Raw genomic sequence first — 114277 nt, forward strand, 5'->3', positions numbered from 1 at the left:
CCACGGCCCATGGAAGCGATCCGCACGGCGGCACCGCCATGATCTTCCGGATCGATGGCGAGGACCTCTTCATAGGCCTTCACGGCGGCGTCAACGTCGCCCGCCTTCTCGAGTGCAAGTGCCCGGTCATAGGCTTCCGCGAGTGCGTCTTCGTCGATCTTCTTGGCCATAGCAATTCACCATCATTTTATTCCAAAGCTGCGTCTACGGCGACTGAATGTCTTTTGCAATGGCGACGTTCGAGGAGCAAAGTAAGTGTCCTCTAATGAACAAGAACAAAATGGAGGAAATGCCATGGTCGCCGAAGTCAGCAAGGCAAATTTCGAGAAGGAGTTGGATAGTCTGCGCCCGGCGCTCCCGGCAACTCCAGGCGAGATCACGAATACGCTCAGCCACTATTACCGCGGTGAGCTCGGCCGGATGATCAGCTGGCGGGATCGCATCGACCGCACATCGAATTGGGCGATCACCGTGGCGGCGGCGCTGCTTTCGGTTTCACTTTCGACACCGAGTTCGCATCACGGCGTGCTGCTTTTCGGGATGATGCTGATTACGTTGCTGCTGCTCATCGAGGCCCGTCGCTATCGTTTCTTCGACATTTATCGTGCCCGCGTACGGAAGCTTGAGCGAGGCTATTTCGCACAGATCCTGGCGCCGAATGGTGATTTCAAAGCCGATTGGGCCGGCGCGATTGCCAAGAGCTTGCGCAATCCGCAATTTCTGCTGAGCTACCACGGGGCGGTAAAGCGTCGACTGCGGCGAAACTATTGCTGGATGTACCTGATCCTGCTGCTCGCATGGTGCTTGAAAATCACGACACCCAAGCTCCAGACCGAAGGCAATCCGCTGACGCAGACACATTCCTGGACCTATGTGGTCGAGAACGCGGCACTTGGGCCAATTCCCGGCTGGGCAGTGCTCTGCGTCGTTGTATTGGCCTATGCCGGCATCCTCTATGGCACACTGCACCGAGAGATGGACGAAGACGAGTTCGTCAAAGGGGAGGCTCATGTCTGACCGGCCGTGCGGCCCGATCAGTTGATTATGAATTCACCTCTCAGCGCGCGCCATTCGGTGGCCGAGATCAGTTTGCGGTGAATGTAGCGCACCGAATGCAACGGCCCGTCGAGCTTCTCCTGCCAGAACTTCAGGAAACTGCGCATTTCTGGAAAGTCCGGAGCAAGGTCGTAGTCCTGCCAGATATAGGTCTGGAGGATCGTTCGGTGATCCGGCATCCGGTAGATAATTTGGGCCGTCGTCAGGCCGTAGCCTTGCAGCTGCCTTTCCATGTCCTTGTGCATCGTCGTCTCGCTTCTGGTTCCAATGATCGCGTATTAGCGATCCATAAAATGGAACCACGATAAGCTTAACCCAAGCTTGACGAATTGCTAGTGTCTCATGGATTTATCTTTTAATTTCAAGTCGTTGGCAGCTGTCGGCAGTGAGTGCTGCCAACCTCTTCAGCGCTTCAGGTGGCGGGTGAGGCGGCGCTCGATCCAAGCCCAGAGATGGCGCAGCGCCTCGACCATGCTGAGGTAGAAGATCGCCGCCCAAAGGTATGTCTGGTAATCGAAGGTGCGCGAGAAGGCGTAGCGCGTTTCACCCATCAGGTCGAGAACGGTGATGATCGCGACGACCGCTGAGCCCTTGATCAACAAGATGATCTCGTTGCCGTAGGGGCGCAGGGCGACAATCAGCGCCTGCGGCAGGATGATCTTGCGGAAGGCGATGACCTTGTGGATTCCGAGCGAAGCCGCGGCCTCGTGCTGGCCGCGCGGAACACTCTGGATGGCGCCGCGCAGAATTTCCGCCTGATAGGCGGCCGTGTTGATGGTCATTGAAAACAGGCCGCAAAACCATGCGTCGCGGAAGAACCACCAAAGTCCGACGGCTTCCAACTGCGGCCGGAAGCCGCCGAGGCCGTAATAAATGAGGAAGAGCTGGGCGAGCAGCGGGGTGCCGCGGAACACGTAGACGTAGCAATAGGCGATGCCGTTGATGACCTTGTTCTTCGACATGCGGGCAAAGGCCAGCGGCAAGGAGAGGATGGCGCCAAAGAAAACCGAGATCACCACGAGCATGATCGTCGTGTACAGGCCATGCAGATAGCGGGGACCGTAGCGGGTAAATTTTTCCGAATCCCAACCGCTGACCACCATTGCAATCAGCGCGGCGGCAAGAAGAATCCAGAGAGCGACGACCACGTAACCGGTGATGCGTGCAACGGTGATCGGCTTGTGCGCTTGCTTCGGCGCCGGCTGCGCCGGAATGAGGGTCTGGGCGTGGCTCATCGGCTGATCTCCGATCGCTTGGCCCACCGCTCGATGTAGCTGAGCCCGAAGGAGGAAATAACGGCGAGACCGAGATAGAGAGCGCAGGCAACGGTATAGAAGAGGAACGCCTGCTTGGTGACCTTAACGGCGACGCCTGTTTGGCGCAGGATATCCGCAAGGCCGATGATCGAGACGTAGGACGTGTCCTTGAGCAGGATCATCCAGAGGTTCACCAGGCCGGGCAGGGCGATCCGCACCAGCTGTGGCAGCACGATCAGGAACAGGGTGCGGCCGCGATGGAAGCCCAAGGCGTCGCCGGCCTCGTATTGGCCCTTGGGAATGGCGCGGAAAGCCGAGAGCAGCACTTCGGAGCAATAGGCGGAGAATACGACCGAAAGGGCAATCATGCCCGCGAAGAAGGCATTGATCTCGATGCGGCCTTCGTATCCGAAGGAGGCGAGGACCGACTGGATCAGGATCTGCATCCCGTAATAGATGATGAACAGCGTCAGCAGTTCCGGCAGGCCGCGGAAGATCGTGGTGTAGATGCCGGCGGCCAGGCGGACCGATTTCTCTTCCGACTGCTGGCCGAGTGCCACGAGAAAGCCGATGATCAATCCGATCGGCAGCGTTACCAGAGCGACTGCAACGGTGACCTTCAGGCCGGCGGCGATCTCATCGCCCCAACCAGTGTCGCCGCAGGCCAGGATCGTCGAAGAGCCGAACCAGGTGAAGAGTCCTGCAGGTCCGCAAAGCGGATCGAAGATATGCCCAATCCAGGCCCACAATGAGCCCAGCGCGGAAAATAATCCGCCCATGCCAGTTTTCCCCTCGCGGTTTGTACCGCTTTGATCTTTCCATCCTTGTCAAACAAAAATGGCGGAAGAGCAAGCCTTCCGCCATCAGCTTTATGAGCGACCTACAGCTTTTCTTATTCGCCGTAAACGTTGAAGTCGAAGTACTTGTCCTGGATCTTCTTGTACTCACCGCTGGTGCGGATCGCAGCGATCGCGGTGTTCAGCTTTTCGCGCAGCGCGTCGTCGCCCTTACGGACGGCAATGCCTGCACCAACGCCGTTGATTTCCTTGTCGACCGGGAGCGGCGTCAGGATCTTGCAGCATGCGCCGGCATCCGACTTGACCCACTGCGACAGCACGACGATGTCGTCGATGACGGCGTCAACACGGCCGTTCGCGATGTCGAGCTTGTATTCGTCTGCCGTCGGGTAGAGCTTCAGCTCGGTGTCGGGCAGGTGCTTTTCAGCGTAGTTCGAGTGGGTGGTCGAGGTCTGCGCGCCGATCGTCTTGCCCTTCAGGCCGGCAACGTCGGTGATGGTCGAATCCTTCGGCACGGCGATTGCCGGCGGGGTGTTGTAGTACTTGTTGGTGAAGTCGACGAGCTTCGAGCGCTCAGGCGTGATCGACATGGACGAGATGATCATGTCGAACTTCTTGGCCTGGAGTGCTGGAATGATGCCGTCCCAGTCGCTGCTGACGATGGTGCAGTCGGCCTTCATCTCGGCGCAGAGTGCGCGGGCGATGTCCATGTCGAAGCCCAGGAACTGCCCACTGGCGTCAACATATTCGAAGGGCGGATAGGTCGAGTCCGTGCCGATGACATACTTCTCACCATCAGCCATGGCGGCGCCTGCGAAAAGAGACATCGCGGCGACAGAAGCGGCGGCGAGAATACGGGTGGAGATACGCATGTTAGTCCTCTCTGTTGGTGCTGCCGCTCGTGTTCTTCTTTTGGACGGCGGCTGAGCAGGGCGGCGCTGGGCGCTGCCTTGGCGCGATACTCAAACCTTTTTTTGAGGAATTGCAACTGGAATCGCAGGGGCGCGGCGAACGGTCAACTATGGCGAAGATGAACAATGCCGCACTGCCACATTCATACCGGGTTAATAGTCCAGTTCCTAAGACTCGTGGAACAAATGCAGTCCCCGCGCGGTTTTCGCCGTGGGTGAACGCCCCAAAATCGGACGCGGCCACGACTGCGTCTCAAGAACATAAAGTACAACGAGGAGCCCCTATGGGAATGAAATCCAGATTGTTTGCCAGTGCCGCCTTTCCGCTGTTGTCGCTGTCGCTCGTAATCCCTCCAGTACATTCCTTCGCAGCAGCTGCCAGCGTTGAACAGGTTCGCACATTGCCGCAAGCAGTCGCGGGCAGCTTCGAAGTTGCACAGGATGCGCCATCCGACGAAGAGCTTCTGAAGAAGCACCACAAGCAGCACGGCGGCGGCGGTGAAGAACAGGCGCCGGCCGCCCAGCAGGAGCAGCCACAGCAATCGCAGGAAGCGCCTGCCGAAAAGCCACGCAAGCAGCGTGAGCCGGCAGCAGAGGCACAGCCCGCGCCACAGCAAGAGCCTGTCGTGGAACAGCAATTGCAGGAGGCAGCCCCCGTCGAAAAACCGCGCAAGAAGCGGCAGCCGGCCGCCGAGCAGGCAGAGCCCGCGGCTCCGCAGGAGCAGATAGCCCCGGCCCAGGAACAGCAGTTGCAGGAAGCAGCCCCTGTCGAAAAGCCGCGCAAGAAGCGGCAGTCGGCCTCCGAGCCGGCTGAGGCCGCGGCTCCGCAGGAGCGGATAGCGCCGGCGGCCCAGGAACAGCAGCCTGTGGAAAGCCAGGAAAAGCCACGTCGTAAGCGTGACAAGCAGCCATCGCAGGAAGAGGCCGCGCCGCAACCGCAGCCCGAACAGGGCGCCCCGCAGCAGGAGCAGGCTCAACCGCAGACCGAAGAGCCACAGCAAAAGGGCAAGGGAAGCAAGCAGGCCACGGATGGCTCGGAACAGCCGGTAAAGCCGCGCAAGAAGGCTGCTCAGCAGCAGGAGGCACCGGCAGCCGAAAATACGCCTGTTCCGCAGGAGTCGCCCGCGCCTGAAAAGGCTCCAAAGCCGGAGGCGGCGCCTACGGCCGAAAAGCCGGCGGTTCCCGCGCAGGAGCCGGCGATCGAAGCCCAACCCGGCGGCATGCAGCCAGCTCAGCAGCAGGGTGAGCAGGCTCCCGCGCCTCAGCCAGGCGAGCCGGCTGTTCAGCAGGGGGAACAAGTCCCGGCGCAGCCGACTGACCAGCCGGCAGCCGGTCAGGCAGAACAGGCTATCCCTGCTCCGGAGAAGGTCACGCCCAAGGAGCTTGAGCGTCGTAAGGAGATTGCCGCTGATCCGAGCAAGAGCACGGAAACCGTCGTTCTTCCGGTTGAAAACGGTGCTGCCGTTCTCGATAGCGACAAGGACGCCGATCGCTCCGGTGGGGTCCAGTCGCGCCGTGACCGCGACAGGCAGCGTGGACAGGAGCAGAACTTCCGCGTCCCGAAGTCGGATGCCGACGCCCAGATCATAACCGAAGGCGCCAAGGCCGCTCCGATCAAGATCGAAGCCGTCACCAGCGAAGAGGGCCGGCGCCTCGACAGGCGTCCGCAGTTTGACAGGCCGGAAGGTGCACGTTTCGGTGAGCGCGGCGACGACAATCGCGTGATCATTCAGATCAACAACCAGACGATCGTTCGCGGCGATGACGACAGGCGCTTCCTGCGGGATGGCGAACGTCCGATTTACGAGCAGCTGCCACGGGATCGCTATCGCGAGACCATCGACCGTGACGGCTATCAGATCGTGACGATCCGCAATCGCTATGGCGATATCATCCAGCGGTCGCGCCTCGACAACCGAGGCCGTGAGTCGGTTCTCTACTATTCGCCTGATCTCTACGAAGATCCGGACCGCGGTTACTTCGAGGATCCGGGTCGCGACCTGCCGCCGATGCGCCTGCGCATTCCGCTTGATGACTACATCATGGACACGAGCAGCGACGACGGCCGCGACTACTACGACTTCCTCCGCGAGCCGCCGGTGGAACCGGTAGAGCGTGTCTATTCGCTGAACGAAGTGAAGTACTCGGCACGTATCCGCGACAAGGTTCGCCGTATTGACCTCGATACGATCACCTTTGCGACGGGCAGTGCCGAAATCCCGATGAGTCAGGCGCGCAGCTTGCGCAAGGTTGCAGATGCCATCAATGAGGTCCTGCGCAAGGATCCGTCGGAAACCTTCCTGATCGAAGGTCACACGGACGCTGTGGGGTCTGACCAGAGCAACCTCGTCCTGTCGGATCAGCGCGCTGAATCCGTCGCGAACGTCATGACCGACGTTTACGGCATCCCGCCCGAAAACCTAGCAACGCAGGGCTACGGCGAGCGTTACCTCAAGGTCAATACGCAAGGACCGAACCAGGAAAACCGCCGTGTCACCATCCGCCGCGTGACGGCGCTCGTTCGCCCGGTCGCTTCGCGCAACTGAGCTGACGGCCAGAGTTGACGGGAAAGCCGCCGGGAGACCGGCGGCTTTTTCTTTTGCTCGCGCTGCAATGTTGGTGGCGGTTGCCGAGCCTCAGGTCGTAAAGCGGGCGTCGACGATTGGCGTTGCAAGCCCGCAAAGAATACTGGGATCGAGGCGGAGGCCGCAGGCCTCAATCATCCGGCGTGAAATGATGTTGTCAGCGTGGACGAACTCAACCACTTCGTCGGCTCCCAGCGTTTCGAAGGCCGCTCTGACCGCTAGGGCATTGATAAGCCGACCAAGCCCCTTTCCACGCTGTTGCGCCGCGACGGCGATCAAACCGACCCAGGCGGTGCCTGAGTGTTTGCTGTGGGTGTTGAAAGGCATATTCGCGTGAGCGGTTGCGACGACATGACCTTGAGCGTCAGCGAGGGCGATGGTGACCGCGGGGACTATGTTGCCAGCCAGCATGGCGCCTGAAAACGGCGCTATGCCATTTTCCGCCATGCATGTCTGAATAGCTCCGACAGCGTCGTCGCCGGGATCGGCCGTCAGATTGACACGCGTCAGGCCACCGGGAATGTCATCCTTCAGGATCGCAGTGCAGGCTCGTGTCGCCGCCGTGCGATCGGCCCTGCAGACACTCCACACGTCAACGCGATAGGACGGCCCCAGCTTCAGGCGGATGTCCTCGATGCGTGTTGCCGACATCATGCGGAAGCCGAAGACGCCGTCCTGGGCGAGGCGCTCGTCGACAAATGCCCAGTCGATGAGGTCGAAGTTGTCGACCGAGAAGAACCGCCCGGCTTGCACAAGGCCCGGCGTGGCAGCGATTTTAGGCTGCGCCTCGTCGGACTGACGCTGCAAGCGCTGCTGCTTTTCCGTGCCGTAGTAGGTCATTGCTCCCTCGCAACAGGGTTTTCTACTTTGCAGGTAGTTCCACTATTCCCGAAATGAAGTCCGCGATCGCCCTGGTGTCGTCCAGATTGAAGACCGGCAGAAAGCCTTCGGCGATCGGGTGATCGGTCGCAATGGCGACGATGAAAGGATCCGTCGGCGCGAGAGGTTCCTGGTTCGCGGAGTCAAAACGGCGGGCTTCGATCTTTGGAATCGGCTCGCGCTTATAGCCCTCGATCAAGACGAGGTCACAGGGCGCGATGCGGCCAAGGATTTCTTCGAATGTCGGCTCCGGGGCGCCGCGCAACTCGTGCATGATGGCATAGCGCGTCCCGGAAACGATGGTGACTTCGTGCGCGCCGGCCTGCCGATGGCGGTAGCTGTCGGCGCCGACCTTGTCGATGTCAAAGTCATGATGGGCGTGCTTGATTGTGGAAATGCTGTAACCACGGCTGGTGAATTCCTCGACGAGGCGGACAGCCAAGCCCGTCTTGCCCGAGTTCTTCCAGCCGGCGATGCCAAAAACCTTCGGCTTGTCCATCAGACCAGCACCTTGAGCCAGCGTTCCGCCTCTTTGAGGTCGTCAGGCGTGTTGACGTTGAAGAACGGATCGAGGAGGCTCGCCCGTGTCGGACGCAGCGGGAAGTCAACTTCCCTTACGTCATGCCGTAAGAGGAAGTCCCGAACACGGCGTTTTTCATCGGTGGCAATCCAGGTTTCGAGATCATCGGCAAGTTTAACGGGCCATAGGCCGAACACCGGATGACTGCGGCCTTCAGAGGCGGCAATACCAATCTTCAAGGGCGCGTCGATGGCGCCTGCAAGCCAATCGACGAGGTCGTTGGGAAAAAACGGGCTGTCGACAGAAACCGTCATCACGTGCGTCACCCCCCTCAGCGTTGCGCCGTAGGCCATCGCCGCGTGAATGCCAGCCATCGGTCCCGCTTTGCCGGGAATTATATCAGGAATGAACAAATGCCGGCAGTTTTCCGGCGTCGCATCGGCATTGACCGCAAGGGTGCTCACTTGGGGCTCAAGCTGTTCGATGACGCGCTCGAGCAGGCTGCGGCCGCTGAGGCGCACGGAGGCTTTGTCTCGGCCCATGCGGGAAGAGCGCCCCCCCGCCAGGACCACACCCGGTATATTGGATCTATCTAGTGCAAAATCGTTCATGATTGCCTCAGACGGGTGTTCTCGGCTCGGATTCCTGGGCGACTGGCGGCACATGGCGCTTGGCTTCACGATAGAACGTGTAGAGGCCGGACGCTATGACCACTGCAGCACCCATCAGCGTCCAGAGATCGGGAAACTCCGCGAAGAAGACGAAGCCCAGCAATGTCGAGAAGATTAGGCTGGTGTAGCGGAATGGCGCCACGAAGGAGATTTCCCCCGTTCGCATCGCCATGATCACCGACTGATAGCCAATCAGCACCAGAATGGCGGCGAGCAGCAGATGGGACAGCGATGTCATGCTGACTGGCTCCCAACCGCCAAGCAGCGGCGTCAGCAAGGCGCCGACGACCGTCACGGAGACGGCCGTTACCACTGTGATCATCAGCGAAGGGATCTCGCGCCCAATACCGCGGGTGGCGAGGTCGCGGCCGGCTGTGGTGAGGACGCTGCCGACGCAGAGGAGGGCGGCGGCCGTAAAGCCTTCCGGTCCGGGCCGGATGATGATCAGCACGCCAATCAGGCCGACGAGGATGGCCGACCAGCGACGCCAACCGACAGGCTCGCGGAAGAACAGCGCCGCACCGAAAGTAACAACCAGCGGAAGCGATTGCAGGATGGCGGACGCGTTTGCGATCGGCATCATTCCAAGAGCGGTAATGTAAGTCACCGCTGCCAGTATCTCGCAGATGACGCGGATGATGATCATCGGTTTGAGGATGATGCGCCACGGACGCAGCGCCCCCATGTGACGGGCAATAAGGTAGACGAAAATGCTCGTGAACAGGCCGCGCAGACACATGATCTGGCCGGCATTCATCGAGGCGATAACTGACTTGGAAAGTGCGTCGCTGCAGGAAAATCCGGCCATGGCCGAACTCATGTAGATGGCGCCCTGGGTATTGCGGGACCGCGGCATGTCGATATTCCGATTCTCGTACACGTCCTTTTAGAAGGTGCCTGTCGCCAAGGGAATCGATCGAAAGCCACAGTCGCGATAATTCGATTGCGCAGTGCACAATGACCCAGGCGGTGCGGGCAGGCGAGGGCAGGAAACGGGTGGCTGCGCGCCCCGATGTCTGAGATTTGGAATACCGCAAACAACAAGCGGAGGTTCCGAGATGAGATATCTGGATGGCAAGGTTGCGATCATAACCGGGGCGAGCTCAGGCATCGGCCGGGCAGCAGCCAAACTCTTTGCAGCCGAAGGCGCACGGCTCGTCGTTGCGGCCCGACGCGAGGCCGAACTCGGCATGCTGGTCGAAGAGATCGAGCGCGCGGGTGGCGAGGCCGTAGCCGTTGCCGGTGACGTGCGCGAGGAAGCTTTGAACCGGCGGCTGGTCGAGGTGGCGGTCGAGCGCTTCGGCGGTCTCGACGTCGCCTTCAACAATGCCGGCGGCACCGGCGAATCAGCGCCGGTGGCAGACCTTTCGCTGGCTGGCTGGAACGAAATGCTGGCGCTCAACCTGACGAGTGCGTTTCTCGCAGCGAAATACCAGGTGCCGGCGATGATTGACCGCGGCGGTGGATCGATTGTCTACACCTCGACCTTCGTCGGCCATACGGCGGGGATGCCAGGGATGGGCGCCTATGCGGCGAGCAAGGCCGGACTGACCGGGCTGGTGCAGGTGCTTGCCGCCGAACTCGGTCCAAAAAACATTCGCGTCAATGCGCTGTTGCCAGGTGGCACCGACACCGCGCTGAACCCGGCGAACTTCGAAAACCCGGATATGCAGCTGGTCGCCTTCATCCATGGCCTGCACGCGTTGAAGCGCCTGGCGCAGCCGGAGGAAATCGCCAAGGCAGCACTTTTCCTGGGATCGGATATGTCAAGCTTCGTGACCGGCACGTCGATGCTGGCAGATGGCGGGGTCTCGATCAACCGGACCTGATCTGCTTGAATTCAGTGGGCGTCACCCGCCGGTGACGCTCATGTGGCGGGCGACGGCCGGGCGGTTATGGGTGCGGTCGATGATGAAGTCGTGACCCTTCGGCTTGCGCGAGATCGCCTCGTCGATCGCCGCATAGAGCAGCCCATCGTCCGGGGTGGCGCGGACGGCGGCGCGCAGGTCGGCGGCGTCGTTCTGGCCGAGGCACATGTAGAGCGTCCCGGTGCAGGTCAGCCGCACGCGGTTACAGCTCTCGCAGAAATTATGGGTCATCGGCGTTATGAAGCCGAGTCGGCCGCCAGTTTCCTTCACTTCGACATAGCGGGCAGGGCCGCCGGTCCGGTAGCCAATGTCGGAGAGCGTGAACTGTTGTTCGAGATCGGCCCTGAGCTTCGACAGCGGCAGGTAGCGGTCCGTCCGGTCTTCCTCAATCTCGCCCATCGGCATGGTCTCGATGACGGTCAGATCCATGCCGCGGCCATGCGCGAAGCGGATCATCTCGGGCATTTCGCTGTCGTTGAAATCCTTCAGCGCCACCGCATTCAGCTTGACCTTGAGACCGGCCTTCTGGGCCGCCTCGACGCCCTCCATCACCTTGTGGAAATCGCCCCAGCGCGTGATCTGACGGAACTTGTCGGGGTCGAGCGTATCGAGCGAGACATTGATGCGGCGAACGCCCGACGCGTAGAGTTCATCGGCGAAGCGGGAAAGCTGCGAACCGTTGGTGGTCAGCGTCAGCTCGTCGAGACCAGAGCCGATTTGCTTGCCGAGCTCGCGCACCAGATACATGATGTTCTTGCGCACCAGTGGCTCGCCGCCAGTGAGCCTCAACTTGCGCACGCCCTTTGCGATGAAGGCCGAACAGAGCCGGTGCAACTCTTCGAGCGTCAATAGCTCCTGCTTCGGCAGGAAGGTCATGTGTTCGGCCATGCAGTAGGTGCAGCGGAAATCGCAGCGGTCGGTGACGGATACGCGCAGATAGGTCACGGCCCGCTGGAAGGGGTCGATCATTGGTTTCGCCTCTGCAACCAGTGGCGATGCGCTGCCTGTCGTTCCGACGTTGCTGTTCACGAATGCCTCCGCAATGCTACTAATGTGCGTATAGGCTATTGCCACGTCAAGGGAAACGCTGTCGGGAGCGGCAAATTACGCTTGCCTCGCCAAGCGCCATTGCCTACTCGTCATTTTTGAAGGGGAGTGGGATCATGAGCGATATCTGGCCGACCGAACTCAGAGTTTCAAAAGACCGGCAGCACCTCGTCGTCACGTTCAACGATGAGAGAAGCTTCGATCTTTCCGCGGAGATGCTGCGCGTGCTTTCGCCGTCGGCGGAAGTGCAGGGCCACGGGCCGGGACAGAAGGTGACGGTTCCCGGCAAGCGCAATGTCGCGATCATCTCGCTGACACCGACCGGCAACTACGCCGTGCGCATCGGCTTCGACGACATGCATGATACGGGCATTTATACGTGGACCTATCTGCGCGAACTCGGCGAGCATGGCGCAGAGCTATTCGCCGCCTATGAAGACGAGTTGCGGGAGAAGGGCATGGATCGCGACACGTCCGAGAAGCCGCGCTGAACGACAACAGCTAGAAGGGGGACTGCATGACGGGAACGAGCAAACGAAACTGGCTGCGGAACAAGGGCAGCAGCAGGGTCACCTTCCTCGAACTGTTTTTTGATCTGGTCTTCGTTTTCTCGATCTCGCAGCTCTCGCATGCGCTTGCAGCACATTATACGCCACTCGGCGCCGCCGAAGCCGGGTTGATGACCTTCGCAGTCTGGTGGGTTTGGATATTCACCGCCTGGGCTACGAACTGGCTCGATCCCGACAAGATGCCCGTGCGGATTATGCTTGGGGTTTTGATGCTGCTCGGCCTCGTTCTGTCCGCGTCCATTCCGGAAGCCTTCACTGACAAGGGACTGCTGTTCGCAGGCGCTTACGTTTTTATGCAGGTCGGCCGATCGCTGTTCACGACATATGCCTTTAAGGATCAGAGCGCTGCCAACTGCCGCAACTTCTTGCGTATCAGCACCTGGTTCATCGTTTCCGGTGTCTTCTGGATCGTCGGCGGCTTCCTGGAACATGAGGCGCGGTTGATCGCGTGGGTGATTGCGCTTGCCATCGAGTATGCCGGGCCGGCGAGCGGCTTCGCAGTGCCGGGGCTTGGCAAGTCGAATGCGACTGAGTGGGACGTGTCCGGCGCACATATGGCCGAGCGTTGCGCGCTATTTGTCATCATCTGCCTCGGTGAGGCGGTGCTGGTTTCGGGGCGGACATTCTCGGAAATGCCGTTCTCAACACTGACGGCGGTTGTCTTCGTCACCGGCTTCATAGGCACGGTGGCGATGTGGTGGCTCTATTTCCGTTTTGGCCACGAGCGGGCGGCGCATCGGATCGAGCACGAAGAAACGCCGGGAAGCTTGGCGCGCCAGGCCTTTACCTACGCCCACATTCCGATCTTGGCGGGCATTATTGTCCACGCCGTTGCGGTCGAGTTCATGTTCTCGCATCCGCACGAGTCCGGCAACCTTGGCGTCATGGCATCGGTGCTCGGCGGCTCAGGGCTGTTTCTGGCCGGCAATCTGTGGTTCAAGGGAGCGACCAGCGGACGCATGCCACTCTCGCATCTGGCAGGCTTGGTGCTGCTGATCCTGCTTGCGTTCATCGCACCGTTCATCGAGGTTTATCTCGCCGGCATTCTCGCGACCCTGGTGCTGATCATCGTGGCTGCGTGGGAGTATCGATCGCTTGCCGGGCAGACCGTCGGTCACACGGTTCACTAGAGCCTTTGAAGCGTTCCGTTGGCTCAAACGAGTCGCATGGCCGGTCGACCATTCGGCCCGTTTCAGCCAAAAGAACGCTTCAATTTAACCCTGAAAGGCTCGAGGTCAGTCTTCGTCGACAAGGTCGCGCTGCAACAGGCGGATGATCCGCTCCATCGAGCCTGCCATCGCCATGCATTGCTCGATCGGCTCGGGTGAAAGCACACGCTCGATGAGATCGGTCTGGATGACCATGGCCTTCTCGGTGACGTCCCGGCCTTCCGGCGTCAGGAAGAGACGCAGCACGCGCTTGTCCTTCTCATCGCCGCGCCGTTCGATTAATCCGCGCTTTTCCATCTGCGGAAGCAGCATGCTCATGTTCGAGCGACCGACCAACAGCTTGCGGGCAAGCTCCTGCTGCGAAATGCCTTCAAAGCGGTAGAGATTGATCAGAATGTCGAGATGCGGAGTCTTGATATCCAGTTCGGCGAGCGAGCGACCGAGCGACTGCTGCATCAGCTGGCAGGCGCGGGCGACGGCGATCCAGCTGCGAAAACGCGGATGATCCCAGGGCAGGGATTGATTTTTGTTCATCGTTGTACTTTATTGTTCAGTGTTGAACATTGTTGGATTCCCACTATGACAAGCTTTGCGCTGAAGGTCACCCGCCTCGGATTCTCTCTGTTGCAGTCGGTTTCGCCGCGCATTGCCGGGAAGGCGGCGTTCAGCCTCTTCTGCATGACGCCCTCGGCAAAGCCGAAGGGTGACAAGGCAAAAGCGGCACATGCCGCCGGCGCCTGGAAGCTTGCCGGAGCTGAGCGGTTCACGCTCCGCCTTGCCGGCGGCGGAAAAGCCCATGCCTATCGGTTGAATGGTGGCGCTCTGGGACGCCGCCCTCGCTATCTCGTGACGCACGGCTGGGGATCGAGCAGCGCCTACATGGCTGATCTTTTGGAGACGCTGGCTGCCTCGGGTGCAGAGGTGATTGCGGTCGATTTTCCAGGTCATGGACGCGCGGCCGGGCGGGTTCTGCACATGGGAATGGCGGTGAAGGCCATAGAGGCTGCAGAGCGACGGTTCGGCGCCTTCGACGCGGCGATCGGCCATTCCTTCGGTGGAGCCGCTCTGATGGTGGCCGCGTCCGGCATGCTGCCGGGCGTGCCTGCCGTCGTGCCGGAGAAGCTGACGTTGATCGGCTCGCCGAGCGAGATGCACTGGCTGTTCAAGGACTTCGGCAAGATGATCGGGCTCCGGCGGAAAGCGCAGGATGTGCTGGAGAATGAGGTACGGCGTGTCACCGGCCGGAGGCTGGAGGAATTCGATGCAAGCAAGGCGGCAGGCGCGATCCGACGTCCGGTACTGATCGTGCATGCCGAGGATGACAAGGAAGTAAGCCACATCCATGCTCGGCGCTATGCGGCGGCAGGCGACGCTGTGCAGCTCTATTGGGCGAATGGCTTCGGGCATCGTCGGATCGTCGCGGCGCGGCCGGTATTCGACGCGATCACTGGTTTCCTTGGCGAGGGAGCCGTCAGCAAAGATGCTGAGATCATTCCTCTTTTCGAGCTTCCGGCACGGCGCATGTCATTGTAACGTCACGTGAGGCAGCTAAAGGCCGCCTCCGACAACATGGCAGGACAATCATGAAAATCATTGAAACGGTAGAGGACCTCGCAGCGATCTACGCTGGCGGTCTGACGCAGGCATCCGTGGCCAAGGTGACGGACTATCTGACACCTCTCTACCGAGAGATGATCGAAGCATCACCCTTCGTGGCGCTGGCGACGGTGGGACCCGAAGGACTAGACTGTTCGCCGCGCGGTGACATCGGCGGCGTCGTGCGCATTGTGGACGATAGGACGCTGCATATGCCGGACTGGCGTGGCAACAACCGCGTCGACTCGCTCTCCAATATCGTGCGCGACCCGCGCCTGGCGCTGATGTTCCTCGTTCCTGGCTCGAACACCACGATGCGCATCAACGGGCGGGGCGTCGTGACGAATGACGAAGCGGTTCTGACCAGCTTCGAGATGGACGGAAAGCATCCGCGGACGGTGATCGTCATCACGATTAATGAGGTCTATTTCCAATGCGCCCGGGCGCTGATCCGTTCCGAGATATGGAACCCGGAAACATTCGTTGACCCGAAGAGCCTGCCGACACCCGGGATGATGCTGAAAGCGGCAACCGGGGATTTCGACTACGAAACCTATGATCGCGAGTGGCCGGAGCGCGCAGCCAAGACAATGTGGTAGCGTCAGAGCTTTCGCGCTTGCGGCAGTCTCACGAACGTTGCGGATGAAGGCAGCCCAGGCTGCCAGGTCCCGAGGTTAGCCCTTGTAGATCAGCCAGCTCTTTGTGAAGTCTTTCTGCATACCGTCTTCGAAAAGGACGCTGCAGTTGCGGCCGGAATTCTTGGCGCCGTAAAGCGCCACGTCGGCCTTGTGGTAGAGCTCGCCGGCGTCTTCAGCATGGGAGGCCATGCAGACGCCGACCGATACCGTCACTGGCCCGTAGTTGATCCTCGTACGCGAGTTCGTGAAGGGCGTCGTTTCCAGTGTGCGACGGATGCGCTCGGCCGCGCTCATGACTTCCTCGGCGGTGTTGCCCTCGATGATGAGCGCGAATTCCTCACCGCCGGTGCGGGCGACAAAAACATCGCGGCGGACATTGGCACGGATGACCGAAGCGACGGTCGCGAGGATCTTGTCACCGACAGGGTGACCATAGGTGTCGTTGATCTTCTTGAAATTGTCGATGTCAGCGAGCACCAGCGCGGTGACAGGGCGCATGGCGGGATTGTTGAAGACCCCGGCAAGGCGGTCATCGAAGGCGCGGCGGTTCGACAGGCGCGTCAAGGAGTCGGTATTGGCGATACGCTTGTACTCGTCGAGTTCCTTGCGAACCTGGTCCATTTCCTGTGAGCGCTGGACGACGTTCTCGACCGTGCGTTCACCGTGGGCCATCGTGTCGCCGGTTGCTTCAGTCAGCAAGGTAAGGGCGTTTTCGATGAGCTCTACACTCGTATGGTTTTTCGAGCTGATCCGCTTGTAGGTTTCGCCAAGCAGCTTGTTGTAGCTCTCGAGAGATGTCTGCTCCTGGCGCAGGACGCGGAGCAACGTCTCCAACTCGGCGGCGATGCGGCCATGAACGTCGTCGAACACACGAGATGGGCTGTGCGCAAAATATTGTGCGCCGAGCGCGTCCAGTTCCTCCTGCGAGGCCTGGCTGCCGAGTGCGGCAAGATCCCGCGTTAGCGCCGGGTTGGAGCCGATATAAGCCTCGTAGAAGAGCTCGTAATTGCGTGGGATCGGCGCAACGCCCATGGAGCGCATCGCGAATGTGATCTGACCTGCCACATCGGGAACCTGCGCCCTAGTTGGCGCCGCGGCCGTCGTCATACGACTACTCCTCAATTGAATGTTTAATGCAGTCTTTAATTGCTTAGACTACAAATATTGGGAAATGATTAAGGGTGGATATACCAATGATTACATGCGAAATCTGGCCATCCTTAACGTTTCTATGTTTATCGCGTTGATTTTTATTCGAGAATTTAGAAGAGCGTGACAATTGCCTCGCCTTAAAGGCGAGTTACAAAAATAAAAAATCCAACCAACCGTTTTGGTTGAGTTTCTTACCGTTTCCAATTCGTTGACAGTCGGTCGCGATTGGTCGCTCTATCGCGCATCGGCAAGAGGGTGCACGTTGCTTCCAACGAGCGATACAGCTCCAACGGAAAGCATGAGATCATGGAAACGTCTCGCCACACTTCGCCTATCATCCTCGTCACCGCAGTCATTGCCGGCTCACTCGCCTTGATCGAGCAGAACGGTTTCTTCGAGGGCATATTCCACAACGAGATTCTCGCCAGCGTGAGGGTGGAGGAGACCGTCGGTGCTGCCAAAGCCACCGCGGCCGACCATACGACGACCGCGGCGGTCCATTGAGGTCGATCAGCCGAGGTTGAATTCCTGGAAGAAGTCGTTGCCCTTGTCATCGGTGACGATGAAGGCCGGGAAGTCTTCGACCTCGATCTTCCACACTGCTTCCATGCCGAGTTCGGGATATTCCAGCACCTCGACCTTCTTGATGCAGTCCTGTGCCAGCCGGGCGGCCGGCCCGCCGATCGAGCCCAGGTAAAAGCCGCCGTGCGTCTTGCAGGCCTCGCGCACCGCGCGCGAACGGTTGCCCTTGGCCAGCATCACCATCGAGCCTCCGAAAGACTGGAATTGGTCGACGTAGCTGTCCATGCGACCGGCAGTGGTCGGGCCGAAGGAGCCGGAGGCGTAGCCTGCCGGAGTCTTGGCCGGCCCGGCGTAGTAGACCGGATGGTTCTTCATGTAGTCAGGCATGCCTTGACCGCTTTCCAGCCGTTCCCGGATCTTGGCGTGGGCGAGGTCGCGTGCGACGATGATGGTGCCCGTCAGTGACAGGCGTGTCTTGACCGGGTGCTTGCTGAGTTCGGCAAGGATTCCGGACATCGGCTGGTTGAGGTCAATGCGGACCATCGAGTCCGACAGCTTCGACTCGTCGATGTCAGGCATGTACTTCGAGGGATCCGTCTCCAACTGCTCGATGAAGATGCCTTCCCGAGTGATCTTGCCCTTTGCCTGTCGGTCGGCGGAGCAGGAAACGCCAAGACCGATCGGCAGAGATGCGCCGTGACGGGGCAGGCGGATGACGCGCACATCATGACAGAAGTACTTGCCACCGAACTGCGCGCCGACGCCCATCTGCTGGGTCAGCTTGTGGATTTCCCTTTCCATCTCGACGTCGCGAAACGCATGGCCGCTTTCCGAACCCTCGATAGGCAGCTCGTCGAGATAACGCGTCGAGGCAAGTTTGACCGTCTTCAGGTTCATCTCGGCCGAGGTGCCGCCGATGACGATCGCCAGATGATAGGGAGGGCAGGCCGCCGTACCTAGCGTCAGGATCTTTTCCTTGAGGAAGTCGATCATTCGATCATGCGTCAACAGCGACGGGGTGCCCTGGTAGAGGAAGGTCTTGTTGGCCGAGCCGCCGCCCTTGGCGACAAACAGGAAGTCGTAGGAGTCGGTTCCTTCCTCATAGATATCGATCTGCGCCGGCAGATTGTTCTTGGTGTTCCTTTCCTCGAACATCTTGATCGGCGCGAGCTGCGAATAGCGGAGGTTCTTCTTCTCGTAGGCGTCCATGACGCCCTTCGCGAGGGCGGAGTAATCCTCGCCTTCGGTCCAGACACGGCGGCCCTTCTTGCCCATGATGATCGCGGTGCCGGTATCCTGGCACATCGGCAACACGCCGCCGGCGGCAATGTTGGCGTTCTTGAGCAGGTCATAGGCGACGAAGCGGTCGTTATCAGTCGCCTCGGGGTCTTCGAGAATTGACGCGAGCTGCTTTAGATGACCGGGCCGGAGGAGATGATTGATGTCGGCGAAGGCCGTTTCGGCGAGCAGGCGGATGCCTTCCGGCTCGACGGTGAGGATGTCCTGTCCCTTGAAGCTGTCCACAGAGACGTAGTCGCTGCTGATCTTGCGGTATTGGGTGGAGTCTTTGTGGAGGGGGAAAAGATCGTCAGCCATTGAAGGACCTTTCATGCGGACCGAAATCGCAGATGGTCTATTCGGGCGTCTTCGCAATTGCAATAATTCTAAAACTTGTCTGCTTTACTCATGAAAATTCGCAAAGACACCGCCGCGCGGGCGGCGGTGTCAACTGGTCGATCAGGCCGCTAGGCGGATTTATTTAGGGCCGATCATTGTCTCGGGGCGCACGATCGTGTCGTATTCCTCTACGGTGACGAGACCGCTCGCCAAGGCTTCCTCCTTCAGAGTCGTGCCGTTCTTGTGTGCCGTCTTGGCGATCTTGGCGGCGTTGTCATAGCCAATTTTCGGAGCGAGTGCCGTAACCAACATCAGCGAGCGTTCGAGTCCCGCCTTGATGTTGTCCTCGCGGGCCTCGATGCCGACGACGCAGTTGTCCGTGAAGGAAACGGCGGCGTCACCGAGTAACTGCACCGACTGGAGGAAATTGTAGGCCATCATCGGGTTGTAGACGTTGAGTTCGAAGTGGCCCTGGCTGTCGGCGAAGGTGAGCGCCGCGTTGTTGCCGAAGATGTGCACGCAGACTTGGGTCAGCGCTTCGCACTGCGTCGGGTTGACCTTGCCCGGCATGATGGAGGAGCCGGGCTCGTTTTCCGGCAGGGCGAGTTCACCGAGGCCGGCGCGCGGGCCGGAACCCAGTAGGCGGATGTCGTTGGCGATCTTGAAGAGCGCCGCCGCGGCCGCATTGATGGCGCCGTGGCTGAACACCATGGAGTCATGTGCCGCCAGCGCTTCGAACTTATTCGGGGCCGTCACAAAGGGAAGGCCGGTAATTTCGGCAATTTCGTCGGCGACTTTCTCGGCAAAGCCGATTGGCGCGTTGAGGCCGGTGCCGACGGCGGTGCCACCCTGAGCGAGTTCGCAGAGGCCGGGCAGGGTCAGTTCAATGCGCTTGATTGCGGAGCCAACCTGGGCCGCGTAACCGGAGAATTCCTGACCAAGGGTCAATGGCGTTGCATCCTGCGTATGGGTGCGGCCGATCTTGATGATGTGGCTGAATTCGGTGACCTTCATGTCGAGCGCGGCGTGAAGATGCTTCAGGCTCGGCAGAAGCTGACGCACGATCTGTTCCGCGCAGGCGATGTGCATTGCCGTCGGATAGGTATCGTTCGACGACTGGCTCATATTCACGTGATCGTTTGGATGCACCGGCTTCTTCGAACCCATGACACCGCCGAGCATTTCGATGGCTCGATTGGAGATTACTTCGTTGGCATTCATGTTCGACTGCGTGCCGGAGCCAGTCTGCCAGACGACGAGGGGGAAGTGGTCGTCGAGCTTGCCGTCGATGACTTCCTGTGCCGCATCGACAATGGCGTTGCCGACCTCAGGATTGAGTTGTCCGAGTGCCATATTCGCGCGTGCAGCGGCCTGCTTGACGATACCGAGCGCGCGGACGATCGAAAGTGGTTGCTTCTCCCAGCCGATCTTGAAATTGCCAAGGGAACGCTGCGCTTGCGCGCCCCAATATCTGTCATTCTGGACTTCGATCGGGCCGAACGTATCTGTCTCGGTACGGGTGGAGGTCATGGCCATGCCTTTCTGTCGCGGTGCCTCTCAGAGATGCGGTCTTATAGGTCCGAAACGGGCCGAAGAAAACCGTTCTGGAAAGAAACATGAATTGGCGATTCAGGTTATTCATGGGGGTCAGTGATCTTTTAGACACGTCTGAATTTTTATCATTCAGCGTCTTTTTGGCCACTGTGTCTAAAGGCGAAAATAAAGTAAAAAATTAACCAATAATTTCAGAATTTTGTGTGAACTGAAGGCTGACGTTAGCGTTATTCGCGTTACTTTGAGTTGAGTAGGCGCAGGCTGGCGGCTTCGACCGCTTTCTGCCATGTGACGCTCGCGCCGGATAAAACGAGTTCTGAGGCGGGCCGCGCCCGTTATTTTGAAGACAGCATGACACTGGGACTGGATAAAAGCATGACATTCCTTTTGAAAAGTGCGGTTTCCGCACTCGCGCTTTCCTGCGGTATGGCCGTGATGGGCGTCGCGCCCGCGAACGCCTATACGCTGATGGATATGATCCGCGGCGATCGCGCCCGGAACCAGGGCACGATTGTCAATCCGAGAGCGTCCGTTCCTTCGTATCTTCAGTCCGCTCCAGATACGCCGCTGCCGAAAGTTTCCAGCCCGCGCTATTACACCTACCAGCCCGACGCGATGCGCTTCGTCGATACCGGCAAGTTTACCGATCCTGTCGTCACGGGTGCAGTTGCCGACGCTTCGGCTGCGACTGAGACCATGCCGTCGGTGCAGCGCCGCTTCCTCATCGAGGCAAAGGTGCGCGCTCCCGTCGAGGTCGCCAAAGCGCTTGAGGCCTACTATGGCGACATCAAGAATCCGCTGGTCTGGCTCACCGGGACGGACGTCAACGATCGCGCCAAGGCAGCGATGGACGTGTTGTCGAATGCTGCGTCGGTTGGTCTCGATCCGGCCGACTATGCCGTCCAGATGCCGACCGAAGACCCCGCCAATCCTGACCCTGCCAACCGCGATCGTGCACTGACCCAATTCGAGTTGGAGCTTTCGGCCAAAGTTCTTGCCTATGTGCAGGATACCCTTCGCGGTCGCGTCGATCCGAACAAGCTCTCCGGCTACCATGACTTCAAGCGCAAGGATGTGAACCTTGCCCCGGTCCTCAAGCTTGCCCGCATGAGCCCGGATGCGGCTGCTTATCTCAAAAGCCGGACGCCGGATGGTCCGCAGTTTGTCGCGCTCGAAAGCGAATTGGCGAAGCTGCAGGCGGAGGGCGCAGGCGGCGACCGCATCGACATTGCTCTGAACGGATTGCTTCGCCCAGGCGACAACTCTTCCGAAATCCCGAATATCGTGAAGGCGATTGACAAGCACGGTTCGGCAGCGCTGAAGGCCGAGCATGCGGCAACACTTGCCGCATATACCGGCAGCACCGAATATTCAGCGGAGATCGTCGCGCTCGTCGAAGGTTTCCAAAAGGAGCATGGGCTTAAGCCCGACGGAGTCGTTGGCCAAGCCACGGTCCGTATCATGACCGGTGGCGACAGTAACGCTTCGAAGATCGAGAAGTTGATCGTCGCCATGGAGCAGGCGCGTTGGCTGCCTAACGATCTCGGCTCGCGCTACGTCTTTATCAACCAGCCGGCCTACATGGTTTACTACCACAACGACAACAAGGAGCAGTTGTCGATGCGCGTGGTGATCGGTCAGCCGTCGCACCAGACGTTCTTCTTCCAGGATCAGATCGAGACGGTCGAGTTCAACCCGTTCTGGGGCGTGCCGCAGTCTATCATCATCAACGAAATGCTGCCGCGTCTGCGCTCGGACCCGAGTTATTTGGACCGGATGGGCTACGAGGTAACTGTTGGTGGCCGCGCTGTAGCGTCGTCCAGCGTCGATTGGTACGGCTCGACGACCAACGTCTCCGTGCGCCAGCCGCCGAGCGACGACAATGCGCTTGGCGAACTCAAGATCCTTTTCCCGAATGCGCATGCGATCTACATGCATGACACACCCTCGAAGAGCTTCTTCAAGCGGGACATGCGCGCACTCAGCCACGGTTGCGTCCGTCTCGCCGAACCGCGTGCGATGGCGGCGGCGGTACTGAACACGTCGGTGGATCAGATCGGCAAGGAAATTGCTATCGGCAAGAACCACGCTCTGCAGGTTCCGCAGAAGATACCGGTATACGTCGCTTACTTCACTGCCTGGCCGAATAAGGATGGCGTCGTACAGTATTTCGACGATGTCTACGGTCGCGACGCTTACGTTCAGAAGGCATTCGACGCCACGACGAAGGCACGTGGCGCGCAGATATGATCGCGCTAAGCGCATGATAAGAAAAAGGCGGCCGTTGAGCCGCCTTTTTCGTTCGTGTCAGCCTGCCGCAGCCGTCGGCCTTGCAGCAGTGAAATCCGTGATCAGCTCGTCGACGAGCGCTGGCGTAAGTTCCTTGAAGTGCGTGATCACGCGGGTTGGTCCAAGGGTCTCGACGGGCGCGTCGGAATAGCCGAACGGTACGGCGATCGAGGGAACACCAGCATTTCGCGCGACAAGAATGTCGTTGATGCTATCGCCGATCATGACGGAATTGCGGGCATCACCGCCGGCGCGCTCGATCGTACCGAGGAGATGCTGGGCGTCCGGCTTTCTGACCGTGAAGGTATCTCCGCCGGTAATTGCGTCGAAGTAGTGGGTAAGCTCAAGTTTCTCGATCAGGCTGCGTGCCAGCCCTTCGAGCTTGTTGGTGCAAACGGCAAGCTTGCAGCCGGCGCTCTTCAATTGATCCATCGCCTCGACAAGACCGGGATAAGGAGCTGTATGTCCCGGCATGTTGTCGGTGTAGTGCGCGATGAAGCGGTCAAGGAGGCCGGGAAGTTGCTCCTGTGACAACGGATGTCCCCGTAAACTGCACGCCCGCTCGATCATGACCTTGGCGCCGTGTCCGACGAGATGAGTCAAGTCGTCGTAGCCGACTGGCGCCACACCGATCGCGGCGATCGTATGGTTCAGGCTCTCGACAAGATCGGCATGAGTGTCGAGTAGTGTCCCATCGAGATCGAATACAACTAGGGAAGGGGTCAAGGATTTCGCCTTTCGGAAATGATGTCATCAGGCAGTAGGTGATGAGGGCGGGAAAAGCAACGTTTCGCGGCAAAGCCGACGAGTTGTATTCCCCACGGCTTTTCGAAAATCATTGCGCTATTTTGGCTTTCGTTTGGCAAGCGAGCCGTGTAAACAGCACATCCAACGCAATAATCGGAGTCAGCGGCGCATGGATGCCCGCGAAATGAAGATCAAGGCCGCTGAGGCCGCACTTGCTCATGTCGAATACGGCATGCGGCTTGGAATCGGAACGGGAAGCACTGCCGAGGAGTTTGTTCGGCTGCTCGCGGAAAAGGTTGCGACCGGCTTCAAGGTCGAAGGTGTACCAACTTCGGAACGCACGGCTAGGCTTTGCGTCGAGCTCGGCGTTCCGCTGAAGTCGCTCGATGAGTTGCCGGAACTCGATCTGACGATCGATGGCGCGGACGAGGTCGATTCCGACCTGACACTCATCAAGGGCGGCGGCGGTGCGTTGTTGCGCGAGAAGATTGTGGCCGCGGCATCTCAGCGCATGATCGTTATTGCCGACGAAAGCAAACTGGTCGAGACGCTCGGCGCATTTCCGTTGCCGATCGAGGTCAATCCGTTCGGACTCGTGTCGACGCGTATGGCAATTGAAAAGAAGGCTTCGAAACTGGGATTGAGCGGCGGCTTGGCGCTGCGCCAATCCGGAGGCGGAGACTTCATGACGGACGGCGGCCACTACATCATCGATGCATCTTTTGGCCGCATTCCTGATGCAGAGGCGCTTTCAAACGAGCTGAATTCAATACCCGGAGTCGTTGAACACGGGCTCTTTCTCAATATGGCGGCGCTTGCGATCATTGCTGGTCCAGCAGGTGCACGCACGCTGCGGGCGAACAGGTAACAGGAGCATTGAAACTCATGATTAAATTTGCAGGTCTTGGCCGTTTTGCTGCTGCGACCGTTATTCTTTCGGGCGTTGCATTCGGCTCTGTCGCACACGCGCAGGAAGCATCTCCGGAGCAGCTGAAGGCAGCCCGCGCCGCTATCGACGCGATCGGTGCAACCGCGCAGTTCGACAACATCCTGCCGGGCCTCGCCGAGCGCCTGAAGGCCGACCTGATCCAGGATTCTCCGAACTACCAGGATGCCATCACGGCTGAGGTCGATAAGCAGGCGCTGGCACTTGCACCGCGTCGCGCCGATCTCGAAAAGGAAGCCGCTCTGACCTATGCCAAGGCATTCTCGGTCGAAGAACTCAACGCAATCGCCGAGTTCTACAACTCGGAAGTCGGCAAGAAGCTGCTGAAGGATGGCCCGATCGCATCTCGCGAAACCGTGAAGGCGGCTGATATCTGGGCACAGGGTATCTCCCGTGATTTGCAGAAGCAGACCAGCACCGAGCTTGCCAAGGTCATCAAGGCTCCGCCGCCGGCCGCCGATCCGGCCAACCCGGCCGCAACGACGGCACCGAAGCCCGCCGCGCCGGCCCCAAAGCCGAAGCCGTAAGCTGTACCTGTAAGAGATCGAAAGCCCGGCATCGTCCGGGCTTTTGTTTTTACGGTGGTCGATACTATATCAATTTCACCTTTCCAGCCGATTTCATCCGGAGCTTCTCATGACGTCCTACGATTACGATCTTTTTGTCATTGGCGGCGGATCGGGAGGTGTACGAAGCGCCCGCGTTGCAGCATCGCTCGGTAACAAGGTCGCGATTGCCGAGGAGTACCGCTACGGCGGAACCTGTGTGATCCGTGGCTGCGTGCCCAAAAAGCTCTTTGTCTATGCGGCCCAGTTCCACGAGCATTTCGAGGACGCCGCCGGTTTCGGCTGGACGGTGGGTGCGAGTTCGTTCGATTGGAAGAAACTGATCGCCGCGAAGGACAACGAAATCGCGCGTCTGGAAGGGCTCTACAAGAAGGGCCTCGCTGGCGCTAACGCCGAGATACTGGAAACGCGCGCTGAGCTGGTTGACGCGCATACTGTTCGACTGGTCAATACCGGCAAGACGGTGACCGCCAAGACCATCGTGATCGCGACGGGCGGTCGGCCTAACCCGCACGCTGCCTTGCCGGGACATGAGTTCTGTATTTCATCCAACGAGGCTTTTCATCTGGAAGAGCTTCCGAAGGCGATCGTCATTGCCGGCGGTGGCTACATCGCGGTGGAGTTTGCCAATATCTTCCACGGCCTCGGCGTCGAAACGACGCTGATTTACCGTGGCGCCGAAATCCTTTCGCGCTTCGATCAGGATCTTCGCCAGGGGTTGCATGAGGCGATGGCCGCGAAGGGTATTCGCATTCTCTGCCATGACACTCTGGAGAGCGTCTCGAAGCAGGAGGGGCGACTTTCCATAGAGACGTTGAAGAATGGTACGCTGACGGCCGATGTGGTCATGCTGGCGCTTGGACGCATCCCCAACACGGAAGGCCTCGGCCTGGAAACCGCCGGCGTGAAGACTGATGAACGCGGTGCAGTCGTCGTCGACGAATATTCGCGTACCAGCGTGCCGAATATATATGCGCTCGGCGACGTCACCGACCGGGTCCAATTAACGCCGGTGGCAATCCACGAGGCGATGTGCTTCATCGAAACCGAGTACAAGGACAACCCGACCAAGCCGGATCACGAGACGATCGCAACGGCTGTTTTCTCGCAGCCGGAAATCGGTACCGTAGGGCTGACGGAGGAAGAGGCGAGCAAGCGCTACAAGGAGCTTGAGGTCTATCGCGCCCAGTTCCGGCCGCTGAAGGCGACGCTGTCGGGGAGGGGCGAGAAAATGATCATGAAGCTGATTGTTGATGCTTCGAGCAGGAAGGTCGTCGGCGCGCATATCCTCGGCCACGATGCCGGAGAGATGGCGCAAATCCTTGGTATTACGCTAAAGGCAGGCTGCACGAAGGACGATTTCGACCGTACTATGGCCGTGCATCCGACGGCGGCCGAAGAACTCGTCACAATGTATGCGCCGAGCTATCGGATTCGGGACGGCATTCGAGCCTAGCCGATCAACTGGTGATGCGGGGCATGCGGATGACCTTGAGGAAGAGCGCCTGCATCGCATCGGTTATACCCTGGGTCGGCGTCACCTCGAAATAGAGACCTGGTGAAGCGCAGTTCTGCATCTTCGTCGGGATTTCGTTTTGGAAGGGCTTGATCCAGCTATTATACCAGCTGTTCTTCGGCAGCGGCAGGTACGTCGTGTAGAGCACGGCGATCTTGACGCCCCGGTCCTTCAGCGGCTTGCAGAAGGAAATGTCGATCGGCTCCTGGCAGCGCTCGCCTGTCTTTGGTTTCGTGCAGTTCGACTTCTGGCTGTCGCCGACGCCATCGGATACGAAGAACAGAATCTTCTGAGGCTGCGCTTCGGTGCTCCCGTTGCCCGGCGTGGAGATAATCTTGTTCATCTGCGTGAGCGAGTTGTCGAAGCTCGTTTGCTGGTCGTTATTGTACCCCTGCCTCGGGATCGACATCAGGGTGACCGCATTCGTATAGGTTGCGACCTTGTCGAGATCGGTGATCGGCGCTGAGATCGTCGTCAGGTTTGCGTCTTCGGCCTTCTTGCCGAAAGTATAGACGCCCATTTTGAACTGGTTATCAGAAGCCCGCTCGGTCTTTGCTGTCTCGGTGAGCTTCTGCGTAGCCTGGCGAACCACGTCGACGCGAAGGGTCACGCCGTTGTTGCGCGCGATGTTGTAGTAGCTGTTCTTGTCCACGACACCAGCTTCCGACACGATATGGCAAGCAAAGGCACAGGTATCGGGTGTCTTCTGCTCCATGAGGGCGACGTCGGCCGGGGTCGCTCCGACACCCATGGAAGGTGTGTTGTCGATAAGGATGTAGAAATCCATGAACGCCGCCGTCTGGAAGGTTGCCGTAGCGGTGCCCGAGATATCGACGCTGTTGCGACCGAGGATTTGCATGAAGGTGGTCGGAACCGAGGCAGTGAAACTGACGGAAGAGTTCAGTTTGTTAGATGCGCGGCTCACCTGCACATCCACGGCCACCTGACTTCCGGTAAGTTCGCCCTGCATTTGGCCGACGAAAATGTTTCGGGCGTCGTCCTGTCCGGTGGATATCGGTCCGTCACTGGTCATCTTCATGGCGGCCGCAGCTGCGGCCGAATTCGCGGAGATTGCTCCGACGGCCGCGGCGTCTGCTGCCGCATAGAGTTGCGTGCGCAGACTGAGCGCGTGGGCGAAGTCGACGGCCACGCCCGCCGAGCCGATCAGGGGTACCATGAGGATGGCTGTCAGCATCCCGAAATTGCCAGAACGGTCAGTGCAGAAATGATACAAGCTGCGCACGAAATCAAACCCATGATTCCACCATGCCATCGGTGATCAAGCGGGGTCGTCATGACGCGCTATTAGAATTGACGGTGTTTCTACGGTACAAGCTTGAATTAGATACAAACTGTCTTGGTTTATTGACCGTTAAATTGCGCGCCTATGTTTGAAAACGCGGCGCGGAATTCCTTTATATCGGCTGTTGTTGGTCGATTGAATCAGTAACGCCAAAGAGCGGAACGCCGCTATGCAAGATGACGCTAACGGTTTATAAGCCGCCCAACATTTTTAGGACGGAACATCCGGACGGACCGGATGCTGGAGCAGGTGAGTGACATGGCAGAGAATTGGACACCGAGCAGTTGGCGGCAAAAACCGATTCAGCAGGTTCCGGACTATCCGGACCAGGCGGCATTGGCAGCAACGGAAGCCACGCTCGCGTCCTATCCGCCGCTCGTCTTTGCGGGGGAAGCTCGTCGCCTGAAAAAGCATCTTGCAAACGTCGCTGAAGGCAATGGTTTCCTGCTACAGGGCGGAGATTGTGCAGAAAGCTTCGCCGAGCACGGCGCGGATAACATCCGGGACTTCTTCCGTGCATTCCTGCAGATGGCCGTTGTGCTGACGTTCGGCGCGCAGTTGCCGGTGGTCAAGGTCGGACGTATCGCCGGCCAGTTTGCCAAGCCGCGTTCCTCCGGGATCGAGACGCAGAACGGCGTTTCGCTGCCGAGCTACCGTGGCGATATCGTCAATGGCATCGAGTTCACCGAGGAAGCCCGCGTTCCGAACCCGGAGCGGCAGGCGATGGCCTATCGTCAGTCGGCCGCGACGCTGAACCTGCTGCGCGCCTTCGCGATGGGTGGTTATGCCAACCTCGAGAACGTCCACCAGTGGATGCTCGGTTTCGTCAAGGACAGCCCGCAGGGCGAGCGCTACCGCAAGCTTGCCGGGCGCATCAGCGAAACCATGGATTTCATGAAGGCGATCGGTATCAGCGCGGAAAACAATCCGAGCCTGCGCGAGACGGACTTCTTCACCAGCCACGAAGCGCTGCTGCTGGGCTACGAAGAAGCCTTGACTCGTGTCGACTCGACGTCCGGCGACTGGTACGCAACGTCAGGCCACATGATCTGGATTGGCGACCGCACCCGTCAGGCCGACCATGCGCACGTCGAATACTGCCGTGGCATCAAGAACCCGATCGGTCTCAAGTGCGGCCCGTCGCTGCAGGCGGACGACCTTCTGAACCTCATCGACATCCTCAACCCGCAGAACGAGGCGGGTCGGTTGACGCTGATTTGCCGCTTCGGACACGACAAGGTCGCCGACCATCTGCCGCGGCTTATTCGCGCGGTTGAGCGCGAAGGCCGCAAGGTCGTCTGGTCCTGCGATCCGATGCACGGTAACACGATCACGCTGAACAACTACAAGACCCGTCCGTTCGAGCGGATCCTGTCGGAAGTCGAGAGCTTCTTCCAGATCCATCGCGCCGAGGGCTCGCATCCGGGCGGCATTCATATCGAGATGACCGGCAAGGATGTCACGGAATGCACTGGCGGCGCTCGTGCCGTAACGGCCGAAGATCTGCACGATCGCTACCACACGCATTGCGACCCGCGTCTCAACGCCGACCAGGCCCTGGAACTTGCCTTCCTGCTGGCAGAGCGCATGAAGGGCGGCCGCGACGAAAAGCGGATGGCCGCCAACGGCTGATCAAGGCGAATGTGAAAGAAAGAGCCCGGCCATGCCGGGCTTTTTCATTTGGGAACGGACCGACCGCTGGCAGCGGGGGCATCGCATGTTGTGCCGATCCTGAGGTCAAGCGGCAGCGGCGTGTTTGCGGTTCGCCAATCGGTGCGATGCGGACCTGTCGCACACCGTTTCGCACCGACACGCGGGTTGGCAACCGGCTAGCGGATCTGGCCGGCGGCCCAGTGGATCGCCCTGTCCAGCTCGGCGAACTTTGCGGATTGCCAGTAGAAATAGTCCTCGATGAACGTGCGCGAGAGCCAAAGCGCACCGCGGCTGCGTGGGCTCTCCCAGCCAAGCATGTCATCCCTTTCGGCTTTCTTGAACATCCGCTTGAGGTTTGTCAGGGAGATACCGAATTCATTAGCGATTTCGCTGATGCTCACGCCTTTCAGCAGGATGCGATGCTGTTCACGCGCGTCGTCCGGGAGGCGGCTTATCAGATCATGCAGCACGAGGCCACCGACATCGGACCAGAGGAAGTGGCCGATGCTCGCCCGCGGCTCCTTCCACACCGGGTCCTGGATCAGGGCACGCGCGGCGCGCGGCTGTGCCAGATAAAAGAGCCGAGGGTCATCTGCGGTCAGGCTGCCGCGGTTGGCACCGTCGAGTTGATCGAGGCAGGCCATATGTCCCTGGAACCAGGAGGCCATGGCCTCCTCGCTGAGTTCCGTCGTCTCGAGGCGGCGGAGGCGCCGATCGGGTGTTTCATCGGGAGCATCCCGCAAAAACTTGTAGGCGATCAGTTCGGCAAGAAACGAGGCGGCCGTATTCTTGCTGGCGAGATCGAATTCCTTGGCGACCTGCATCATGCGACCGGCCGTAAGGCCCGAGACCGGATTGCTTTTATCGCGTCCAGTATGCATGGCGAACAGCGTCTGTGTCAGCAGCCACTTCTGGTGCGACGCAGCAAGGCGGGCAAGGCGAGGAGCGCGCTTGTGGATGCCGATAAGATGGAGTGCGATCTGGCGTTCTATGGACAGAAATAGAGGGTGATGAAGGATTTCATCGCGAGTATGTGGCCTGCCAGTGAGCATTGTCTTGTACGGTCGGATCGGATTGGTTTCCGTTGCTCCTCCAACATTTGCGTCGATGTTTCAATGCGGGACGTGATTAGCGGATCGTTAATCAGTCGGTATAGTTAAATTCAAGCGGTTCCGGACGGCGGCATCAACTTGGTAGTCGCTGGTGTAGCCGTTCGATATCTTCTCGCAATGCTGCAATTTCCGTGAGCACGCGCATGTCTATCTTCTGATGCAGCGACAGGACTTCGAGTTCTGCTTTGAGATTGACCTCGTAGTCTTTGGCGGCCTCGAAACGATCGCGCTCAGCCTGACGGTTCTGCGACATCATGATGATCGGAGCCTGGATGGCGGCAAGCATCGACAGCACAAGATTGAGGAAGATGAAAGGATAGGGATCGAAAGCGCGTGTGAGCAGCACGATGGTGTTCACGACGCACCAGAAGACCAGAAAAAGCAGGAACGTGACGATGAAGTACCAGGAGCCGCCAACGCGGGCGATCGAATCCGCCAGGCGTTCGCCGACAGATGATTCGGCCCGCAGAGCCGCATTGATATCGGTCGAGATTATCTTGCGCTCATGGGCCTTTGCGAGGACGCGCTTCTCGATCTCGCCGAGTTCGTCGGCCGACTTGTCGAAGTGATGGTGGATGAAGTCCGATAGATTATGCATGGCTGACTCCGAATGCTAGATCGCTCGGGCGCCAGTATTCCCCAATGTTTTCAAATTGCAATGTGGACTTCTGTCGCTCTTTTACGTGCCTTGCGCATAGAGCCAGGCATGCTGTGGGAAGAAGCGATCAAGGGTCTCGGCCTTGCCGAACATGATGTCGTGCTGGAGGTATCGATAGTCCCGCACGAGAGGATCGAGGTTTTTTGGTTTCAACACCCAATCGGGCGACGGCGTGTTGTCGCGCGCAATGAGCTGATAGCGGTCGATGACGCTGTACTTTTTCTGCACGCGACCGAGGAAGCCCGTATAGTAGGGATGCTCGAAGCCGGCGAACTTCAGAAGATGATAGGGAAGCAGTGACGGGCTGATAGTGCCGACATCCTTTTTGCTGCCCTTCTTGTTCGACCAGATCACGAGCGGGGTCTCGTGCTCCTGTTTCATGACGCTGACCGATGCCTTGCGGGTCGCAACCTGATCCGGCATGTAGCCTGTCGCCATGTAGACGTTGCCGAGCGGAGGCAAGTGGTCTCCCCAGAGCACGATGATTGTTTCACGGTCGCGCTTCTTAGCCCAATCCATCAGCATCTTGAGGCTATCGTCGGCTTCCTTGATCCCCTGTGTGTAGGTGGCGAGCGTCGCCCGGTCCGCGTCGTTCAGGTTGCCCTGTATGTCGATGCTGTTGTGCGCATAGCGGTTAGGCTCGTAAGGGCCGTGTCCCTGAAGAGTGACCCCGAAGAAAAAGAACGGGCGATCAAGGCCGTCGGCTTCGTTGATGATCTCCTTCATGAGGGACTCGTCCGAAGCGAAGATGCCCCTTTTCTCCATCGGCGGCAGGGTTTCTTCCGAGCGGAACTGCTCGAAGCCGAAATCCTTGTAGACTTCGTTGCGGTTCCAGAACCAGCCGCTGAAGGGGTGCAGCGAACGGGCAGCATAGCCTTCGCCACGGAAGAACGTCGCAAGCGAAGGAAGGTTGCCTCTAATATACTGCTGATACGGGATGCTGCCGTAGGGCAGGAAGGCATTCGAGAATCCCGTCAGCGCTTCGAATTCGACGTTGGCCGTCATGCCCCCGAACTCGGGCGAGAAGACGTAGCCCGACTGCGCCGCGCGGATGTTCGGCATGGGATCGGGCGACATGCTGATGTTCCTCAACCTGGTCGGATCCCAGAAGGATTCGCTCATCAGCATGATCACGTCGGGCTTTTCGCGCGGGCCGCTGAGGTAACCGTAGTTACGGCCGGGAATGGCATCGAGCGCTTGTGCACCGAAGCCGGCTGGCGCTGCCACGTCGGCCATCGGAATATTGAAGATGAAGGCCAGGATGAAGCCGTTGCTGCGGTAGTTTTCCTTCTGGTCCCACATCATCGGAACGACCTGAAGACGGTCGCGTATGTAGGAGTATTTGGAATAGTCCATCAGCGTGCCGAAGGCGGCGACGACAGGCAGGCCGATGCAGAGGTGACGCAGGCGAGTGGTCTTCGAAAGCCGCGGAAAGTGGCGCCAGGCGAAATGCCAGAGCGCGGCAATCGCGGCAACGGAAAGAATGATGCCAACCAGCATGGCGACGGCGGTCCACGGTCGGTCGCGCACCATCACCGGCAGCAATTCCATGATCTGCCGTCCGAAGAGGACGTCTGACGGATAAAGAGGATCCGAAAGGTAGTGCTGCTTTTGGTTGGAGACGATAGCCGGGACGATAACCACCGGCAGAACGATCAATGCCGAAATGAATCGCCTTCCCAGGGCTGCATCCAGAGAGAGCATCAGAACGGTCAGCATCGCGACGGTGGTGATACCGGGACGTGCCGGCGACGTCAGGAATTCCCCAACGTCGGCCAGCCCATCGCGCGCAATAATTTCAACCGCTACGGTGGCGAAAACGGCAATGAGAGCGGAAAGGCTGATGGCCAGGGCCGTCCGTATAGCCGGCGACCGTGCGCTTCCCCGGACACCGGTGGAAAGCGACGCAACCCGCGTTGCCGCTGCGGACCTCATTACCAACGCGATCAACTGAAAAACTCCAACGTCATAAAAGCTTCACTGAACTGTCACACCTTCGTCATGAACGCTAGATGAACCGTTAGGTTTCCAGCATTTGTGATTGGTGGATAAGGGCCGAGGGCCGTGTGCCCGACACCCATCGCTACCCCGCGTCGACTTGTGCTCGGTGGCGAGGCATCGTAGGTCAGGGGAATCGATGTCAGGAGGATTTAGATTGAGAAGTTCCGTCGAGATCTACAATGTCAGAACGGGCGAGGCGCGCGTCGTCTGGCAGACCGCGCAATTGGTGGAAGCGCCGAACTTTTCGCCGGACGGAAGCTATCTTCTGCTGAATGGCGACGGGCTTCTTTACCGGCTGGCGCTAGACGGTTCGGGCAAGGTCGCGAAGGTGGATACTGGCTTTGCCAGGACCTGCAACAATGATCATGGCATCTCGCCTAACGGCCGTGAGATCGTCATCTCCGATAAGACGGAATTCGGGAAGTCGACGATCTATGTGCTTCCCGCCGAAGGCGGGACGCCGCGACTTGTGACGCAAAATCAGCCGTCCTATTGGCACGGCTGGTCGCCCGACGGAAAAGAGCTCGCCTATTGCGGCATCCGCAACGACCTGTTCGATATCTACACGATCTCTGTGGCAGGCGGCGAAGAAAAGCGTCTAACGCATGGCGAAGGACGCAATGACGGGCCGGACTATTCCGCGGACGGCCAATGGATCTATTTCAATTCCAGCCGTACCGGCCTCATGCAGATCTGGCGGATCCATCCCGACGGGACCGGGCTCGAGCAGATCACCGGCGACAACTACGGGAACTGGTTCGCTCATCCGTCGCCCAACAATGACAAGGTTCTGATCCTCTCTTACGACCCTGACGTCTTCGATCATCCGCGCGATCTCCACGTTCGCCTGCGGCTGATGGACATGGACGGCGGAAATCTGAGGACGCTCTTCGATCTCTTCGGCGGACAGGGAACGATCAACGTGCCCAACTGGTCGCCTCTAGGCGATGAGTTCGCCTATGTACGTTATTACCCGGTCTCTGCGTAAAGGATTGCATCGAGCGATTTTTACCGGCATAGACCCTCCGTCGGGTGCCCGTCTCAGGCGGGAGAATCGGGAATTCGGTGAGAGACCGGAACGTGCCCAGCGCTGTAAGGCTGACGTCTGCCGCATCAAGCCACTGGTCCAGCACCGGGAAGGCGCGGCAGTCGGATGACGCCAAGTCAGAAGACCGGCCCGACATCGTAGACTGACCTGCGTGGACGGCGGGCGGTTGTGTTGTTGGGGATTGACGATGCGACCAGACCATTCAGGCTCCCTGTCGGGAGCCGCAGCCTTTTCGACCGAGGAACGTGACGCCGTTTATCGTGCGATCTCGACGCGTCGCGATGTCCGTTCGGAGTTTCTCCCGGATCCGATACCGGACGACGTTGTCCGCAGGCTCTTGACCGCCGCGCACCACGCGCCGTCGGTTGGGTTCATGCAGCCTTGGAATTTCGTCCTGGTGCGCGATCAGCAGGTGAAAGAGGCAGTATGGCAAGCCTTCGATCGCGCCAATCGCGAGGCCAGCGAGATGTTTGCGGGCGAGCGGCAGCAGCTCTACCGGTCGCTGAAGCTTGAAGGCATCCGCGCCGCACCGCTCAGCATCTGCGTGACCTGCGATCCGGATCGCTGCGGCGACGTCGTTCTTGGCCGAACGCACAATCGGCGGATGGATTCCTATTCGACGGTGTGCGCCGTGCAGAATCTGTGGCTGGCTGCCCGAGCCGAAGGTATCGGGGTTGGTTGGGTGAGCATTTTTCACGAGTCCGATATCAAGCAAATCCTCGGTGTGCCGGATCGCGTCGAGATCGTTGCCTGGCTCTGCGTCGGCTATGTCGATCAGCTCTATGACCAGCCGGAGCTGGCGGCCAAAGGTTGGCGTCAGCGGCTGCCGCTGGAGGAACTCGTGTTCACTGACCGTTGGGACAATTCGCTGGACTGAGGGTGGCTATTGTTGCTGCGGCTGAGGGCCCGGCTTTGCCGGGTTCTTCAGGTCGATCGTGCCTTGGTCGCCGGCCAGGAACTGTGGGCCGATCTGGCGGACCTTGCTGGTTGCCGGATCGTAAGGCCTGTCAGGTGCCTGTGGCTGCGAAGCCGCGGGGGTAACGGACTGGACCTTGGCCTCGGGCTTTTTGGTTTCGATCGTCGTAATTGATCCCTGCTGTGGAGGTTCGCTGATCGATTGGCTTTTTCGCATCCGCTCGTAGTAGCCGTTGAGATCGCAACTGCAGGACGATTTTTCGCCAGGCTTGCGGTTCTTGTAGGCGAAGGCATTCGGCATGGCGCTGTAGGGAGCGCCCGTCGCGGCCGAAATCATCTGTGATGTCTCGGTGCTGGAGACGTCATGATAGAAAAGCTCGGTGTCGATCCCTGGACACATCTTCGAGCAGGTATCGGCGTCACGGGGGAAGTCCTGGGAGGTCGCATTCGAGCTCAATGGGAAGAAGCCGCCGTCGCAGGTTCGGACACAAACGGTGTTCAGATGAGAGAGAGTCGACATGCCGAAACCGTATCGGCGCTGGTTAGGATCGTCACCTAAAGGTATGAAGGTGTCGTTGCGCATAGCCTGGTCTTCGATGCTCGGCGGCGCCGCGTATCCCTCTGCGCGGTCCTCGGGCCACTGCTCGTCATTGCAGCCGTTGTCGTCGAGTGCCGCCAGCAGCTCGTTTCTCGTGCGCACATCCTGGCTCTGGCCACGCAATTCATCGCGCCGCTGCTGCAGATAACGGATGTTGTCGACCATCTTGCTCTCTGCGCGCTCGAGCTCGCCGCAATAGCCGTCGTCATCGCCGATCACGACCATGCTGCCGCTCGTGCAACCGTTCTGGCGCAGATCGCTGCGGAGCTTGCGCAGTTCAAGGTTCTGTTCTGCAATGGCACTGGCGAATTTGCGCACCTCTGGCGTGGTGCCAATGATCTCAGGCAGGTCGGCGAGCCGCGCCCGCAGGTCGCCACAGATTGCCGGCACCTGCGCATGGGCCAGGCCGGTGAAGGCAAGCACTGTTGCGAGTGACAGAATCCAGCGGTTCAAGGCACGGTCCCATCGGTAAGCAAATACGAGCGGTCATAGGCGCGGCGTTGTGCCTCACCTCTGCCGCGAGCCTGCTTGTAGCAGGCTGCGGTTGAAATCTTAGCGCATTTTCACCATCGGCCGCAAATCACGCTGGCTGTGAAGCCTCAACGACGGCGAGGGCGGCCATGTTGACGACGCCGCGCGAGGTCACGGACGGCGCGAGGATATGTGCCGGGAGTGCAGCGCCAAGCAGGATCGGTCCCACATGCAATCCGTCGATCATCGATTTCACGACGCCGAGCGTGATGTTTGCCGCATCGAGGTTCGGGAAGACCAGCAGGTTCGCTTCGTCGTGCAGGGTTGTGTCAGGCATGACCCGCTTGCGCAGGGCGTCGGAGATGGCGCTTTCGCCGTGCATCTCGCCGTCCACTTCGAGCTCAGGCGCAGCCTCGCGCACAAGCTGAAGCGCAGCGCGCATCTTCGTCGCACTCTCGGACTCACGCGAACCGAAATTCGAATGGGATACCAAAGCAGCGCGCGGCGTGATGCCGAAGCGCTTGATTTCCTCGGCGGCAAGAACTGTCGACTCGGCAATTTCTTCGGCACTCGGATTGAAGGTGACGTAGGTGTCGGTGAAGAAAGTGGCGCCGCGCTGGGAAATCAGGAGGCTGAGGGCGGAGAAATCGCAGACGTCGTGCCTCTTGCCGATGATCTGACGGACATCGCGGAGATGCTTTTCATAGCGGCCTTCGAGGCCGCAGATCAGTGCATCCGCTTCGCCCCGCTTCAGCGCCAGTGCACCGATCACAGTTGTGTTCGTACGAACGATCGTGCGCGCGGCCTCCGGAATGACCCCACGGCGTCCGACCAGCGAGAAGTAGAGATCGACATACTCGCGGAAGCGCGGGTCGTCTTCCGGGTTGATGACGGCGAAATCCGAAAGCGGCCGGATGCGCAGGCCGTAGCGCTGCAGGCGTGTTTCGATGACCGATGGGCGGCCGATCAGGATTGGCTCGGCAATGCCTTCCTCAAGCAGAACCTGCGCGGCGCGCAGGACGCGCTCGTCTTCGCCTTCGGAGAAGATTACCCGCTTGCGCTCGGCATTCTTCGCGGCGGCAAAGATCGGCTTCATGATGAAGCCCGAACGGAAGACGAAGCGGTTAAGCTGGTCGAGGTAGGCGTCGAAATCTGCGATCGGACGCAACGCGACGCCGCTTTCGGCCGCGGCCTTTGCGACCGCCGGGGCGATGCGCAGGATCAGGCGCGGGTCGAAGGGCGAGGGGATCAGGTAGTTGGGGCCAAAGACAGGAGTTTCGCCCGAATACGCCCGGGCGGCGACGTCGGATGGTTCCTCGCGCGCAAGGGCCGCGATGGCGCGCACGGCGGCCATCTTCATTTCTTCGTTGATCGTGACTGCGCCGCAATCCAACGCACCGCGGAAGATATAGGGGAAGCAGAGAACGTTGTTCACCTGGTTCGGGAAATCGGAACGACCAGTGCAGATCATCGCATCGGGACGCGCTGCCCGGGCGAGATCGGGCATGATCTCCGGGGTCGGATTGGCGAGCGCCATGATCAGTGGGTTTTCGGCCATTTGCGCCAGCAGTTCCGGCTTCAGCACGCCGGCTGCGGAAAGGCCAAGGAAAACATCGGCCCCACCGATGTTCTCGGCAAGCGTGCGGGTGTCGCTTTTCTGGGCGTAAACGCTCTTCCATTCGTCCATCAGTTCGGTGCGGCCCTCGTAGACCAGACCTTCGATGTCGTGGACCCAGATATTTTCGCGCCTGGCGCCCAGCGTGACGAGCAGATTAAGGCAGGCAAGGGCGGCAGCACCTGCGCCGGAGGCGACGATCTTGACCTCGTCGATTTTCTTGTTCGCCAGTTCGAGGCCATTGAGGATCGCCGCGGCGACGATGATGGCAGTGCCGTGCTGGTCATCGTGGAAAACCGGGATCTTCATGGTCTCGCGAAGGCGGCGCTCGATCTCGAAACATTCCGGCGCCTTGATATCCTCGAGATTAATGCCGCCGAAGGTCGGCTCGAGCGAAGCGACGGTCGAGACCATATGATCAACGCTCGATGCCTCGACTTCGATGTCGAAGACGTCAATGTTGGCGAATTTCTTAAAGAGGACGGCCTTGCCTTCCATGACAGGCTTTGAGGCGAGTGGGCCGATATTGCCGAGCCCGAGAACGGCGGTGCCGTTGGATATGACCGCTACGAGATTGGCGCGCGACGTGTAGTCGGCGGCCGTCTCCGGATTGTCGCGGATTGCGAGACAGGGTGCTGCAACACCGGGGGAATAAGCCAATGCCAGGTCGCGCTGGTTGCCGAGCGGCTTGATCGCTTGAATCTCGAGCTTGCCCGGACGCGGATAGCGATGGAAATAGAGCGCCTGCTCATCGAGGCTTCCACCTACCAAATTCTTTTCCGTCTTGGACTTTTCGTGATGATCCATCATCGCCTCCGGGCTGCCGCATGCTGTCTTGAAGTGTTTTCAATACATCAATCGGCATGGCGGAACAGTCGGAATTTCCATCTAAATGCGAAAACAACGCGAATCTCTCCTGGCATCCGCGCAGGTCGACAGGAGCCGGGAAAATCAACCGGGAAAGCGGCGTGTCATCTTCCTGAAACACGACTCTGGTTTTGGAGAGGCAGGTGAACGATGGGACACGAGCAGGATGCTTGTGAGGGACAACATGGATACGCGGCACTTCCGTACGCTTTTCATTTCCGATGTGCATCTCGGCTCCAAGGCCGCGAAGGTGGACTTCCTGTTGGATTTTCTCAAGCATCACGACGCGGACACGATCTTTCTTGTCGGCGATATCGTCGATGGTTGGCGGCTGAAGCGAAGCTGGTACTGGCCGCAGGATTGCAACGACGTTGTGCAGAAGCTGCTGCGCAAAGCGCGCAAAGGCACGCGGGTTATCTATATCCCGGGCAATCACGACGAATTCCTCCGTGACTTTCCAGGCACCCATTTCGGCGGCATCGAGGTTGCCGAGCGGATGATGCACGAAACGGCCGACGGCAAGAAATACCTGGTCCTGCATGGCGACGAGTTCGACGTCGTCGTCCGCAATGCGCGCCTTCTCGCCTATCTCGGCGACTGGGCTTACGACATGGCGATCATGATCAACATCGGCCTGGCAGCGATCCGCCGCAAGATGGGTATGCCCTACTGGTCGTTTTCGGCGTGGGCCAAGCTGCAGGTCAAGCACGCTGTCAATTTCATAGGCGAGTTCCAGCGCGTCGTCGCCGACGAAGCCCGCAAGCATGGCGCAGACGGGGTGATCTGCGGTCACATCCATCATGCCGTGATGGAGGACATGGATGGCATCCGCTATATCAATACTGGCGACTGGGTCGAAAGCTGCACGGCGATTGCCGAACATCAGGATGGCACCTTCGAATTGATCGAGTGGCGTTCAATGAGCGGAATACAGCCAATCCCGATGGCTATCGGTCACCGCGAAAAGGAAGTCGCGCCGCAGGCTGCCTAGTCGCGGCCTTTGCTCCCGCAATTCACAGTATGAATTTAGCCCGTTGTGTCTTTGCGACAGGCCCTATTTATTTTCTAAAACGTTTTCGATGGGCAAGTTCTTGCCATAGTCGCCCTTAGGTTGACGTGCTAGGCAGCGTTCAGTTTCCTGCAGGTCCATCATGATTCCCGCTCAAAATCCTCCGGCAAGTGAGGGCGCGCCACCGCGCTTTCGGCTTCTCAGTGCCTTGTCTTACTGTGCGCCTTTGCTTGTTAATGGCGTTGCCTTGCCGTTCTTCCCGATGTGGCTCGCGCTGCACGAGTTCAACGATCATCAGATCGGCGTCATCCTGGCAGTGCCGATGGTCGTACGCGTGCTCGTTGCACCTATTGTCGCCATGTATGCCGACCGCATGAAGGAGCGGGCGGATGTATTGCTGTTTTCCGGAAGCCTGTCGCTGCTGACGGCGATTGCGCTTTACTGGACAAATACGTTCTGGCCAGTGCTGATCGTCTATACCATCCAGGGCGCGACTTTTGCCTGTTACGTCCCGGTCGTGGAATCGATCGTGATCTCGGGTGTAAGGCGCTGGGGGCTGGACTACGGGTCGATGCGGGTTTGGGGCTCGATCGCGTTTATTGTGTCCACCCTGATTGGCGGGCAGTTGATCGGGCATTGGGGCGGAGAGATGGTGCTGCCCGTGATGACCTTTGGTTTCGTCACGACAGTGGTCATGGCGATCTATTGTCCGCGGATTGGTCCGACACGCAGACGTGGCACGCCTGTCGATATTTCGGCGGCGACCGGGAGTTCGTTGCGTCAACCGCATCTGCTGGCCTTGCTGATCGGAGTCGCCATCCAGCAATCGAGCCACGCGGTTCTGCAGGCTTTTGCGTCGCTCTACTGGCGTGAACTCGGTTTTTCCGGCACGCAGATCGCTGTGCTGTGGAGCGCCGGCGTCGCGGCCGAGGTGACTGTGTTCTTTCTCTCGCGCCGGCTGAACCGTCGGTTCAGCGCCTGGACCTTGATTCGCTTCGGTGCGGCCGTCAGTGTCTGCCGCTGGATACTGTTCCCGATGCACTGGGGCTTCTGGGGCTTCTTTCTGCTCCAGTGCATGCATTCCTGCACTTATGCGTTCGTGCATACCGGCGTGCAACGCCGGATCGTTGCCACCGTCCAGGAGACCCAGGAATCGTCGGCCCAGGGCGCCTATTTCTTCTACAACGGCATGTTCCTGGGGCTGATGACAATTGCCTCCGGCTACCTCTACGCCTGGCTCGGCCTCGCCAGCTATTACGTCATGGCAGTGGTCGCCCTAACGGGCCTCGGTCTTGTTATCGCGGCTTATTATCTTCAGCCCCAGAGGGTGATCTCCGGCGGCCAGACGAGCGAGGCCGTGTAGCGCAAACCCGGGTCGCGGTCTCGAGCGAGAAGCAGCGGCCCGTCAAGGTCAACGAACTCAGCATCCTGCGCCAGCAGCACGGCAGGCGCCATTGCCAGTGACGTGCCGACCATGCAGCCGACCATGATTTGGAAATCAAGGCGTTGCGCCTCCTTTTTCATGGCCAGCGCCTCTGTCAGTCCGCCGGTTTTGTCGAGCTTGATATTGATCGCGTCGTAGCGGTCGCGAAGGCTCGCAAGATCGCCGGTGTGGTGGACGCTCTCATCCGCGCAGACGAGGACCGGCCGGCGAATCTCTGCAAGAAGTTCGTCCTTGCCTGCCGGCAGCGGTTGTTCGACCAAAGCGATACCCGCTTCGGCAGCAATGCGTAAATGGTGCTCCAGCGTGTCTTCCGGCCAGCCTTCATTGGCGTCGAGGATAATAGCCGCATCCGGCGCAGCGGCGCGAACAGCGCGGATTCGGCTTTCGTCGTCACCAGTGCCGACCTTGACTTTCAAGAGCGCGCGCCCGGCATTTGCGCGCGCCTGGTCCGCCATCACGTCGGGCTCGCCGAGGGAGATCGTGAAGGCGGTCGTCAGCGATTGGGGCTTGATCAGGCCGAGGCTCTTGGCGACCGTGTTGCCCGAACTCTTGGCCTCAAGGTCCCAGAGGGCGCAGTCCACTGCATTGCGTGCGGCTCCTGGCGGCATGGCGCGCTGTAGCTCCAGGCGCGTCAGGCCACCCTCGATCAACGGCCTTGCCGCTTCGATCTGTGCGGCAACACTCTCCATCGTCTCGCCGTAACGGCGATAGGGAACGCATTCGCCCCGGCCGGCGATCGGGTGCTCCCGGATTGTGCAGAGGATCACGTCTGCTGACGTCTTGGCGCCGCGCGAGATCGTAAACGTGCCTGAAATGGGGAAGGATTCCGTCTGAATTTCAAGTGACCGTGGCATATTTGCAATCCTGCGCGCATGGAAATTTGGTGTGGCTTGGGTATATTGATCCGAAGCGGCGAACCGTTAGTTCGCGAGTCGGCAATGTCGCCGTAAGCCTTGAAAGACACAAGCGTTTTGAAGTCCGAAACCCGTAACGCCGCGTCACTGCATGTGGACGACCAAACCCATGGATCGGGCCAGCTCGTTCATATCGAGGGGAACTGGCGGAGCGCGAACCTGCATCTCGTGTTGCGTGACTTCGAGAAGCTTACCGCCGCTCGATCTGGCGAAGTGACCCTCGATCTGTCGGGCGTGACCGATATCGACACGGCGGGTGTCTGGCTGCTCTGCCGGCTGAAGAAGCAAGTTGAGGGTGCGGGCGGTACCGTGCGCTTCGAAGGCAGCAACGAACATATCGACGAAATGATCGCGGAGTTTTCCGAAGAGCCGCCGCAGCTCGACCAGGAGCCGCAACGACGTCCAGGCTTGGCGGAACGAATCTTCGCGCCGATCGGCAAGATCACCTTCGATATCTGGAACAATCTCGCGGCCGCGATGTACATTCTCGGCTCCGCTGTCCGCGGCGCCCAAATGAAATTCGGGCGGGGTAGCGGCGTTTCGCCAGCGTCGATCGTCAACCAGATCGACCATATGGGCGTACGCGCGGTGCCGATCATATTGCTGATGTCGTTCCTGATCGGCGCGATCATCGCACAGCAGGGCGCCTTTCAGCTCCGCTACTTCGGCGCCGAAGTCTTCGTCGTCGATCTGGTTGGCATTCTGCAGCTTCGCGAAATCGGCGTGCTTCTGACGGCAATCATGATCGCCGGCCGTTCCGGTAGCGCCATTACCGCCGAAATCGGCTCGATGAAGATGCGCGAGGAGGTTGATGCGCTGAAGGTGATGGGGCTCAATCCCGTCGGCGTTCTCATTTTTCCGCGACTGGTTGCCCTGACTGTGGCGTTGCCGCTGCTGACCGTGATTGCGAACTTTGCTTCGCTCGCCGGTGCAGCCGTCGTCGCCTGGGCGTACTCCGGCATCACCTTCGCGAACTTCATCTCGCGCCTGCATGAAGCGATTACGCTGTCGACGGTCCTGTCCGGGATGATCAAGGCGCCGTTCATGGCGCTGGTTATCGGTATCGTCGCGGCGGTTGAAGGCTTAAAAGTAGGCGGCAGCGCCGAGTCGCTTGGACAGCACGTGACCGCTGCGGTCGTGAAGGCGATTTTCGTCGTTATCCTCATGGACGGGCTTTTTGCCATGTTCTATGCGGCCATCAATTTCTAAGGATTGTACGTGGACGGACAGCCTACACAGACCGGGAACAATGAAGGACGGGATGTCGTGCTGTCGGCGCGCGGCGTGACGGTCGCTTTCGGGTCCAAGGTCGTTCTCGACAATCTGAACCTCGATATCTATCGCGGCGAAATTCTTGGCTTTGTCGGCGCCTCGGGGACGGGCAAGTCGGTGCTGATGCGGACCGTGCTTCGGCTGCTGCCGCGCCGCTCGGGAAACATCAAGATTCTCGGCCAGGATTTCGACGAGCTCGACGAGCCGCAGCGCAATGCACTCGATATGCGGCTCGGCGTGCTCTTTCAGCAGGGAGCATTGTTTTCGTCGTTGACCGTGAAGGAGAACATCCAGGTGCCGATGCGCGAGTATCTGGACCTGCCGCAGTCGCTGATGGACGAACTGGCAAAATTGAAGATTCGACTGGTTGGGCTCGCGGCGGATGCTGCCGACAAATACCCGTCGGAGCTTTCGGGCGGCATGATTAAACGTGCGGCGCTTGCGCGCGCCTTGGCGCTCGACCCCGAACTGGTGTTCCTCGACGAGCCCACGTCAGGGCTCGACCCGATCGGTGCCGCGGAATTCGACGAGCTTATAGCGAGACTTAGGGACACGCTCGGGCTGACCGTCTACATGGTCACCCACGATCTCGACAGTCTCTTCTCGGTCTGTGATCGCATTGCTGTGCTTGGCAAGAAGCGGGTACTGGTCGAGGGAACGATCGACGACATGCTGGCCTACGACGATCCGTGGGTTCAGGCCTATTTCAAGGGCAAGCGGGCGCGTTCGATCGTGCCGCAGAGTGGCCACGCCGGCGAGAACAGCCTGGCGCAAGATAGCCGCGGGAAGTGAGCGGATACGATGGAAACAAAAGCGAACTACACGATTGTCGGCTTCTTCACGGTGCTCGTTATCGCAGCGGCGTTCGGTTTCGTGTATTGGATGGCCGAATACGGGCGTGGCGGTCCGACGGCGGAGCTGATCGTCCGCATTCCGGGCTCCGCGAACGGTTTGAGCGTCGGCTCGCCGGTGCGGTTCAACGGCATTCAGGTCGGCTCGGTCAAGTCGCTATCGATCGACGCCGATGATCCGAGCTTCTCACTCGCCTTCACCGAGGTGCGAGTCGACGCGCCGATCTATCCATCGACAAAAGCCATCCTGGAAATCCAGGGCTTGACGGGTGCGGCCTATATCGAACTCTCGGGCGGCAAGATCGGCGAAAAAAACATCCTTCAGCAATCGATCGATAGCGGCAAGCGAGCGGTGATCGTGGCGGATCAATCGAGTGTCACGAATCTGCTGGCGACAGCGGATAAGATTCTGGACCGCGCCAACGATGCCATCGGGCAGGTTCAGGGGTTTGTGAAAGACGCGCGCGGACCACTGACCAAAACGCTGCAGAACGCCGAGACGTTCTCCGACGCCTTGGCCAAGAACTCCGGCAACATCGACTCGTTCCTGCAAAGTGTCGGGCAGCTCTCCGATACCATTCGCAAGGTTTCTGGTCGCGTCGACTCGACGCTTGAGGCAATCGAGGCACTTGTGAAGGCCGTCGACGCGAAGAAGATCGATACCATTCTCAGCAATGCCGAGAAAGTTAGCCGCGACGTCGCGGATGCATCTGGCAACTTCAAGGGAGCGATCCAGAAGTTCCAGGAGACAGCAACGACCTACAACGACCTCGGCAAGAAGGCACAGGCGACACTCGACCGGGTGGATACGCTTGTAGCACAGATCGATCCGGCCAAGGTCAAAGGGTCCGTCGACGACATCTCGCAGGCGACCAAGGATGCGCGCACCGCTGTCGCCTCGATCAAGGACGTCGCGAACACGGTTGCTGCGCGACAGAAGGACATCGATCAGACAATCCAGAACGTGTCGCAAATGGCGAACAAGCTGAACTCGGCGTCCACGCGCGTCGACGGCATTCTAGTCAAGCTGGATGCGCTGCTCGGGACCGACAACACGCAGTCGCTTTTTGCGCAAGCGCGTGACACGCTTACCTCCTTCAAGAAGGTGGCCGACAACCTCAATTCTCGCATTGGCCCGATCGCCGACAATCTGCAGAAATTTTCCAGCGGTGGACTGCGAGATATGCAGTCGCTGATCAACGACACACGCTCCACCGTACAAAACCTTAGCAATGCGATCAGTGACTTCGACCGCAATCCGCAGCGGCTGATCTTCGGCGGCGATACTGTAAAGCAATATGACGGCCGGACGCGGCGTTAAAAGGGACATTAGGGGAGCGCATATGGCCGTATCGGATCTGGTTCAGCGTCGTTCGTGGCTATCGACAACCGCGATCGCGCTGCCGCTATTGGCAGGCCTTGCCGGCTGCGGAACCTCTGCAAAGAACGACACCTACGATCTATCCGGTTCGGTGACCGGCAGTGGACCAGCGGCGAAAGGCCGGCAAATCCTGGTGCAGCAGCCGACTGCACTGAAGGCGATCGACAGCGAGCAGATCGTCGTTCGGGTCGCTCCCTCGCAAATACAGTATCTTTCCAAGGCGCAATGGGGCGACAAGCTGCCGCGCATTGTTCAAGCGAAGCTGGTCGAGGCCTATGAGAACTCGGGCAAGGTCGGTGGCGTCGGTGTACCGGGCCAGGGGCTGGCTATCGACTACCAGCTCGTGACGGATATCCGGTCCTTTGAGATCGACACCACCAGTGGCAGCCGCGCGGTTGTCGAGATCTCAGCGAAGATATTGAATGATCGCAACGGTACCGTACGCACTCAGAAGGTGTTCAGACAGGTCGTGCCTGCCGGTGGCTCCAACGATGGCCTGGTGAAGGGCCTTGATGGTGCATTCTCGGCCGTAGCCGCTGAGATCGTCGCGTGGACGCTGCAGTCGATCTGATTCTTGCGTGGGCGCGGACGGCAAGCGCCGCAGGCCCATGGAGGCGTAGCCGCGACAAATAGACGGACGTGTGCGGCTTGGCCTGAAGTCTAAAGAAGGTCTTAGCCGAATCTTTGCAAGGGCAACTTCCGGAAATGCAAATGGCCGCCGAAAGGCGGCCATTTTTGATTTCCGAGCGCTTACTTCAGCCGTCCGGCTGCGTGGGCGAGCATCGTATAGACCTTGCCGGTGTCCGAGGTCAGATAGGACTGCGTGATCGTCTTGTCGCGATCGCCACGGGAGACATCGGCAAGCAGCTTCTCGAAGTCAGCGATATAGCGATCGACGGCGGTGCGGAATTCCGGCTCGCGATCGTACTTGCGCTTGATCTCGTCGAAGGTCTGCTGGCCCTTGAGCGTATAAAGCCGGCGGGTGAATACATCACGCTCGCCACGCTGATAGCGACGCCACAGATCGACCGATGCGTCATGATCGATCGCGCGGGCGATATCCACGGAAAGCGAATTCAAGGATTCGACGACGTGGCGTGGGTTGCGGCTGTCGGACGTGCGGGCCGGCGCCGGAGCGGGTGTCTCTGCGCGCGGTGCCGGTTGCCGCGCTGGAGCCTCCTCGGCGGCCTCTTCACGCGAGGCTCCGCGCAGGAGGTCGCTGATCCAGCCGCCGGTTGCCGGGGAGGCCGGAGCCGGTGCGGCCACAGGTGCCCGCTGCGGTGTTGTAGTGGCAGGCGCCGGCGGTGTCAGCGAGCCGCGTAGACCGAAGTTTTCGATCGGCGAGGGTGTCACGGCAGGAGTCGGAGCCGGGACCGCCGGAGGAGCCGGTTGGGGTGCCTGCTGGGCAACAGCGGGCTGGGCCGGACGCGGGGCAGGCTGAGGTTGCGGCTGCGGAATGGCACGCGGCGCAGGCTCGGAAATCTCCAGTTGCTGGGTCGAACGACCAACGATGTGGGAGATATCCTGCAGCGCCTTGATCTGCTCGGCCACGGCTCGGCGCATTGCGGCGGCGCTCTCCTTGGCTTCCTCGGGAAGGTCGAATGCACCGCGCTTCAACTCGCTGCGGGTCATATCGAGTTCCTTGCGGATATCGCCGGCGGAGCGGCGAATTTCCTCGGTAGCACCGGAGAAGCGGGCCACAGCCTCGTCGACTGCTTCGCGAAGCGATTCGCGCATCTGCTGGGCCGCACCGTCGGACTGGCGACCGGCTTCGCCAAGCATCCGCTCGACTTCCGAGAGCGATGCCGTCAGGCCACCGCGCAGGCGGTTGGAAAGCTCGCCGGAGCGGCGCTCGGCGTTGCCGAATGCGCCATCGATCGTTGCGTTGGCTTCCTCTCCGGCCTTTTCGAGGGCTGCGCGCATGGTCGCGGCTGCTTCCTCCGCACGCTTTTCGGTTTCAGAGAGAACGCGGCCTATGTCGGAGAACGAAGACTGCACGCTTTCACGCAGCGTCCCGCTGACCTGGTTGGAGCGCTGCTCGGCGCGGTCAAAGGCGGATTCGACCATGCCACCCAGAGAGCGCATCGTCTTTTCGATTTCCTCCGAGCGCTGGACGAGACCAACAGAAAGGTTCTGCAGCGCGGTTTCGCGATCCTCGAGGGTCGAGACGAGATTCGATTGAGCCGCCGCAAGCAGCCCGGATGCCTGGCTGAGGACCTTCGAATGCTCGTCGAAGCGACCGATGATCCCACCGACCTGGGCAAGCGTCTGGCCGGAGATATCGGAGAGACGATCGACCTTGCCCTCGAGCAGACGCGTCGATGCGGACACCATCTCAGCGGCCTTCGATGCGGACTCGGTGAAGCGCGAGGTCGTATCGCCGAGGCGGCCATCGACCGCGGCCAGATTCTCGGTCGCACGGCTCATCATCTGGCCCATGGCGGAACTGTTGTCCGACAGGCGCTCGATCAGCTGGTTGACGTTGGTAAGCAGGCTGCTTTCCATCGCATCGACGGCGGAAGACGCACTCTCGGTGCGTGCGGCAATCGCGTTGATCAAGGCTTCGTTTTCGCTGCGAAGGCGCTCGGTGCTCCGTTCGGTTGCCGCAGTGATGCGAGCGGCGGCGTCCTTGCCAGCCTCAGCGTAACGGTCGATCAGTGGGCGTGCGGTCTCGTCGAGGATGCGCGACAGCTCGGTGGAGCGGCCGGCAAGCATCGAGTTGAGTTCGCGCGTGCGGTCGTCCAGTGTCGTGCGGATGGCGCTGCCGCGTGCATCGAGCGCCTTTTCGACGTCCGTCAACGTCGAGTCGATTTCGCGTGTGCGATCTTCCAGGCTTGAGCGGATCGCGTTCCCACGCGCTTCCAGGGCGCGTTCCACTTCAGCCATAGTCGAGGCGATTCCCTCGCTTGCGTCGGAAATCGTCGTACGGATCCCGGCGCCATGGTTTTCGAAGGTCGCTTGTGCGTCGCCGAGAGCGCGGGAAATGGCACCAACCTGGCCACTGACCAAGGTCTCGGCTTCCGCGACTTTCTTGATGATTGCGTTGCCAGCTTCCGAGAAGGTTTGAGCGACGGCCGCTGCCTGGCCGGCGAGGCGGTTCTGGGCTTCCGAGACCCGACCGACGATCTGTTCGGAGCGTTCCTCGATTGCGCGGCTGAACTCGTTGCTTTTGCCTTCAAGGCTTTCGGCAAACTGCTGCCCCGTGCGGCCGAGGTTTTCGGCGGCGCGGGCGGCTTCGTCATCCATTCCCTGTGTCGTTTCAGCGACCGCGCTGCGCAGCGACGCAGCAAGGCCGGCGGCCTTGCCTTCAATTGTGCGGTTGACCGCATCCAGGCCGACCGTCAGGGCTCGGTCCATGGTCGACAGGCGTTCTTCGATGCGCGCACTGCCACGTTCCATTGCCTCGCCGATGCTTGCCGCGCGGCTGTCTATGCCGGAGGTCAGATTGGCCGTGCGGCTGTCGATTTCCGTCGTGAGGTTGGCGGTGCGGCCATCAAGCGTTTCGGCAAACTTTGCGGCGCTGTCGTTGAGCGCCGCCGCAATCCGGTCGGTTGCTTCTTCGCCAAGCGTTCCGAGGCGGGAGATACCGTCGGACAATGTGTCGGACAGGCGACCGCCAGCAGCATCGACCTGCTCGGCGACACCGCCGACGCCGTCACGAATGCGATTCTCGAGAGCGGCAAGGCCGGCTTCGACACGAGAGCCCGTTTCCGCAAAGCGGCCGGTCATGCCCTCGATGGACTGGTCGAGCTGCGAAGAGAAGGTTTCCGCCGACCGCGAGATCTCGCTAGCGGACTCCTGGAACCGACCGGCAATGTGGCCCGTGCTGTCGCGCAGCCGATCTTCGAGCGCCCGGGCGCTGTTGTCGATCGTCTGGCGAAGCGAGACCTCATGGTCTTCCAGCGACATTTCCAGCATGCCGACACTGGTCGCGATCGATGCGCCAATCGTCGTCGCCTGATCGGAGAGCGTGTCACTGATGCGGCTGTGCGCATCGCTGAGCGCCAGATTGATCGCCTGCTCGCGATCAGCGAGCGTCGAACGAATGCGCTCATGGGCCGATTCCAAGCCCCCTTCAATGCGCGTCGCGGCATTGCCGGTCAGAGCCTCGAAGCGATCGTGGGCGGCGGCAAGGCCTCCTTCGATCCGGGATGCGGCGCTGCCGTGCAGTGTCTCTAGTCGCTGATGCGCATCGCTCAAGCTGTATTCGATGCGGCTGGCGGCGCTGCCGGTGAGTTGCTCGATACGGTCTCCGCCGGTCGAAAGCGTGCCGGCCAGCGTCGCTGCGTGATCGCTCAGCGAACGCTCGAGGCGTTCCTGGCTCTCGGTGTAAGCGCTCCGAATTGCGTCGGACTTGTCCACGAGGGCGCCGGCAACGCGAGATTCTGCGCCAGCCACTGTGTCGAGCAACGCATTGGTGCGCGCTTCCAGCGCGTCGTCAAAGCGGCTCTGGCTTTCGCTGAAGGAGATCGCGAGCGCCATGGCCTTCTCGTCGAGCGTATCGGAAAGACGGTCCTGAACCGTGGCAATCGAATTGGCGATGGTATCGACGCGCCGCCCAAGCGCGTCCTCGATGCGGCTGTGACCCTCGTTCAATGATACGGCGAGCGCCATGACGCGATCATCGAGCGCTTCGGTGATCCGGTCATGACCGCCGGTGAGTGAATGGCTGATCGCGTCAGCATGATGACCGAGCGTGTCTTCGAGACGGGTCTGGCTCTCGTTCAGGGAAATGGCGAGCGCCATTGCCCTATCGTCGAGAGCTTCCGTGAGCTTCTCGTGGCCGCCGGCGATCTGGTTGGAGATCGTTTCGACATGGTGACCGAGCGCGTCGGCAAGGCGGGATTGTCCCTCGTTGAGGGAGATGGCGAGCGCCATCGCCTTGTCATCCAGAACGTCGCTGAGCTTCTCGTGGCTGCCGGTGAGCTGGTTTGCGACCTTCTCGACATGGTGGCTGAGCGTGTCGGCGAGGCGGGACTGCCCCTCGTTCAACGAGATGGCGAGCGACATCGCCTTGTCGTCAAGGACTTCGCTGAGTTTGTCATGGCCGCCTGCGAGCTGGTTTGCGACGGTCTCAATATGGTGACTAAGTGTATCGGCGAGGCGGGATTGGCCCTCATTGAGCGAAATGGCGAGCGTCATCGCCTTTTCATCAAGAGTGTCGGCGAACCGTTCGTGGCCGCTGGCCATCGAAGCCGCGATCGAGTCGGCACGCTTGGCGATCGTATCCTCGAAGCGGTTCTGGCTTTCGTCGAGCGAGATCGCGAGTGTCATCGCCTTGTCGTCGAGCGTTTCGGCAAGGCGCTCATGGCTGCCGGCGACGGCGTTGATGATTGCTTCGGAACGGCTTGCAAGGGTGCTCTCGAATCGTTCCTGGCTGTCGGCGAGGGCTGTCGTCAGCGCGCCACCGCGATTGGCCATGACGCCGTCGATCCGTTCGTGCGCCGAGTCGAGCGCCTGCGTAATATCAGCGGCGCGCCTCGAGATCATCGTGTTCAGATCGTCGGCACGGCCAAACGCCGAAGTGATCTGCTCGGTACCGGCGGATACCGCGGAACTCAGGTCGGAGGTCGTGGACAGCAGCGTGTCGCGGAACTCCGTCGCCCGCGCCGAGAGGTTGTTGTGAAGTTCCGACGTGCCGGATGCCAGCGCCAGCGAGATTTCGGAGGTTGCGTGGCTTAACGCCGACGTCATACCCGTCGTGTGGGTATGGATCGCTTCGGTAACCTCGGAAACCTTGCCTGCCAGCGAGCTTTCCATGACTTCCTGGCTGGTCGCGAGGGCCGTTGCCAGTGCGAAGGACTGGTCGGTCAGCGATGCGCCAAGCCGGTCGATGCTCGAGCTCAGAATGCCGTTCAGGGACTCCGAGCCACCGGTCATAGTCTCGTTGATGCGATTCAGGCTCTCCATGAGCTTCGTATCGAGCGAGCCGGCCCGCTTGTCGAAGGCGTTGGCGAATTCAGCAACGCGTTCATCGAACGAGGTCGACAGCTGCGCGACCGTCGCCTGCAGTCTCTCGTCGAAGAAGCCGGAGCGCAGGTCGAGATCCATGATAGTGTCGTCGACACTGGATTGCAGGCTTTGGCGGAAGCTCGAACCCTTCTCGTCGAGAGCACTGTTCAGCTTGGAGAGGACGTCATCAAGCGTGGTGCTGATCGTGCGTTCGCCGCCCGTCAGGCTCTCATTGATCTCGCGGGTGCGGGCAATCAGGATCTCGTTCAGCTGACGGGCACGGTCGTTCAACGCCGCGTTCAGCTTTTCGGCGTTGCTGTCCATCGTGGACGCACGCGTTTCGAACTGACGAAGGATCTGATCTCCGTGTTCGCTCAGGCTCGACGTGAGAGAGTCCAACCGTGTGTCGAATTCGTTGGTGAGCGCGAAGCCGGAGGAGGTCAGCGTTTGCAGCAGCGAATCCGTCTTAGCCGCGAGCAGCGTGCCCAGCGACTGGATCGCCGACTCCGATTTTTCAGTGATCGCCGCGGCGCGGGTGTCGATCATCGACGCGAAGGCTTCGCCGGAGGTTGCGAGGCGTACCGCGATTTCCTCTGTCGCAAGCGACAGGTCTTCCTTGAGCTGATCGTGGACGCCTGAGATCGACGTACGAATGCGCTCGGCGTGGTTGACGATCGCTTCGCGCTCCGAGCCAAGCTCGTGTACGAGGCCGCGCACGCGCAACTCGTTGTCGGCGTAGCTGCGCTCGAGCGCGTTGACCTCGGAGTGGACGAGGGTTTCCAGTTCGGACGCACGGGCAATGGTGCGCTCGATGCCCTCGTTCATTGCCGAGACTTCGCGGCGAACCGCCTGGCCGACCGTCATGATGCGTTCGGAGGCAACGGTCTCAGGCTCCGAGAGGCGGAGCGCAACTTCGGCCATGGAGCGTGCGGCATTGCGCATGTCCTGGGCGCGGGCCATCATGACCGCGAAGGCATAAAACAACAGCACCGGCACGATAATGCCGATAAAGCCGGCGATGACGCCGGGCAGTCCCAAAAGATCGGCGATCGATCGGATCTGCCAGATCTGCGGCGAATAGAGCAGGGCCATCAGGCCGAGTCCGCCGACGATCCACAAAAGCGACACGAGGGTTGCATTGCGCATAGCCGATCGGCTGGAGCCGTTCTCGAGGGACTTCAGAAGCGAAGCCGGCGATATGCGGTTGGCGTCGTTGGCGGCGAAGGATGGAGCGCGTGACGGCTGTTCGGGCTGGCGAGGCGTGCTAGCAGCGCGGGCGCGCTTGGCATCGGTCTGGTTCTGCTGATTGCGGGCACTTGGTGTTTCGGACAATTTGGCCTCCGGGGCGTCGGTCTTGCCGTTGCGAGACAGCGTATCGTCTTCTCCGAAGTCGATCTGGAGCGCTTCGTCCAATGCCTTGAACGCCTTGTCCTCGATCGACTCGTTGTACTTGTTGTTCGCCATTTACGTTACGCCTCGTTACATCCCAGCCGGTTCAACAACGCATCCGGGCTTCCCGCCGAGCCCGAACAAAACCTTAGCCTCTGAGCCCGCCCGTCCACGCTGCCGAGGACGGATAAGCATATCATTTCAGAGTGGATAGCTGCTTTTTCATACAGACGGTATCAAAACATTACCATTATCCACTTGGCGAGCAAAGGCAGGGACCGGAGAGCTCGCCCAGTAGTATCGTAGTGACACATCCGGGACTGCTAGACAATTAACGCAACCAGTCAAATCCCCCGATATTAAGGTCTTGTTAACACCATTTAACAAACGTGCGCACTTAAAAACCAAAGGGTTAACGAGGTTTAGTCGATGTTAACCATATCCTGAGAAATCCGCCCCGAATGTGCCGGAATTTAACGCGATGCCCACATGGCGCCCGCACGATCATCTAACAGCGGGGCTAGACGACCGGAGAATTGGCACATGGCAGCAGTCAGTATTGCGTTTGCGGCACCCGACAATTGCAAGGGTCCACGCCCATCGCAGGAGCGTCCCGTGGATCTTGTGCATTTGGCAAACCAGACAATGGGCGACAAGAGCCTGGAAATCGAAGTTCTGCAGATGTTTGCGCGGCAGGCGCGCGCTTGCCTGCACGAAATATCTTCCGGCGACATCAAGACGATTGAAGCTGCGGCGCATCGCCTGAAGGGCGCTGCCAGCGCGGTCGGCGCGTTCCGCGTTCATGCGGCCGCTGAGGCGCTCGAGGGCAATTGCGGCGACGCTGCAACGATGGCGGCGGTTGGCATTGCGGTGATTGAGGCCGAGAATTTCATTCTCAAGCTTTGCCGTTAAGCGACGCAAGTCGGCCGCAGAAATCGGCCCGCTGATCCATTTCGGAGCAGCGGGTCTTTTTGTGACCGTCAGCGTGACGCATTTTGACAAGCGCGTCGCTTCCCAATCTGTGATGAAGGGTATCAGCGGTCGATGTTGACTGCCTCGACGATTTGTTGGAAGAAAAAATCCAGACCCTCCCATTGACGACTACCGGAAATCACTATGCCCAAACTGACTATTGTCGCCTTCGACGGCACGCGCTTTGATCTTGATGTCGACCAGGGATCGACCGTTATGGAAAATGCCGTGCGCAATTCGGTGCCGGGCATCGAGGCCGAGTGTGGCGGCGCCTGTGCGTGCGCGACCTGTCACGTCTACGTCGACGACGAGTGGACGGAGCGCGTCGGTCCACCTGAGGCGATGGAAGAAGACATGCTCGATTTCGCGTTTGACGTGCGTCCGACGTCGCGCCTCTCCTGTCAGATCAGAATGAAGGCCGTCCTGGACGGACTCATCGTCCACGTGCCCGAGCGTCAGGCCTGATCGCCACTCCGCACAAAAAAAGCCTCGCTGGCCGTTAGACGAGCGAGGCGAGGTAGGCGCATTACCTACGGACGAGGGAGGATCGTCCGCGGCTTCGCAACGCGCCAGGAGAACCCAGGAGTGAAAGTTCGGGCTTACGAACCTGAACTTTCGAATGTCTGAATATTAGCGCGTTGTAGTTGATTTAGCTAGACCGAGAAATAACCAGTAAATCACTGGGGCGACTGCAGTTTCACACAAGTTTCGTTACGCGGCTAAACTTCTGTGATCGCCTTAAGCTTGAGAATCGGCTATCTTTCGCCGCCGGATGTTTTCATCCGATTGTTCAGAAGTCTTATCATCCGGTTCTGAAAATTGACGGCCTCGATTCGGTCGAATCGGGCCTGCAGCCTGTCGTGTTCGTCGATTCCGCGTGTCGAGACATCGGTGACCAGTTCCTGCATGCGTTCGCAAGTGGACTGTGGTGGAAGGGCGAGGATCTGCCTTTCCATGATGCGCGCCTGGTTTCGAGCAATCTCGGCATGCCGCTCCTCGTGCCGCCTGATGTCGCTCGACAGAGCGTCCCATATCATCGACAACTGCTTGCTCGCACCTCTGCGGTTGGTCCAGCGGGGAAGGATAATCTGTGTGTGGACCGTGACCTTGGCGCTGCCTACCCGGCATCGCCCTCCCGCCTGGACATAGGTGGCGTCGCCGCCAAAGCGAATCTTGGTGGCTCCCGGGTGACGAGCTGACGAACCGCTCGCGGTCGGTCCGTTGCTGCTCAGTTGCTGATCCAGTTGGTCGGCGGTTTTGCCCTTGATGGTGAAGTATGAGTAGCTTCGCGTCGCGATGACGGCAGCGGCAGCTGGACCGCAGGCGGCTATGGCCATGGAAAACCCGAGGAGGAGCGGCATATAACGCGGTACGAAAAGCATTCTGCAGATACTCATGTTGAAGTTTGCCGGAGCTTGGGGCATAGCCACGACCAGCGCAATATCGCTGGCGCTTTTTTCGATCGATAGGATGAATGCCGTTGACACAGCTTAGGAGCAGTTTCTGGCGCGTCGGGCATGGTCGTGAGGTCGAACTGGGCGCGCGTTCCGTGCTCATGGCGATCGTCAATGTGACACCGGATTCCTTTTCCGACGGCGGGCGATATGAGAGCGTCGAAGGGGCTGTCGCACATGCGCTCGAAGCTGCGAACCAGGGAGCTCACATCATCGATATCGGCGGGGAGTCGACACGCCCGGGCGCTGCCGCCGTTACTCCCTCTGAAGAGCAGGCGCGGGTGCTGCCGGTCATCGAGGCGCTGCGTGGTAAGACTGACGCGCTGATTTCGATCGATACGTATCGGGCCGAGACCGCGCGGCTTGCCGTCGGCGCCGGCGCGCACATCATCAACGACGTATTCGGGCTCCAGAAGGAGCCGGAAATCGGGAATATTGCTGCCGATACCGGTGCGGGGCTGTGCCTGATGCACACCGGTCGCGACCGGGACAAGCTTCCGGACGTGATTGCCGACCAGTTTGCTTTCCTGGAGCGCTCGCTCGAAATCGCTACCGCAGCTGGGGTACGTAAGGATCACGTCGTGCTGGATCCCGGCTTCGGCTTTGCGAAGGACACGCAGGAAAACATCGAGCTGATGGCCCGTTTCGGCGAACTGCACCGCTTGGGATTTCCGCTGCTTGCCGGAACCTCGCGCAAACGGTTTGTCGGCGCCGTCACCGGCAGGGAAGCCGCCGATCGAGACGTTGGGACGGCGGCGACGAGCGCGCTGCTGCGTCTGGCGGGAGCCAGCATTTTTCGCGTACACGATGTCGCAATCAACAGGGACGCTCTGGCCATCGCCGATGCTATGCTTGCGGCGCGCTGTAGCTTCGAGCAGGGAACCTTGGCATGAGCACCACCTACACCATCACGCTTCAGAACTGTGCCTTCTTTGCCCGGCATGGCGTTCACGACGAAGAGGAATTTCTCGGTCAGCGTTTCTTCGTGGATGCCGAACTCGACGTTGTCGCCGGCGATGCACTGCAGAGCGATTCGATCAACGATACCGTCAACTATGGGATCGCATTCACGGTGATCGAGGAGATTGTCACCGGCAAGCGTCGGTATCTGATCGAGGCGCTTGCGCTTGATATCGCCAAGGGGCTGTGTTCGACATTTCCGCAGATCAAGCGTGCAAAAATCACGGTCCGCAAGCCCAACGCGCCGGTGCCGGGCGTTCTTGATTTCGTTCAGGTGAGCGTCGAACACTTTGCCTGAGGCTACTTTCGATACCGCCACGCTCGGACTTGGCGGCAATCTCGGCGATCCCGTCCACGCCATGGCCCTCGCGCTGAGGGCACTTGACCAGAGGCGCGACTGTCACGTTGTCGCTGTCTCGCGGCTTTATCGCACCCCGCCGTGGGGAAAGACCGACCAGTCCTATTTTTTCAATGCTTGTGCCGCGGTCAAGACGACGCTTGGTCCCGAGGCGCTTCTCGATGTCTGCCTTGATATCGAGCGGGGCATGAAGCGCGAGCGCATCGAGCGCTGGGGGCCGCGGACGCTGGACATTGATATTCTGACCTACGGCGATGTGGCACAATCGGCGCCGCGGCTGGAGCTTCCGCATCCACGCATGACGGATCGTGGATTCGTGCTTATGCCGCTCGCTGATATTGCCCCGGATCTGCGGGTCAGCGGCGCGACCGTTCGTCAATGGCTGGCAAAGGCAGATGTGCAGGGGATCGAAATAGCTGACCAGACCGGCGAGTGGTGGCATACGGCCTGAAACAACAAAGCGGCGGAAAATCCGTCGCTTTGCAAAGACTTATCCTGACGCTCTATTCGACAGAGCCGACGGTGATTTCGTCGACCTGACGCGTCAACGTAAGGCCGATCACCGGGACCATTTGGCTTTCGACCTTCACCGATACGGTAACGTTCATTGTCTTGTCGTCGCGGACGCGGGCGATCATCGCGCCGTTGAGCTTGGAGCGGTTGAGACCGACAACCACAGTATCCGGCGTCACCGCACCCGAGACGACGTCAAGCCCCTTGCCCTCGGCGCCATCAAGGAACTTGCCCTTGTAGGAATTGCCGGACTGGGTGATCAGCGCCGTCATGGGTTGCTTGAAGACACCGACCCTGCAGCTCCCGTCGAGCTTGATCCCCGTGCCGCCGGCGCTTACCGGTTCGCCAACGAGGTTGCAGGTGAATTTCGTACCCTTGTACTTGCCAGCGACGATCTCGCCGGGACCTCGCCAGGTGCCGGCGATTGACTCGAAGAAGGCCTTATCCCGTGTTGCCGCCGTTGCGGACGGAGCCATGTCGGCGACCGGTGACAACGCCACGGCAGCGAGCCCGAAAAGAAGAAGAAACTTGCGCGAATACATGGATTTTCCCTAGCGACACCATCGCTTAACTGGTTCCAAGTTTTGCCGCAGAATGGTTAATGGTTGGTTTCTTGCGGGCCGAAAAGCGCTGAATTTCAGGGCGTCTCGCAGGTGCCGATCGTCCTGATCGGGACGCTACCCTGTTGAATTCGTAGCAAGTATTTTCCCACGCCGTTCAGCGCCTGGCAAGCGTTAGAAAACTGTCAATTCTCAAGAACTCTTGTCGCGCGACGTCATGGACGGCGTTAGATCGCCGATGAAGTCGCCGATTCCCGGACGCTTCAGCGCGTGGAAGGAAAGCGGACGGCAGAGATCCATCGCGGCGATCCCGATGCGGGCGGTCATAAGCCCGTTGATGACGCCTTCGCCGAGTCGCGCGGACAGTTTCGATGCCAGTCCGTGCCCAAGCACCTGCTGCACCAGACTATCGCCGACGGCGATCGAGCCGGTCACGGCAAGATGCGCCAGCACGTCCCGCATCAGTCGGATCATCCCCAGCGTCCCCGGTCGTCCACCATAGAGCTCCGCCATAGCTCGGACCAGCCGAGCGGCCTCATAAAGCACGTACAGCAGGTCGACGATCGCGCGCGGGCTGACGGCGGTGACGATAGAGACGCGCTTCGATGCGTTGACGATCAACGCGCGTGCCTGCCGATCGAGCGGCGCCAGAAGCTCCCGTTCGGCGAGAGCGATCAGCTGCGGTGCGTCGATAATATCGCCCTCTGCCGCCGTCAGTGTCGCTCTGCCCTTGGCAGTTTCAGGTTTGCTGGAAAGCAGGGTCTCGAGGCGCTTGACCAGTGCGCGTGCCTTCGCCGGCTTCGGCTCAACAATGGCGGCCTCGGCCTCCGTCTTGATTTCCTGCACGGCTGCTAACCGCATCAGGCCGGCTGTTTCACGGATAACGATGGCGATCACCGCCAAGAGGCCAATTCCGAGCGCAGCAAGCGCCGCATAGCCCAGCCAGTCGGCGCGACTGAAGAGATTGCGGATAAGGCTATCGGTCCAGAGGCCGAAAGCGAGCGAGAAAAGAATGCCGAACGCGGCAGCCGCGATTTTCCCAAACGACGCGCCGCGCCTGCGCGTGATTGCGACCGGAATTGGCGCGACATCCTTTTCGGGACTAAGGAATGGGTCATCCTCGTCGGCGGTCAGCACGACATCGTCGGTGAAGCTGCCGGGCCGCCGCGGGCGGTGTTTGGTCTCGATCGCTGGTCGAGCCGGTGTATCCTCTTCATAAGAAAAGGCGGCCGGCGCGCGAGGTGTGGGGCGTTCGGACGGTGGCTTGATCATGCGAGGCGATCTCCGAACAGAAATTGCATGGCACGGTCCAGGCGGATATGCGGAACCGAGAGCGTTATGCCGCCACCCGTTTCCTCAAGGTGGGGCGGACGGAAACGCACTACGCTCACATCGGGCAGGGAAACATCGCTGTCTCCCGATTCGATCCGCTCGAACAGGCTCTCGGGATCCGCGGGCAGGTCGCCGGGAAAGATCGCCGTCTTCTTTTGACCGTCAAAGCGCTCTCCGCCGATGGTTTCGCCCTCGATTGGTGTTCCAACGATGACCGGGAGGTCATGGCCGTCGCGTTTCACAGTGGCTTCGCGAGTGGCGCGGACCGATGCGAGCGCCATGACATCAATGCCCGCGCCGGCCATGCCAATCCGATGCACCGCGCGATCGACCAGGCGGCGGGTGAGGGCGTCAAGCCGATCATGGCTTTCGTGGTGCAGATGGTCGGCCTTCGTCGCCGCGACGAGAACGCGGTCGATCCGGCGGCCGAGCAATGAGGATAACCAGGAATTCGTGCCTGGGCGGAAGCAAGCCAGAACGTCCGTCAGGGCTCGTTCGAGGTCCTGTACCGCCTCCGGGCCACGGTTGATGGCCTGCAAGGCATCGACGAGCACGATCTGTCTATCGAGGCGGGCGAAGTGCTCGCGAAAAAAGGGCTTCACGACGACGGACTTATAGGCCTCATAGCGTCGCTCCATCATTGCCCAAATGGACCCCTTTTGGGGCTTAGCTTCCGGCGGAAGTGCGAGCGGTGCAAAGGTTAGGGCCGGCGAGCCATCGAGATCTCCCGGCAGCAGGAAGCGGCCCGGCGGAAGCGTCGAGAGCGAGCGTTCGTCGGCTTTGCAGGCCTTGAGATAATCAGAAAAGGCGGTGGCGAGGTCGCGCGCGCGCATCTCGTCGGCCGAAGCAGTGACGTCGGTGGCGTGAGTGAGCGCCAACCAAGCTTGCGAAAGCTCTGCGCGAATGCCGGCTTCCGCCAAGCCGATCGTCTCTTCGCTGAATGTCCGGTAGTCCTTTGCGAGCAGCGGCAGATCGAGGAGCCATTCGCCGGGATAGTCGACGATATCGATTGATAGTCTGCCTGGCGAGAACAGCCGGTTCCAGCCGCTTGCGCTCTGATAGTCCAACGTGATGCGCAGTTCGGAGATCGCCCGCGTCGAGTCCGGCCATACGCGATCCTTGACGAGGGAGCGAATGTGATCCTCGTACTGGAAGCGCGGCACTGCATCGTCCGGTTGCTGCTCAAGCCGCACCGCCGAAACACGACCGGACTGGACGGGTTCGAAGAGTGGCAGACGACCGCCGTGCAGAAGGTTGTGGACCAGAGATGAGATGAAGACCGTCTTGCCGGAACGCGACAAGCCGGTCACGCCGAGGCGCACGGTGGGATTGATCAGGCCCGACGCCCGGTCGGCAAAATTGTCCAGGGCAATGCGCGCGTCGTCGGAAAAGGAGGTCAGGCTGGGCGGCAAGGCGGAATTCCGGTGGATCGTGACAAGCCATATAGGGACCGCAGGTCGACGCGAAAAGACGTTCCGCGAAAAGACCTTAGTCGATCACAAAATCAACGAGACGCCAGCCTGGCAACCCGCCGTCATAGTCCAGAACCGCAAGGCCGGCCGTCGGAAAGCCGGTCGGCAGCGCCTGACAGAGCGCCTCGTGCCCAATCAACGCTTCGAGCGTCTGTTCCATCGTTGGGTTATGGCCGACAAGCATTACTGAATTGATGGTTTCTTGTGCGTCGATGATCTCAAGGTAGACCTCCGGCGAGGCATTGTAGAGGGCGTCGACAAACCGGAGGTCAAGCGTAGAGCCCATGGCCCGATGCACGGCATCAGCAGTGTCCCGGCAACGCGCAGCTGTGGAGCTCAGAAGCAGATCCGGCCTGTAGCCTTTGTCGGCAGCCTTGTCGGCGACGATCTCAGCGTCCGCATAGCCCTTGTCGTTCAGCGGGCGGTCGAAATCACGTTGTCCAGGTGCGGCCCAGGCAGCTTCGGCGTGCCGCAGCAGATAAATCCGGGAGGGCGGAGGCGTGATTGCAGCCATAGGAAAATCCACGTCGAAGGGACTTTTTCAGTAGCGGGTGAGCGGCCCGCGCGTCAACCGTGCCGGCAGGAGTCGCCGCTAAATCCAGGGTAGGAAAGTGTGGGGTTACCGGGAGCGAAACACGTGCTCGTCGGAATAGTGGTGAGAAAATAGTCTGTTAGCGTAAAAATATGACAGATTTAAAAAACTGTTTACCTAGCGTATTTGGCTTGAATCAACCGCAGTGCTCGCGATATACACCCGCCAGATGAGATGTTCTTCAGGAGAATCGCGTTGAGTGAGAAGATCGATCTTAGCAACTACGTACCCTCGGAAGAGGAAGAGTTCATGAACGGTAATCAGCGGGCTTATTTCAGAGCCAAGCTGGTGGCCTGGAAGAATGATATTCTCAGAGAGGCGCGCGAAACCCTCGACCACCTGGCAGAGGAAAGCGCAAACCATCCGGACCTTGCTGACAGGGCATCGTCTGAAACCGACCGGGCCATCGAACTTCGAGCCCGCGACCGCCAGAGAAAGCTGATTTCCAAGATCGACGCAGCACTGCAACGTATCGAAGACGGCACCTACGGCTATTGCGAGGAAACCGGCGAACCAATCGGCCTCAAGCGGCTTGACGCTCGACCGATTGCAACGCTCTCGATCGAAGCCCAGGAACGGCACGAGCGCCGGGAAAAGGTCTACCGGGACGAATAATCCCGAAATGCCGACAAGAAAAAGGGCACCACGGTTTCCGCGGTGCCCTTTTTTACTTGTGCGTCGATCGACTATTTGTCGCGATTGACGCTCATTTCACCGAAGATGCGTGCGACTTCGTTTTGAAGAGCAGCATCCGCACCGGTAATCGGGGCCATTTCAGGATCGCGGCGAGGTTGGTTGCCGGGTGCTGGACTTGGCCGCGGTGCAGGTGCCTGCGGTGCCGGTACGATGCGCTCGGCGGCAAGCGTGCTGGTCATTTCCTCCTCGAGAATGCGCTGAAAGTCGCTCGGCTGTACTGCTGGCGCCAGTGTTCCCACTTCAACGAACGCCGACGAGGGCTGCACGGGCGCAGGAGCGCTTCGGATGGGCGATGGGGTGATCTGCGGCTCGATGCGCTGTTGCGGCAGCACACGCTGGCGGGCCGAATCAAGGATATCAGCGGCGGCTGAAGCTTCGATCGGGGCAGGCGCCGGTCGTGGTTCCGGGCGTGGTTCGAACGAGGGTGCCTGACGTGGTTCGAACGACGGTGCTGGACGCGGGGCGCGCTCACGTTCGGCAGCAACTGGCGGCGGCGACGCGGACGAGGGGGCGCTCATCGGTTCAGGGCGCGCTTCAATCGGCGCACGCTCGACGGCGGGAGGTTCGGTCGGCGTGTGGCTAAGGACCGGCCGTGCATTCTGGACTTCGGCAGGCGCAATACGAGCGGGCGCTAGCGGTTCCGGTGCCATCTCGATCTGCGGGGGCGCTGGCGGTGCTGGAGCAGGAACGAGTGCAGATTGATTCGCTATCTCGGCCGATAGCGCCTTGTCTGCAGCCTCGCCAATGCGGCTCTCGATCACGATATCGGTCGGACCGCCGATCATGATCAAATGCTCGACGTCGTCACGGCGAACGAGGACGAGGCGCCTCCGCGCATCGACGGCGGCGGCATCGAGAACCTGCAGCCGTGGTTGGCGATTGCGACCACCACGGACGAAGGGCGAAGGCGCGCGGCTACGGACGATCAAGAGTACGACAATCAGCAGCAACAGAGCTAGGCCGACGCCGCCAGCGGCAAGAAGGAAGCGGCTTCCGTAAGCTCCCATGAGATCATCGAACATCTTGGTTTACTCCCTTCGCGGTTTTGCACCACATCGCGATATTACCACTTCGTAGACAAGTCGCGACGGCCTTGTCCAGTCATCCCAACCCGAAGTGGAATTCGAACATGTTTTCTTAACAACGCATTTTAATGGCGAAATTGGCGCTCTTCGCTGTGAATTCAATCAGTCTTCATGGAGACCAGTGTTTTTGCGGAGACCGCAAATTGGTAAGAAGAAAAGGCGCCTGATTCCTGCTTTGTCTCCCTGTTACGACCGAAGCCCGGCAGGCCATGCGAGGGAATAGATGACGAAACCGCGTCAGGCCGAAGACTTTAACGAACCGCTCTTGGACCGCGGGGGGCGCACGGGCACGGCTTTGCGGATCATTCTGCTTGCGCTTGTCTTGATTGGCGCAGCCGCCGGGTTCGTTGTCTTCAAACGCTCACTAGACAACGAGATGGTGCTCGGTGTTCTCGGCGTGCTGGCCATGGTCGGGATCTTCTTCCTCGTGTCCTCGGTGATCGGTTTCATCGAGGTCATGCCGCAGCGGCAGTCGGACAGCCTGGCGCGGGCCTTTTTGAACAGCCACCCCGACGGGTCGCTGATTACCGACGAGAAGGGCCGCATCGTCTATGCGAACGCGGCCTATGGTCAATTGACCGGCGCGCGCAAGTCGACGGAGGTTCAGACGCTTGAAGCGCTGCTGTCGCGACATCGGGAATCGAACGAGGCGCTTTATCGCCTCTCCAACGGACTGCGTGAGGGCCGCGAGGGCAGCGAGGAATTCCGCCTTTTGCGGTCGCTCGGCCCTGCCACAAGTGGCGCGGGAGCGCATTGGTACCGTCTGAAAGCGCGGAGCCTGCGGAGCGAGGAGATAGGACGCAAACCGCTTCATATCTGGCAGATCAGCGACATTACATCAGAGCGCGACGATCAGGAGCGGTTCTTCAAGGAATTGCAGAATGCCATCGACTATCTCGACCATGCGCCGGCTGGGTTCTTTTCGGCAGGGCGCAAGGGCGAGATTTTCTACCTCAACGCGACGCTTGCCGAGTGGCTCGGCATCGATCTCACGAAATTCGTGCCCGGTTCGGTAACGATTGGCGACTTTGTTGCGGGCGAGGGGCTTGCGCTGATCCAGTCGGTGCAGGCGGATCCCGGCCTGAAGAAGACGGTGACGCTCGATCTCGACCTAAAGAAGATGAACGGTCAGAGCCTGCCTGCACAGATCGTTCACAGCGTCACGTCGATGCGTGACGGCGCGCCCGGAGAAAGCCGGACGATTGTGCTGACCCGCCAGAAGAGCGGAGAAAGCGACCAATCCGCCTCGGCCGCGGCGATGCGGTTTACGCGTTTCTTCAACAACACGCCGATGGCGATCGCCTCGGTGGACGGCGAAGGCCGCATCCTGCGCACCAACGCGCCCTTCCTGAAGCTGTTTTCCGGAATCGTCTCGCGCAATGACGTTGAGAACGGTGCCTTGCTTGAGGTCATTGTGCAGGACAGCGACAAGGCAAGGCTGCAAGACGCGCTTGCGGCGGCCAAGGACCGGCAGGGCGATATCCCGCCGATCGATTCGCGCACGCCGACGGATGAAGCCCGCCACTTCCGCTTCTACGTCAATGCGGTGATCGACCAGAGCGACGAGGCGCCGGAGGAGGCCGCGATCGTCTATGCCGTCGAGGTGACCGAGCAGAAGGCGCTCGAGGCGCAGATGGCCCAGACGCAGAAGATGAATGCGGTTGGCACGCTGGCAGGTGGGATCGCGCACGACTTCAACAACGTTCTGACGGCGATCCTGCTGTCCTCAGACCATCTGCTGCTGCAGGCACGGCCTGCCGATCCAGGCTTTGCGGACCTGATGGAAATCAAGCGCAACGCCAATCGTGCCGCCGTGCTCGTGCGGCAACTGCTGGCGTTCTCGCGCAAGCAGACGATGCGACCGACCGTGCTCAATCTGACCGATGTGGTGGGCGACCTCAGGATGCTTGTCGATCGCCTGCTGTCGGGTACGAATGTGAAGCTCGACGTTGAGTATGGTCGTGATCTCTGGCCAGTGAAGACGGACCTTTCGCAATTCGAGCAGGTGCTGATCAACCTCTGCGTCAACGCGCGCGATGCCATGCCGCAAGGCGGCAAGCTGACGCTTCGCACGAAGAACGTGACGGCGGAAGAGGTGGCCGCGTTCAACTATTCCTACATGCCGCATGAGGACATGGTCCTTGTCGAGGTCTCGGACAACGGGACGGGCATCGCGCCTGAGATCATGGACAAGATTTTCGAGCCCTTCTTCACGACGAAGGAAGTGGGCAAGGGAACGGGGCTTGGCCTCGCGATGGTTTATGGCATCGTCAAGCAATCGGGCGGGTTCATCCAGCCCGAGTCCGAAGTTGGCAAGGGGACCACGTTCCGGGTGTTCCTGCCGCGCCATATCGTAGAGCCGGCGGTTGCAGCAGAGGTGGACGCCGTGACGCCAGCGGCTGGTACACCGATCGAAGCCGTGCCGGCAGCTGTGGAGCAACCTGAGGATTTGACCGGATCCGCTGTCATCTTGTTGGTCGAGGATGAGGAAGCGGTACGTCGGGGTGGCAAGCGCATGCTCGAGACCCGCGGCTATACGGTTTACGAGGCGGGATCCGGCGTCGAGGCGCTGGATATCATGGACGAACTCGAAGGTAAGGTTGACATCGTCGTTTCGGATGTCGTGATGCCAGAGATGGATGGTCCATCGCTACTGCGCGAACTGCGCAAGAATTATCCGGACCTGAAGTTCATTTTCGTTTCGGGTTATGCCGAGGATGCGTTTGCGCGCAACCTGCCGCCGGATTCGAAGTTCGGCTTCCTGCCGAAGCCTTTCTCCCTCAAGCAGCTTGCCGTCGTCGTCAAGGAGACGCTTGACAGCTAAAGGGGCGCCAAAGCGCCCCTCCTTCAACCAATCAGCCGGCTAGTGCGACGGCAATTTCTGCCGCCAGTCGCGCATTGTTTTCCACCAGCGCGATGTTGGTCTTCAGACTCTGGCCATCGGTCAGATCGAAGATCGTGCTGAGCAGGTAAGGCGTCACTTCCTTGCCGCTGATTTCGTCGCGCTCGGCGCTGTCGAGCGCGCGCTCGATGTAGATTTCCATTTCCTCCCGCGGGATCTCGTCTGCCTCCGGCACCGGGTTGGCAATCAGCATGCCACCGTCAATTCCGAGCTGCTCGCGCACCGCCTGGAAATTGGCGATGGCTGCCGGGCTGTTGAGCGTCAGCGGACTGCGCAATCCAGAAGCACGCGACCAGAAGGCCGGGAATTCCTCGCTTTCATAGGTGACGACAGGCACGCCAGCGGTTTCGAGCACTTCCAGAGTTTTCGGAATGTCGAGGATTGCCTTGGCGCCGGCGCAAACGACGATGACGCCGGTGCGGCCGAGTTCTTCGAGGTCAGCGGAGATGTCGAAGCTTTCTTCCGCCCCGCGGTGGACGCCGCCAATCCCTCCTGTGGCGAAAACCTTGATGCCAGCGCGTTCCGCGGCGATCATCGTGGCTGCAACAGTCGTCGCACCGTGACGGCGCTCGGCAATCGCGAAGGCAAGATCGGCGCGCGAAACCTTGAGGACGTCCTTCGCCTGCGCCAGTTGCTCCAACTGATCGGACTCAAGGCCGATATGCAGCGTGCCGTGGATGACTGCGATGGTAGCCGGAACCGCACCCTGTTCGCGTATGAGCGCCTCGACGCTGCGGGCCATCTCGATATTGCCAGGGTAGGGCATGCCATGGGTGATGATGGTCGATTCGAGAGCCACGATCGGCGCGCCGCGCTGCTTGGCGCTTGCGACTTCCTTGGAGTAGGCGATCGGCAGGAGGGGGGAGATCGGTTTCGTCATTGTCTCTTCCATTTCGTCTGTATTGGCTTCAATGCAAAATTCTCGCCGACGGAACAAGGGCAAGTGTCTCCCTCACCAAATCCGGAGAAAGATTTTCATTGACCGCATGTGGGGATTGCACCGTCAGGGCTGCCGCGGCCGCACCCTCGCGCACGGCATCGGCCAAGGGCATTCCGCGCATAAGCCCTGATATGACGCCTGCTGCAAGCGAGTCGCCGGCGCCGGTGACATCGGCGACGCCCTCGAGATTTACGGGCTGCAGGGCAACAACGCGGCGGCCTGCAAACGCGATCAGCTCGCGTTGGCCGCGCGTGACGACGCCGCCGCGCAGACCGATGTCACTCAGCAGTGACGGCCAGTGGGCCGGGTCGTTTGGCCGTTCGCCGGTGAGCGCGGCGGCCTCGGCTTCATTGAGGAATAGATAGTCGATTCCGTGGATGCATGGTTTCAGCTTAACGGCCTTCGCCGGCGAGATCGCGATCGCGCCAACCGGCTTGCTAAGAGCCTTGGCGCGCTCGACGATCGATGCCAGCGTTTCTGCCGGCAGGTTGGCATCAAAGAGGATGAAATCAGTCGCGGCAAAGGTCTCGCGGACAGCGCGGATCGACAACCGGCGCGGCACGAACATGCGATAGAGATCCATATCGGCAAGCGCAATCACCAGGTTTCCGTCGTTCTCGATGATTGCAGTGTAGCTCGGCGTCTTCCGGTCGAGAAAAACAAAGGGGCGGTCGTGAACGCCCGCAAAATCGGCTGCCTCGCTCACCATCTCACCGATCGGATCGCCGCCGCGGGGCGAAATCATGGTCACCTCGAACCCCAATCGCGCCAGATTGCGTGCGGCATTGAAGCCGCCGCCGCCCGGCTCCTCGAACCATGAGCCCGGATTGCTGGCACCGGCCACGGTGTCGCCGGAAATGCGTCCGCGCCTGTCGATATGAGCTCCGCCAAGGACCAGAATCTTCTGTTTCATCTCATCGTCCCGCAAGGTCGGAAGATGCGAATCGTCCCGCTGCCGCTACCCGGCTGGCCGGCAGCGCCCTATCTCTAAGCTGTTGCTTTCCATCACTAAAACAAATGCAGAACACAGGCCGTTTTACCTTTTTCTTTCAGTCATTTGAAGGCGGCTTGCACAATGAGAACAAATGCGGTACAAAATCCGCATTGGCGGCGACATTGCTTGAGCGGCTTCAATAACCTAAAGGTGGATCGAATGTCACAGAATACATTGCGGCTTGTAGAGGACAAATCGGTGGACAAAAGCAAGGCACTTGAAGCGGCACTCTCACAGATCGAGCGGTCGTTCGGCAAGGGCTCAATCATGAAGCTCGGCTCGAACGAGAATGTCGTCGAGATCGAAACGGTTTCGACGGGTTCTCTCGGGTTGGATATCGCGCTCGGCATCGGCGGCCTTCCGAAGGGTCGTATCATTGAAATTTACGGACCCGAGAGTTCGGGTAAGACGACGCTGGCGCTGCAGACGATTGCGGAATCGCAGAAGAAGGGCGGCATCTGCGCCTTTGTCGATGCAGAGCACGCTCTTGATCCGGTCTACGCCCGCAAGCTCGGCGTCGATCTGCAGAACCTCCTTATTTCGCAGCCGGATACGGGCGAACAGGCGCTCGAGATCACCGACACTCTGGTCCGCTCTGGTGCCGTCGACGTTCTCGTCGTCGACTCCGTCGCCGCGCTGACGCCGCGGGCGGAAATCGAAGGCGAGATGGGCGATAATCTGCCGGGCCTCCAGGCTCGTCTGATGAGCCAGGCACTGCGCAAGCTGACGGCTTCGATCTCGAAGTCGAACACCATGGTTATCTTTATCAACCAGATCCGCATGAAGATCGGCGTCATGTTCGGCTCGCCGGAAACGACGACTGGCGGTAACGCGCTGAAGTTCTATGCGTCCGTTCGCCTCGACATCCGCCGCATTGGCGCGGTCAAGGAGCGCGAAGAGGTGATTGGCAACCAGACCCGCGTCAAGGTCGTCAAGAACAAGATGGCGCCTCCCTTCAAGCAGGTCGAATTCGACATCATGTATGGTGAGGGTGTTTCGAAGACCGGCGAGCTCGTAGACCTCGGTGTCAAGGCGGGTATCGTCGAGAAGTCGGGCGCCTGGTTCTCCTACAATAGTCAGCGTCTCGGCCAGGGCCGCGAAAATGCGAAGCTCTTCCTGCGCGACAATCCGGATCTCCTGCGCGAGATCGAGACCGCGCTTCGTCAGAATGCCGGTTTGATTGCCGACCGCTTCCTGCAGAATGGTGGGCCTGATGCAAATGACGGTGACGAGGCTGCAGACGGCTAATTCTGCTTGACGGTTGCCAGAAGTTCAAAACCGGCCGCATTCCTCGATGAGAATGCGGCCGGTTTTGTTTGTCTGCTGGACAGTGGTTAAGGCGAGCGATAAAAGCCACTGGATTTAAGTTTTGACCTGCCTCCCGGCAGCATTGAAGGGCATAGCATGAGCGGTGTGAATGATATCCGGTCGACCTTCCTCGACTACTTCAAGAAGAACGGCCACGAAATCGTTCCGTCGAGCCCATTGGTGCCGCGAAACGATCCGACGCTGATGTTCACCAATGCCGGCATGGTGCAGTTCAAGAACGTTTTTACCGGCTTGGAGCAGCGGCCGTACAAAACCGCCTCGACTGCGCAAAAGTGCGTCCGCGCCGGCGGCAAGCATAACGACCTTGATAACGTCGGCTACACTGCACGCCATCACACCTTCTTCGAGATGCTTGGGAACTTCTCCTTCGGCGATTACTTCAAGGAGCGGGCAATCGAACTTGCCTGGAACCTGATCACCAAGGAATTCGCCATCGACGCCAAGCGCCTGCTGGTGACCGTCTATCACACCGACGACGAAGCCTTTAATCTCTGGAAGAAGATCGCCGGCCTGTCCGACGACAAGATCATCCGCATCCCGACCAGCGACAATTTCTGGGCGATGGGCGATACCGGCCCGTGCGGGCCATGCTCAGAAATCTTCTATGACCACGGCGATCATATCTGGGGCGGTCCTCCCGGCTCGCCGGAGGAAGATGGTGACCGCTTCATCGAGATCTGGAACCTCGTTTTCATGCAGTACGAGCAGGTCACCAAGGAAGAGCGCGTCGACCTGCCGCGTCCGTCGATCGACACCGGGATGGGTCTCGAGCGCGTTGCGGCTGTCCTGCAGGGCAAGCACGACAACTACGATATCGATCTTTTCCGCGCCCTGATCGAGGCCTCGGAAGAGGCAACCGGCGTCAAGGCCGAAGGTGAGCAGCGCGCCAGCCACCGGGTCATAGCCGACCATCTGCGCTCGTCGGCCTTCCTGATCGCGGACGGCGTTCTGCCGTCGGCCGAAGGCCGCGGTTACGTTCTGCGTCGCATCATGCGCCGCGCCATGCGTCATGCCGAACTGCTCGGCGCCCGCGAGCCGCTGATGTGGAAACTCCTGCCAGCGCTGATCCAGCAGATGGGCCGTGCCTATCCGGAGCTGGTGCGCGCCGAAGCGCTGATCACCGAGACGCTGAAGCTTGAGGAAACCAAGTTCCGCACGACGCTGAAGCGCGGCCTGTCGCTGCTCTCCGACGCGACGACAACGCTCGGCAAGGGCGACATGTTGGACGGCGATACCGCCTTCAAGCTCTACGACACATATGGCTTCCCGCTCGACCTGACGCAGGACGCGCTGCGCGCCCGCGAAATCAGCGTCGATCTCGCCGGCTTCACCGATGCGATGGAGCGGCAGAAGGCGGAGGCCCGTTCGCACTGGGCCGGCTCCGGCGACAAGGCCACGGAAACCATCTGGTTCGAGCTGCGCGACAAGCACGGCGCAACCGAATTCCTCGGCTATGACACCGAGACGGCCGAAGGCGTGGTACAGGCGATCGTCAAGGACGGTGTTACCGTCGACGCGGCCGCCAAGGGCGACAAGGTGCAGATCGTCGTCAACCAGACGCCGTTCTACGGTGAATCCGGTGGCCAGATTGGCGATACTGGGATCATCTCCTCCGACACCGCGAAGATCGAAATCTCTGACACGCAGAAGCGCGGCGAGGGGCTTTTCGTCCACACCGGTACCGTGGTCGAGGGCAGCGTCAAGGCCGGCGACGCGGTTGCCATGACCGTCGATCACGCCCGTCGTTCGCGCATCCGCGCCAACCACTCGGCGACCCACCTGCTGCATGAAGCGCTGCGCGAGGTTCTCGGCACGCACGTGGCGCAGAAGGGCTCGCTGGTTGCGCCGGAGCGCCTGCGTTTCGACGTCTCGCATCCGAAGCCGATGACGGCGGAAGAGCTGAAGCGCGTCGAGGATATGGCCAACGAGATCATCCTGCAGAATTCGCCTGTCACGACGCGCCTGATGAGCGTCGACGACGCGATCGCTGAAGGTGCGATGGCGCTGTTCGGCGAGAAGTACGGCGAGGAAGTGCGCGTGGTCTCGATGGGCCGCGGGCTGCATGGCGCCAAGGCGGGCAAGGCCTACTCGGTCGAGCTCTGCGGCGGTACGCATGTGTCGGCGACCGGTGACATCGGCCTCGTGCGCATTCTCGGCGACAGCGCGGTGAGCTCCGGCGTGCGCCGCCTCGAAGCGGTGACCGGCGAGCCGGCGCGTGCCTATCTTGCCGAGCAGGACGAGCGCGTGAAGGCGCTTGCCGGCGCGCTCAAGGTCCAGCCGGGCGAGGTGCTGTCGCGCGTCGAGGCGCTGATGGACGAGCGCCGCAAGCTCGAAAAGGAATTGGCGGACGCCAAGCGCAAGCTCGCTATGGGCGGCGGGCAGGGCGGCGCCGATGATGCTGTGCGCGAAGTCGGCGGCGTGAAATTCCTCGGCAAGGCGATCTCGGGCGTGGATCCGAAGGATCTCAAGGGTCTCGCCGACGACGGCAAGGCAAGTCTCGGCTCCGGCGTCGTTGCTCTGATCGGCGTATCCGACGATGGCAAGGCAAGCGCCGTTGTCGCCGTCACTCCTGACCTGACTGGCCGTTTCAGCGCTGTCGATCTCGTCCGCGTCGCGTCGGCGGCATTGGGCGGAAAGGGCGGCGGCGGTCGTCCCGACATGGCCCAGGCCGGTGGTCCCGACGGTGCGAAGGCCGATGAGGCGATCGAAGCCGTGGCGCTCGCGCTGGCAAGCTGAGCGTACTGAACTACATCGATTTTTAGAAAGGCGGGGTGATCCCGCCTTTTTCTTTGCGTAGTCGTCGAAGTCCGCAGGATTTGTCAAATCACGCTATGGTTCTGTTGGCCGATCGGTTTGCAAGAGGTTCTGACATGAATGGCGCAACGGCATGGACGCTCTATGAAGCTCGGCTTCGCCGGGTATCCGCCCATATCCACAATCACCTCGACGAGGATCTGGATATGGACAAGCTTGCAGAGATCGCCTGCATGTCGAGCTATCACTGGCATCGGGTCTACCGAGCCATTCATGGTGAGACACTTGCCGCGACCGTAAAGCGGTTGCGGCTGCATCGTGCTGCGGGCGATATCGTCGGTACGCATCTTTCAGTTGGGGAAATTGCAAAGCGATCAGGCTATCCCAACCTCCAGTCATTCAACCGCATTTTCAAGTCGGTCTACGGCATGCCGCCGGCGCAATACCGGAAGAAGGGTAGTCACACAGCGTTTGAACCTTCACCTAACGGAAAGATCATAGCGATGTTTGATGTTACCATACGCAAGATTGACCCAATTCAATTGATTGGCGTACCGCACCTCGGCTCCTACATGCAGATCGGCCAGGCCTTCGAGACACTGTTCGGCACCCTGCATGTCCGCGGATTTGCCAAGCCAACGATGCGGATGATCGGTGTGTACTTCGACGATCCCGACATCGTGCCCGCCGACAAGCTGCGCTCCATCGCGTGTGCGAGCACTGACGGTGATGTTGCCATTGCGCCGCCACTGCAGGCCCAGATGCTTGATGGCGGCGAGTATGCCGTCCTGCGCCACAAGGGGCCTTACGCCGACATGCACAAGGCCTACCAGTGGCTCTACGCGGAGTGGTTGCCTGTTTCCGGCCGGCAGTTGCGCGACAGTCTCATGTTCGAGGAATACCTGAACAACCCTCGCGATGTACCGCCGACCGAGCTTCTGACCGACATCTACATGCCGCTTGGCTAGCCTATTCGGCTGCCTTCATGGAAGCGTCGTCTATTTCCGACGCCCGCTTGAAGCCGGGACGTTCCATCAGGCGGCCGAAGTAATCGACGAAAGCCTGGCGCTTCTCGAGCGTGCCGAAGCTCATGCCCCAGCCGATATGCGAGCCGACATAGACGTCGGCCGCAGTGAAGCGATTGCCTGCTATGTAGGTCGAGGCACCGACGGCCTTCTCCAACGTGTTCATGACATCCGAGAAGCTGCCGTAACCCGCCATGCGGCTCTTGTCGGCGGGTGTATCGAAGCCCAGCGCCTTGTTGGTCGCTGCGGCTTCGAGCGGCCCGGCTGCAAAGAACATCCAGCGATAGTAGTTGCCGCGCTCATCCGGTTTCGGGGCAAGCTCCGCTTCCGGGAAGGTGTCGGCGAGATAGGCGCAGATCGCGGCGCATTCGGTGACAACGGTCTTGCCGTGGCGGATCGCGGGCACTTTTCCCATCGGGTTGACGGCGAGATATTCCTGCGACTTCATTCCGCCGTCGAAACCGATGATCTTGGTTTCATAGGGAGCGCCGGTCTCCTCCAGCATCCAGCGGGCGATGCGGCCGCGTGACATGGGGTTCGTGTAGAGTATCAGTTCCTCAGCCATTCAATTCCTCCTCCTGTTCGGTTTTCGTCGGTCCCCCTCGACCCAGCTATCCACTGCCGGGAAATAGGACAGTGCTGGTTGAAGCAAAGTCCGCGTGTTCGATCAAAGCGCCTTGCGATACTGGATGAAGCCTGAGCGCGCAGCGATCCGGTCGTACAGCTTTCGGGCGGTGGCGTTTGTTTCGTGGGTCATCCAGTAGAGCCGTCCGGCGCCATTCTCCCGCGCAAGATCGGCGACCGCATCGATCAAGGCAGCACCGGTGCCGAGGCAGCGCTGATCGCCTTCCACGTAGAGGTCCTGAAGATAGCACGTCCATTTCGGCAACCAGGTCGAGCGATGGAAGATGGCATGGACGATGCCGACAAGTTTTCCCTCGGGATCGAATGCGCCGAGCGCATGCATGCCCTCGGCGGGGTCGTGGAACCGGCTCCATGTCAGGTCGGTCGTCTCGTCGGGAATGACGACTTCATAGAAGCGCTGGTAGGCAAGCCACAGCGGTTCCCATGCCGCGCGCTCGGAAGGCTGAAGTGGTCTGATAGTCGCGGTCATTCCAGTTGTTCCCTTGTTATCTTGTCCTGAAACGAAAACGGCGGGGAAATCCCCGCCGTCCATTCTGATATTTGCGTCTGGCTTATGCCATCGCCTTCTGCAGGTTTTCGTCGATCTTGTCGAGGAAGGCGGTGGTGGAGAGCCACGGCTGATCGGGACCGATGAGCAGCGCCAGGTCCTTGGTCATGAAGCCGGCTTCGACGGTGTCTACGCAGACCTTTTCGAGCGTGGCCGCGAACTTCGCCAGTTCGGCGTTGTCGTCGAGCTTGGCGCGATGCGCGAGGCCGCGGGTCCAGGCGAAGATCGAGGCGATCGAGTTCGTCGAGGTTTCCTGGCCCTTCTGGTGCTGGCGGTAGTGACGCGTCACCGTGCCGTGCGCAGCTTCAGCTTCGACCGTCTTGCCATCCGGCGTCAGGAGAACGGAGGTCATCAGGCCGAGCGAGCCGAAGCCCTGGGCAACCGTGTCGGACTGGACGTCGCCGTCGTAGTTCTTGCAGGCCCAGACGTAGCCACCAGACCACTTCAGAGCGGAAGCAACCATGTCGTCGATCAGGCGGTGCTCGTAGGTGATGCCGATTTCGTCGAACTTCGCCTTGAATTCGGTCTGGTAGACTTCTTCGAAGATGTCCTTGAAGCGGCCGTCATAGGCCTTGAGAATGGTGTTCTTGGTCGACAAGTAGACCGGCCATTTGCGCATCAGGCCGTACATCATCGAGGCGCGCGCGAATTCGCGGATCGACTCGTCGAGGTTGTACATGGCCATGGCCACGCCGGCGCCGGGAGCGTCGAAGACTTCCTTTTCGATGACCTGGCCGTCCTCACCGACGAACTTGATGGTCAGCTTGCCCTTGCCCGGGAACTTGAAATCGGTGGCGCGGTACTGGTCGCCGAAAGCGTGGCGGCCGACGACGATCGGCTTGGTCCAGCCGGGAACGAGGCGCGGAACGTTCTGGCAGATGATCGGCTCGCGGAAGATAACGCCGCCGAGGATGTTGCGGATCGTGCCGTTCGGGCTCTTCCACATCTGCTTGAGGTTGAATTCCTTGACGCGATCTTCGTCCGGCGTGATCGTCGCGCACTTGATGCCGACGCCGTGCTTCTTGATGGCGTTGGCAGCGTCAATCGTCACCTGGTCATTGGTGGCGTCGCGGTTTTCGACGGAAAGGTCGAAATAGTCGATATCGAGGTCGAGATACGGATGGATCAGCTTATCCTTGATGAGCTGCCAAATGATGCGAGTCATTTCATCGCCGTCGAGATCGGCGACGGGATTGGCGACCTTGATCTTCTTCATGTATCTGCCTCGTTCGAGCTTTTTGAGGGACAGGCGTCCCGGGTGGGTGATTTCAAATCCCGAGCGCTATAGCATTGTGGGCCGGGAGTGCAAAGCCGGAAGCAGAAGGGGACGGTGTTTTTGCGGCCATTGCCAAGCGGAGGAAAATGGCTAGTCTCCGGCGCAAAACCATTGCCCGGATGCTCGTCATGAAGAAGACTTCCCTTGCCTTAGCGGTCCTGCTCGGTTCAGCCTCGCCGATGTTCGCCGCCGACGTTACGGCGCCTGTGAAAGAGATCATGGACGCGACCATCAAGAACTGGTCTGGCGCAGACAGCGACTGGATCGACATCTTCGATCCAAGCAGGCTTTCGCGGCTCTACAGCAAAGACTTCGTGACGAAATACCAGGCGGCCATTCAGAACCCGGCTGCCGACGAGGACGGTGTCTCGCCGTTCGACTACGATGTGATCGTCAATGGCGAGGATGCATGTCCGCTTGAGGATCTGACCTACACGCCCAAGCCGTCCGCCGACAGTGCAACGGAAGTTGTCGTCACCTTCAAGAAGGCGACCTGCATGGATGACGGATCGGACAAGCAGGCGATCACGACCGTCCGCTTTGAGATGCTCGAGGAGGCCGGCAAGCCGGTCATCGACGACATCGTCACCGAAGGCGATCCGGGCCAACCACCGAACTCGCTCAAAAACACCATGGTGCAGATCGCTAAGGGACAATGATGACTTGGATGGCTCCGGACGGCACTTTCCCGGGCTGACGAATGCGCTAGTTTCCACCTGCCGAATGGCGGTTGTGCGAGGGATGGCGGGCCGTCCCGCGAAGGAATACGAGGCTTCCCTCAATCAATGACTGCTCGACGTCACGAACAAGGGGCGGGGATGCGTGCTTTCCGGTTTTGACTTCCGTGACTGGTTGCTCGCGCACGACCCGGCGCTGTCGCGTCTGCGCATCGCGTCGCGGGTAACGCTAGCGATGGTTCTCTCGTTTGGAGCGCTATTGGCAATCCACCATCTGCTGGTTCCGCTCCCGGCGGCGGCCTACGGTCTCGGCATTGTCCTCTCGATCGAAGGCGGGGTTGCGGTAAAGGACAAAGGCGGTGCCTCCCAGCTCGTCACGCGTTTATTGGGCTGCGTGGCAAGCGTCTGTGTCGTCGGCCTCGCCGCGGTCCTCGAAACAAACCGCTATGTGTCGGATGCAGCGTTCCTGCTCATCATCTTTCTTGCCTCGGCCGGACGTGTGTTCGGGCCGCGTGGGCATGCGATCGGCATGTTTGCCTTCACCTCCTATTTTCTCGGAGCCTACTTCCGCCCGCACATCGCAGACCTTCCGCTGATTGCGATCGGGCCGGTCGCTCCGGCTTTGATCGGGCATGCCGTACGTTCTCTGGTGCTTCCCGACGATTGGCGTCGGGATCTCTTGCGCTCGCTGGAAAGCGTGCGCGGCCGGATCAACCAGATTTTGTTCAAGATTGCTGCCCTCGCGTCCGTGGGGCGAATGGCGGACAAGGATGCACAGGAATTGAGGCAGCTGGAGGAGCGGCTGAAGGAAGTCGTGTTGATGGCCGAGGGTTTCATACCACGACCGCCGGCGGGCGTCTTCGAGGGCACTGAGCCGGCGGCGGTGTTGGCGATCCGCCTGTTCGACGCCCATCTTGCCGCCGAGAGTGCCATCGTGCTCAGTTCGCAAAGCCTGCCGCCATTTCCTCTCGTTCACGCGATCATAGACGGCTCTCCGCCGCCGGCAATGCTGGAAACACTGGACGAATTAGAGGCAGAAACAAGCCAGGCTTTGATCCGCCTGGGAGAGGCAAGAGCGCTGCTCGCAGAGACGATCGAAAGGGGCTATGCGACAGGATTTGCCGAGGTCGCTGCCGTGACAGATGAAATTGCCGCTCCTGCGAAGATCGACTTTTCGCTCAATAATCCGCTGATCCGCTCCGCGCTGCAGATAACCTTGGCATCGGCGATCGCGATGACATTCGGACTTATGATTTCGCGAGAGCGTTGGTTCTGGGCGGTGCTTGCCTCGTTCCTGGTGTTCACGAATACCAATTCCCGTGGTGATACCGCTATGAAGGCGCTGCAGCGTTCACTTGGGACGCTTCTCGGGATCGCCATGGGGCTGGTTTTGGCAACCGTTCTCACGGCGCATATGGTGGCTGCGCTTGCCGTCACGACGATCACCATTTTCCTCGCCTTCTACTTCTTGCAGACATCCTACGCGACGATGACCTTCTTCGTGTCGATCGCACTCTGCCTCGTCTATGGAATGATGGGATCGCTGACAGTCGATCTCCTGTTGTTGCGCATCGAGGAAACCATGCTGGGCGCAGCTGCCGGCACGTTCGTCGCGTTTGTCGTCCTTCCGTCGCGGACGCGGGGAGCGTTGGATATGGCAGTTGGCAAGTGGTTCTCGGCTTTGGAAGAACTTCTTTCTGCCGCTGGTGCGAAGAACGCGACCGACTCGTTGATCGCCTTTTCGCAGAAGCTCGACGCCGCATACCGGGATGTGGCCACCGCGGCACGTCCTCTCGGTACCTCCTGGTCGATTGTCACCAAGCCGGGACATATTCGGCAAACGCTGGCAATCTTTCTCGCCGCGACCTATTGGGCACGGGTTATGGCCAGAGACCAGGAAGCAGCCGCCAGCGATGTGGAGAGCCCGAAGTTGATTGACGCAGAGCTTCAGCGCGTAACGCTTCTGGCAAAGCGTCAGTCGGAGTGCTTCTTCGTCGATAGAAAGACCGGCGGCACGCCCGGACGGCATTTGCCGCTCTCGCGTCCCGGCTCTCGCCTTGGGCTGGAGATGATCGGTTCTACCTTGGAGAGACTCTACGCTGGTGCTTGACCCTTGCCGTTTCGGTCCGGCTTGGCTATTCCCGCGCTTGCTTAGCAAAAGGATCCAGCGTTATGGCAGGCACGAACAGCGAGCGGCAACTTCTCAGGGAAGGTCCGGTGATCATCCTTGTCGAACCCCAGATGGGCGAGAACATCGGCATGGTCGCGCGTGCCATGGCGAACTTCGGCCTGGCGGAGCTGAGGCTCGTCAATCCGCGCGACGGTTGGCCGAACGAGAAGGCACAGGCTGCCGCTTCGAAGGCAGATCATGTGATCGAGGGCACGAAGGTTTACGAGACGCTGGAACAGGCGGTTGCCGACCTGAATTTCGTCTATGCGACGACAGCCCGGCAGCGGGATGGCTTCAAGCCCGTACGCTCACCCGTGGCGGCGGCAGAAACGCTGCGAGCGAAGTTCCGCGCAGGTGAGGGCACCGGTATCCTCTTCGGCCGCGAACGTTGGGGGCTCAACAACGAAGAGGTAGCGCTCGCCGACGAGATTGTGACCTTCCCTGTCAATCCCGCCTTTGCCTCACTCAACGTCGCCCAAGCGGTGCTCTTGATGTCGTACGAGTGGATGAAGTCGGGCATGGAGGATGTCGCGGCCGTTCCCTTCCAGGCGATGTCGCAGACGCAATCCACGAAAGAGCAACTTTTCGGTCTCTACGATCAGTTGGAAGAAGCGCTGGACGCACGCAATTATTTCCATCCGCCCGCGAAAAAGCCAAAAATGGTGGACAACCTGCGCGCAGTCCTTTCCCGCCGCGCGTTCACGGAACAGGAAATCAGTGTATTGCGCGGCGTGATTTCCTCCCTCGACCGCTTCTCGCGGAAATATCCGCGCGGTAGCCGGCCGCCCGTAGACGCCAAGGAACAATCGAAAGATGACAGCAGCGCGGAATGAACTGAAACCGGTTCTGGTCTTCGATTCCGGTATCGGGGGGCTGACTGTGCTCCGCGAGGCGCGCGTGCTGATGCCGGAGCGCGGGTTTGTCTATATTGCTGACGATGCCGGCTTTCCCTATGGGGGCTGGGAAGAACAGGCGCTGAAGGAACGGGTCATCGGCCTTTTCGCCAAGCTGCTTGTCGACTACGATCCCGAGGTCTGCATCATCGCCTGCAACACTGCCTTCACGCTTGTCGGGGCGGACTTGCGTGCGGCGTTTCCCCGGATGACCTTTGTCGGCACTGTGCCGGCGATCAAACCGGCCGCCGAGCGGACGCGCTCAGGGCTGGTCTCTGTGCTGGCGACACCGGGGACCGTCAAGCGCGCCTATACGCGCGACCTGATCCAATCCTTCGCGCAACAGTGCCACGTGCGCCTGGTCGGGTCCGAAAACCTGGCGCGGATGGCAGAGGCCTATATCCGCGGCGATGCTGTGTCTGACGAGGCTGTGCTTTCCGAGATAAACCAGTGCTTCGTGGAGAAGGACGGTTCGAAGACCGATATCGTGGTTCTCGCCTGCACGCATTATCCCTTCATGGCCAACGTGTTCCGTCGGCTCGCACCCTGGCCCGTCGATTGGCTCGATCCGGCGGAGGCAATTGCCAGACGTGCCCGAAGCCTCGTTCCGCATGTCGCCGATGCCGTGCATCCCGATAACTTCGACTTTGCGGTCTTCACCTCAGGCAATCCTGATTTTGCAACGCGGCGGCTGATGCAGGGATTTGGGCTGAAGGCTTGACGTACGGCGCTGTCGCGCGACGCGGGATCGATCTTGATGCAATAGGGGCTATCGCAAGGCCATGCGACTGCGCAAACTGGGGTTGTGATTCGCATCGATCCCGCCGAGCTCCGCATGTCCTTTCAAAAGCTTGTAATGGCTATCTTTTTCCTGCAGCCGATAGCATTCGGCAGTTGGCTGCCGCGCATCCCCGAAATTCAGGCCCGGCTGGAGCTTGGTCCAGCCGATCTTGCGTTGGCGCTGCTCGGCATGCCGGTCGGGATTCTCGTGACGCTGCCCTTTGCCGGGCGAGTGGTGGCGCGGATAGGGGGTAAGACCACCGTTCTAGCCGGGTTTGTCGTCTTCTCGGTGATCGTCTGCCTTCCCGCTTTCTCTCGAACGTCGATCGAGCTGTTCATCGCGTTGGCGTTGCTTGGCGTTGCAATGTCGACGTTGGAGCTGGGGCTTAATGTCGAAGCGGACCGCGCCGAAAAGGATACTGGCTCCATCATCATGAACCGCTGCCATGGCTTCTGGAGCCTTGGTATCATGGCCGGCAGCCTGCTTGGTTCGGGAATGGTCGCGATTGCTGCCCCTGCCGAATGGGCGATCATGGCAGCCGCCTTCGTCGTTCTGCCGTTTGCCATCGTCGCGAGCCTTCGTCTGCCGCCCGATCGCGAGGCGGGCTCGGTTCCGCCGCACATGCCGTTCAAGCTGCCGAGCAGCGCGCTTCTCGGCATCTGCGCCTTCGTCTTCGGGATCACCATGACCGAGGGCGCGATTGCCGACTGGTCCGCCGTCTATCTCAAGGACGTTTTCCAGACAGACGGCATGATGACGGGTATCGGATACACGATTTTCGCGATGATGGTGGCGACCGGACGCTTCAGCGGCGACCACCTGAAGCAGCGTTTCGGGGCAATCGCGCTGGCCCGTGGTTGTGGGGTGGCGGCTCTTACAGGAATGCTGATTGTCGTCTTTGCTTGGCATAGCCTGGTGACTCTGGCGGGGTTTGCCTTGGTCGGGATCGGCGTGTCGGTCGGTTTTCCCCTGGCTGTCACTGCCGCGGCGAGCCTCAAGGACCGACCGGCGGCAGCCAACGTCGCGATCCTGTCCTTCATGGCTCTCACAGGTTTCCTGATCGGACCTCCGTTGATCGGCTTCATCGCCGAGGTCTTGGGGTTGCGCGTCGGGCTTGCCATTTTGCTGGTTCCGCTGCTGATCAGCTTGGTTTTCACACGGATGCTGAAGCCCAGGTTCTGACGTTTTCTCCTGTGGGTTTGTGTTGCCGTGTTGCCAAAGACACGGTCTGATCTGCTACGACGCCGTGTTTGATTGAAAGAGGAATGTGACATTGCAGGTTGGTATCGATATGGGATCGGCGTCGGGAGGCAATCCGGCCACGCTCGATATCGAGGAGCTTCTGGCTACCCGTCTTCTGGTGCAGGGCAATTCCGGCTCCGGCAAGTCGCATCTGCTCCGTCGTCTGCTCGAGCAGTCCGCGCAGTGGGTGCAGCAGGTCATCATCGATCCCGAGGGTGACTTCGTCACCTTGTCGGACAAATTCGGTCATGTCGTCGTCGATGGTGAGCGTACGGAAGCGGAGCTTGCCGGCATCGCCAACCGCATCCGGCAGCACCGCGTTTCCTGCGTTCTCACGCTGGAAGGGCTTGAGATCGAGCAGCAGATGCGCGCCGCCGCAGCCTTCCTCAATGGCATGTTCGATGCCGATCGCGAGTTCTGGTATCCGGTCCTCGTGGTGGTCGATGAAGCGCAGATGTTCGCGCCGTCGGTCGCTGGCGAAGTTTCCGACGACGCGCGAAAGATGTCGCTCGGCGCCATGACGAACCTGATGTGTCGCGGTCGTAAGCGCGGTCTTGCAGGGGTGATCGCGACGCAGCGCTTGGCAAAGCTTGCCAAGAACGTGGCCGCCGAAGCCTCGAACTTCCTGATGGGCCGCACCTTCCTTGACATCGACATGGCGCGTGCGGCCGATCTGCTCGGGATGGATCGGCGGCAGGCGGAAATGTTCCGCGATCTGAAGCGGGGCAATTTCGTTGCGCTCGGGCCAGCTCTGTCACGTCGCCCACTGCCAATCCAGATCGGCAATGTCGAGACCTCCGCGCGTTCCTCGAGTCCGAAGCTCATGCCGCTGCCGGATGCCCCGCAGGACGTCGAGGACCTAATCTTCACGCCGGATCCAGAGGAGTTCCAGAGGCCAATCGTGCGCCGTGCTCCGCCGGCGCCACGTCCGACCACCGACATTCTTGCCGAACTGTCGCGGTCCGCGCCTGCTGCCTCGGCGCCCGTCTCGGAGGCGCGTTCCTCTCAGCCCGAATTGTCCGCCGAGGAGCGCGAGGAAAGGCTGACGGCGGTGCTGCACGAGATACTCGACGATCCAAGCTCGGGATTCCGAACGGATTCGGTGCTTTATCAGGACTTCCTTGTGCGCCTTCGCATGCGCCGGGTCCCGGGCCCTCCGATGTCCCTGCCGGAGTTTCGGCGCCGCGTGGCGATTTCTCGCTCCGGCGTGGATGCCGCCACGGCAGAGACCGAGGCCTGGGCAACGGCATTGTCGCTCTCTTCGGGTGTCACCGACGATCTGCAGGGTGTTTTCCTGATGCTGGCAAAGGCTGCGGTCTGCGGCGAGCCGTGCCCATCCGATGCGCGGATTGCCCGGGCTTACGGCACTCATTCGGCCCGGCGGGCGCGACGTCTGCTCGGCTATTTCGAGGAGCAGGGGACGGTCGTGGTCCACACGGATTTCGCCGGCAAGCGCATCGTCGCGTTCCCCGATATGAATTGCCAGACAGCCCCCGGCGATGCCAACGCGCCCGATGCGGATGAAATGCGCTCCGCAGCGGAATGAAGACTGGATCGAGCGCGGGTAATCGGCTCGGTCTATAGTCGATCTCAAATGTCACACGAAGAAGTTGCTTTTGTCACAAGAGCTTCATTCGGGTGGTGGATAAGGCGCGCGACCCATGCGGTCGATGCGGATTATCAAAAGGAGATCTCGGTCATGAGAAACAATGTTCGTCACCCGCTGCTGCGCCTTGTCGTCGGCGGCCTGCTTGCAACCGTCGCCATTCAGCCAGGCTATGCCGACGATGCAGCGAACAAGCTTCTGCAGCGCGCGGCAAGCGCCGATCTGAGTGCTCCTGGTGGCGCACGCCGCCTTTCCGGCGATATCACCGAAGCCTATCGCGCGGCGCTGAGCGACACACGCCCGAAGAACGTCATCCTGCTGATCGGCGACGGCATGGGCGATTCCGAAATCACCATCGCGCGCAACTACGCGGTTGGCGCCGGCCAGTATTTCAAGGGCATTGATGCGCTGCCGGTCACCGGCCAGTACACGCATTATTCGCTCGACAAGAAGACGGGCAAGCCGACCTACGTCACCGACTCCGCTGCCTCGGGCACCGCCTGGGCGACCGGTGTTAAGTCCTATAACGGCGCAATCGGCGTCGACATTCACGAGAAGGCGCACGAAACCCTCCTCGAAAAGGCAAAGGCCGCCGGCATCGGCACGGGCAACGTCTCGACGGCCGAATTGCAGGATGCGACGCCCGCAGTCCAGATCGCACACGTGACCCAGCGCAAGTGCTACAGCCCGTTGTCCACGACCGAGAAGTGCCCGACGAACGCGCTTGAAAACGGCGGCAAGGGATCGATCAGCGAGCAGTTGCTCAATGCACGCGCCGACGTGACGCTCGGCGGCGGCGCCAAGAGCTTCGCCGAAGCCGCGAAGGCAGGCGAATGGAAGGACAAGACGCTTCGTCAGCAGGCCGAGGAGCGTGGTTACAAGATCGTCTCGAATCTCGACGAGCTCCAGGCTGTCAAGCAGGCGAACGACAGCGCGCCGGTGCTCGGCCTGTTTGCCGAGGGCAACATGCCTGTTCGCTGGGAAGGCCCGAAGGCCAGCCACTACGGCAATGTCGAGAAGGAACCTGTCGTCTGCAAGCCGAACGAGAAGCGCACGGCAGCAACCCCGACGCTGGCACAGATGACGTCGAAGGCGATCGAGTTGCTCCGGACAAATGAGAAGGGCTTCTTCCTGCAGGTCGAAGGCGCCTCGATCGACAAGCAGGATCATGCCGCCAATCCGTGCGGGCAGATTGGCGAGACGGTTGATCTCGACGAAGCCGTTCAGGAAGCGCTGAAGTTCGCTCAGGAAGCCGGCGACACGCTCGTTATCGTCACCGCCGACCATGCGCACGCCAGCCAGATCGTCGATGCCGATACGAAGGCTCCGGGCCTGACGGAAGCGCTGATGACGAAGGACGGCGCTGTCATGGCCGTGAGCTACGGCAACTCCGACGACGCTGACGATCAGGGTCACACCGGCTCGCAGCTGCGTATCGCTGCCTTTGGACCGCGTGCCGCCAATGTCACCGGCCTGACGGACCAGACGGATCTGTTCTATACGATCAGCGACGCACTCGGCCTGAAGACCGAAACGGCGAGCGCCAAGTAAGCTCCCAAGCCTGGCACATCGGGGTTATTGAGGGGCGAGGGCGTGGAATTGTGATTGACATTCCAGCGACTTCGCCCTAAAGACCGCGCAGCACCGGGCAGAGATGTCCGGTGTTTCATTTGACATGTCCCGTGGATTTGTCCTGTTCGCGTAATAGGATGATCCTGTCGGATCCTCGAAAGAAGATCAAAGGAGGGCGTGTTTCCTTCGAGCGGTTTGGAAACAAGCCGCCGTAACACTCTGAAAGGAAATACGATGAGCAAGCGCGAATCGTCCAAGTACAAGATTGACCGCCGTATGGGCGAAAACATCTGGGGCCGTCCGAAGTCCCCGGTGAACCGCCGCGAATACGGCCCGGGCCAGCATGGTCAGCGCCGCAAGGGCAAGCTTTCGGACTTCGGTGTGCAGCTGCGCGCCAAGCAGAAGCTCAAGGGTTACTACGGTGACCTGCGCGAGAAGCAGTTCCGTGCAATCTTCGCTGAAGCCTCCCGCCGCAAGGGCGACACCTCTGAAAACCTGATCGGTCTTCTGGAGTGCCGTCTGGACGCGATCGTCTATCGCGCCAAGTTCGTTCCGACCGTTTTCGCTGCCCGCCAGTTCGTGAACCACGGCCACGTGACCGTGAACGGCGTCCGCGTCAACATCGGTTCCTACCGTTGCAAGGCTGGCGATGTCATCGAAGTTCGTCAGAAGTCGAAGCAGCTCGTTTCCGTTCTGGAATCGATTTCCCTGGCTGAACGCGATGTTCCGGACTACATCGAAGTCGACCATAACAAGATGGTTGCGACCTTTGCTCGTGTTCCGGCGCTCGGCGACGTACCTTATCCGGTCGTCATGGAGCCGCATCTGGTGGTCGAATTCTATTCGCGTTAATCGCGAGGCGTTTTCGCTTACGGAAAAGCCGCCTCTTGGGGCGGCTTTTTTGTTATCTGGAGAGGTACGATGACGGACTTGCAGGCAGTTCTCGACAGCATCCATAAGGAACTGGCGCCCCGTATCGGCGAAGGCAAAGTTGCGGACTATATTCCAGAGCTTGCCAAGGTGGACCCGAACCAGTTCGGCTTGAGCGTGGTGACCGTAGACGGCAAGGTCTATAACGTCGGCAATGCAGACGTGCCGTTCTCCATCCAGAGCATTTCAAAGGTTTTCATGCTGACGCTTGCGCTCGGCAAAGTCGGCGAGGGCTTGTGGAAGCGCGTCGGCCGTGAGCCTTCGGGCTCGGCGTTCAATTCGATCGTCCAGCTCGAGCACGAGCAGGGCATTCCGCGCAATCCCTTCATCAACGCCGGTGCGATTGCCGTGACAGATGTCGTCATGGCCGGCCATGCGCCGCGCGAGGCGATCGGCGAGTTGCTGCGGTTCGTCCGCTATCTGGCGGATGATGAGTCGATCAGCATCGATGATCGCGTTGCAAAGTCAGAGACGCAGACGGGCTACCGCAATGCGGCGCTCGCCAATTTCATGCGTTCCTATCGCAACCTCGATCATCCCGTCGATTACGTGCTTGGCGTCTATTTCCACCAGTGCGCTCTATCGATGACTTGCGAGCAACTGGCGAAGGCAGGGCTCTTCCTTGCCGCACGTGGCAGCAACCCGATGACCGGCCATTCGGTCGTATCGCCGAAGCGGGCCCGGCGCATCAATGCGCTGATGCTGACATGCGGCCACTACGATGGTTCCGGCGACTTCGCCTACCACGTCGGCCTTCCCGGAAAGAGCGGCGTCGGCGGCGGTATCTTTGCTGTGGCCCCCGGCATCGCGTCCATCGCTGCGTGGTCACCGGGCCTGAACAAGGTCGGCAACTCACAGCTCGGTGCTGTCGCGCTCGAGATGCTGGCCGCGCGCACGGGCTGGTCGGTTTTCGGGGATTGATGCTGGGTTGTCTTGGCGCTTTCTGCTAAGGCGGAGGCAGTGACTGATTGGAAGAGAGAATGAACATCGCAGCCAACATTGCCGATGAGCTTGAAACGCCGAACGCGGACGGCGCGATCGCGCACGCGCTCTTTGCCGAAGCTCCGAACTCGGTATCGTTCAACAAGCTGCGCAAGCGGCTGCTGCGAAACGTCAGGCAGGCATTCGACGATTTTGCGATGCTGAAGGGGCAGAAGCGTTGGCTGATCGGTGTCTCCGGCGGCAAGGATTCCTACGGGTTGCTCGCCCTTCTCCTCGACCTGCAGTGGCGCGGTCTTCTGCCGGTGGAACTGATCGCCTGCAATCTCGACCAGGGCCAGCCGAACTTCCCCAAGCATATCCTGCCTGAGTATCTTACCAAGGTCGGGGTCAAGCATCGGATCGAATATCGAGATACCTATTCGATCGTGAAGGAGAAGGTTCCGGAGGGCGCGACGTATTGCTCGCTCTGTTCACGGCTGCGCCGCGGCAATCTTTACCGGGTTGCCAGGGAGGAGGGCTGTGACGCACTGGTGCTTGGCCACCACCGCGAGGATATCCTCGAGACCTTCTTCATGAACTTCTTCCATGGCGGGCGGCTCGCCTCGATGCCGGCGAAGCTGCTCAATGACGAGGGCAACCTGATGGTACTGCGCCCGCTCGCCTACTGCGCGGAAGACGACATGGCGAAGTTTGCGGCTGCCATGCAGTTTCCAATCATTCCCTGCGATCTCTGCGGCTCCCAGGACGGGCTGCAGCGCAATGCGATGAAGGACATGCTCGCCGATATCGAACGGCGCATGCCGGGCCGCAAGGACACGATGCTGAGAGCACTCGCACATGTGAATCCTTCACATCTGCTCGATCCAAAGCTTTTCGATTTCGCCGGCCTGATGGCCGGAGAGACCGCGCCGAAGAGCGAATAGTCGGCGCTCACGCCAAAGAAGGAAAGTCCATGAGTTCCACGATAGATGTAACGACGCTAGCCGATCTCCTGAGGCGGGCGGCGAAGGCAGAGATATTGCCGCGTTTCCGTCGACTTGGAAGCGATGACGTGCGCGCCAAGAGCGAGGCGACCGACCTGGTGACGGAAGCCGACCTGCAGGCGGAGCGGATGATAAAGGCGGAAGCCGGCGCGCTTTGGCCAGATGCCGTGTTCATCGGGGAAGAGTCGGTCGCTGCGGATCCTGGCCTGCTTGGGAGGCTCGAGGGAGCGGACCTTGCCATCGTCGTTGATCCGGTGGATGGTACGTTCAATTTCGCGTCCGGGATTCCGGCTTTCGGTGTCATGGCCTCCGTGGTGTTCAAGGGTGAAACCGTTGCCGGCATCATCTACGACCCGATGGGTGACGATTGGGTGATTGCGGAGACAGGCGGCGGCGCATGGCTTCGACGTCCTGACGGGGAGGCAGAACGGCTCTCTGTTGCGGCGCCCGTCGCGTTGGAGGACATGGTCGGCATGGCGTCCACCGGCTTTCTGCCGAAGCCGAAGCGCAGTGAAATCCTTGCGAATTTGGCCAAGGTTCGGTTCCTTGCCAACTATCGCTGCGCCGCTCACGAATACCGCGCCTTTGCTGGCGGCCACGTGCACTACCTGATGTATAACAAGCTGATGCCCTGGGATCATCTTGCGGGCACACTTATCAGCATCGAGGCTGGCGCCCATGCGGCCCGTTTCGACGGTTCGCCCTACCTCCCGCATCACACCCGCGGCGGCTTGCTGATTGCGCCTGACCACGACAGCTGGGACATTCTGCGGCGTGAAGTCTTCACCATCTGATATCGAGGCGGCCGCCACACGCGGACTGCCACCACTAACTTGCGCTTCGTGGGTGCGATATTGGCGCTCCCAACAGAACGCCGTGCGCACAGACGTACAATACGGATAGGCACGCCTATCGTAGATATCCTCTCGCTTTTGAAATGACGAGGAGGGAATGATGGATATCGCGCAGGCGCTGGCTTTCTTGCTGTTTGCGTTTATCGCGGCCGTTACGCCGGGACCCAGCAACACCATGATCCTGTCCACCGGTGCCGCTGTCGGTACCTTGAGAGGCATCGGCTGTCCGCTCGGCGCATCGCTGGGCATGGGCGTGATGATCGTTCTAAGTGCTTTTGGCGTCGGAGAAATTGTCGCAGCCGCACCGGCCATCGTAATAGCGCTGAAGATGGCGGGATCTCTGTTTCTGCTGTGGCTGGCTTGGAAGATCGCCAATGCCGGCACGGTTGAAGCGAATGGACAGAGGCGGACGGTCGGATTTCGGCAGGCTTTTCTATTCCAATGGCTGAACCCGAAAGGCTGGCTGGTCGCGCTGAGCGCAGGTAGCACCTTCCTTGTATCCTCGCAGCAGGCTCAGACTAGCGGCGCTTTGTGGATGGGTGTGCTGTTTGCAGCAGCCGCGTTTCCGGCTGGGTTCCTTTGGCTCGTCCTAGGTGCTCTCGTGGCCCAGGTTCTGCGGACCTCACGCGCGGCGAGGTTCTTCAATATCGCCATGGCGTTTGCGCTGGCTCTGTCGGTTGCTCTTGTGTGGCGCTAACTCCTGAAAGAATTGCGCCCGCAACAACGTGTCGCGGGCGATAAGGAACGCTCTACGCGTTAGAAATGAGTTGCGGGCTGTCGCCCGGATGCGTGAAGAGCTTGCCGCCTTCCGCCCAGAGCGTCGCCGCGATACTGATCGCACCGAACACGGCAAAGCCACCGAAGAGCGGCTGGACAGTGCCGTTGAAGAGCTGGCCAACAGTGCCGCCGAGGATCGCGCCGAAGGTCGTGGACACGAAGCCGGTGATGGCGGTTGCTGTGCCAGCGAGGTTACCCATCGGCTCCAGGCTGATCGCTGTGAAGTTGGTCGCGATGACTGCGAACATCATCAGCAGGATCGTAAACAGCGCATAGGCGAAGGCGAAATCGGGCCGTCCGCCCAGCGCTTTGACGTAGCCGATTGCCGAAACAATGGTGAAGACGATCATGGCGACATGCGAGATACGCCGCATGCCGAACTTACGCACGAAGAAGCCGTTGGCGAAGTTTGCGACCGCGATGCCGCCTGCCGTTGCCGCAAAGGCAATCGGCAGCCAATCGCCAAGGCCGTAGACTTCACCGAAAACCTGCTGGACCGAAATGACGTAGGCGCTGATGACAGCTGTGAACATTGTCAGGCCGATCATATAGCCGCACGTGATCTTATTCGTCAGAACGGTCTTGAAGCCATCGAGGACGGAGCCGACCGATAGCGGAATGCGCTCTTCCTTCGGAAGCGATTCCTTCAAGCGCAGTGATGCCCAGACAAACAGGATCCCACCAACGAGACCAAGCAGGATGAAGATCCAGTGCCAGTTGGCATAGGTGATGATCAGCTGACCGACCGAAGGTGCCACGATCGGAACGATCATGAAGACGATCATTACATAGGACATGACACGGGCCATCTCGCGACCACCAAAGCAGTCACGAACGATGGCCATGGTGGTGATGCGAACCGCTGCGCCGCCGAGGCCTTGTATAAAGCGCATGACAAGCAGCATTTCAAAACTGCCCGTGGCTGCCGCGCCGAACATGGCGAGCATGTAAACCGCCAAACCGCCGAGCAAGATGTTGCGGCGGCCGAACGTGTCGGACAGGCTGCCGAAAATGATCTGCGAGACGCCGAAGCCCAGGAAGAAGACGCCGATGACCAGCTGCGCATCGTTGGCGTTGGCGACGCCGAGCGAATGGCCGATTGCGGGCAGGGCCGGCAACATGCTGTCGATCGCCATCGCGACACTGGCGGTCATGATGGCGATGGTGATGACAAATTCGACGAAGCCCATGCCTATTCGGCGGGAGCCTTGATTCTCAACATGAGGTTTATGTGGTGGCGTCATAATGGAAATCCTGAAATACGGGACGGGCGACCCATTCAGACCGCGGGATTATGCGGTTGAAAGAGGCGCCCTTTTTCTGCGATCAAAACGAAGATCAGACCGATGATCGAGACGGTGAAATAGCCTGCGACCATCGGCAGTGCGGTGCCGTTGAAAGCCTGTCCGATGCCGGCGCCGATCAGAGCGCCGCCGACGGTGCTCATGAAGCCCAGCACGGACGAGGCCGTTCCCGCAACATGACCAAGCGGTTCCATGGCAAGCGAATTGAAGTTCGAGCCGATCCAGCCGAACTGGAACATCGCCAGGCCGAAGAAACTGATAAAGAGGAAGAATGGCATCGGGTGCGGCCCGAGGAGGAGCGCTGCGAGCCAAATGGTGTTGACGGCGATGAAGCCGGTCAGTGCACCATGCGACAGGCGCCGCATCCCGAACTTGCCGACGAGCCGCGAGTTGAGGAACGACGACAGCGACATGAAGACGGCGACACCGGCGAAAGCGAGCGGAAAGTAGGCGCCGAGATCATAGATCCCCACGTAGATCTGCTGGGCGGAATTGATAAACCCGAACAGCGATCCGAAGATGAAGGTGGTAGCGATCGTGTAGCAGAGCGCGATGCGGTTCGTGAGAACAAGCTTGAAGCCGCCGATGACGGAGCGCGCCGTGAACGGCCGCACGTTCGAAGGATGCAATGTCTCGGGAAGGCGCATGTAGGCCCAACCCGAAATCAACGCCGCCATCACCGCGATAAACACGAAGATCAGGTGCCAACTGCCGAAAAACATGATGATCTGACCGCTCCCCGGCGCGATGACGGGGACGATCATGAAGACCATCATGATCAGCGACATGACCTCTGCCATCTGGCGACCGCCGTAGACGTCTCGCACGATGGAGATGGTGATGACGCGTGTAGCTGCGGAACCAATACCCTGGATGAAGCGAAGCACGAGGAGGCCGGTGAAAGTCGGCACCAGTGCGATCCCAAGGGCGGAACAGATATAAATCGCAAGACCGATCAAAAGCGGCAGGCGGCGGCCAAAGCGGTCGGAGAGGGGCCCGTAGAACAGTTGCGCCGAACCGAAGCCGAGGAGATACGCAGAAACGACAAACTGACGATGATTTTCACTCTCAACGCCGAGGCTTGCACCGATCTGCTGCAGCGCCGGAAGCATGATGTCGATCGCGAGCGAATTGATCGCCATAAGGAAGGCTGCGAGCGCAATGAACTCCCCTTTGCCCATGGGCAATCGGCCCGCGTGCACGGCTTGTGATGAATCTGTCACAATGAAATTCCCATAAACAGGCCAAGGCGCTGTTCAGCACAGCGCCTCGGACTCAAAATACAGATTTGGAAACCGGGCGAAGCGTCCGGTGACCGGGCAGGTCAGGCGGCGCCGCGAACGGTGACGCCGTGTTCCTGCAGGTGCTGCTGCAACTCACCGGCCTGGAACATTTCCCGGACGATGTCGCAGCCGCCGACGAACTCGCCCTTTACGTAAAGCTGTGGGATCGTCGGCCAGTTGGAATAATCCTTGATGCCCTGGCGGATTTCGGAGTCAGCGAGCACGTTGATGCCCTTGTAATCGACGCCGATGTAATCGAGAATCTGCACGACCTGGCCGGAGAAACCACACTGCGGAAACTGCGGCGTGCCCTTCATGAAGAGGACGACGTCGTTGCTCTTGATCTCGTTGTCGATGAATTCGTTGATACCGCTCATAGGGACCTAATCCTTTCCACAGGCGAGTTAAAGGCCCGCCGTTTCAATCGTTAAGCTTAGATAGCATGTGATCGCCGGAATTCCAGCAGGCGCCGGCAAAAAAAGAGCACCCTATCGGTTTGCGGGAGGCGGATTGTTGCGCTTGCGTTACGCCGGTTGCTGAACCGGCCCGGGAAGGCATTCGGCGCAACCGGTCTCGGGGTAACTTACCCGGATTTCGCCACAATTGTCGCGGAATGCGTCGCAGCAATTTATCGGCCGCGTGCGCGGCAACGAAAGAAAATAATGACATTGATTTCGAAGAGGGTGGTTCTCCATTTTCCGGGGTTCGAGCCACTTGATGGGCGTGCACACAAGGCACGGTACGAACGATCCGCAAAGCAAAGTGCCGCGGTTTGGGACTGTGGAGTTACCATCGGCGAGCCCAAATGCATGCCGGATTCGACAAGTTTCAAGGTGACGTCGATTGCGGATGGTTGGGAAACCAACAGCCTTATTCATGTCTTTGATCACAATGCTCTCGTGGAGTGGCTTGGAGCCGGCAGCCGGGCGTGGCAAATTCTCGCGGGCTTTTGGGCCGCTCTGCAGGTAATCGGTTACGGCGGGATGGCCGGCTATTTCAAGTATGCATGGCGATTTGGACTGTTCTTCATCTTCCCGTTTCTGATGATGATCCTCGGCTTCTCGCTCAGCGCAACGATCGCTGTCATCCCGGTTGGAATGGAATTGCCGGCCCCTCATCTCTTCTGGAGCGTGGGGTTGGCGTCGTGCTTCTTCATCTTCGCGTTCCTGCCCGTTGCCGAGCGCTTCTACACATTGCATCTCTTCGCGGACTGGCGCATGGCGGTAGCGCTCGCTCGCATGAGCCATGCGGAATTCAATGAATGGCTCGATCGCTGTGCTGTGGCAGCGCGTGCCGCTTTGTCGGAATCGGCGGATGAATACGTGATCTCGTCTCACAGCATGGGTTCGAGCGTTGCCGCGCATGTGATCGGGCGCCTTCTCGAGGAACAACCAGATGTCTTCCGCGATAAGAGAGTAGTGTTCGCAACGCTCGGGTCGGCGCTTCTGCAATGCGCGCTATTGCGCCCGGCGAAATTGTTGCGGTCACGAGTGGGCTTGATCGCCCGCTGCGAGAACATCCATTGGCTCGACGTCCAGTGCCTGACGGATGCAATTCACTTCTACAAGGTGCCGGTCGTGGCCGTTTGCGGACATGGCGATCTACGCCCTGCCAAGATGGTGTTCATCCGCGTCAAGCAAATGCTGACGGTCGAACATTACCGCAAGATCAAAAAGGACTTTCTGCGCGTGCACCGACAGTATGTCCTGGGGTCGGATCTGCGGGCGCCGTTTGATTTCACGCTGCTGACGGCCGGCCCACGCTCGGCACTCGTGCTTGCCGAGGCCGGCTACAGCAAAATGCCCGGCTTCTAACCGGGCATTTTGCGTTCGATATCAATCGGGTGCCGATGTCTGCAGGGCCAGGGCGTGCAATATGCCGCCCATGTTACCCTTAAGAGCCTCGTAGACCATCTGGTGCTGCTGCACGCGGCTCTTTCCGCGAAATGCTTCGGCGACGACCTCGGCAGCATAATGGTCGCCGTCACCAGCGAGATCTCGGATGGTCACCCTGGCGCCGGGGATGCCGGCTTTGATCATGTCTTCGATATCACCGGGTTTCATAGGCATGATCGTTACTCCTTGCGCATTATTCCGTGGCAGCGAGTGTGCCATGGCCTTCCATGTAATCAGGGAACCATGATTCATGGGCGTCGCGCAATTGCTGAATCGGCAGCGTCAGCAGATCGTCGACCACGAGCTTGTCGCCTTCAACCGTGCCGAGGCGGCGGAACGGGACACCCGCACCTTCGGCATTTGCGCAGACGAAGCTCGCAACGTCCGCCGGCACCGTCAGGACATAGCGGGCCTGATCCTCGCCGAACAGCAACGCGTGTGGTGCACCCCTGCATTCATTGAGGCTAATCTTGAGGCCCTTGCCTGACGCCATCGCCATTTCGGCGAGAGCAAGGACGAGGCCGCCGGAAGAGATGTCGTGGCAGGCGGTTGCCTGGCCATTACGGATGACCGAGCGTACGAAGTCGCCATTGCGGCGCTCCGCAAAGAGATCGACCTCAGGGGCCGGGCCTTCAATGGTGCCAACGATATCCCGCAGATAGGCCGACGAGCCGAGATGGCTGCCGTCCGTACCGATCATGATGACCTTGTCGCCATTGGAGGCGCTGCCGATACGCGCCATCTTCTTCCAGTCAGGCAGAAGACCGACGCCGGCGATCGTCGGGGTCGGCAGGATCGCAACGCCATTGGTTTCGTTATAGAGCGAGACGTTACCCGACACGATCGGGAAATCGAGGACGCGGCAGGCTTCGCCGATGCCTTTTACTGCCAGGACGAACTGCCCCATGATTTCCGGCTTTTCAGGATTGCCGAAGTTCAGGTTGTCGGTGGCCGCCAACGGCTCTGCCCCTGTGGCGGTGATATTACGCCAGCACTCTGCGACTGCCTGTTTGCCGCCTTCAAAAGGATCGGCCTCGACATAGCGCGGTGTGACGTCAGAGGAGAACGCGAGGGCTTTGGTCGGATGGTTCTCGACGCGAACGACGCCGGCATCGCCACCCGGAAGTTGGAGCGAATTGCCCTGGATCAGGGTGTCGTACTGTTCGTAGACCCAGCGGCGGCTTGATTGATTCGGAGAACCGACAAGCTGCAACAGCGCCTGACCGTAGTCTGCCGGTTCGGCCACGAGATTTGCGGGCAGGGGCGCGCGTTTATCCGACTCGCGCCACGGACGATCATATTCAGGCGCCTGGTCGCCGAGATCCTTGATCGGCAGGTTTGCAACTTCCTCGCCCTGATGAACCACGCGGAAACGAAGGTCGTCGGTCGTCTTGCCGACGATCGCGAAATCGAGGCCCCACTTGACGAAGATCGCCTTCGCGACGGCTTCCTTTTCCGGTTCCAGAACCATGAGCATGCGCTCCTGGCTTTCCGACAGCATCATTTCATAGGCCGTCATCTGCTCTTCACGCACCGGCACGGTATCGAGATCAAGGAGAATACCCAGATCGCCCTTGGCGCCCATTTCGACGGCCGAGCAGGTGAGGCCCGCAGCACCCATGTCCTGGATGGCAATAACGGCGCCGGTCTGCATCAGTTCGAGGCAGGCTTCCAGCAGGCACTTTTCGGTAAAGGGGTCACCGACCTGGACGGTCGGGCGCTTTTCGTCGATCGACTCGTCGAATTCGGCCGAAGCCATTGTCGCCCCGCCGACGCCATCGCGGCCCGTCTTTGCGCCGAGATAGACGACCGGCAGGCCGACGCCCTTGGCTTCTGACAAGAAGATCGCGTTCGACTTTGCGAGGCCAGCCGCGAAGGCGTTGACCAGGATGTTGCCATTGTAGCGGGCGTCGAATTCGACTTCGCCGCCGACCGTGGGCACACCGAAGGAATTACCATAACCGCCGACACCCGAGACGACACCGGAGACGAGGTGACGAGTCTTCGGATGGTCCGGCTCGCCGAAGCGCAGCGCATTCATTGCAGCGATCGGGCGTGCACCCATGGTGAAGACGTCGCGCAGAATGCCGCCGACGCCGGTTGCCGCGCCCTGATACGGCTCAATGTAGGAGGGGTGGTTGTGGCTCTCCATCTTGAAGACAACGCAGTCGCCATCATCGATATCGACCACACCGGCATTCTCGCCGGGCCCCTGGATGACGCGCGGGCCTTTGGTCGGCAGGGTACGCAACCACTTCTTGGAGGATTTATAAGAGCAGTGCTCGTTCCACATCGCCGAAAAGATGCCGAGCTCCGTGAAGGTCGGTTCGCGGCCGATCAGGTCCAATATCCGCTGATACTCGTCTGGCTTCAGGCCATGGGCGGCAATCAGTTCGGAGGTGATCGGGCGGGTATTGGAAATGGTCATGAGCTCTCGGAAGTCCCTGCCGTTGCGCGATTGCGGTGTCTTTAGCCTAACTGGATGGAACGCGCGACAGGAAAATGCCCGCTGTTAACAGACAGCGGGCACCGAATGGTAACTACCATGGTAGCTTAGAACTTGTAGCCGACCTGAATACCGGCGCGCGTCATGCCGTTGGAAATTCGATCGCCATTCAGATTCCCTCATCCGACTCGCGTCAGGGTCCGTCTGAATTCGTAGCATCGATCGGGGCTTGATAAAGCGAGTTTGAGAGGGGCTTGGGCCTTTTACTTCGGATGTGCGGCTAATCTAGCGCAGTCTCAGATCTCACCGTCATAACCCGCGCCGCCGCTTTCTAGCAGGCGTCGCAATGTCGTGAGGCCCGCAACCAAATCGTCGCGGTTTCGGGGCGAGGAGAAGCCTACTCGAACGCGATGATAGACTTTCTCGGCTCGCGCAGCCTTGAATTCGTCCTCGTCGTCGATCAGCACTCCCTCTCCGTAAGCAGCGTTCTTGAACGTTCCCGACAGCCAGGGATCCGGCAGCTTCAGCCACAGGAAGGGGACATGCGGATGCGATACGAAGTCGTATCCTTGCAACTGCTCCCGTGCGAGACGCTCACGGACGGCGAGTTCCACCGTGCTGGCCTTACGGATTTCGTGCGCCTGACCGCTCTCGACGAGACGCGCGCAAGCCTCGGCCAGAATGAATGGTAGTCCGCCGGTGATCATCTTGTGTGTCACCTTGATCCGCTGAGCAAAATGCGGCGGGCAGGCGACCCAGCCGCCCCGCACGCCGGCAGCCACCGATTTCGAAAGGCCACTGATCAGGAACGTGCGATCGGGTGCGAGCGACGCAAGCAAGGGGTTTTCGTCGCCAGTCATACCACCGTAGAGATCGTCTTCGATTAGCCAGACACCGTGGCGGCGCGCTATCTCGGCGACGCGTGCCCGGCGCTCGTGCGGCATCGTCGCCAGGGTGGGATTGTGCGCGGTCGGCATGAGGAATGCGAGCTTTGGGTGCTGCTGAAGGCACAGGCGCTCGAAGTCATCAGGAATCACGCCATTTTCGTCGGACTCGACGGTGATCGTACGGCGGCCGAGAATACGTGCGCTGCGGCTCACCTGCGTATAGCTCAACTCTTCGAAGACGATCTTGTCACCGGGCGACGACACCGCTGAGATGACGGCGACAGCAGCCGCGTGGGCTCCAAGGGTAGGGACGATGTTTTCCGTTTCCGGCATCCAATCGTTTCTGGCGAGCCAACGCCGGCCGGCCGCGTACCAGTTCTTGGGAAACACACGCGAATAGGACGAAATCTCGGAGAGCTGCTCCTCGCCGATCGCGGCAAGAACACTGCCGATAATCTTGCCCTGGCCAAGATCCGGCGCAGCCGTGGTGTCGAACCGTATCTTACCGGCGGGCGCATCGATCGGGCGTGTTCCGCCGAGCGCAACCGTCAGCGGGTCCGGTTGATTCCCGGGTGCTGTCTCGGCGCGATCGAGCACGTAAGTGCCGCGGCCGACTTCTCCGGCGACGAGGCCGCGCTCGTGCACGAGCGCATAGGCTCGGCCGATTGTCCCAATTGTTACGCCGATATCATAGGCGAGGTTTCGTTGCGGCGGCAATTTGCTGCCAGCTGCCAAGGTGCCACTGGCTATGGCTGATTCAATGCTGTCCGCGATCCGGAGGTAAACCGGGCCTGAGCCGCGCGAAACATCTGGGAGCCAATTTGTCATCATGACAATTATCTATATTGTCACCCTCCATACGTCAACATTATCTCCACGACAGATACAATTCTTTTGGAGAATGATATGTCTGTCGTTCCAGAAAGCGAGACCCGGATTGCATCTCTACCTTCCGGGGTGCAATCGATTCAATACCGTGTTTCGCGAGAGTTGCCTTTTGGCCGGGCAGTGCTTCAATCCACATGGCGATGGCTCTTATATCGACATGAGAAACGGCAAAGCCGTAGGGCTCTGCTCGATCTGACGGATGACGCGCTGTTAGATATTGGCGTCACGCGTGCGGACGCGCGTAAGGAAGCCGGCAAGTCGTTCTTTTGGGACTGATCAGCCGCAGGCCTTGTTGCCCGAGGCCCAGCGGGTGACATCGTTGACAATGCGCGGTCCGGTGGCGCTTTGCATCATCGGACCAAAGGCGTCGAGCTTTGAGGGATTGCCTTCCGCTTGAACGACGAGCAACGGGCGGCTCTCGGGGCTTCCCTTGTGCACGACGAGAATGCGAGGGCGACCGGAAAAGGAATTCAATTCCGGCGCCAGCCTGTATGCGGCGAAGGCCGCGTCGCCGGATTTGAACCAGCAGGAGTTCGCCCCAAGAGCAACGCGCTCCATGGTAGACAGCGCGCTGCGGTCAGGACCCTTCGCCGGCGTATTCGATTGGCAGGACGCAACCAGCGCCGCGGTTGCGGCAATCGCGAAAACACGTGTCGTCGTAAGGCGAGGGCGCATCAACTTGCTCCAATGGATCGGATGAATGGCCTCTTACGTGCCGAAGGTTAAGCAGCGATTACCTCGAGAGCAGAAGCGAACAGGCCACGGCCGTCGGAACCGCCATGTGCTGCTTCGATGAGGTTTTCCGGGTGCGGCATCATGCCGAGGATGTTGCCTTTGTCGTTCATAACAGCGGCAATATCGTTGAGGGAGCCGTTCGGATTGGTGCCTTCCGCATAGCGGAAAACGACCTGGCCGCTGCCTTCGATCGTTGCCAGGGTCTCGGCATCGGCGAAGTAGTTGCCGTCGTGATGGGCGACTGGGCTACGAATGATCTGGCCCTTGGAATAGGCGCGGGTGAAATCGGTGTCTGCGTTGACAACTTCGAGCTTGATCTCACGGCAGACGAACTTGAGGGAGGCATTACGCATCAGCGCGCCGGGAAGCAGACCGGCCTCGAGAAGGATCTGGAAGCCGTTGCAGACTCCGAGAACCTTGACGCCCTTGTTTGCCTTTTCGATGATTGCCTGCATGACCGGCATGCGCGCAGCGATGGCACCGCAACGGAGGTAGTCGCCATAGGAAAAGCCGCCGGGGATGACGATGAGGTCGACGTCTGGAATGTCCGTCTCCGTTTGCCAGATGGTCACCGGCGCGTGACCGGAGATTTTCGTCAGTGCAGCGATCATGTCGCGATCGCGATTGAGACCCGGAAGTTGAACGACGGCTGATTTCATGAGTGCGACTAAAACCTTGTTTGTGCTTCTGCAAGTTCTCGAAGGACGAGACGCTTTTCAATTCGCTCCAGCCGGCCTTCATGCCGGCCGAGGACGCCGTAAATACTATGTATTTCCTGCTGCATCGAGGTCATCGTGTCGCGCATGCAGTGCATTTCGCTCCGGATTTCGTCGAGTGATGCATCCAGCGTATCGATGTGCTCGTGCATTTTCGTCAACAACTCAAGCACGAGCTCTTGCGTCAATTCAGCCATCGAGTGCGCTCCACGACTAGGTTAGTCGACGGAAATATTATAGTTCTCGATCACCGTATTTGCGAGGAGTTTTTCACACATTGCCTTGAGGTCACTCTCCGCTTTCGCCTTGTCAGCGCCTTCGAGTTCGACGTCAAAAACCTTGCCCTGACGAACATGGCCCACACCATCGAAGCCGAGTGCGCCAAGGGCGCCCTCGATTGCCTTGCCCTGCGGATCGAGAACGCCGTTCTTCAGCGTGACGGTTACACGAGCCTTGATCACTTTATCGTCCCTGTCTTTGCTTAGCCTGAAAGTCTTACTTCACGAGCACCGGACCGGTGCCGCGCACAGGTTCGTTCTCGTTGATGATGCCGAGGCGGCGCGCAACTTCCGAATAGGCTTCGAGAAGTCCACCCATGTCGCGGCGGAAGCGGTCCTTGTCCATCTTTTCGCGGGTATCGATATCCCAAAGACGGCAGGAATCCGGCGAGATCTCGTCGGCCAGGATAATGCGCATCATGTCGCCTTCATACAGGCGGCCGCATTCGATCTTGAAATCGACAAGCTGGATGCCGACGCCGAGAAAGAGACCGGTCATGAAGTCGTTGACGCGGATGGCGAGCGCCATAATGTCATCGAGCTCGGCGGGGTTGGCCCAGCCAAATGCCGTAATGTGCTCTTCGGAGACCATTGGATCGTCGAGCGCGTCGGACTTGTAGTAAAACTCGATGATCGAGCGCGGCAGCACTACGCCTTCTTCGATGCCGAGGCGCTTCGACAGCGAGCCCGCGGCAACGTTGCGGACGACGATCTCAAGCGGGATCATTTCCACTTCGCGGATCAACTGCTCGCGCATGTTGAGACGGCGAATAAAGTGCGTCGGAATCCCGATCTTGTTCAGATGGCTGAAGATGTATTCCGAAATGCGGTTGTTCAGGACGCCCTTGCCATCGATGACTTCGTGCTTTTTCTTGTTGAAGGCGGTGGCATCGTCTTTGAAGAACTGGATCAGCGTGCCCGGCTCCGGGCCCTCATACAGAATCTTTGCCTTGCCCTCGTAAATACGGCGGCGACGGTTCATTGCAATTGTTCTCTATCGTTGGCGCTCTTGGGATAGCGCGAGTGGATCGATCTCGTGGCGTCCCCTTAAAGGAAAAGCGAGGGTTTCACAATCCGCCTGTCACTCCTTCCCCGGAATCCGGATTGCCGGAGTGCCGCTAAGAGAATCGAAGACTTTCTGCGAAGGAGTTTACAGGTTTTTTGCGATCAACGGAATGTGAGCCGCCCCCATCGAGGCAGTCATGCAGACCTTTATCTTTGGCCGGAGCCGTTGACCGACTTGCGCAGATCCTGCTGGAGGCCCCTGGCAGGGCCTTCCACGCCCCGCCAGGACGCTGCTCGTACGAAAGGAGCTATCTGCATCGCGGGCATGGGACGGGCCAGCGCATAGCCCTGAAGCATATCGCAGCCGAGGTCGTAGAGAATGCGGACGTGATCCATCGTCTCGACGCCCTCGGCCGTGACCAGAATGTTCAGCGAGCGGCCGATATCGATGATCGAACGGACCAGTTTTCGCTGCTCTGCCGAATGCGGCAGCATGCGGATCAGTTCGCGGTCGATCTTCAAGGTCTTGGGGCTCAGCTTCAAAAGGCTGACGATCGACGCGTGGCCCGTGCCGAAGTCATCGATCTCGATATCGATGCCGAGCCGGCGCAGGTGCCGGAGGTTGGCGATCACAGCATCGTCGCAGTCGTCCAGCGAGATCGATTCCAGCAGTTCAAATGAAATCGTCCGAGGTTCGATCTTCAGGCCACGAAGCTTCTTCGCGAGGTTCGGATCTGCGAGACGACGTGACGAGACGTTGACTGCGATCTTGGGGATGCGGAGGCCTTCATCCGTCCATCGCTTGCGATCAGCCAGCGCCTGCTCGAGGATAAGGCCGTCGATCGTCGAGACAACATCCAGATCCTCGGCGATCGCGAGGAAGCGATCGGGCGCCAGCAAACCATGTTCCCGATGCTGCCAGCGCGCCAGGGTCTCGACGCCAGCAACTTCTAGCGTTCGGGCATGGAACTGCAACTGGTAAAACGGAACAAACTCGCCGCGTTCGAGGCCCAACAGGATTTCATCAGCCAAGCGCTTGCTGGCGATGATGCGCCGCCGCTCATCGGTCGAGAAGAATTCGTGCCGGTTGCGGCCGCCACTCTTGGCGCGGTAGAGGGCAATATCTGCATTCAGCAGAAGCTGCTTGGCGTCGAGTGTCGGGCCGCTATCCGTCGCAATGCCGATGCTTGCGCCGAAACGGCAATCGTGACCCTCGTAACGTATAGGCTTGCAGAGTTCGCGAATGATGCGCTCAGCGAGATTGGAGATTTTCTTTGGGGTGACGTCCAGCGTGCATAGGACGACGAATTCGTCGCCGCCAATACGAGCGACGAAATCGGTGGAACGGACATTTCTCTTCAATACCTGCGCGGCATGCTTCAACATCGCATCGCCGGCGCGGTGGCCAAGCGTATCGTTGATCTGCTTGAAGCGATCGAGATCGATGTGGAGGATTGCGAGCGTCAGCCCCGTGCGGCGACATTCGGTCGAACGTTCGTCCAGCATCCGGTCCAGATATCGGCGATTGGGTAGCTCGGTGAGATAGTCATGCAGAGCCAGATGCTCGATGTTCTCCTTGGCGCTTTCGAGTTCCTTGTTGCGGGCTTCCGCGAGATCCTTGGCGCGCTGCAACTCGTTATTGAGCCGAACTTCGGCAGTGACATCCCAATTCGCACCGATCAGCTTGCGACGTCCGTCGCTGTCAAGAAAGAAAGCAGCCTTTGCGCGAATGACGCGCTCGATACCGTCCTGCCTGATGATGCGGAACTCGTGCTCGAAATCCGTGTTGTTGGCGACGCTGTCATTGATCGTTGCCAGCACGCGCTCACTGTCGTCGGGATGCAGCGAAGCCTCCCAGGCGTTGCCGGTGTTCGCCGGTGACGTGTCTGCAATGCCGTAGATCGCCAGAAGGCGGTCGTCCCAATCGACTGTGCCGTTTTCGATGTCCGCCTCGAAGACGCCGATGTTGGAGATATCGAGGGCGAGATCGAGGCGCCGCGACACGTGCGCGAGCCGCTCTTCCGCCTCCTTGCGCTCGGTGATGTCCGTATCGGTGCCGACGAGCCGGGCAGGGGCACCGGTTTCGTCCCATTCGACACAGGCGCCACGGCATTCAATCCAGATCCAATGGCCGTCTCTATGCCTCTCGCGATACTCGAAAATCTGATAATCCGGGTCGCCGGCATTCTGACGATCGATAGCCTTTACGACGAATTCCCGATCGTCCGGGTGGATGAGCTCGATCCACGCATCATAGTCGCCGTCGGCTTCCTCATCGGGCGCCATGCCGCGCATGACTTTCCACGTGTCGGAATAATAGCGCTTGCCAAGACGAAGATTGTGATCCCAGACGCCGAGGCCCGATCCCACAAGAGCGTAGTTCCAGCGGCTCTCGCGCTCCGAGAGTTCAGCACCATTCTGCGGCGCCATGCTGCCGTCAAACGCTGCAGCTTTGACCTTGGCTTTAGATTTGGCCCGTTTATCGGGAGTTGCTTGCTTCAAACTGCATACTCGCTCTTTTAGCGTGTATATATTTTGCATTTATTGAATTAAACAGCCCTTAATGTCGCCAAAATAATAATAATGTGAAAACAAAGGCTTAGCCGCACCTTCATCGCGCGACTACTGGGACGCGGCTAATTTTTCCAAAGTCTGCCTACACTTGCACGGCGGCACCCTATATCGCCCGGATCGGGGGGGGAGGAAGTGACATGTCTCCAGAATGGCCGATGTTCATACTGCAATGCATCGTTCTCGTGGGCCTGGCGGGCGTTCTCTTCATTCGCGGCGAGGGCGATTAGCCGACAATCAGCCGCCATGGTGCTTGTTTCCGCGACGCGTCTCCTCGCGCCGCTGCCGATCTCATTGATGCTACCCCGGCAGGGCGGCTAGGCTATGGCTTCAAGCGGCTGAGAAACTGCGCAAACACCATGGTGCCTTCCGGCCAAGGGCCGTGGCCGGACTCGCTGTTGATGTGGCCGGCTTCCCCGGCGTCGATGAGGAGTGATCCCCAGCTTGCAGCGATATCATCAGCATGCTCGTAACTGCCGAAGGGATCGTTGCGACTGGCGATCGTAAGAGTGGGAAACGGAAGGGGATCGCGCGGGTACGGGCCGAACGTCATCAGATGCTTTGGCCGTATGGCCGGATTCGCGACGTCGGGCGGTGCGACGAAAAATGCCCCGGCAACCTTGTTGCGAAAATGCGGAATGGCATGGATAGCCGACGGGATGCCGAGCGAATGCGCCACGAGAACCACCGGCTGCGTCGCGGCATTGACTTCTTCGGCGATGCGGCGAACCCAATCGTCGCGGACCGGCTTCGACCATTCCGCCTGTTCGACGCGGCGAGCCGTACTGAGCTTGGCCTCCCAGCGGCTTTGCCAGTGGTCGGGACCGGAGTTCGTGTAACCGGGGATGATGAGAATTTCGGCGTCTGAAGCTTTCATGATCGCCGGATTTGAGAAAGCTTGGCTGCGATGTCAAGGGAGGGTGGGACAAGGCCGCCGAAATTTGTTATGTTTTTCGGCAGTGCCGGTTGCGTCTCGTATCGGCGTCGTCGCCGATCCTTTCGCTGCCGGCCATCTTGGCTGAGGAGGAGAAAGCCATGACGGCATTCCATGTTATGTCGGGTGCGAGCGATGTCTACACACGCCCGGTCGTCAACAAGATCAGCGTTGCAGATGTCTTCGATGCGCTACGGCGCGGGCTCGATGATTTTCGAGAAAAACCATCCCACTATGTCTTTCTATGCCTGATGTATCCTATCGCCGGGATTTTTCTTGCGCTCGCAACCTCGAGTGCCAACCTCCTGCCGATGATTTTTCCGCTTATCTCGGGTTTCGCGCTGATCGGTCCGATTGCCGCGATTGGCCTCTATGAGATCAGCCGCAGGCGTGAAGCCGGTATGGACACCTCCTGGACGCATGCGATCGAAGTAACGAGATCGCCGGCGTTCCCATCGATCATTGCCGGCGGATTGCTGCTGTTCGGCTTCTTCATTGTCTGGCTGGTCGCCGCGCAGACACTTTATGCCAACGTCTTCGGCGACGTCTTCCCTCGCTCGGTCTCGTTGTTCTTCTCGGAGATCTTCGACACCCCTGAGGGATTGCAGCTAATCATGTGGGGACATGTTCTCGGTCTCGGCTTTGCCATCGTCGTTCTCGCCACGACCGTCGTGACCTTCCCCTTGTTGCTGGATCGAGACGTCGGGCTCGTCTGCGCGATGGAAACTTCCGTCAGGGCGACTGTCGCCAATCCGATCCCTGTGTTGAGCTGGGGCCTGATCATCGCTGTTTCGCTCATTGTCGGTACGATCCCGTTGTTCGTTGGGCTGGCGCTGGCGATGCCAATCCTCGGTCACGCCAGCTGGCATCTTTACAGGAAGCTTGTCGCGCCACCGGTGGTCTGAAAACCAAAAGACCGGGAACTGCTAGCCTCCCTTGGAGTTTCGCTGAGGCGGATACCGAGGGAGGTTAGATATGGCTACACCGCAACATCTGTTTACCCGCTTTGCCAGCAAGACGTCCGAATGGGCAGGCCGGCCGGCAACGTTCGTGCTTGCCGTCGTGCTGGTCGCAGCCTGGGCAGGGACCGGCCCAGTTTTCGGGTTCTCCGAGACTTGGCAGCTTGTCATCAATACCGGCACGACCATCATCACGTTCCTGATGGTCTTTGTACTGCAGAATGCCCAGACACGGGACGCTCGGGCTGTACAGGCCAAACTCGACGAAATCATTCTCACCAGTCACGCGGAAAACCGCTTCATCGGCATCGAGCATCTTGACGAAGAGGACCTGCAACATCTCGATCGCCTCGTCGCCAAGGCGGCGAAAGGCGCTCGCAACGAACGGTCAGCAAGATCGTCGAATACCGAGACTGACACTGACGAGGCGAGCGACGACAGCGCATCGACAAAGTCTACAAGAGCGAAACGAAAAACGGCGCCTGCGAAGGCGCCGACTCATTGATCCAACTCAGGCGGCGCCGAAGACGCGCCGGAAGATCGTATCCACATGTTTTGTGTGGTAGCCGAGGTCGAACTTTTCTCGGATTTCTTCCTCGGACAACGCAGCCCGGACCTCTGCATCGGCCAGTAGCTCCTCGAGGAAGTCCTTGCCTTCCTCCCAAACCTTCATCGCGTTGCGCTGAACGAGTCGGTAGGCATCTTCACGCGACACGCCCGCCTGCGTCAGCGCCAGAAGCACGCGCTGGGAATGCACGAGGCCGCGGAACTTGTCGAGATTCTTCATCATGTTGTCAGGATAGACGACGAGCTTCTCGATGACACCCGCCAGCCGGTTCAGGGCGAAGTCGAGCGTGATCGTCGTGTCGGGCCCAATGGCGCGCTCGACGCTGGAATGGCTGATATCGCGCTCGTGCCAGAGGGCAACGTTTTCCATGGCCGGAACAACCGACATCCGGACCAGCCGCGCCAGACCTGTGAGGTTTTCGGTCAATACCGGATTACGCTTGTGCGGCATCGCGGAAGAGCCTTTCTGGCCAGGCGAGAAGTATTCCTCAGCCTCCAGAACTTCCGTGCGCTGCATGTGACGGATCTCGATCGCGACGTTTTCTATGGAGGACGCGATCACGCCGAGCGTAGCGAAGAACATCGCGTGCCGATCGCGCGGAATGACCTGTGTCGAAACGGGTTCTGGAAGCAGGCCGAGCTTGGCGCAAACGTGTTCCTCGACCCGCGGGTCGATATTGGCGAAGGTGCCGACTGCGCCAGAAACCGCGCCGGTGGCGATTTCGGCACGCGCGGCCACGAGACGCGCGCGGTTGCGGCTCATCTCGGCGTAGAAGCGCGCCAGGGTCAGCCCCATGGTCGTTGGCTCGGCATGAATGCCGTGGCTGCGCCCGATGCGGATGGTGTCCTTGTGTTCAAACGCACGTGCCTTCAATGCCGCAAGCACCCGGTCCATGTCGGCGAGCAGGATGTCAGCCGCGCGCACGAGCTGGATATTCAGCGTGGTGTCGAGAACATCCGAAGAGGTCATCCCCTGATGGACGAAGCGGGCATCAGGGCCGACGATTTCAGAAAGGTGCGTCAGGAAGGCGATGACGTCGTGCTTGGTGACGGCTTCGATTTCATCGATGCGCGCAACATCGAACGTGGCGGCACCACCGCGTTCCCATATCGTCTTGGCGGCGGATTTCGGAATGACGCCCAGTTCGGCGAGCGCATCGCAGGCGTGAGCCTCGATCTCGAACCAGATGCGAAATTTGGTCTCAGGCGACCAGATGGCGACCATCTCAGGTCGGGAGTAGCGCGGGATCATGGCTTCCTGCTTTCGTTCATAAAGGGAATGCTGGCGCCCCTGTAGCAAAGACAGGCGGCAATCTCAACGCATCCGTTTTGCAAGCGCAAAGCTGGTGCCGAAAAGGCAGACAAGGCCGAGCGGAAGAAACAGCCGCAGCCCCAGCACCGCGAACTGATAGACGGCGCTGGCGCCGGTAAAGGCGAATTGAAATACCCATGTCAGAGATCCGAATGGCGCATGCCATGCGGAGTAGAAGACACGGTAGTCCATGGCAAAGAGAAAGGCTGTCATCAGAATGGTGCCGGCGGCCAGTGCTACGAAGAATGCGGCAAAGCGTGTCTCCAGGGATCGTCGATGCGCAAAGAAGCGCGCCAGAGGCAACACGAATGGCCATGCCAGCAAACCGCCCGCAAAGTAGAGTATTGCGAGGTCGCGGACATGCGCCGTCTCCATCCCGTTCCTGAGATAGAGGGCGGCCATTGCCGATATCAGCATCTGCGTGCCCCAGAGGGGAGCGCCGACAAAGAGCTCGGGGAAAGATGGGCGAGCCGCCTTCAGCCGCTCGGAGATCAAAGACGGCCTGCTTTCGTCACGACTTCGATTTGCCTTCCGCGGCAGCCCGCAGCGCACTGATCGCTGCCTTGTAGGACTCCACCGAGCCTCCCTTGAAAATCGCCGACCCTGCCACGAGAACGTTGCCGCCGGCCTTGCCGATGACCGGCGCGGTTTCTACCGTCACGCCACCATCCACCTCAAGATCGATCGGCCTATCACCGATCAGTGACCGTGCGGCGGCAATCTTGTCGGCCATGGCAGGAATGAATTTCTGCCCACCGAAACCGGGGTTGACGGACATGATGAGGATCAGGTCAACGTCATCGAGTACGTTCTCGATCGCCGAAAGTGGCGTCGCTGGATTGATCGTCACGCCGACTTTCTTGCCGAGCCCTCGGATAGTCTGAAGCGAGCGGTGGAGATGTGGACCGGCTTCGGCGTGGACGGTGATGCGGTCGCAGCCAGCCTTTGCGAATGCCTCGAGATACGGATCGACCGGCGCGATCATCAAATGGCAATCGAATACGGCATCCGTGTAGGAGCGCAACGACTTGATCACGTCGGGGCCGAAAGAGATGTTCGGGACAAAGTGACCGTCCATAACGTCGAGGTGGATCCAGTCGGCTCCAGCCGCGGTTACATCGCGTACTTCCTGGCCGAGCTTGGCGAAGTCGGCAGCAAGGACCGATGGCGCGATCCGAATGGGCGTGGTCATTGTAATCTCTCCCTAAAACTCATGCCGAAGCGCACGACGCTACTCGATCGGTGTACTTGCCGGGACGAACGAACCGGCCTGCCACTGCAGCAGGCGGTATGGGTTGTCGGCCAGTTCGTGGCCGGCATTGAAAGCAATTTTCCCGATGACAGTTTCGAAGGCTGTTCCGCCAATGTGCTGGGCGATCGGCCTGTCATCCGCGCCAGCATCGCTGGCCGCCTTCGTCGCGATTTCCACGGCCGCATAGGCAGGCAGCACATAGCCTTCAGGCTCGACACCGCGCGCTCGGAACGAGTCGACCACAGCCTTTGCCTCCGGGCGCGCCGCGTAGTCGGGCAGGGCGACGGCGAGAACGCCATCCGCCAGCGCGAGCGGCTGGTCGGCAGCCTGCATTGCGTCACCACCCAGAATATCGAGGTGGATTTTCTCGGCCGCAGCATCCCGTGCGATGACCGCAACGTCGCTACGGTCTCCACCGACGAAGACCTTAGTCGCCCCGGCCTTCCGAAGCCGTCGCACGAGCGCGACCTGTTGCTCCTGGCCGGGTCGATATGTGTCGGTAAAGACCGGCTTGAGACCCTTTTCCTCGAGCGCATTGCGGATCGCTTCCGTCAGTTCGCGACCATGGATAGTTCCATCCTCGATCAGCGCGATCGGCGCGGCGGCCCACTCGCGCAGGATTACGTCGATGATCTTTTCTGCCTCGGCTCCATCGGCAGGCGCAAGCCGGTAGAGTGGCCAGCCGTTCTTCAGCGCATCTTCCATAAGGATGCGCGAACGCACAGAGACGGTGATCGCCGGGATATTTGCGTCCTTCAGCTTCGGCAGCGCGCCTTCAAGAGTCTCGCTGCAGAGAAAGCCCACGGCAACCTGAACCTTGGCATTGATCAGGGCATCGGCGATCGCTGCACCGCTGTTTTCCGCGCACGTCTCATCGATCGTGACGATCGTGTCGCCGTCCTGCTGGACCTTGGCACTCGCACCGGCGATGATCTGAGCACCAATTGGCGCGAGATTGCCATTCTGCGGCGCTACGATACCAACGATTAGGCCGGCAGCATGGCATTCTCCGGCCGCAAGGAGCAGCATCGGCAGAAGTGCTAGGCCACGCAAAGTATTCATTAAAGATGCCGGTTCCTGTCGTTTGTCTGCTCTTTTATCCGTCCGGCATCGATCGTCAAAGAAAAACGCACAATGAGGAAGCTTTTCGCCCGGCTTTTGTAGAAAACGTAAGAGATCACCTTCATATTAAAGGAAACGACAACCCGGCAATGCCGGATGGAGAATGCATTTGTTGAACAAACAACCGATCGATCCGCGCCTCTACCGGGATGCGATGAGCCGCTTTGGGGGCCATGTGCAACTCGTGACGACGGCAATCGGCGAGGAGCGCCGCGGCGTGACGATCACCGCCGCTTGCTCCGTATCGGATGACCCTGCGACCGTTCTGGTATGCTTGAACAACAGCAATCCGAAGAATGACATTTTCTTCCGGAGCGGCATCTTTGCGTTGAATACGCTGGCGGCGCACCATCAGGCGCTTGCTGATGCCTTTTCCGGCCGCGCCCAACTGACAAACGACCAACGGTTCCAGACGGGCGCCTTCGACAGGCTCGTGACCGGGGCGCCCGTTCTTCGCGATGCGCTTGCCTCCTTCGATTGCCGTGTAAGCGAGATCAAGGAAATGTCGACGCACCACATCATTTTCGGTGAGGTCGTAGCCGTCCGCTACAACGAGGCGAAGCCTGCGCTTGTCTATATGAACCGCGACTATCACACGCTATAACTTCCCGAAATGGGAGGAAACATGTCGGATCAAGCTCATCCGCCGCTGCCGTCGTCGATCGACGAAACGATCGCGATGCTGGGCAATCAGAATTATCTGGCGGGGCGGGCCCTCGGTACGGTCCTTTTCCTGGCCCTGAAAATGAAGCGCCCCCTGTTCCTGGAGGGCGAGGCGGGCGTTGGAAAGACGGAGATCGCCAAGGTCCTGTCGAAGGCCTTGGGACGACCGCTGATCCGCCTGCAGTGCTACGAGGGGCTGGATATCGCCTCAGCCGTCTATGAGTGGAACTATCCGGCGCAGATGCTGGAAATCCGTCTCGCTGAAGCGTCCGGGCTTACCGACAGAAACAGGATCGAATCGGATATCTTTTCCGAGCGTTACCTGATCCGCCGGCCCGTGCTGCAGGCTCTATCCAGCGCGAATGGTCGGGCACCGGTATTCCTCATCGATGAACTCGACCGGACCGATGAGGCCTTCGAGGCCTTTCTGCTAGAGGTTCTTTCCGACTTTCAGGTTACGATCCCTGAGCTTGGCACGATCCGGGCGACCGAACCGCCGATTGTCATCATCACCACGAACCGGACGCGCGAGGTCCACGACGCCCTGAAGAGGCGCTGCCTGTATCATTGGGTTGATTATCCCGATGCTCCGCAGGAACTCGAGATCATTCGCCGGAAGGTGCCGGGCTGCAATGCCGCCCTGTCCGCCCAGATCGTCGCCTATGTGCAGCGGCTTCGGACGCTGGATCTCTTCAAGAATCCGGGGGTTGCCGAGACGATCGATTGGGCGACAGCGCTAACCGAACTCGATCGCCTGGCGCTCGATCCGGAAACGATCTCCGACACCATCGGGACGCTATTGAAGTATCAGGATGATATCGCTCGAATCCAAGGCAGCGACGGTGCGCGGGTGCTCGAAGACATCAAAAGCGAACTGCAGGCGGCTGGGTAACAAATGGATCCGAGAAGCGGGCAGGATGAGATCGTCGCTCCGCCTCCTCCGGTAGGCGGTCGATTCGCCGACAACATCGTTTTCTTTGCTAGAGCGCTCCGCAAGGCCGGCCTGAAGATCGGACCGGCGGCGATCGTCGATGCGATCGAGGCTGTCGAGGTGATCGGCATGGGATCGCGGGAGGAATTTCACGCCGCACTTTCTGCCGTTTTCGTCAAGCGCCACGAAGACAAACCGGTCTTCGACGAGGCGTTCCGCCTCTTCTGGCACTCGCGCGATCTCGTCGCAAAGATGATCGCGATGATGTCGCCCCGTGCGCCGGATACCCGTGACCGTGAAAAGGCGAAACCCGGCGCGAGCCGCGCTGCGGACGCGCTCCTTGGGAACCGAGAGAATGAGAAGCCGCCACGCGATGAACCTGACATCGAGATCGATGCGCGCTTCACCATGTCGGGCAACGAGGTCTTCCGACGTATGGACTTTGCCCAGATGTCCGCGATGGAGATTGCCGCTGCCAAGAAGGCGCTCGGGAAACTGCAGTTACCCCTGGACACGGTACGGACTAGGCGCTTCCGACCGTCGCATGTTCATTCGCGCGTCGATCCCCGCGGGACGATGCGGGCTGCCCTGCGCAGCGGAGCAGGGCTGATTTTGCCGCGCTATCGAGAGATTCGGGAGGTGCAGCCACCGTTGGTGGTTCTCGCCGATATTTCCGGCTCCATGAGCCAGTACACCCGCATTTTTTTGCACTTTCTGCACGTGCTGACGGAGAAGCGCAGGCGGGTTCATACCTTTCTATTCGGCACGCGGCTCACGAACGTCACCCGCCAGATGCGACACAAGGATCCTGACGAGGCGATGGACGAATGCGCCGCCGCCGTCAAGGATTGGTCCGGAGGAACGCGGATCGGCGAAACGCTGCAGGAATTCAATCGGCTGTGGGCTCGGCGCGTGCTCGGGCAGGGCGCTGTCGTTCTTTTGATCACGGACGGCCTGGAACGCGAAGGAACCGATTTGCTCTCGGCTGAGATGGATCGCCTGCACCGTTCCTGCCGGCGATTGATCTGGCTCAATCCTCTGTTGCGTTTCGACGGCTTCGAGCCAAGGGCGCGCGGCGTGCGCGCAATGCTGCCGCATGTTGACGAATTCCGACCGGTCCACAATCTATCATCATTGAACGATCTCGCAGCAGCACTCGGTGCAACCAGGTCGACAACATACGATCCGCGCCGGTACCTCGGAACATTGAAAGGCATCGCATGACGGGGACATCATTTGACCTTGATCCGTTGATGATGGCGGAAGCTTGGAGGAAAGCGGGGCGAGATGTCGCGGTAGCGACGGTAATCGAGACGTGGGGATCGGCCCCGCGGCCCGCCGGCAGCCATTTGGTGGTCGACCGCGACGGCAATTTCGAAGGGTCTGTTTCAGGAGGATGTGTCGAAGGCGCTGTCATCGCTGAGGCCCTGGACGTTATTGCCGAGGGCAAGGCGAAGATGCTCGAGTTCGGCGTCGCTGACGAGACCGCGTGGCGCGTCGGCCTTTCCTGTGGCGGCCGGATCCGGGTCTACGTCGAAAGGCTCGATTGATGGATGCCACAAATCTTGGACAGCTCAACGATGCGCGCCGGGCGCGCCGGGCCGCCATCCTGCTCACCGACCTCGAGACCGGCGACGATAGCGTCGTCCTCGAGGGGGATTCCGTCTCCCCTTCCTTTGGACTGGCCATCGAGGCTGCTTTTCGTTCGGGAAGGTCGACGTCGATCGAGGCCGATGGCCGCCGCTACTTTCTAAACGTGCATCTGCCACCGGCGCATATCGTCGTTATCGGCGCGGTACACATCAGCCAGATTCTGGCACAGATGGCATCTCTCGCCGGCTTCGATGTCCGGATTATCGATCCACGAACGGCTTTCGCCACGCCCGAACGGTTCCTCGGCATCGATTTGACCGCTGATTGGCCGGTGGACGCGCTCAAGGAGCGTCCGCTGGATGCCTATACGGCGCTTGTTGCCGTCACGCATGACCCGAAGATCGATGATTTTCCGATCACCGAGGCGTTGCGAATTGGCTGTTTCTACGTCGGTGCGCTCGGCAGTCGCAAGACGCACGCGGCTCGCCTGGGAAGACTGCGTGCCGAGGGCGTGGACGAGGCTGCACTTGCCAGGATCAGCGGACCCATTGGGCTCAATATCGGTGCAGCGAGCCCGGCGGAAATTGCGGTCGCCATTCTCGCTGAGATCGTCCATACGCTGCGGACCCGCGAAATATCACCTACCGGTGATAACAAATGAAATTCGGATCGTTTTCCATCGACGTTGCCGAAGGCGTGATTCTCGCCCATGCGGTGAAGCTTGCAGGCGGCAACCTGCCCAAGGGGCACAAGATCGAATCTGCCGACATTGAGCGGCTGATCGGCGAGGGTATCGAGCATGTGATCGCGGCACGCATCGAGCCCGGCGACATCGGTGAGGATGAGGCGGCAGGGCGACTTGCGGGAGCCGTCGCTCCTGATCACCTGCGCTTCTCGGAAGCGTCCACCGGGCGCGTGAATGTGTACTCGACCGTGGACGGCCTGTTCGTCGCGAACCGAAGCACCGTTGATCGGCTGAACAGGATCGATCCCGCCATCACGCTTGCCTGCCTGAATGACCACGTACCCGTCCGCAACGGGGACATGGTCGCAACGTTCAAGATCATTCCGCTCGCTGTTTCGGGCGCTAAGCTTGACATGGCCTGCGAAGTGCTGCGGGCCACATCCGCTTTCGAGGTCAAGCCCTTTGCCAGCCGATCGGTGTCATTGATCGCAACGGTACTGCCTTCGCTCAAGCCCACGGTGATGGACAAGACTGCGCGCGTGCTTTCTCGCCGGCTTACCGCATCCGGAAGTCAGCTTGTCAGAGAGGCACGGGTTGCGCACGATGTGGAGCCGGTCGCCGAGGCACTTCGGACAGCATCACGCTTGCCCGACGCCGCGGCGAAACTAATCATTCTTTTCGGTGCGTCTGCGGTCATTGATGATGAAGACGTGATTCCCGAAGCGATTCGACGGGCGGGAGGTGAGGTGGTGCAGGTTGGCATGCCTGTCGATCCAGGCAACTTGCTCGTGCTCGGACGTATAGGCGATGTGCCGGTGATCGGCGCGCCAGGTTGTGCACGCAGCCCCAAAGAGAATGGCTTTGACTGGGTGCTCGATCGGATCCTCGCGGGTGAGAAGCCGAGTGCGCTCGATATCAGCGGCATGGGCGTAGGAGGTCTCCTGATGGAAATCCAAGCACGGCCACGCCTGCGTGAAGCGGAAGCGCAAACGGCCCCGGCCGGCGAGGTCGTGATCGTGGTTCTCGCTGCTGGCAAGGCCAGCCGGATGGGCGAGGGCGGGCCGCACAAGTTGCTCGCTGAGTTTGATGGGGTGCCGCTCATTCGGAGATCCGTCATGACGGCGATCGGCAGTCAGGCATCGTCTGTCGTCGTAGTGACCGGCCACCGGAAGGACGCTCTGGAAGCGGCTGTATCCGGATTGAACATCACGACTGTTCACAATCCGGACTACGCCTCCGGTATGGCCTCGTCGCTCGCGACCGGATTTTCCGTCGAACAAGCGCGGAGCGCGGATGGTATCTTGGTCATGCTCGCTGATATGCCGGGTGTTTCCACTGGTGATCTCGATGCGCTAATCGGAGCATTCCGGCAATCGAGCGGCCAATCGATTATCCGGGCCGTGTCGGGCGGCAAGCGCGGCAATCCGGTGGTTCTGCCCAAATCGCTGTTCGATGCCGTCCTGAGGCTGGAAGGTGACGTTGGGGCCCGGCACA

General features: G+C 60.0%; 104 protein-coding genes and 1 riboswitch (2 of these 105 only partly in view). Of the genes, 53 read left to right on the top strand and 51 right to left on the bottom strand.

Going from position 1 to position 114277, the window contains the following annotated elements; genetic code table 11:
* Positions 1-170: the beginning of a class I SAM-dependent methyltransferase gene (locus FHX16_RS11810; protein ID WP_183862727.1), read on the bottom strand. 646 nt of this gene lie to the left of the window's left edge; only the first 170 of its 816 coding nucleotides appear in the window; the start codon lies at positions 168-170; the stop codon falls past the left edge of the window.
* A gap of 124 nt (positions 171-294) precedes the next feature.
* On the opposite strand from FHX16_RS11810, the gene FHX16_RS11815 reads away from it, so the two are divergent.
* Complete coding sequence (locus FHX16_RS11815; protein WP_183862725.1) at positions 295-1017, top strand: DUF2270 domain-containing protein; 723 nt, start codon at positions 295-297, stop codon at positions 1015-1017.
* A gap of 17 nt (positions 1018-1034) precedes the next feature.
* Here the strand turns inward: FHX16_RS11815 and FHX16_RS11820 are convergent, their stop codons facing one another.
* The 4 genes from FHX16_RS11820 to FHX16_RS11835 all read right to left on the bottom strand — a co-directional run bounded on the left by FHX16_RS11820 (position 1035) and on the right by FHX16_RS11835 (position 3981).
* Complete coding sequence (locus FHX16_RS11820) at positions 1035-1301, bottom strand: usg protein (protein ID WP_016554211.1); 267 nt, start codon at positions 1299-1301, stop codon at positions 1035-1037.
* 159 nt (positions 1302-1460) lie between these two features.
* Positions 1461-2291: an ABC transporter permease gene (locus FHX16_RS11825; RefSeq protein WP_183862723.1), complete on the bottom strand. Its 831-nt coding sequence runs from the start codon at positions 2289-2291 to the stop codon at positions 1461-1463.
* Positions 2288-3091: an ABC transporter permease gene (locus FHX16_RS11830; protein WP_016554209.1), complete on the bottom strand. Its 804-nt coding sequence runs from the start codon at positions 3089-3091 to the stop codon at positions 2288-2290. The genes FHX16_RS11825 and FHX16_RS11830 overlap by 4 nt, the downstream gene beginning before the upstream one ends.
* Before the next feature lie 113 nt (positions 3092-3204).
* On the bottom strand, positions 3205-3981 hold the full coding sequence (locus FHX16_RS11835) for an ABC transporter substrate-binding protein (RefSeq protein WP_016554208.1): 777 nt from the start codon (positions 3979-3981) through the stop codon (positions 3205-3207).
* Between the two features lie 323 nt (positions 3982-4304).
* Here FHX16_RS11835 and FHX16_RS11840 point away from each other — a divergent pair, with 323 nt between their 5' ends.
* A complete protein-coding gene (locus tag FHX16_RS11840; RefSeq protein ID WP_183862721.1) occupies positions 4305-6566 on the top strand; it encodes an OmpA family protein in 2262 nt (753 codons plus the stop codon).
* Between the two features lie 90 nt (positions 6567-6656).
* Here FHX16_RS11840 and FHX16_RS11845 read toward each other — a convergent pair whose 3' ends face one another.
* From FHX16_RS11845 to FHX16_RS11860, 4 genes are read right to left on the bottom strand one after another with little or no spacing between them, the layout of a single operon-like run.
* On the bottom strand, positions 6657-7445 hold the full coding sequence (locus FHX16_RS11845) for a GNAT family N-acetyltransferase (RefSeq protein WP_183862719.1): 789 nt from the start codon (positions 7443-7445) through the stop codon (positions 6657-6659).
* Positions 7446-7467: 22 nt separating this feature from the next.
* A complete protein-coding gene (mobB, locus tag FHX16_RS11850) occupies positions 7468-7983 on the bottom strand; it encodes a molybdopterin-guanine dinucleotide biosynthesis protein B (protein WP_183862717.1) in 516 nt (171 codons plus the stop codon).
* Positions 7983-8615 (bottom strand): molybdenum cofactor guanylyltransferase MobA, encoded by a 633-nt coding sequence (gene mobA, locus FHX16_RS11855; RefSeq protein ID WP_183862715.1) that lies wholly within the window; start codon positions 8613-8615, stop codon positions 7983-7985. Before mobA ends, mobB begins: the two co-directional genes overlap by 1 nt.
* 7 nt (positions 8616-8622) lie before the next feature.
* A complete protein-coding gene (locus tag FHX16_RS11860; RefSeq protein WP_183862713.1) occupies positions 8623-9531 on the bottom strand; it encodes a DMT family transporter in 909 nt (302 codons plus the stop codon).
* 202 nt (positions 9532-9733) lie between these two features.
* Between FHX16_RS11860 and FHX16_RS11865 the strand changes: the two genes are divergently transcribed.
* A complete protein-coding gene (locus FHX16_RS11865) occupies positions 9734-10504 on the top strand; it encodes an SDR family oxidoreductase (protein ID WP_183862711.1) in 771 nt (256 codons plus the stop codon).
* A gap of 21 nt (positions 10505-10525) precedes the next feature.
* Here FHX16_RS11865 and moaA read toward each other — a convergent pair whose 3' ends face one another.
* Complete coding sequence (gene moaA / locus FHX16_RS11870; RefSeq protein WP_183756385.1) at positions 10526-11572, bottom strand: GTP 3',8-cyclase MoaA; 1047 nt, start codon at positions 11570-11572, stop codon at positions 10526-10528.
* A 134-nt stretch (positions 11573-11706) separates the two neighbouring features.
* Here moaA and FHX16_RS11875 point away from each other — a divergent pair, with 134 nt between their 5' ends.
* Positions 11707-12081, top strand: a complete 375-nt coding sequence (locus FHX16_RS11875) for a gamma-butyrobetaine hydroxylase-like domain-containing protein (protein WP_183862709.1) — start codon at positions 11707-11709, stop codon at positions 12079-12081.
* A 26-nt stretch (positions 12082-12107) separates the two neighbouring features.
* Entirely contained in the window at positions 12108-13289 is a 1182-nt protein-coding gene (locus tag FHX16_RS11880; RefSeq protein WP_183862707.1) for a low temperature requirement protein A, read from the top strand.
* A gap of 105 nt (positions 13290-13394) precedes the next feature.
* Here FHX16_RS11880 and FHX16_RS11885 read toward each other — a convergent pair whose 3' ends face one another.
* Positions 13395-13862, bottom strand: coding sequence for a MarR family winged helix-turn-helix transcriptional regulator (locus tag FHX16_RS11885; protein ID WP_259128428.1), 468 nt, complete (start codon positions 13860-13862; stop codon positions 13395-13397).
* 45 nt (positions 13863-13907) lie between these two features.
* Between FHX16_RS11885 and FHX16_RS11890 the strand changes: the two genes are divergently transcribed.
* Both FHX16_RS11890 and FHX16_RS11895 read left to right on the top strand, forming a co-directional pair.
* Entirely contained in the window at positions 13908-14861 is a 954-nt protein-coding gene (locus FHX16_RS11890; RefSeq protein ID WP_183862703.1) for an alpha/beta hydrolase, read from the top strand.
* 50 nt (positions 14862-14911) lie between these two features.
* On the top strand, positions 14912-15523 hold the full coding sequence (locus FHX16_RS11895; protein ID WP_183862701.1) for a pyridoxamine 5'-phosphate oxidase family protein: 612 nt from the start codon (positions 14912-14914) through the stop codon (positions 15521-15523).
* Positions 15524-15598: 75 nt separating this feature from the next.
* On the opposite strand, the gene FHX16_RS11900 is transcribed toward FHX16_RS11895, so the two are convergent.
* Positions 15599-16669 carry a GGDEF domain-containing protein gene (locus FHX16_RS11900; RefSeq protein WP_183862699.1) on the bottom strand — a complete coding sequence of 357 codons (1071 nt, stop codon included), beginning with the start codon at positions 16667-16669 and terminating at the stop codon, positions 15599-15601.
* Between the two features lie 351 nt (positions 16670-17020).
* Here FHX16_RS11900 and FHX16_RS11905 point away from each other — a divergent pair, with 351 nt between their 5' ends.
* Entirely contained in the window at positions 17021-17218 is a 198-nt protein-coding gene (locus FHX16_RS11905) for a hypothetical protein (RefSeq protein ID WP_183862697.1), read from the top strand.
* 6 nt (positions 17219-17224) lie between these two features.
* Here the strand turns inward: FHX16_RS11905 and FHX16_RS11910 are convergent, their stop codons facing one another.
* On the bottom strand, positions 17225-18832 hold the full coding sequence (locus FHX16_RS11910; RefSeq protein WP_183862695.1) for a fumarate hydratase: 1608 nt from the start codon (positions 18830-18832) through the stop codon (positions 17225-17227).
* Positions 18833-18991: 159 nt separating this feature from the next.
* Positions 18992-20383, bottom strand: a complete 1392-nt coding sequence (gene fumC / locus FHX16_RS11915; RefSeq protein ID WP_183862693.1) for a class II fumarate hydratase — start codon at positions 20381-20383, stop codon at positions 18992-18994.
* A 399-nt stretch (positions 20384-20782) separates the two neighbouring features.
* Here fumC and FHX16_RS11920 point away from each other — a divergent pair, with 399 nt between their 5' ends.
* Complete coding sequence (locus tag FHX16_RS11920; RefSeq protein ID WP_183862691.1) at positions 20783-22657, top strand: murein L,D-transpeptidase; 1875 nt, start codon at positions 20783-20785, stop codon at positions 22655-22657.
* A gap of 57 nt (positions 22658-22714) precedes the next feature.
* Here FHX16_RS11920 and FHX16_RS11925 read toward each other — a convergent pair whose 3' ends face one another.
* Positions 22715-23422, bottom strand: a complete 708-nt coding sequence (locus FHX16_RS11925) for an HAD family hydrolase (protein WP_183862689.1) — start codon at positions 23420-23422, stop codon at positions 22715-22717.
* A 190-nt stretch (positions 23423-23612) separates the two neighbouring features.
* Here FHX16_RS11925 and rpiA point away from each other — a divergent pair, with 190 nt between their 5' ends.
* From rpiA to gor, 3 genes are all read left to right on the top strand, one after another.
* A complete protein-coding gene (gene rpiA / locus FHX16_RS11930) occupies positions 23613-24311 on the top strand; it encodes a ribose-5-phosphate isomerase RpiA (RefSeq protein ID WP_183757502.1) in 699 nt (232 codons plus the stop codon).
* Between the two features lie 17 nt (positions 24312-24328).
* Positions 24329-24916 (top strand): DUF2059 domain-containing protein, encoded by a 588-nt coding sequence (locus FHX16_RS11935; RefSeq protein ID WP_183757501.1) that lies wholly within the window; start codon positions 24329-24331, stop codon positions 24914-24916.
* Between the two features lie 109 nt (positions 24917-25025).
* Positions 25026-26411 (top strand): glutathione-disulfide reductase, encoded by a 1386-nt coding sequence (gene gor, locus FHX16_RS11940; RefSeq protein WP_259128438.1) that lies wholly within the window; start codon positions 25026-25028, stop codon positions 26409-26411.
* 4 nt (positions 26412-26415) lie between these two features.
* On the opposite strand, the gene FHX16_RS11945 is transcribed toward gor, so the two are convergent.
* Positions 26416-27744, bottom strand: coding sequence for a TadE/TadG family type IV pilus assembly protein (locus FHX16_RS11945; RefSeq protein ID WP_183862685.1), 1329 nt, complete (start codon positions 27742-27744; stop codon positions 26416-26418).
* A gap of 288 nt (positions 27745-28032) precedes the next feature.
* Between FHX16_RS11945 and FHX16_RS11950 the strand changes: the two genes are divergently transcribed.
* On the top strand, positions 28033-29406 hold the full coding sequence (locus FHX16_RS11950) for a class II 3-deoxy-7-phosphoheptulonate synthase (protein WP_183862683.1): 1374 nt from the start codon (positions 28033-28035) through the stop codon (positions 29404-29406).
* 197 nt (positions 29407-29603) lie between these two features.
* On the opposite strand, the gene FHX16_RS11955 is transcribed toward FHX16_RS11950, so the two are convergent.
* From FHX16_RS11955 to FHX16_RS11965, 3 genes are all read right to left on the bottom strand, one after another.
* Entirely contained in the window at positions 29604-30479 is an 876-nt protein-coding gene (locus FHX16_RS11955; protein ID WP_183862681.1) for a hypothetical protein, read from the bottom strand.
* Between the two features lie 133 nt (positions 30480-30612).
* Positions 30613-31137 (bottom strand): DUF1003 domain-containing protein, encoded by a 525-nt coding sequence (locus FHX16_RS11960; protein WP_183757497.1) that lies wholly within the window; start codon positions 31135-31137, stop codon positions 30613-30615.
* An 81-nt stretch (positions 31138-31218) separates the two neighbouring features.
* Entirely contained in the window at positions 31219-33147 is a 1929-nt protein-coding gene (locus FHX16_RS11965; protein WP_259128457.1) for an LTA synthase family protein, read from the bottom strand.
* 205 nt (positions 33148-33352) lie between these two features.
* Here FHX16_RS11965 and FHX16_RS11970 point away from each other — a divergent pair, with 205 nt between their 5' ends.
* Positions 33353-34186: a hypothetical protein gene (locus tag FHX16_RS11970; protein WP_259128458.1), complete on the top strand. Its 834-nt coding sequence runs from the start codon at positions 33353-33355 to the stop codon at positions 34184-34186.
* A gap of 25 nt (positions 34187-34211) precedes the next feature.
* Positions 34212-34394, top strand: a riboswitch (cobalamin riboswitch).
* 39 nt (positions 34395-34433) lie between these two features.
* Positions 34434-35123 carry a 5,6-dimethylbenzimidazole synthase gene (bluB, locus tag FHX16_RS11975; RefSeq protein WP_183862677.1) on the top strand — a complete coding sequence of 230 codons (690 nt, stop codon included), beginning with the start codon at positions 34434-34436 and terminating at the stop codon, positions 35121-35123.
* Between the two features lie 6 nt (positions 35124-35129).
* Here the strand turns inward: bluB and FHX16_RS11980 are convergent, their stop codons facing one another.
* Together FHX16_RS11980 and FHX16_RS11985 are read right to left on the bottom strand one after the other, a co-directional pair.
* On the bottom strand, positions 35130-36212 hold the full coding sequence (locus tag FHX16_RS11980; RefSeq protein ID WP_259128459.1) for a DUF2865 domain-containing protein: 1083 nt from the start codon (positions 36210-36212) through the stop codon (positions 35130-35132).
* Positions 36213-36339: 127 nt separating this feature from the next.
* On the bottom strand, positions 36340-38652 hold the full coding sequence (locus FHX16_RS11985) for an NADP-dependent malic enzyme (RefSeq protein WP_259128461.1): 2313 nt from the start codon (positions 38650-38652) through the stop codon (positions 36340-36342).
* A gap of 226 nt (positions 38653-38878) precedes the next feature.
* On the opposite strand from FHX16_RS11985, the gene FHX16_RS11990 reads away from it, so the two are divergent.
* Both FHX16_RS11990 and FHX16_RS11995 read left to right on the top strand, forming a co-directional pair.
* On the top strand, positions 38879-39703 hold the full coding sequence (locus FHX16_RS11990; RefSeq protein ID WP_114712829.1) for a UDP-2,3-diacylglucosamine diphosphatase: 825 nt from the start codon (positions 38879-38881) through the stop codon (positions 39701-39703).
* Between the two features lie 160 nt (positions 39704-39863).
* Positions 39864-41084, top strand: a complete 1221-nt coding sequence (locus tag FHX16_RS11995; RefSeq protein WP_183862671.1) for an MFS transporter — start codon at positions 39864-39866, stop codon at positions 41082-41084.
* On the opposite strand, the gene dgcA is transcribed toward FHX16_RS11995, so the two are convergent.
* The gene (gene dgcA / locus FHX16_RS12000) at positions 41036-42019 is read right to left on the bottom strand and encodes an N-acetyl-D-Glu racemase DgcA (protein ID WP_183862669.1); all 984 of its coding nucleotides are present in this window, start codon (positions 42017-42019) and stop codon (positions 41036-41038) included. The two genes, FHX16_RS11995 and dgcA, sit on opposite strands and share 49 nt — an antisense overlap.
* 99 nt (positions 42020-42118) lie before the next feature.
* On the opposite strand from dgcA, the gene FHX16_RS12005 reads away from it, so the two are divergent.
* From FHX16_RS12005 to FHX16_RS12020, 4 genes are read left to right on the top strand one after another with little or no spacing between them, the layout of a single operon-like run.
* On the top strand, positions 42119-43288 hold the full coding sequence (locus FHX16_RS12005; RefSeq protein WP_183862667.1) for an MlaE family lipid ABC transporter permease subunit: 1170 nt from the start codon (positions 42119-42121) through the stop codon (positions 43286-43288).
* Between the two features lie 9 nt (positions 43289-43297).
* Positions 43298-44143, top strand: a complete 846-nt coding sequence (locus tag FHX16_RS12010; protein ID WP_183757488.1) for an ABC transporter ATP-binding protein — start codon at positions 43298-43300, stop codon at positions 44141-44143.
* 9 nt (positions 44144-44152) lie between these two features.
* On the top strand, positions 44153-45523 hold the full coding sequence (locus FHX16_RS12015) for an MlaD family protein (RefSeq protein WP_183757487.1): 1371 nt from the start codon (positions 44153-44155) through the stop codon (positions 45521-45523).
* A gap of 22 nt (positions 45524-45545) precedes the next feature.
* Positions 45546-46154 carry an ABC-type transport auxiliary lipoprotein family protein gene (locus tag FHX16_RS12020; protein WP_183862665.1) on the top strand — a complete coding sequence of 203 codons (609 nt, stop codon included), beginning with the start codon at positions 45546-45548 and terminating at the stop codon, positions 46152-46154.
* A 179-nt stretch (positions 46155-46333) separates the two neighbouring features.
* On the opposite strand, the gene FHX16_RS12025 is transcribed toward FHX16_RS12020, so the two are convergent.
* Positions 46334-52999 carry a hypothetical protein gene (locus FHX16_RS12025; protein WP_183862663.1) on the bottom strand — a complete coding sequence of 2222 codons (6666 nt, stop codon included), beginning with the start codon at positions 52997-52999 and terminating at the stop codon, positions 46334-46336.
* 468 nt (positions 53000-53467) lie between these two features.
* On the opposite strand from FHX16_RS12025, the gene FHX16_RS12030 reads away from it, so the two are divergent.
* Both FHX16_RS12030 and FHX16_RS12035 read left to right on the top strand, forming a co-directional pair.
* Positions 53468-53836, top strand: a complete 369-nt coding sequence (locus FHX16_RS12030) for an Hpt domain-containing protein (RefSeq protein ID WP_183757484.1) — start codon at positions 53468-53470, stop codon at positions 53834-53836.
* Positions 53837-54040: 204 nt separating this feature from the next.
* On the top strand, positions 54041-54361 hold the full coding sequence (locus tag FHX16_RS12035) for a 2Fe-2S iron-sulfur cluster-binding protein (RefSeq protein ID WP_027511814.1): 321 nt from the start codon (positions 54041-54043) through the stop codon (positions 54359-54361).
* Between the two features lie 290 nt (positions 54362-54651).
* Here the strand turns inward: FHX16_RS12035 and FHX16_RS12040 are convergent, their stop codons facing one another.
* Positions 54652-55278: a DUF922 domain-containing Zn-dependent protease gene (locus tag FHX16_RS12040; RefSeq protein WP_183863016.1), complete on the bottom strand. Its 627-nt coding sequence runs from the start codon at positions 55276-55278 to the stop codon at positions 54652-54654.
* Positions 55279-55376: 98 nt separating this feature from the next.
* Here FHX16_RS12040 and folP point away from each other — a divergent pair, with 98 nt between their 5' ends.
* Genes folP through folK form a run of 3 tightly spaced genes read left to right on the top strand, consistent with a single transcriptional unit; the run spans position 55377 to position 57119 of the window.
* On the top strand, positions 55377-56243 hold the full coding sequence (gene folP / locus FHX16_RS12045; RefSeq protein ID WP_183862661.1) for a dihydropteroate synthase: 867 nt from the start codon (positions 55377-55379) through the stop codon (positions 56241-56243).
* Positions 56240-56608, top strand: coding sequence for a dihydroneopterin aldolase (folB, locus tag FHX16_RS12050; protein WP_183757482.1), 369 nt, complete (start codon positions 56240-56242; stop codon positions 56606-56608). Before folP ends, folB begins: the two co-directional genes overlap by 4 nt.
* A complete protein-coding gene (folK, locus tag FHX16_RS12055; protein WP_183862658.1) occupies positions 56601-57119 on the top strand; it encodes a 2-amino-4-hydroxy-6-hydroxymethyldihydropteridine diphosphokinase in 519 nt (172 codons plus the stop codon). Before folB ends, folK begins: the two co-directional genes overlap by 8 nt.
* A 52-nt stretch (positions 57120-57171) precedes the next feature.
* Here folK and FHX16_RS12060 read toward each other — a convergent pair whose 3' ends face one another.
* The 4 genes from FHX16_RS12060 to FHX16_RS12075 all read right to left on the bottom strand — a co-directional run bounded on the left by FHX16_RS12060 (position 57172) and on the right by FHX16_RS12075 (position 61059).
* On the bottom strand, positions 57172-57723 hold the full coding sequence (locus FHX16_RS12060) for a hypothetical protein (RefSeq protein WP_183757480.1): 552 nt from the start codon (positions 57721-57723) through the stop codon (positions 57172-57174).
* 210 nt (positions 57724-57933) lie between these two features.
* Complete coding sequence (locus FHX16_RS12065) at positions 57934-59013, bottom strand: YcjF family protein (protein ID WP_183862656.1); 1080 nt, start codon at positions 59011-59013, stop codon at positions 57934-57936.
* Complete coding sequence (locus FHX16_RS12070) at positions 59010-60485, bottom strand: YcjX family protein (protein WP_183862654.1); 1476 nt, start codon at positions 60483-60485, stop codon at positions 59010-59012. The genes FHX16_RS12065 and FHX16_RS12070 overlap by 4 nt, the downstream gene beginning before the upstream one ends.
* Positions 60486-60561: 76 nt before the next feature.
* Positions 60562-61059: a histidine phosphatase family protein gene (locus FHX16_RS12075; RefSeq protein ID WP_183862652.1), complete on the bottom strand. Its 498-nt coding sequence runs from the start codon at positions 61057-61059 to the stop codon at positions 60562-60564.
* Between the two features lie 273 nt (positions 61060-61332).
* Between FHX16_RS12075 and dksA the strand changes: the two genes are divergently transcribed.
* The gene (gene dksA, locus FHX16_RS12080; protein ID WP_007532954.1) at positions 61333-61752 is read left to right on the top strand and encodes an RNA polymerase-binding protein DksA; all 420 of its coding nucleotides are present in this window, start codon (positions 61333-61335) and stop codon (positions 61750-61752) included.
* Positions 61753-61823: 71 nt separating this feature from the next.
* Here the strand turns inward: dksA and FHX16_RS12085 are convergent, their stop codons facing one another.
* Positions 61824-62855 (bottom strand): flagellar biosynthetic protein FliO, encoded by a 1032-nt coding sequence (locus FHX16_RS12085; RefSeq protein WP_183862650.1) that lies wholly within the window; start codon positions 62853-62855, stop codon positions 61824-61826.
* A 286-nt stretch (positions 62856-63141) separates the two neighbouring features.
* On the opposite strand from FHX16_RS12085, the gene cckA reads away from it, so the two are divergent.
* Positions 63142-65742, top strand: a complete 2601-nt coding sequence (gene cckA, locus FHX16_RS12090; RefSeq protein ID WP_183862648.1) for a cell cycle histidine kinase CckA — start codon at positions 63142-63144, stop codon at positions 65740-65742.
* A gap of 31 nt (positions 65743-65773) precedes the next feature.
* On the opposite strand, the gene FHX16_RS12095 is transcribed toward cckA, so the two are convergent.
* Together FHX16_RS12095 and FHX16_RS12100 are read right to left on the bottom strand one after the other, a co-directional pair.
* On the bottom strand, positions 65774-66700 hold the full coding sequence (locus FHX16_RS12095) for a pseudouridine-5'-phosphate glycosidase (RefSeq protein WP_114712814.1): 927 nt from the start codon (positions 66698-66700) through the stop codon (positions 65774-65776).
* A 28-nt stretch (positions 66701-66728) separates the two neighbouring features.
* Positions 66729-67673, bottom strand: a complete 945-nt coding sequence (locus tag FHX16_RS12100) for a carbohydrate kinase family protein (protein WP_183862646.1) — start codon at positions 67671-67673, stop codon at positions 66729-66731.
* Positions 67674-67913: 240 nt separating this feature from the next.
* On the opposite strand from FHX16_RS12100, the gene recA reads away from it, so the two are divergent.
* The 3 genes from recA (at position 67914) to FHX16_RS12115 (ending at position 72805) form a co-directional block, all read left to right on the top strand.
* Positions 67914-69002, top strand: coding sequence for a recombinase RecA (recA, locus tag FHX16_RS12105; protein ID WP_016554154.1), 1089 nt, complete (start codon positions 67914-67916; stop codon positions 69000-69002).
* A 156-nt stretch (positions 69003-69158) separates the two neighbouring features.
* Positions 69159-71819, top strand: coding sequence for an alanine--tRNA ligase (gene alaS / locus FHX16_RS12110; RefSeq protein ID WP_183862644.1), 2661 nt, complete (start codon positions 69159-69161; stop codon positions 71817-71819).
* A 134-nt stretch (positions 71820-71953) separates the two neighbouring features.
* Positions 71954-72805, top strand: coding sequence for a GyrI-like domain-containing protein (locus tag FHX16_RS12115; protein WP_259128505.1), 852 nt, complete (start codon positions 71954-71956; stop codon positions 72803-72805).
* A 1-nt stretch (position 72806) separates the two neighbouring features.
* Here FHX16_RS12115 and FHX16_RS12120 read toward each other — a convergent pair whose 3' ends face one another.
* The 3 genes from FHX16_RS12120 to FHX16_RS12130 form a co-directional block, all read right to left on the bottom strand.
* The gene (locus tag FHX16_RS12120) at positions 72807-73427 is read right to left on the bottom strand and encodes a glutathione S-transferase family protein (RefSeq protein ID WP_259128506.1); all 621 of its coding nucleotides are present in this window, start codon (positions 73425-73427) and stop codon (positions 72807-72809) included.
* A gap of 102 nt (positions 73428-73529) precedes the next feature.
* Positions 73530-73976 (bottom strand): GNAT family N-acetyltransferase, encoded by a 447-nt coding sequence (locus FHX16_RS12125; protein ID WP_259128508.1) that lies wholly within the window; start codon positions 73974-73976, stop codon positions 73530-73532.
* Between the two features lie 82 nt (positions 73977-74058).
* Positions 74059-75270 carry an NADP-dependent isocitrate dehydrogenase gene (locus tag FHX16_RS12130; RefSeq protein WP_113521065.1) on the bottom strand — a complete coding sequence of 404 codons (1212 nt, stop codon included), beginning with the start codon at positions 75268-75270 and terminating at the stop codon, positions 74059-74061.
* A gap of 188 nt (positions 75271-75458) precedes the next feature.
* Here FHX16_RS12130 and FHX16_RS12135 point away from each other — a divergent pair, with 188 nt between their 5' ends.
* The 12 genes from FHX16_RS12135 to FHX16_RS12190 all read left to right on the top strand — a co-directional run bounded on the left by FHX16_RS12135 (position 75459) and on the right by FHX16_RS12190 (position 88677).
* Positions 75459-75989: a hypothetical protein gene (locus FHX16_RS12135; RefSeq protein ID WP_183862636.1), complete on the top strand. Its 531-nt coding sequence runs from the start codon at positions 75459-75461 to the stop codon at positions 75987-75989.
* Between the two features lie 163 nt (positions 75990-76152).
* Positions 76153-78117, top strand: coding sequence for an FUSC family protein (locus tag FHX16_RS12140; protein ID WP_259128512.1), 1965 nt, complete (start codon positions 76153-76155; stop codon positions 78115-78117).
* Between the two features lie 62 nt (positions 78118-78179).
* The gene (locus FHX16_RS12145; RefSeq protein ID WP_259128514.1) at positions 78180-79010 is read left to right on the top strand and encodes an RNA methyltransferase; all 831 of its coding nucleotides are present in this window, start codon (positions 78180-78182) and stop codon (positions 79008-79010) included.
* Positions 78991-79791 carry a glutamate racemase gene (gene murI / locus FHX16_RS12150; protein ID WP_259128516.1) on the top strand — a complete coding sequence of 267 codons (801 nt, stop codon included), beginning with the start codon at positions 78991-78993 and terminating at the stop codon, positions 79789-79791. The genes FHX16_RS12145 and murI overlap by 20 nt, the downstream gene beginning before the upstream one ends.
* Positions 79792-79905: 114 nt before the next feature.
* Positions 79906-81033 carry an MFS transporter gene (locus tag FHX16_RS12155; RefSeq protein WP_183757464.1) on the top strand — a complete coding sequence of 376 codons (1128 nt, stop codon included), beginning with the start codon at positions 79906-79908 and terminating at the stop codon, positions 81031-81033.
* Between the two features lie 91 nt (positions 81034-81124).
* Complete coding sequence (locus tag FHX16_RS12160; protein WP_183757513.1) at positions 81125-82639, top strand: ATP-binding protein; 1515 nt, start codon at positions 81125-81127, stop codon at positions 82637-82639.
* 153 nt (positions 82640-82792) lie between these two features.
* Positions 82793-84250, top strand: coding sequence for an alkaline phosphatase (gene phoA / locus FHX16_RS12165; RefSeq protein ID WP_183862630.1), 1458 nt, complete (start codon positions 82793-82795; stop codon positions 84248-84250).
* 255 nt (positions 84251-84505) lie between these two features.
* Positions 84506-85123, top strand: a complete 618-nt coding sequence (gene rpsD, locus FHX16_RS12170) for a 30S ribosomal protein S4 (RefSeq protein WP_183757462.1) — start codon at positions 84506-84508, stop codon at positions 85121-85123.
* A 69-nt stretch (positions 85124-85192) separates the two neighbouring features.
* The gene (locus FHX16_RS12175; protein ID WP_183862627.1) at positions 85193-86122 is read left to right on the top strand and encodes a glutaminase; all 930 of its coding nucleotides are present in this window, start codon (positions 85193-85195) and stop codon (positions 86120-86122) included.
* 59 nt (positions 86123-86181) lie between these two features.
* Positions 86182-87066: a tRNA 2-thiocytidine(32) synthetase TtcA gene (ttcA, locus tag FHX16_RS12180; RefSeq protein WP_183862625.1), complete on the top strand. Its 885-nt coding sequence runs from the start codon at positions 86182-86184 to the stop codon at positions 87064-87066.
* A gap of 29 nt (positions 87067-87095) precedes the next feature.
* Positions 87096-87920: an inositol monophosphatase family protein gene (locus FHX16_RS12185; protein ID WP_183862623.1), complete on the top strand. Its 825-nt coding sequence runs from the start codon at positions 87096-87098 to the stop codon at positions 87918-87920.
* A 157-nt stretch (positions 87921-88077) separates the two neighbouring features.
* Positions 88078-88677: a LysE family translocator gene (locus FHX16_RS12190; protein WP_246712617.1), complete on the top strand. Its 600-nt coding sequence runs from the start codon at positions 88078-88080 to the stop codon at positions 88675-88677.
* A gap of 52 nt (positions 88678-88729) precedes the next feature.
* Here the strand turns inward: FHX16_RS12190 and FHX16_RS12195 are convergent, their stop codons facing one another.
* The 3 genes from FHX16_RS12195 to grxD form a co-directional block, all read right to left on the bottom strand.
* Positions 88730-90001 (bottom strand): multidrug effflux MFS transporter, encoded by a 1272-nt coding sequence (locus FHX16_RS12195; RefSeq protein ID WP_183862621.1) that lies wholly within the window; start codon positions 89999-90001, stop codon positions 88730-88732.
* A gap of 35 nt (positions 90002-90036) precedes the next feature.
* Positions 90037-91242, bottom strand: a complete 1206-nt coding sequence (locus FHX16_RS12200; RefSeq protein WP_183757512.1) for a multidrug effflux MFS transporter — start codon at positions 91240-91242, stop codon at positions 90037-90039.
* Between the two features lie 143 nt (positions 91243-91385).
* Complete coding sequence (gene grxD, locus FHX16_RS12205; protein ID WP_016554134.1) at positions 91386-91721, bottom strand: Grx4 family monothiol glutaredoxin; 336 nt, start codon at positions 91719-91721, stop codon at positions 91386-91388.
* 285 nt (positions 91722-92006) lie between these two features.
* On the opposite strand from grxD, the gene FHX16_RS12210 reads away from it, so the two are divergent.
* A complete protein-coding gene (locus FHX16_RS12210; protein ID WP_259128527.1) occupies positions 92007-93158 on the top strand; it encodes a hypothetical protein in 1152 nt (383 codons plus the stop codon).
* Between the two features lie 21 nt (positions 93159-93179).
* On the opposite strand, the gene FHX16_RS12215 is transcribed toward FHX16_RS12210, so the two are convergent.
* The 3 genes from FHX16_RS12215 to FHX16_RS12225 all read right to left on the bottom strand — a co-directional run bounded on the left by FHX16_RS12215 (position 93180) and on the right by FHX16_RS12225 (position 97400).
* Positions 93180-93413 (bottom strand): BolA/IbaG family iron-sulfur metabolism protein, encoded by a 234-nt coding sequence (locus FHX16_RS12215; protein WP_183757455.1) that lies wholly within the window; start codon positions 93411-93413, stop codon positions 93180-93182.
* Between the two features lie 19 nt (positions 93414-93432).
* Positions 93433-95667: a phosphoribosylformylglycinamidine synthase subunit PurL gene (gene purL / locus FHX16_RS12220; protein WP_183862617.1), complete on the bottom strand. Its 2235-nt coding sequence runs from the start codon at positions 95665-95667 to the stop codon at positions 93433-93435.
* A gap of 314 nt (positions 95668-95981) precedes the next feature.
* Positions 95982-97400 carry a PLP-dependent aminotransferase family protein gene (locus tag FHX16_RS12225; RefSeq protein ID WP_016554130.1) on the bottom strand — a complete coding sequence of 473 codons (1419 nt, stop codon included), beginning with the start codon at positions 97398-97400 and terminating at the stop codon, positions 95982-95984.
* A gap of 78 nt (positions 97401-97478) precedes the next feature.
* On the opposite strand from FHX16_RS12225, the gene FHX16_RS12230 reads away from it, so the two are divergent.
* Positions 97479-97736 carry a DUF1127 domain-containing protein gene (locus FHX16_RS12230; protein WP_183862615.1) on the top strand — a complete coding sequence of 86 codons (258 nt, stop codon included), beginning with the start codon at positions 97479-97481 and terminating at the stop codon, positions 97734-97736.
* On the opposite strand, the gene FHX16_RS12235 is transcribed toward FHX16_RS12230, so the two are convergent.
* The 7 genes from FHX16_RS12235 to FHX16_RS12265 form a co-directional block, all read right to left on the bottom strand.
* On the bottom strand, positions 97737-98135 hold the full coding sequence (locus FHX16_RS12235) for a hypothetical protein (RefSeq protein WP_183757452.1): 399 nt from the start codon (positions 98133-98135) through the stop codon (positions 97737-97739).
* A 47-nt stretch (positions 98136-98182) separates the two neighbouring features.
* A complete protein-coding gene (gene purQ / locus FHX16_RS12240) occupies positions 98183-98854 on the bottom strand; it encodes a phosphoribosylformylglycinamidine synthase subunit PurQ (protein ID WP_183862613.1) in 672 nt (223 codons plus the stop codon).
* Between the two features lie 8 nt (positions 98855-98862).
* Positions 98863-99108 (bottom strand): hypothetical protein, encoded by a 246-nt coding sequence (locus FHX16_RS12245; protein WP_183757450.1) that lies wholly within the window; start codon positions 99106-99108, stop codon positions 98863-98865.
* 21 nt (positions 99109-99129) lie between these two features.
* Positions 99130-99372 (bottom strand): phosphoribosylformylglycinamidine synthase subunit PurS, encoded by a 243-nt coding sequence (gene purS, locus FHX16_RS12250; RefSeq protein ID WP_007789552.1) that lies wholly within the window; start codon positions 99370-99372, stop codon positions 99130-99132.
* Between the two features lie 34 nt (positions 99373-99406).
* Complete coding sequence (gene purC / locus FHX16_RS12255) at positions 99407-100171, bottom strand: phosphoribosylaminoimidazolesuccinocarboxamide synthase (protein ID WP_007532892.1); 765 nt, start codon at positions 100169-100171, stop codon at positions 99407-99409.
* Between the two features lie 230 nt (positions 100172-100401).
* Positions 100402-102696, bottom strand: a complete 2295-nt coding sequence (locus tag FHX16_RS12260; RefSeq protein WP_183862611.1) for a bifunctional diguanylate cyclase/phosphodiesterase — start codon at positions 102694-102696, stop codon at positions 100402-100404.
* A 391-nt stretch (positions 102697-103087) separates the two neighbouring features.
* Positions 103088-103642, bottom strand: a complete 555-nt coding sequence (locus FHX16_RS12265; protein WP_183757448.1) for an alpha/beta hydrolase — start codon at positions 103640-103642, stop codon at positions 103088-103090.
* Between the two features lie 158 nt (positions 103643-103800).
* Here FHX16_RS12265 and FHX16_RS12270 point away from each other — a divergent pair, with 158 nt between their 5' ends.
* A complete protein-coding gene (locus FHX16_RS12270; RefSeq protein ID WP_183862609.1) occupies positions 103801-104604 on the top strand; it encodes a DUF2189 domain-containing protein in 804 nt (267 codons plus the stop codon).
* Positions 104605-104674: 70 nt separating this feature from the next.
* Positions 104675-105163: a low affinity iron permease family protein gene (locus FHX16_RS12275; RefSeq protein ID WP_183862607.1), complete on the top strand. Its 489-nt coding sequence runs from the start codon at positions 104675-104677 to the stop codon at positions 105161-105163.
* A 6-nt stretch (positions 105164-105169) separates the two neighbouring features.
* Here the strand turns inward: FHX16_RS12275 and purB are convergent, their stop codons facing one another.
* The 4 genes from purB to FHX16_RS12295 form a co-directional block, all read right to left on the bottom strand.
* Positions 105170-106477, bottom strand: coding sequence for an adenylosuccinate lyase (gene purB, locus FHX16_RS12280; protein WP_183862605.1), 1308 nt, complete (start codon positions 106475-106477; stop codon positions 105170-105172).
* A 63-nt stretch (positions 106478-106540) separates the two neighbouring features.
* Positions 106541-107032, bottom strand: a complete 492-nt coding sequence (locus FHX16_RS12285) for a hypothetical protein (RefSeq protein ID WP_183862603.1) — start codon at positions 107030-107032, stop codon at positions 106541-106543.
* A gap of 16 nt (positions 107033-107048) precedes the next feature.
* Entirely contained in the window at positions 107049-107729 is a 681-nt protein-coding gene (gene rpe / locus FHX16_RS12290) for a ribulose-phosphate 3-epimerase (RefSeq protein WP_183862601.1), read from the bottom strand.
* Positions 107730-107768: 39 nt separating this feature from the next.
* Positions 107769-108851, bottom strand: coding sequence for a branched-chain amino acid ABC transporter substrate-binding protein (locus FHX16_RS12295; protein ID WP_183862599.1), 1083 nt, complete (start codon positions 108849-108851; stop codon positions 107769-107771).
* A gap of 169 nt (positions 108852-109020) precedes the next feature.
* Here FHX16_RS12295 and FHX16_RS12300 point away from each other — a divergent pair, with 169 nt between their 5' ends.
* The 6 genes in view from FHX16_RS12300 to FHX16_RS12325 are tightly spaced (at most 21 nt apart) and all read left to right on the top strand, a layout consistent with a single transcriptional unit that may run on beyond the window.
* Positions 109021-109515, top strand: coding sequence for a flavin reductase (locus FHX16_RS12300; protein ID WP_183862597.1), 495 nt, complete (start codon positions 109021-109023; stop codon positions 109513-109515).
* Positions 109516-109536: 21 nt separating this feature from the next.
* Positions 109537-110466 carry a MoxR family ATPase gene (locus FHX16_RS12305; RefSeq protein WP_183862595.1) on the top strand — a complete coding sequence of 310 codons (930 nt, stop codon included), beginning with the start codon at positions 109537-109539 and terminating at the stop codon, positions 110464-110466.
* A 3-nt stretch (positions 110467-110469) separates the two neighbouring features.
* Positions 110470-111729 carry a VWA domain-containing protein gene (locus FHX16_RS12310; protein WP_183862593.1) on the top strand — a complete coding sequence of 420 codons (1260 nt, stop codon included), beginning with the start codon at positions 110470-110472 and terminating at the stop codon, positions 111727-111729.
* On the top strand, positions 111726-112055 hold the full coding sequence (locus tag FHX16_RS12315; RefSeq protein ID WP_183862591.1) for an XdhC family protein: 330 nt from the start codon (positions 111726-111728) through the stop codon (positions 112053-112055). Before FHX16_RS12310 ends, FHX16_RS12315 begins: the two co-directional genes overlap by 4 nt.
* Positions 112055-112759 carry an XdhC family protein gene (locus FHX16_RS12320; protein ID WP_183862589.1) on the top strand — a complete coding sequence of 235 codons (705 nt, stop codon included), beginning with the start codon at positions 112055-112057 and terminating at the stop codon, positions 112757-112759. Before FHX16_RS12315 ends, FHX16_RS12320 begins: the two co-directional genes overlap by 1 nt.
* Positions 112756-114277 carry the 5' portion of a molybdopterin-binding/glycosyltransferase family 2 protein gene (locus tag FHX16_RS12325; protein ID WP_259128539.1) on the top strand. The gene runs 113 nt beyond the window's last position, so 1522 of the gene's 1635 nt are visible here — the first part of the coding sequence; its start codon is at positions 112756-112758; its stop codon lies off the right edge, out of view. Before FHX16_RS12320 ends, FHX16_RS12325 begins: the two co-directional genes overlap by 4 nt.

Source organism: Rhizobium sp. BK661 (genome assembly GCF_024808825.1).
In the GTDB taxonomy this organism is placed as follows: domain Bacteria; phylum Pseudomonadota; class Alphaproteobacteria; order Rhizobiales; family Rhizobiaceae; genus Rhizobium.

Excerpts from the sequence above, each read along its gene's own strand:
- FHX16_RS11815 (WP_183862725.1), top strand. The coding sequence starts at position 295 with ATGGTCGCCGAAGTCAGCAAGGCAAATTTCGAGAAGGAGTTGGATAGT.
- FHX16_RS11820 (WP_016554211.1), bottom strand. The coding sequence starts at position 1,301 with ATGCACAAGGACATGGAAAGGCAGCTGCAAGGCTACGGCCTGACGACG.
- FHX16_RS11825 (WP_183862723.1), bottom strand. The coding sequence starts at position 2,291 with ATGAGCCACGCCCAGACCCTCATTCCGGCGCAGCCGGCGCCGAAGCAA.
- FHX16_RS11830 (WP_016554209.1), bottom strand. The coding sequence starts at position 3,091 with ATGGGCGGATTATTTTCCGCGCTGGGCTCATTGTGGGCCTGGATTGGG.
- FHX16_RS11835 (WP_016554208.1), bottom strand. The coding sequence starts at position 3,981 with ATGCGTATCTCCACCCGTATTCTCGCCGCCGCTTCTGTCGCCGCGATG.
- FHX16_RS11840 (WP_183862721.1), top strand. The coding sequence starts at position 4,305 with ATGGGAATGAAATCCAGATTGTTTGCCAGTGCCGCCTTTCCGCTGTTG.
- FHX16_RS11845 (WP_183862719.1), bottom strand. The coding sequence starts at position 7,445 with ATGACCTACTACGGCACGGAAAAGCAGCAGCGCTTGCAGCGTCAGTCC.
- mobB (WP_183862717.1), bottom strand. The coding sequence starts at position 7,983 with ATGGACAAGCCGAAGGTTTTTGGCATCGCCGGCTGGAAGAACTCGGGC.
- mobA (WP_183862715.1), bottom strand. The coding sequence starts at position 8,615 with ATGAACGATTTTGCACTAGATAGATCCAATATACCGGGTGTGGTCCTG.
- FHX16_RS11860 (WP_183862713.1), bottom strand. The coding sequence starts at position 9,531 with ATGCCGCGGTCCCGCAATACCCAGGGCGCCATCTACATGAGTTCGGCC.
- FHX16_RS11865 (WP_183862711.1), top strand. The coding sequence starts at position 9,734 with ATGAGATATCTGGATGGCAAGGTTGCGATCATAACCGGGGCGAGCTCA.
- FHX16_RS11875 (WP_183862709.1), top strand. The coding sequence starts at position 11,707 with ATGAGCGATATCTGGCCGACCGAACTCAGAGTTTCAAAAGACCGGCAG.
- FHX16_RS11880 (WP_183862707.1), top strand. The coding sequence starts at position 12,108 with ATGACGGGAACGAGCAAACGAAACTGGCTGCGGAACAAGGGCAGCAGC.
- FHX16_RS11885 (WP_259128428.1), bottom strand. The coding sequence starts at position 13,862 with ATGAACAAAAATCAATCCCTGCCCTGGGATCATCCGCGTTTTCGCAGC.
- FHX16_RS11890 (WP_183862703.1), top strand. The coding sequence starts at position 13,908 with ATGACAAGCTTTGCGCTGAAGGTCACCCGCCTCGGATTCTCTCTGTTG.
- FHX16_RS11895 (WP_183862701.1), top strand. The coding sequence starts at position 14,912 with ATGAAAATCATTGAAACGGTAGAGGACCTCGCAGCGATCTACGCTGGC.
- FHX16_RS11900 (WP_183862699.1), bottom strand. The coding sequence starts at position 16,669 with ATGACGACGGCCGCGGCGCCAACTAGGGCGCAGGTTCCCGATGTGGCA.
- FHX16_RS11905 (WP_183862697.1), top strand. The coding sequence starts at position 17,021 with ATGGAAACGTCTCGCCACACTTCGCCTATCATCCTCGTCACCGCAGTC.
- FHX16_RS11910 (WP_183862695.1), bottom strand. The coding sequence starts at position 18,832 with ATGGCTGACGATCTTTTCCCCCTCCACAAAGACTCCACCCAATACCGC.
- fumC (WP_183862693.1), bottom strand. The coding sequence starts at position 20,383 with ATGACCTCCACCCGTACCGAGACAGATACGTTCGGCCCGATCGAAGTC.
- FHX16_RS11920 (WP_183862691.1), top strand. The coding sequence starts at position 20,783 with ATGACATTCCTTTTGAAAAGTGCGGTTTCCGCACTCGCGCTTTCCTGC.
- rpiA (WP_183757502.1), top strand. The coding sequence starts at position 23,613 with ATGGATGCCCGCGAAATGAAGATCAAGGCCGCTGAGGCCGCACTTGCT.
- FHX16_RS11935 (WP_183757501.1), top strand. The coding sequence starts at position 24,329 with ATGATTAAATTTGCAGGTCTTGGCCGTTTTGCTGCTGCGACCGTTATT.
- gor (WP_259128438.1), top strand. The coding sequence starts at position 25,026 with ATGACGTCCTACGATTACGATCTTTTTGTCATTGGCGGCGGATCGGGA.
- FHX16_RS11945 (WP_183862685.1), bottom strand. The coding sequence starts at position 27,744 with ATGGCATGGTGGAATCATGGGTTTGATTTCGTGCGCAGCTTGTATCAT.
- FHX16_RS11950 (WP_183862683.1), top strand. The coding sequence starts at position 28,033 with ATGGCAGAGAATTGGACACCGAGCAGTTGGCGGCAAAAACCGATTCAG.
- FHX16_RS11955 (WP_183862681.1), bottom strand. The coding sequence starts at position 30,479 with ATGCTCACTGGCAGGCCACATACTCGCGATGAAATCCTTCATCACCCT.
- FHX16_RS11960 (WP_183757497.1), bottom strand. The coding sequence starts at position 31,137 with ATGCATAATCTATCGGACTTCATCCACCATCACTTCGACAAGTCGGCC.
- bluB (WP_183862677.1), top strand. The coding sequence starts at position 34,434 with ATGCGACCAGACCATTCAGGCTCCCTGTCGGGAGCCGCAGCCTTTTCG.
- FHX16_RS11985 (WP_259128461.1), bottom strand. The coding sequence starts at position 38,652 with ATGGATCATCACGAAAAGTCCAAGACGGAAAAGAATTTGGTAGGTGGA.
- FHX16_RS11990 (WP_114712829.1), top strand. The coding sequence starts at position 38,879 with ATGCTTGTGAGGGACAACATGGATACGCGGCACTTCCGTACGCTTTTC.
- FHX16_RS11995 (WP_183862671.1), top strand. The coding sequence starts at position 39,864 with ATGATTCCCGCTCAAAATCCTCCGGCAAGTGAGGGCGCGCCACCGCGC.
- dgcA (WP_183862669.1), bottom strand. The coding sequence starts at position 42,019 with ATGCCACGGTCACTTGAAATTCAGACGGAATCCTTCCCCATTTCAGGC.
- FHX16_RS12015 (WP_183757487.1), top strand. The coding sequence starts at position 44,153 with ATGGAAACAAAAGCGAACTACACGATTGTCGGCTTCTTCACGGTGCTC.
- FHX16_RS12020 (WP_183862665.1), top strand. The coding sequence starts at position 45,546 with ATGGCCGTATCGGATCTGGTTCAGCGTCGTTCGTGGCTATCGACAACC.
- FHX16_RS12025 (WP_183862663.1), bottom strand. The coding sequence starts at position 52,999 with ATGGCGAACAACAAGTACAACGAGTCGATCGAGGACAAGGCGTTCAAG.
- FHX16_RS12030 (WP_183757484.1), top strand. The coding sequence starts at position 53,468 with ATGGCAGCAGTCAGTATTGCGTTTGCGGCACCCGACAATTGCAAGGGT.
- FHX16_RS12035 (WP_027511814.1), top strand. The coding sequence starts at position 54,041 with ATGCCCAAACTGACTATTGTCGCCTTCGACGGCACGCGCTTTGATCTT.
- FHX16_RS12040 (WP_183863016.1), bottom strand. The coding sequence starts at position 55,278 with ATGCTTTTCGTACCGCGTTATATGCCGCTCCTCCTCGGGTTTTCCATG.
- folB (WP_183757482.1), top strand. The coding sequence starts at position 56,240 with ATGAGCACCACCTACACCATCACGCTTCAGAACTGTGCCTTCTTTGCC.
- FHX16_RS12060 (WP_183757480.1), bottom strand. The coding sequence starts at position 57,723 with ATGTATTCGCGCAAGTTTCTTCTTCTTTTCGGGCTCGCTGCCGTGGCG.
- FHX16_RS12065 (WP_183862656.1), bottom strand. The coding sequence starts at position 59,013 with ATGATCAAGCCACCGTCCGAACGCCCCACACCTCGCGCGCCGGCCGCC.
- FHX16_RS12075 (WP_183862652.1), bottom strand. The coding sequence starts at position 61,059 with ATGGCTGCAATCACGCCTCCGCCCTCCCGGATTTATCTGCTGCGGCAC.
- FHX16_RS12085 (WP_183862650.1), bottom strand. The coding sequence starts at position 62,855 with ATGTTCGATGATCTCATGGGAGCTTACGGAAGCCGCTTCCTTCTTGCC.
- cckA (WP_183862648.1), top strand. The coding sequence starts at position 63,142 with ATGACGAAACCGCGTCAGGCCGAAGACTTTAACGAACCGCTCTTGGAC.
- FHX16_RS12095 (WP_114712814.1), bottom strand. The coding sequence starts at position 66,700 with ATGACGAAACCGATCTCCCCCCTCCTGCCGATCGCCTACTCCAAGGAA.
- FHX16_RS12100 (WP_183862646.1), bottom strand. The coding sequence starts at position 67,673 with ATGAAACAGAAGATTCTGGTCCTTGGCGGAGCTCATATCGACAGGCGC.
- recA (WP_016554154.1), top strand. The coding sequence starts at position 67,914 with ATGTCACAGAATACATTGCGGCTTGTAGAGGACAAATCGGTGGACAAA.
- alaS (WP_183862644.1), top strand. The coding sequence starts at position 69,159 with ATGAGCGGTGTGAATGATATCCGGTCGACCTTCCTCGACTACTTCAAG.
- FHX16_RS12115 (WP_259128505.1), top strand. The coding sequence starts at position 71,954 with ATGAATGGCGCAACGGCATGGACGCTCTATGAAGCTCGGCTTCGCCGG.
- FHX16_RS12120 (WP_259128506.1), bottom strand. The coding sequence starts at position 73,427 with ATGGCTGAGGAACTGATACTCTACACGAACCCCATGTCACGCGGCCGC.
- FHX16_RS12125 (WP_259128508.1), bottom strand. The coding sequence starts at position 73,976 with ATGACCGCGACTATCAGACCACTTCAGCCTTCCGAGCGCGCGGCATGG.
- FHX16_RS12130 (WP_113521065.1), bottom strand. The coding sequence starts at position 75,270 with ATGAAGAAGATCAAGGTCGCCAATCCCGTCGCCGATCTCGACGGCGAT.
- FHX16_RS12135 (WP_183862636.1), top strand. The coding sequence starts at position 75,459 with ATGAAGAAGACTTCCCTTGCCTTAGCGGTCCTGCTCGGTTCAGCCTCG.
- FHX16_RS12145 (WP_259128514.1), top strand. The coding sequence starts at position 78,180 with ATGGCAGGCACGAACAGCGAGCGGCAACTTCTCAGGGAAGGTCCGGTG.
- murI (WP_259128516.1), top strand. The coding sequence starts at position 78,991 with ATGACAGCAGCGCGGAATGAACTGAAACCGGTTCTGGTCTTCGATTCC.
- FHX16_RS12155 (WP_183757464.1), top strand. The coding sequence starts at position 79,906 with ATGTCCTTTCAAAAGCTTGTAATGGCTATCTTTTTCCTGCAGCCGATA.
- phoA (WP_183862630.1), top strand. The coding sequence starts at position 82,793 with ATGAGAAACAATGTTCGTCACCCGCTGCTGCGCCTTGTCGTCGGCGGC.
- rpsD (WP_183757462.1), top strand. The coding sequence starts at position 84,506 with ATGAGCAAGCGCGAATCGTCCAAGTACAAGATTGACCGCCGTATGGGC.
- FHX16_RS12175 (WP_183862627.1), top strand. The coding sequence starts at position 85,193 with ATGACGGACTTGCAGGCAGTTCTCGACAGCATCCATAAGGAACTGGCG.
- ttcA (WP_183862625.1), top strand. The coding sequence starts at position 86,182 with ATGAACATCGCAGCCAACATTGCCGATGAGCTTGAAACGCCGAACGCG.
- FHX16_RS12185 (WP_183862623.1), top strand. The coding sequence starts at position 87,096 with ATGAGTTCCACGATAGATGTAACGACGCTAGCCGATCTCCTGAGGCGG.
- FHX16_RS12190 (WP_246712617.1), top strand. The coding sequence starts at position 88,078 with ATGATGGATATCGCGCAGGCGCTGGCTTTCTTGCTGTTTGCGTTTATC.
- FHX16_RS12195 (WP_183862621.1), bottom strand. The coding sequence starts at position 90,001 with ATGACGCCACCACATAAACCTCATGTTGAGAATCAAGGCTCCCGCCGA.
- FHX16_RS12200 (WP_183757512.1), bottom strand. The coding sequence starts at position 91,242 with ATGGGCAAAGGGGAGTTCATTGCGCTCGCAGCCTTCCTTATGGCGATC.
- grxD (WP_016554134.1), bottom strand. The coding sequence starts at position 91,721 with ATGAGCGGTATCAACGAATTCATCGACAACGAGATCAAGAGCAACGAC.
- FHX16_RS12210 (WP_259128527.1), top strand. The coding sequence starts at position 92,007 with ATGACATTGATTTCGAAGAGGGTGGTTCTCCATTTTCCGGGGTTCGAG.
- FHX16_RS12215 (WP_183757455.1), bottom strand. The coding sequence starts at position 93,413 with ATGCCTATGAAACCCGGTGATATCGAAGACATGATCAAAGCCGGCATC.
- purL (WP_183862617.1), bottom strand. The coding sequence starts at position 95,667 with ATGACCATTTCCAATACCCGCCCGATCACCTCCGAACTGATTGCCGCC.
- FHX16_RS12225 (WP_016554130.1), bottom strand. The coding sequence starts at position 97,400 with ATGACAAATTGGCTCCCAGATGTTTCGCGCGGCTCAGGCCCGGTTTAC.
- FHX16_RS12230 (WP_183862615.1), top strand. The coding sequence starts at position 97,479 with ATGTCTGTCGTTCCAGAAAGCGAGACCCGGATTGCATCTCTACCTTCC.
- FHX16_RS12235 (WP_183757452.1), bottom strand. The coding sequence starts at position 98,135 with ATGCGCCCTCGCCTTACGACGACACGTGTTTTCGCGATTGCCGCAACC.
- purQ (WP_183862613.1), bottom strand. The coding sequence starts at position 98,854 with ATGAAATCAGCCGTCGTTCAACTTCCGGGTCTCAATCGCGATCGCGAC.
- FHX16_RS12245 (WP_183757450.1), bottom strand. The coding sequence starts at position 99,108 with ATGGCTGAATTGACGCAAGAGCTCGTGCTTGAGTTGTTGACGAAAATG.
- purC (WP_007532892.1), bottom strand. The coding sequence starts at position 100,171 with ATGAACCGTCGCCGCCGTATTTACGAGGGCAAGGCAAAGATTCTGTAT.
- FHX16_RS12265 (WP_183757448.1), bottom strand. The coding sequence starts at position 103,642 with ATGAAAGCTTCAGACGCCGAAATTCTCATCATCCCCGGTTACACGAAC.
- FHX16_RS12270 (WP_183862609.1), top strand. The coding sequence starts at position 103,801 with ATGACGGCATTCCATGTTATGTCGGGTGCGAGCGATGTCTACACACGC.
- FHX16_RS12275 (WP_183862607.1), top strand. The coding sequence starts at position 104,675 with ATGGCTACACCGCAACATCTGTTTACCCGCTTTGCCAGCAAGACGTCC.
- purB (WP_183862605.1), bottom strand. The coding sequence starts at position 106,477 with ATGATCCCGCGCTACTCCCGACCTGAGATGGTCGCCATCTGGTCGCCT.
- rpe (WP_183862601.1), bottom strand. The coding sequence starts at position 107,729 with ATGACCACGCCCATTCGGATCGCGCCATCGGTCCTTGCTGCCGACTTC.
- FHX16_RS12295 (WP_183862599.1), bottom strand. The coding sequence starts at position 108,851 with ATGAATACTTTGCGTGGCCTAGCACTTCTGCCGATGCTGCTCCTTGCG.
- FHX16_RS12305 (WP_183862595.1), top strand. The coding sequence starts at position 109,537 with ATGTCGGATCAAGCTCATCCGCCGCTGCCGTCGTCGATCGACGAAACG.
- FHX16_RS12310 (WP_183862593.1), top strand. The coding sequence starts at position 110,470 with ATGGATCCGAGAAGCGGGCAGGATGAGATCGTCGCTCCGCCTCCTCCG.
- FHX16_RS12315 (WP_183862591.1), top strand. The coding sequence starts at position 111,726 with ATGACGGGGACATCATTTGACCTTGATCCGTTGATGATGGCGGAAGCT.
- FHX16_RS12320 (WP_183862589.1), top strand. The coding sequence starts at position 112,055 with ATGGATGCCACAAATCTTGGACAGCTCAACGATGCGCGCCGGGCGCGC.